Annotated in this window: 112 protein-coding genes and 4 tRNA genes (2 of these 116 only partly in view); 90 read left to right on the plus strand and 26 right to left on the minus strand. The window is 61.7% G+C overall.

Annotation, left to right across the window (positions count from 1 at the left end; genetic code table 11):
- The 3 genes from QZ648_RS04195 to QZ648_RS04200 form a co-directional block, all read right to left on the minus strand.
- Positions 1–80, minus strand: partial view of a hypothetical protein gene (locus QZ648_RS04195; protein WP_291996196.1) — the 5' portion only. Its footprint begins 55 nt before the window's first position; the window shows 80 of its 135 coding nt (coding positions 1–80); its start codon is at positions 78–80; the stop codon falls past the left edge of the window.
- Positions 81–185: 105 nt separating this feature from the next.
- The gene (locus QZ648_RS24805; protein WP_366144052.1) at positions 186–668 is read right to left on the minus strand and encodes an HNH endonuclease; all 483 of its coding nucleotides are present in this window, start codon (positions 666–668) and stop codon (positions 186–188) included.
- A gap of 219 nt (positions 669–887) precedes the next feature.
- A complete protein-coding gene (locus tag QZ648_RS04200; RefSeq protein WP_291996197.1) occupies positions 888–1,064 on the minus strand; it encodes a hypothetical protein in 177 nt (58 codons plus the stop codon).
- Between the two features lie 400 nt (positions 1,065–1,464).
- Here QZ648_RS04200 and QZ648_RS04205 point away from each other — a divergent pair, with 400 nt between their 5' ends.
- The 3 genes from QZ648_RS04205 to QZ648_RS04215 all read left to right on the plus strand — a co-directional run bounded on the left by QZ648_RS04205 (position 1,465) and on the right by QZ648_RS04215 (position 4,061).
- Positions 1,465–2,349 carry a formate dehydrogenase accessory sulfurtransferase FdhD gene (locus QZ648_RS04205; protein ID WP_291996198.1) on the plus strand — a complete coding sequence of 295 codons (885 nt, stop codon included), beginning with the start codon at positions 1,465–1,467 and terminating at the stop codon, positions 2,347–2,349.
- On the plus strand, positions 2,346–2,963 hold the full coding sequence (mobA, locus tag QZ648_RS04210) for a molybdenum cofactor guanylyltransferase MobA (RefSeq protein WP_291996199.1): 618 nt from the start codon (positions 2,346–2,348) through the stop codon (positions 2,961–2,963). Before QZ648_RS04205 ends, mobA begins: the two co-directional genes overlap by 4 nt.
- A gap of 378 nt (positions 2,964–3,341) precedes the next feature.
- On the plus strand, positions 3,342–4,061 hold the full coding sequence (locus QZ648_RS04215) for a DUF1043 family protein (RefSeq protein ID WP_291996200.1): 720 nt from the start codon (positions 3,342–3,344) through the stop codon (positions 4,059–4,061).
- Between the two features lie 210 nt (positions 4,062–4,271).
- On the opposite strand, the gene QZ648_RS04220 is transcribed toward QZ648_RS04215, so the two are convergent.
- The 3 genes from QZ648_RS04220 to QZ648_RS04230 all read right to left on the minus strand — a co-directional run bounded on the left by QZ648_RS04220 (position 4,272) and on the right by QZ648_RS04230 (position 10,600).
- Positions 4,272–5,612 carry a sodium-dependent transporter gene (locus QZ648_RS04220; RefSeq protein WP_291996538.1) on the minus strand — a complete coding sequence of 447 codons (1,341 nt, stop codon included), beginning with the start codon at positions 5,610–5,612 and terminating at the stop codon, positions 4,272–4,274.
- A 218-nt stretch (positions 5,613–5,830) separates the two neighbouring features.
- Positions 5,831–6,886 carry a Glu/Leu/Phe/Val dehydrogenase gene (locus tag QZ648_RS04225; protein ID WP_291996201.1) on the minus strand — a complete coding sequence of 352 codons (1,056 nt, stop codon included), beginning with the start codon at positions 6,884–6,886 and terminating at the stop codon, positions 5,831–5,833.
- A gap of 99 nt (positions 6,887–6,985) precedes the next feature.
- Positions 6,986–10,600 carry an indolepyruvate ferredoxin oxidoreductase family protein gene (locus tag QZ648_RS04230; RefSeq protein WP_291996202.1) on the minus strand — a complete coding sequence of 1,205 codons (3,615 nt, stop codon included), beginning with the start codon at positions 10,598–10,600 and terminating at the stop codon, positions 6,986–6,988.
- Positions 10,601–10,706: 106 nt separating this feature from the next.
- Here QZ648_RS04230 and QZ648_RS04235 point away from each other — a divergent pair, with 106 nt between their 5' ends.
- Complete coding sequence (locus QZ648_RS04235) at positions 10,707–11,612, plus strand: LysR substrate-binding domain-containing protein (protein WP_169066485.1); 906 nt, start codon at positions 10,707–10,709, stop codon at positions 11,610–11,612.
- Positions 11,613–11,943: 331 nt separating this feature from the next.
- Here QZ648_RS04235 and QZ648_RS04240 read toward each other — a convergent pair whose 3' ends face one another.
- The 3 genes from QZ648_RS04240 to QZ648_RS04250 are packed head-to-tail and all read right to left on the minus strand — an operon-like array spanning position 11,944 to position 12,842.
- Positions 11,944–12,369, minus strand: coding sequence for a type II toxin-antitoxin system VapC family toxin (locus tag QZ648_RS04240; RefSeq protein ID WP_169066486.1), 426 nt, complete (start codon positions 12,367–12,369; stop codon positions 11,944–11,946).
- Entirely contained in the window at positions 12,366–12,632 is a 267-nt protein-coding gene (locus QZ648_RS04245; RefSeq protein WP_169066487.1) for a hypothetical protein, read from the minus strand. Before QZ648_RS04245 ends, QZ648_RS04240 begins: the two co-directional genes overlap by 4 nt.
- Before the next feature lie 24 nt (positions 12,633–12,656).
- Positions 12,657–12,842, minus strand: a complete 186-nt coding sequence (locus tag QZ648_RS04250; protein WP_291996203.1) for a hypothetical protein — start codon at positions 12,840–12,842, stop codon at positions 12,657–12,659.
- A gap of 43 nt (positions 12,843–12,885) precedes the next feature.
- On the opposite strand from QZ648_RS04250, the gene QZ648_RS04255 reads away from it, so the two are divergent.
- The 4 genes from QZ648_RS04255 (at position 12,886) to QZ648_RS04270 (ending at position 16,527) form a co-directional block, all read left to right on the plus strand.
- Positions 12,886–14,385 (plus strand): CoA-acylating methylmalonate-semialdehyde dehydrogenase, encoded by a 1,500-nt coding sequence (locus tag QZ648_RS04255; protein WP_169066489.1) that lies wholly within the window; start codon positions 12,886–12,888, stop codon positions 14,383–14,385.
- A gap of 148 nt (positions 14,386–14,533) precedes the next feature.
- On the plus strand, positions 14,534–15,034 hold the full coding sequence (locus QZ648_RS04260) for a DUF3037 domain-containing protein (protein WP_169066490.1): 501 nt from the start codon (positions 14,534–14,536) through the stop codon (positions 15,032–15,034).
- Positions 15,035–15,177: 143 nt separating this feature from the next.
- Positions 15,178–16,002, plus strand: coding sequence for a DUF2092 domain-containing protein (locus tag QZ648_RS04265; RefSeq protein ID WP_291996204.1), 825 nt, complete (start codon positions 15,178–15,180; stop codon positions 16,000–16,002).
- 6 nt (positions 16,003–16,008) lie between these two features.
- Positions 16,009–16,527, plus strand: a complete 519-nt coding sequence (locus QZ648_RS04270; RefSeq protein WP_291996205.1) for a hypothetical protein — start codon at positions 16,009–16,011, stop codon at positions 16,525–16,527.
- A gap of 237 nt (positions 16,528–16,764) precedes the next feature.
- Here the strand turns inward: QZ648_RS04270 and QZ648_RS04275 are convergent, their stop codons facing one another.
- Both QZ648_RS04275 and cls read right to left on the minus strand, forming a co-directional pair.
- Complete coding sequence (locus QZ648_RS04275; protein WP_291996206.1) at positions 16,765–19,365, minus strand: hypothetical protein; 2,601 nt, start codon at positions 19,363–19,365, stop codon at positions 16,765–16,767.
- A 160-nt stretch (positions 19,366–19,525) separates the two neighbouring features.
- Complete coding sequence (gene cls, locus QZ648_RS04280) at positions 19,526–20,863, minus strand: cardiolipin synthase (RefSeq protein WP_291996539.1); 1,338 nt, start codon at positions 20,861–20,863, stop codon at positions 19,526–19,528.
- Between the two features lie 325 nt (positions 20,864–21,188).
- On the opposite strand from cls, the gene QZ648_RS04285 reads away from it, so the two are divergent.
- The 5 genes from QZ648_RS04285 to QZ648_RS04305 all read left to right on the plus strand — a co-directional run bounded on the left by QZ648_RS04285 (position 21,189) and on the right by QZ648_RS04305 (position 26,602).
- Positions 21,189–21,515, plus strand: a complete 327-nt coding sequence (locus QZ648_RS04285; protein WP_169066496.1) for a hypothetical protein — start codon at positions 21,189–21,191, stop codon at positions 21,513–21,515.
- A gap of 74 nt (positions 21,516–21,589) precedes the next feature.
- Positions 21,590–22,033 carry a glycine zipper 2TM domain-containing protein gene (locus QZ648_RS04290; RefSeq protein WP_291996207.1) on the plus strand — a complete coding sequence of 148 codons (444 nt, stop codon included), beginning with the start codon at positions 21,590–21,592 and terminating at the stop codon, positions 22,031–22,033.
- A gap of 73 nt (positions 22,034–22,106) precedes the next feature.
- Positions 22,107–22,547 carry a hypothetical protein gene (locus QZ648_RS04295; RefSeq protein WP_291996208.1) on the plus strand — a complete coding sequence of 147 codons (441 nt, stop codon included), beginning with the start codon at positions 22,107–22,109 and terminating at the stop codon, positions 22,545–22,547.
- Positions 22,548–22,804: 257 nt separating this feature from the next.
- Complete coding sequence (locus QZ648_RS04300; RefSeq protein WP_291996540.1) at positions 22,805–25,159, plus strand: tetratricopeptide repeat protein; 2,355 nt, start codon at positions 22,805–22,807, stop codon at positions 25,157–25,159.
- 663 nt (positions 25,160–25,822) lie between these two features.
- Entirely contained in the window at positions 25,823–26,602 is a 780-nt protein-coding gene (locus QZ648_RS04305; protein ID WP_291996209.1) for an EF-hand domain-containing protein, read from the plus strand.
- Positions 26,603–26,656: 54 nt separating this feature from the next.
- On the opposite strand, the gene QZ648_RS04310 is transcribed toward QZ648_RS04305, so the two are convergent.
- The 8 genes from QZ648_RS04310 to QZ648_RS04345 form a co-directional block, all read right to left on the minus strand.
- Positions 26,657–27,481, minus strand: a complete 825-nt coding sequence (locus QZ648_RS04310) for a transporter (RefSeq protein WP_291996210.1) — start codon at positions 27,479–27,481, stop codon at positions 26,657–26,659.
- 17 nt (positions 27,482–27,498) lie between these two features.
- Entirely contained in the window at positions 27,499–29,739 is a 2,241-nt protein-coding gene (locus QZ648_RS04315; RefSeq protein ID WP_291996211.1) for a patatin-like phospholipase family protein, read from the minus strand.
- Positions 29,740–29,898: 159 nt separating this feature from the next.
- A complete protein-coding gene (locus QZ648_RS04320) occupies positions 29,899–30,153 on the minus strand; it encodes a TIGR02647 family protein (RefSeq protein ID WP_169066500.1) in 255 nt (84 codons plus the stop codon).
- Positions 30,154–30,427: 274 nt separating this feature from the next.
- Positions 30,428–32,020 (minus strand): protein adenylyltransferase SelO, encoded by a 1,593-nt coding sequence (locus QZ648_RS04325; RefSeq protein WP_291996212.1) that lies wholly within the window; start codon positions 32,018–32,020, stop codon positions 30,428–30,430.
- Between the two features lie 70 nt (positions 32,021–32,090).
- Entirely contained in the window at positions 32,091–33,083 is a 993-nt protein-coding gene (locus QZ648_RS04330) for a DUF533 domain-containing protein (protein ID WP_291996213.1), read from the minus strand.
- A 128-nt stretch (positions 33,084–33,211) separates the two neighbouring features.
- Complete coding sequence (locus QZ648_RS04335) at positions 33,212–34,624, minus strand: surface-adhesin E family protein (RefSeq protein ID WP_291996214.1); 1,413 nt, start codon at positions 34,622–34,624, stop codon at positions 33,212–33,214.
- Between the two features lie 154 nt (positions 34,625–34,778).
- Positions 34,779–36,443, minus strand: coding sequence for a cation acetate symporter (locus QZ648_RS04340; protein ID WP_169066502.1), 1,665 nt, complete (start codon positions 36,441–36,443; stop codon positions 34,779–34,781).
- Positions 36,440–36,760: a DUF485 domain-containing protein gene (locus QZ648_RS04345; protein ID WP_169066503.1), complete on the minus strand. Its 321-nt coding sequence runs from the start codon at positions 36,758–36,760 to the stop codon at positions 36,440–36,442. Before QZ648_RS04345 ends, QZ648_RS04340 begins: the two co-directional genes overlap by 4 nt.
- Positions 36,761–37,209: 449 nt before the next feature.
- On the opposite strand from QZ648_RS04345, the gene QZ648_RS04350 reads away from it, so the two are divergent.
- From QZ648_RS04350 to QZ648_RS04390, 9 genes are all read left to right on the plus strand, one after another.
- Entirely contained in the window at positions 37,210–39,171 is a 1,962-nt protein-coding gene (locus QZ648_RS04350) for an AMP-binding protein (RefSeq protein WP_291996215.1), read from the plus strand.
- Positions 39,168–39,950 (plus strand): ABC transporter ATP-binding protein, encoded by a 783-nt coding sequence (locus tag QZ648_RS04355; RefSeq protein WP_291996216.1) that lies wholly within the window; start codon positions 39,168–39,170, stop codon positions 39,948–39,950. The genes QZ648_RS04350 and QZ648_RS04355 overlap by 4 nt, the downstream gene beginning before the upstream one ends.
- A 136-nt stretch (positions 39,951–40,086) precedes the next feature.
- Positions 40,087–41,016, plus strand: a complete 930-nt coding sequence (locus QZ648_RS04360) for a branched-chain amino acid ABC transporter permease (RefSeq protein WP_169066506.1) — start codon at positions 40,087–40,089, stop codon at positions 41,014–41,016.
- A gap of 15 nt (positions 41,017–41,031) precedes the next feature.
- On the plus strand, positions 41,032–42,108 hold the full coding sequence (locus QZ648_RS04365) for a branched-chain amino acid ABC transporter permease (protein WP_291996217.1): 1,077 nt from the start codon (positions 41,032–41,034) through the stop codon (positions 42,106–42,108).
- 97 nt (positions 42,109–42,205) lie between these two features.
- Positions 42,206–43,546, plus strand: coding sequence for an ABC transporter substrate-binding protein (locus QZ648_RS04370; RefSeq protein WP_291996218.1), 1,341 nt, complete (start codon positions 42,206–42,208; stop codon positions 43,544–43,546).
- A gap of 81 nt (positions 43,547–43,627) precedes the next feature.
- On the plus strand, positions 43,628–44,440 hold the full coding sequence (locus QZ648_RS04375; protein ID WP_291996219.1) for an ABC transporter ATP-binding protein: 813 nt from the start codon (positions 43,628–43,630) through the stop codon (positions 44,438–44,440).
- A 102-nt stretch (positions 44,441–44,542) separates the two neighbouring features.
- Entirely contained in the window at positions 44,543–45,775 is a 1,233-nt protein-coding gene (locus QZ648_RS04380) for an AMP-binding protein (RefSeq protein ID WP_291996220.1), read from the plus strand.
- Complete coding sequence (locus QZ648_RS04385; RefSeq protein WP_291996221.1) at positions 45,772–46,293, plus strand: hypothetical protein; 522 nt, start codon at positions 45,772–45,774, stop codon at positions 46,291–46,293. The genes QZ648_RS04380 and QZ648_RS04385 overlap by 4 nt, the downstream gene beginning before the upstream one ends.
- Complete coding sequence (locus QZ648_RS04390; RefSeq protein ID WP_169066512.1) at positions 46,290–47,456, plus strand: CaiB/BaiF CoA-transferase family protein; 1,167 nt, start codon at positions 46,290–46,292, stop codon at positions 47,454–47,456. The genes QZ648_RS04385 and QZ648_RS04390 overlap by 4 nt, the downstream gene beginning before the upstream one ends.
- A gap of 42 nt (positions 47,457–47,498) precedes the next feature.
- On the opposite strand, the gene QZ648_RS04395 is transcribed toward QZ648_RS04390, so the two are convergent.
- The 3 genes from QZ648_RS04395 to QZ648_RS04405 form a co-directional block, all read right to left on the minus strand.
- Complete coding sequence (locus QZ648_RS04395) at positions 47,499–47,948, minus strand: PhaM family polyhydroxyalkanoate granule multifunctional regulatory protein (RefSeq protein ID WP_291996222.1); 450 nt, start codon at positions 47,946–47,948, stop codon at positions 47,499–47,501.
- Positions 47,949–48,095: 147 nt separating this feature from the next.
- Positions 48,096–48,887, minus strand: coding sequence for a class I SAM-dependent methyltransferase (locus QZ648_RS04400; protein ID WP_291996223.1), 792 nt, complete (start codon positions 48,885–48,887; stop codon positions 48,096–48,098).
- An 84-nt stretch (positions 48,888–48,971) separates the two neighbouring features.
- On the minus strand, positions 48,972–50,396 hold the full coding sequence (locus tag QZ648_RS04405) for an FAD-linked oxidase C-terminal domain-containing protein (protein WP_291996224.1): 1,425 nt from the start codon (positions 50,394–50,396) through the stop codon (positions 48,972–48,974).
- Positions 50,397–50,578: 182 nt separating this feature from the next.
- Here QZ648_RS04405 and QZ648_RS04410 point away from each other — a divergent pair.
- The 46 genes from QZ648_RS04410 to rplQ all read left to right on the plus strand — a co-directional run bounded on the left by QZ648_RS04410 (position 50,579) and on the right by rplQ (position 83,107).
- Positions 50,579–50,663 (plus strand) — tRNA-Tyr (locus QZ648_RS04410).
- A gap of 50 nt (positions 50,664–50,713) precedes the next feature.
- A tRNA-Gly gene (locus QZ648_RS04415) sits at positions 50,714–50,787 on the plus strand.
- A gap of 45 nt (positions 50,788–50,832) precedes the next feature.
- Positions 50,833–50,907 (plus strand) — tRNA-Thr (locus QZ648_RS04420).
- Positions 50,908–50,956: 49 nt separating this feature from the next.
- On the plus strand, positions 50,957–52,147 hold the full coding sequence (gene tuf / locus QZ648_RS04425) for an elongation factor Tu (protein WP_169066514.1): 1,191 nt from the start codon (positions 50,957–50,959) through the stop codon (positions 52,145–52,147).
- Between the two features lie 52 nt (positions 52,148–52,199).
- Positions 52,200–52,275: transfer RNA gene (locus QZ648_RS04430), tRNA-Trp, on the plus strand.
- 34 nt (positions 52,276–52,309) lie between these two features.
- A complete protein-coding gene (secE, locus tag QZ648_RS04435) occupies positions 52,310–52,663 on the plus strand; it encodes a preprotein translocase subunit SecE (protein WP_169067181.1) in 354 nt (117 codons plus the stop codon).
- Positions 52,660–53,193 carry a transcription termination/antitermination protein NusG gene (gene nusG / locus QZ648_RS04440; RefSeq protein ID WP_291996225.1) on the plus strand — a complete coding sequence of 178 codons (534 nt, stop codon included), beginning with the start codon at positions 52,660–52,662 and terminating at the stop codon, positions 53,191–53,193. Before secE ends, nusG begins: the two co-directional genes overlap by 4 nt.
- 127 nt (positions 53,194–53,320) lie before the next feature.
- Positions 53,321–53,752: a 50S ribosomal protein L11 gene (rplK, locus tag QZ648_RS04445; RefSeq protein WP_046531769.1), complete on the plus strand. Its 432-nt coding sequence runs from the start codon at positions 53,321–53,323 to the stop codon at positions 53,750–53,752.
- 1 nt (position 53,753) lies between these two features.
- Complete coding sequence (gene rplA, locus QZ648_RS04450; RefSeq protein ID WP_169067182.1) at positions 53,754–54,443, plus strand: 50S ribosomal protein L1; 690 nt, start codon at positions 53,754–53,756, stop codon at positions 54,441–54,443.
- A gap of 314 nt (positions 54,444–54,757) precedes the next feature.
- Entirely contained in the window at positions 54,758–55,267 is a 510-nt protein-coding gene (gene rplJ / locus QZ648_RS04455) for a 50S ribosomal protein L10 (protein ID WP_291996226.1), read from the plus strand.
- A 62-nt stretch (positions 55,268–55,329) separates the two neighbouring features.
- Positions 55,330–55,698, plus strand: coding sequence for a 50S ribosomal protein L7/L12 (gene rplL / locus QZ648_RS04460; protein WP_169067184.1), 369 nt, complete (start codon positions 55,330–55,332; stop codon positions 55,696–55,698).
- A 249-nt stretch (positions 55,699–55,947) separates the two neighbouring features.
- Positions 55,948–60,228 (plus strand): DNA-directed RNA polymerase subunit beta, encoded by a 4,281-nt coding sequence (gene rpoB, locus QZ648_RS04465; RefSeq protein WP_291996227.1) that lies wholly within the window; start codon positions 55,948–55,950, stop codon positions 60,226–60,228.
- 87 nt (positions 60,229–60,315) lie between these two features.
- Positions 60,316–64,527, plus strand: a complete 4,212-nt coding sequence (gene rpoC, locus QZ648_RS04470; RefSeq protein ID WP_291996228.1) for a DNA-directed RNA polymerase subunit beta' — start codon at positions 60,316–60,318, stop codon at positions 64,525–64,527.
- 167 nt (positions 64,528–64,694) lie between these two features.
- Positions 64,695–65,072 (plus strand): 30S ribosomal protein S12, encoded by a 378-nt coding sequence (gene rpsL, locus QZ648_RS04475; RefSeq protein ID WP_169067186.1) that lies wholly within the window; start codon positions 64,695–64,697, stop codon positions 65,070–65,072.
- Positions 65,073–65,167: 95 nt separating this feature from the next.
- The gene (gene rpsG / locus QZ648_RS04480; RefSeq protein WP_169067187.1) at positions 65,168–65,638 is read left to right on the plus strand and encodes a 30S ribosomal protein S7; all 471 of its coding nucleotides are present in this window, start codon (positions 65,168–65,170) and stop codon (positions 65,636–65,638) included.
- Between the two features lie 64 nt (positions 65,639–65,702).
- Positions 65,703–67,796, plus strand: a complete 2,094-nt coding sequence (gene fusA, locus QZ648_RS04485; RefSeq protein ID WP_169067188.1) for an elongation factor G — start codon at positions 65,703–65,705, stop codon at positions 67,794–67,796.
- 22 nt (positions 67,797–67,818) lie between these two features.
- A complete protein-coding gene (gene tuf / locus QZ648_RS04490) occupies positions 67,819–69,009 on the plus strand; it encodes an elongation factor Tu (RefSeq protein ID WP_291996229.1) in 1,191 nt (396 codons plus the stop codon).
- Positions 69,010–69,068: 59 nt separating this feature from the next.
- Positions 69,069–69,380, plus strand: a complete 312-nt coding sequence (rpsJ, locus tag QZ648_RS04495; protein WP_169066515.1) for a 30S ribosomal protein S10 — start codon at positions 69,069–69,071, stop codon at positions 69,378–69,380.
- A 113-nt stretch (positions 69,381–69,493) separates the two neighbouring features.
- Entirely contained in the window at positions 69,494–70,138 is a 645-nt protein-coding gene (gene rplC, locus QZ648_RS04500; protein WP_169066516.1) for a 50S ribosomal protein L3, read from the plus strand.
- On the plus strand, positions 70,139–70,759 hold the full coding sequence (gene rplD / locus QZ648_RS04505) for a 50S ribosomal protein L4 (RefSeq protein WP_169066517.1): 621 nt from the start codon (positions 70,139–70,141) through the stop codon (positions 70,757–70,759).
- Positions 70,756–71,058, plus strand: coding sequence for a 50S ribosomal protein L23 (rplW, locus tag QZ648_RS04510; RefSeq protein WP_291996230.1), 303 nt, complete (start codon positions 70,756–70,758; stop codon positions 71,056–71,058). The genes rplD and rplW overlap by 4 nt, the downstream gene beginning before the upstream one ends.
- Positions 71,058–71,888, plus strand: coding sequence for a 50S ribosomal protein L2 (gene rplB / locus QZ648_RS04515; protein WP_169066518.1), 831 nt, complete (start codon positions 71,058–71,060; stop codon positions 71,886–71,888). Before rplW ends, rplB begins: the two co-directional genes overlap by 1 nt.
- Before the next feature lie 13 nt (positions 71,889–71,901).
- Positions 71,902–72,177 carry a 30S ribosomal protein S19 gene (gene rpsS / locus QZ648_RS04520; RefSeq protein WP_042333105.1) on the plus strand — a complete coding sequence of 92 codons (276 nt, stop codon included), beginning with the start codon at positions 71,902–71,904 and terminating at the stop codon, positions 72,175–72,177.
- A gap of 10 nt (positions 72,178–72,187) precedes the next feature.
- Positions 72,188–72,517 carry a 50S ribosomal protein L22 gene (gene rplV / locus QZ648_RS04525; protein WP_291996541.1) on the plus strand — a complete coding sequence of 110 codons (330 nt, stop codon included), beginning with the start codon at positions 72,188–72,190 and terminating at the stop codon, positions 72,515–72,517.
- A gap of 9 nt (positions 72,518–72,526) precedes the next feature.
- The gene (gene rpsC / locus QZ648_RS04530) at positions 72,527–73,378 is read left to right on the plus strand and encodes a 30S ribosomal protein S3 (RefSeq protein WP_291996231.1); all 852 of its coding nucleotides are present in this window, start codon (positions 72,527–72,529) and stop codon (positions 73,376–73,378) included.
- Entirely contained in the window at positions 73,362–73,775 is a 414-nt protein-coding gene (rplP, locus tag QZ648_RS04535; RefSeq protein ID WP_169066520.1) for a 50S ribosomal protein L16, read from the plus strand. The genes rpsC and rplP overlap by 17 nt, the downstream gene beginning before the upstream one ends.
- A gap of 2 nt (positions 73,776–73,777) precedes the next feature.
- Positions 73,778–73,972, plus strand: coding sequence for a 50S ribosomal protein L29 (gene rpmC, locus QZ648_RS04540; RefSeq protein ID WP_034923805.1), 195 nt, complete (start codon positions 73,778–73,780; stop codon positions 73,970–73,972).
- The gene (gene rpsQ, locus QZ648_RS04545; RefSeq protein ID WP_169066521.1) at positions 73,969–74,235 is read left to right on the plus strand and encodes a 30S ribosomal protein S17; all 267 of its coding nucleotides are present in this window, start codon (positions 73,969–73,971) and stop codon (positions 74,233–74,235) included. Before rpmC ends, rpsQ begins: the two co-directional genes overlap by 4 nt.
- 129 nt (positions 74,236–74,364) lie before the next feature.
- Positions 74,365–74,733, plus strand: coding sequence for a 50S ribosomal protein L14 (gene rplN, locus QZ648_RS04550; RefSeq protein WP_169066522.1), 369 nt, complete (start codon positions 74,365–74,367; stop codon positions 74,731–74,733).
- Positions 74,734–74,741: 8 nt separating this feature from the next.
- Positions 74,742–75,059 (plus strand): 50S ribosomal protein L24, encoded by a 318-nt coding sequence (gene rplX / locus QZ648_RS04555; protein ID WP_169066523.1) that lies wholly within the window; start codon positions 74,742–74,744, stop codon positions 75,057–75,059.
- A 9-nt stretch (positions 75,060–75,068) separates the two neighbouring features.
- On the plus strand, positions 75,069–75,608 hold the full coding sequence (rplE, locus tag QZ648_RS04560; RefSeq protein ID WP_169066524.1) for a 50S ribosomal protein L5: 540 nt from the start codon (positions 75,069–75,071) through the stop codon (positions 75,606–75,608).
- A gap of 6 nt (positions 75,609–75,614) precedes the next feature.
- Positions 75,615–75,920 (plus strand): 30S ribosomal protein S14, encoded by a 306-nt coding sequence (gene rpsN / locus QZ648_RS04565; RefSeq protein ID WP_169066525.1) that lies wholly within the window; start codon positions 75,615–75,617, stop codon positions 75,918–75,920.
- A gap of 15 nt (positions 75,921–75,935) precedes the next feature.
- Entirely contained in the window at positions 75,936–76,331 is a 396-nt protein-coding gene (gene rpsH / locus QZ648_RS04570; RefSeq protein ID WP_169066526.1) for a 30S ribosomal protein S8, read from the plus strand.
- A 9-nt stretch (positions 76,332–76,340) separates the two neighbouring features.
- Positions 76,341–76,877, plus strand: a complete 537-nt coding sequence (rplF, locus tag QZ648_RS04575; protein WP_291996232.1) for a 50S ribosomal protein L6 — start codon at positions 76,341–76,343, stop codon at positions 76,875–76,877.
- 13 nt (positions 76,878–76,890) lie between these two features.
- Positions 76,891–77,244 carry a 50S ribosomal protein L18 gene (gene rplR, locus QZ648_RS04580; RefSeq protein ID WP_291996542.1) on the plus strand — a complete coding sequence of 118 codons (354 nt, stop codon included), beginning with the start codon at positions 76,891–76,893 and terminating at the stop codon, positions 77,242–77,244.
- A 32-nt stretch (positions 77,245–77,276) separates the two neighbouring features.
- On the plus strand, positions 77,277–77,801 hold the full coding sequence (gene rpsE, locus QZ648_RS04585) for a 30S ribosomal protein S5 (RefSeq protein WP_291996233.1): 525 nt from the start codon (positions 77,277–77,279) through the stop codon (positions 77,799–77,801).
- Between the two features lie 3 nt (positions 77,802–77,804).
- Positions 77,805–77,987, plus strand: coding sequence for a 50S ribosomal protein L30 (gene rpmD, locus QZ648_RS04590; RefSeq protein ID WP_291996234.1), 183 nt, complete (start codon positions 77,805–77,807; stop codon positions 77,985–77,987).
- A 1-nt stretch (position 77,988) separates the two neighbouring features.
- Positions 77,989–78,423 carry a 50S ribosomal protein L15 gene (gene rplO, locus QZ648_RS04595; protein ID WP_291996235.1) on the plus strand — a complete coding sequence of 145 codons (435 nt, stop codon included), beginning with the start codon at positions 77,989–77,991 and terminating at the stop codon, positions 78,421–78,423.
- 23 nt (positions 78,424–78,446) lie between these two features.
- Positions 78,447–79,772 (plus strand): preprotein translocase subunit SecY, encoded by a 1,326-nt coding sequence (gene secY, locus QZ648_RS04600; RefSeq protein ID WP_291996236.1) that lies wholly within the window; start codon positions 78,447–78,449, stop codon positions 79,770–79,772.
- A 1-nt stretch (position 79,773) separates the two neighbouring features.
- The gene (gene infA / locus QZ648_RS04605; protein ID WP_015767904.1) at positions 79,774–79,992 is read left to right on the plus strand and encodes a translation initiation factor IF-1; all 219 of its coding nucleotides are present in this window, start codon (positions 79,774–79,776) and stop codon (positions 79,990–79,992) included.
- Positions 79,993–80,059: 67 nt separating this feature from the next.
- Positions 80,060–80,173: a 50S ribosomal protein L36 gene (rpmJ, locus tag QZ648_RS04610; protein WP_169066530.1), complete on the plus strand. Its 114-nt coding sequence runs from the start codon at positions 80,060–80,062 to the stop codon at positions 80,171–80,173.
- A 75-nt stretch (positions 80,174–80,248) separates the two neighbouring features.
- A complete protein-coding gene (gene rpsM, locus QZ648_RS04615) occupies positions 80,249–80,611 on the plus strand; it encodes a 30S ribosomal protein S13 (RefSeq protein ID WP_169066531.1) in 363 nt (120 codons plus the stop codon).
- A gap of 20 nt (positions 80,612–80,631) precedes the next feature.
- Positions 80,632–81,027, plus strand: coding sequence for a 30S ribosomal protein S11 (rpsK, locus tag QZ648_RS04620; protein WP_043563774.1), 396 nt, complete (start codon positions 80,632–80,634; stop codon positions 81,025–81,027).
- Between the two features lie 12 nt (positions 81,028–81,039).
- Complete coding sequence (rpsD, locus tag QZ648_RS04625; protein WP_169066532.1) at positions 81,040–81,669, plus strand: 30S ribosomal protein S4; 630 nt, start codon at positions 81,040–81,042, stop codon at positions 81,667–81,669.
- Positions 81,670–81,712: 43 nt separating this feature from the next.
- Positions 81,713–82,687 (plus strand): DNA-directed RNA polymerase subunit alpha, encoded by a 975-nt coding sequence (rpoA, locus tag QZ648_RS04630; protein WP_169066533.1) that lies wholly within the window; start codon positions 81,713–81,715, stop codon positions 82,685–82,687.
- Positions 82,688–82,717: 30 nt separating this feature from the next.
- On the plus strand, positions 82,718–83,107 hold the full coding sequence (gene rplQ, locus QZ648_RS04635; protein WP_291996237.1) for a 50S ribosomal protein L17: 390 nt from the start codon (positions 82,718–82,720) through the stop codon (positions 83,105–83,107).
- 91 nt (positions 83,108–83,198) lie between these two features.
- Here rplQ and QZ648_RS04640 read toward each other — a convergent pair whose 3' ends face one another.
- On the minus strand, positions 83,199–85,049 hold the full coding sequence (locus tag QZ648_RS04640) for an ABC transporter ATP-binding protein/permease (RefSeq protein ID WP_291996238.1): 1,851 nt from the start codon (positions 85,047–85,049) through the stop codon (positions 83,199–83,201).
- Between the two features lie 222 nt (positions 85,050–85,271).
- Here QZ648_RS04640 and QZ648_RS04645 point away from each other — a divergent pair, with 222 nt between their 5' ends.
- The 9 genes from QZ648_RS04645 (at position 85,272) to QZ648_RS04685 (ending at position 98,994) form a co-directional block, all read left to right on the plus strand.
- Entirely contained in the window at positions 85,272–86,069 is a 798-nt protein-coding gene (locus QZ648_RS04645) for a TetR/AcrR family transcriptional regulator (RefSeq protein ID WP_291996239.1), read from the plus strand.
- Positions 86,066–88,417, plus strand: a complete 2,352-nt coding sequence (locus QZ648_RS04650) for an acyl-CoA dehydrogenase (RefSeq protein ID WP_211203708.1) — start codon at positions 86,066–86,068, stop codon at positions 88,415–88,417. The genes QZ648_RS04645 and QZ648_RS04650 overlap by 4 nt, the downstream gene beginning before the upstream one ends.
- An 86-nt stretch (positions 88,418–88,503) precedes the next feature.
- Entirely contained in the window at positions 88,504–89,793 is a 1,290-nt protein-coding gene (locus QZ648_RS04655; RefSeq protein WP_291996240.1) for an acetyl-CoA C-acetyltransferase, read from the plus strand.
- A gap of 31 nt (positions 89,794–89,824) precedes the next feature.
- Positions 89,825–91,753 (plus strand): 3-hydroxyacyl-CoA dehydrogenase NAD-binding domain-containing protein, encoded by a 1,929-nt coding sequence (locus QZ648_RS04660; protein WP_291996241.1) that lies wholly within the window; start codon positions 89,825–89,827, stop codon positions 91,751–91,753.
- Between the two features lie 239 nt (positions 91,754–91,992).
- Positions 91,993–93,297, plus strand: coding sequence for an outer membrane protein transport protein (locus QZ648_RS04665; RefSeq protein ID WP_291996242.1), 1,305 nt, complete (start codon positions 91,993–91,995; stop codon positions 93,295–93,297).
- Between the two features lie 338 nt (positions 93,298–93,635).
- Positions 93,636–96,023: a 3-hydroxyacyl-CoA dehydrogenase/enoyl-CoA hydratase family protein gene (locus QZ648_RS04670; protein ID WP_291996243.1), complete on the plus strand. Its 2,388-nt coding sequence runs from the start codon at positions 93,636–93,638 to the stop codon at positions 96,021–96,023.
- Between the two features lie 32 nt (positions 96,024–96,055).
- On the plus strand, positions 96,056–97,258 hold the full coding sequence (locus QZ648_RS04675) for an acetyl-CoA C-acyltransferase (protein ID WP_291996244.1): 1,203 nt from the start codon (positions 96,056–96,058) through the stop codon (positions 97,256–97,258).
- Positions 97,259–97,465: 207 nt separating this feature from the next.
- The gene (locus QZ648_RS04680; RefSeq protein ID WP_291996245.1) at positions 97,466–98,146 is read left to right on the plus strand and encodes a DUF2802 domain-containing protein; all 681 of its coding nucleotides are present in this window, start codon (positions 97,466–97,468) and stop codon (positions 98,144–98,146) included.
- Between the two features lie 20 nt (positions 98,147–98,166).
- A complete protein-coding gene (locus QZ648_RS04685) occupies positions 98,167–98,994 on the plus strand; it encodes an SPOR domain-containing protein (protein ID WP_291996246.1) in 828 nt (275 codons plus the stop codon).
- A 6-nt stretch (positions 98,995–99,000) separates the two neighbouring features.
- On the opposite strand, the gene QZ648_RS04690 is transcribed toward QZ648_RS04685, so the two are convergent.
- Positions 99,001–99,339, minus strand: coding sequence for a hypothetical protein (locus QZ648_RS04690; protein ID WP_291996247.1), 339 nt, complete (start codon positions 99,337–99,339; stop codon positions 99,001–99,003).
- A 210-nt stretch (positions 99,340–99,549) separates the two neighbouring features.
- On the opposite strand from QZ648_RS04690, the gene QZ648_RS04695 reads away from it, so the two are divergent.
- Positions 99,550–99,933 carry a RidA family protein gene (locus QZ648_RS04695; RefSeq protein WP_291996248.1) on the plus strand — a complete coding sequence of 128 codons (384 nt, stop codon included), beginning with the start codon at positions 99,550–99,552 and terminating at the stop codon, positions 99,931–99,933.
- Entirely contained in the window at positions 99,933–102,029 is a 2,097-nt protein-coding gene (gene recG / locus QZ648_RS04700; RefSeq protein WP_291996249.1) for an ATP-dependent DNA helicase RecG, read from the plus strand. The genes QZ648_RS04695 and recG overlap by 1 nt, the downstream gene beginning before the upstream one ends.
- Positions 102,030–102,152: 123 nt before the next feature.
- On the opposite strand, the gene QZ648_RS04705 is transcribed toward recG, so the two are convergent.
- Both QZ648_RS04705 and QZ648_RS04710 read right to left on the minus strand, forming a co-directional pair.
- Positions 102,153–103,793, minus strand: a complete 1,641-nt coding sequence (locus tag QZ648_RS04705) for a methyl-accepting chemotaxis protein (RefSeq protein WP_291996250.1) — start codon at positions 103,791–103,793, stop codon at positions 102,153–102,155.
- A gap of 232 nt (positions 103,794–104,025) precedes the next feature.
- Positions 104,026–104,643 (minus strand): GNAT family N-acetyltransferase, encoded by a 618-nt coding sequence (locus QZ648_RS04710; protein ID WP_291996251.1) that lies wholly within the window; start codon positions 104,641–104,643, stop codon positions 104,026–104,028.
- A 162-nt stretch (positions 104,644–104,805) separates the two neighbouring features.
- On the opposite strand from QZ648_RS04710, the gene pstS reads away from it, so the two are divergent.
- The 11 genes from pstS to QZ648_RS04765 all read left to right on the plus strand — a co-directional run.
- Positions 104,806–105,834 carry a phosphate ABC transporter substrate-binding protein PstS gene (pstS, locus tag QZ648_RS04715; protein ID WP_291996252.1) on the plus strand — a complete coding sequence of 343 codons (1,029 nt, stop codon included), beginning with the start codon at positions 104,806–104,808 and terminating at the stop codon, positions 105,832–105,834.
- 146 nt (positions 105,835–105,980) lie between these two features.
- Complete coding sequence (pstC, locus tag QZ648_RS04720) at positions 105,981–106,958, plus strand: phosphate ABC transporter permease subunit PstC (protein ID WP_291996253.1); 978 nt, start codon at positions 105,981–105,983, stop codon at positions 106,956–106,958.
- A gap of 17 nt (positions 106,959–106,975) precedes the next feature.
- A complete protein-coding gene (gene pstA / locus QZ648_RS04725; RefSeq protein ID WP_291996254.1) occupies positions 106,976–107,812 on the plus strand; it encodes a phosphate ABC transporter permease PstA in 837 nt (278 codons plus the stop codon).
- 15 nt (positions 107,813–107,827) lie between these two features.
- Positions 107,828–108,619 carry a phosphate ABC transporter ATP-binding protein PstB gene (gene pstB, locus QZ648_RS04730; protein WP_291996255.1) on the plus strand — a complete coding sequence of 264 codons (792 nt, stop codon included), beginning with the start codon at positions 107,828–107,830 and terminating at the stop codon, positions 108,617–108,619.
- Positions 108,620–108,793: 174 nt separating this feature from the next.
- Positions 108,794–108,937 carry a hypothetical protein gene (locus tag QZ648_RS04735; protein WP_291996256.1) on the plus strand — a complete coding sequence of 48 codons (144 nt, stop codon included), beginning with the start codon at positions 108,794–108,796 and terminating at the stop codon, positions 108,935–108,937.
- 14 nt (positions 108,938–108,951) lie between these two features.
- Positions 108,952–109,740, plus strand: a complete 789-nt coding sequence (locus QZ648_RS04740) for an ABC transporter ATP-binding protein (RefSeq protein WP_291996257.1) — start codon at positions 108,952–108,954, stop codon at positions 109,738–109,740.
- Entirely contained in the window at positions 109,737–110,618 is an 882-nt protein-coding gene (locus tag QZ648_RS04745; protein ID WP_291996258.1) for a metal ABC transporter permease, read from the plus strand. Before QZ648_RS04740 ends, QZ648_RS04745 begins: the two co-directional genes overlap by 4 nt.
- A gap of 45 nt (positions 110,619–110,663) precedes the next feature.
- Complete coding sequence (locus QZ648_RS04750) at positions 110,664–111,635, plus strand: zinc ABC transporter substrate-binding protein (protein WP_291996259.1); 972 nt, start codon at positions 110,664–110,666, stop codon at positions 111,633–111,635.
- A 173-nt stretch (positions 111,636–111,808) separates the two neighbouring features.
- Positions 111,809–112,153, plus strand: a complete 345-nt coding sequence (locus tag QZ648_RS04755; protein WP_291996260.1) for a hypothetical protein — start codon at positions 111,809–111,811, stop codon at positions 112,151–112,153.
- 83 nt (positions 112,154–112,236) lie between these two features.
- A complete protein-coding gene (locus tag QZ648_RS04760; RefSeq protein ID WP_291996261.1) occupies positions 112,237–112,581 on the plus strand; it encodes a BrnA antitoxin family protein in 345 nt (114 codons plus the stop codon).
- Between the two features lie 120 nt (positions 112,582–112,701).
- Positions 112,702–113,097: the beginning of a PhoX family phosphatase gene (locus QZ648_RS04765; RefSeq protein WP_291996262.1), read on the plus strand. Its footprint extends 1,524 nt past the window's final position; the window shows 396 of its 1,920 coding nt (coding positions 1–396); it begins with the start codon at positions 112,702–112,704; its stop codon lies off the right edge, out of view.

Below are 113,097 nucleotides of genomic sequence, written 5' to 3' on the forward strand. Positions count from 1 at the left end.
TATTGACTTGCATTTAATTCGACCCTGGCCGCTTTCTTGCCTTTCTTGCTCTTTCTTGTTCCTTTGAGATTGGCTTCCACTCTTTAGCCCCCTCCAACGTAGAAGTACCGGCGCTGCGCGGCTTTATCGCGCAGCGTCCGGTGGACTGCCGTGCCGGGTTAGCCGTCATCCATTAGCCGCTTTAATTAGTCGACGCTGTACGGCGGGTCTCTCCGATGAAGCATTGCATGGCAATTTGGACAAACTGGAACGAGGTCGTTAACCGGATTCACGTTGTAGACCTTCGCAATCGTAGCGATACGCACCCTGTGATGCACATGGATAAAGCCACTACCAACTTCACCGTATGTCACCCCGAAATCGATGCCGCATACCCGGCAAAGTGGCTTGTAGTGCTCTATGCAAGCGGCACGAGCTTCAGCGTTGCGCTCGTATGCGCTCACAACGGAACTGTGCGCTAGACCTTCCGGATAGCTGATTCCAACTGGTAGTTCATCAGAAAAGATTAGGACCGGGCCGCCAAAATTGTCAACACGTTTCGTGGCGCGTGCGCGCAGCGGCCACCGGGCCCGCTGATAATGCGCACAGCTTGATCCGTGCCGGCAATCTCGCCTGCCGAATCGGCCACTGCATGACCAGGGAGGCGGCCGCAGGCATCCGGGAGGCATCCCGACGCATCAGGGAAGCATCGTGACACCTCGTGGAAGTATCCCGACGCATTAGGGAAGCATCGTGACGCCTCGTGGAAGCATCCCGACGCATCAGGGAAGCATCGTGACGCCTCGTGGAAGCATCCCGACGCATCAGGGAAGCATCGTGACGCCTCATGGAAGCATCCCGACGCATCATGGAAGCATCCCGACACCTCGTGGAAGCATCGTGACTCGTCAGGGAAGCTCCGATCCTTGCATCGACGCGGCCGGCATGGGTTTGCTGGTGGGCGGCCCCGCGGACGACGAGCCCTTGTCTCCCCGGATGTAGAAGATCAGCGTGTTGTCGAGCTTGCCCTGGCGCTCGATTTCGGCGATCACCTTGCCCGCCTTGTCGTCGGCGTGCTCGGGCAAGATTCGGGGACGGGGCAGATTCGGGGCAGGCCACGGTTTCGAAGTGAGTTGGGGACGTCGTGAATGCGATCCTGGCTCCGGAAAACCGTGAACAGTGAAGTCGTCGGCCAGTGACAGGGTGGCCGGCTCCGGCAGGGGAATTTCTTCAACCGCTACCGGCGCCCGAGCCGCCACCGGCCCCACCAGCTCCTCGCGCTGCGTGATCCAGCGCTTGCCCGCGAGCGTCTGGCGGGCGAAGCACAGCGCCAGCCGCGGCCTCGGCGTCCGGCAAGATCTCCTGTTTCATTGCCTCGTCCATTTCACTCTCCGCCGGCTGTGCGCGGCGATCCGGGTAAGATACCGCTTCTCTCTAAAGGCGCCCACCAATGCGGCGGCTACGCCGTGTCGACAATAGTCCGCCATGCGTGCTGAAAGCGATGCTGTTTTCGAAATCCCGCTGAGCGATGCGCCGGACGCAGCGCGGCTGTCGCTCACCCGTGCGCAACGCCCGGCCACGGCCAGCGCCATGGTCATCGATCACCAGGGCCAGTCGCGCGTGGTCGAGGTGCCTGGCGAAAACGCCCTGACGGTGTACCTCGACAAGCAGGAAATCGTCACCCTGATGACTCTCGGTCAGGCGCCGGAGGCCTTGATCATGGGCTATCTGCGCAACCAGCGACTGGTCGAATCGCTCGCCGATCTGCTTAGCGTACACGTCGATTGGGAAGTTGGCGCCTGCGCGGTGCACACGCGCCAGGGCCGGGGCAGCGAACTGGCTGCACGCACGGCCACGCGCATGGCCAAACGCACGGTCACCACCGGCTGCGGGCAGGGAACGATGTTCGGCGACTGGCTCGACGAGCTGCAGCCGCTGCACAGCGAGGCGACGCTGGCGGTGAGCACGCTTGATGCCGCACTGGCGCGGGTCCTGGCGCTGGACACCGTCTACAAGCGCGCCGGTTCGGTGCACGCCTGCGCGCTGCTGCGCAACACGCCCGCGGTGCCGCTGGTCTATCACGTCGAGGACGTCGGGCGGCACAACGCGGTCGATGCCATCAGCGGCCTGATGTGGCTGGACGAAGAAGGCGGGGCCGACAAGATTTTCTACACCACTGGCCGGCTGACTTCGGAGATGGTCATGAAAACGGTGCAAATGGGCGTGCCCTTCCTGGTCTCGCGCTCCGGTCTGACGCAGATGGGCTTGTCGATGGCGCAGGAAATGGGCATCACCCTGGTCTGCCGCGCGCGCGTCGGTCGCCATCTCGTCTACTCGCATGGCGAACGCATTAGGCGAGGCGGCGCATGAACCTTGCCCCGATCCCCATCCCGACGATCCCGATCATCGGCCTGATTCTCGCCGGCGGACAAGGCCGGCGCATGGGCGGCGTCGACAAGGGCCTGGTCGAACTCGACGGCCGGCCGATGATCGCGCAGGTCATCGCCCGCCTGCGCCCACAGGTCGATGTGCTGCTGATCAACGCCAACCGCAACGCCGACACCTACGCGGTGCTCGGCGCGCCGGTCGTCGCCGACCGCCACGCCGGCTTCGTCGGCCCGCTGGCCGGGCTCGATGCGGGCCTGCACCACGCTGGCGAAGATGATCGCGAGGCCTGGGTGCTCACCTGCCCCTGCGATTCGCCGGCCCTTCCGCTCGATCTGGTGGCCCGTCTGCACCGTGCCGTCCTGGCCGCCGGGGCCGATGTGGCCATGGCCCGTGCCGACGGGCAGTTGCAGCCGGTCTTCCTGCTGGCGCACACGCGCAGCGCCGCAGCGCTGGCCGCGTACCTGGCCGGCGGCGAGCGCAAGATCGACCGCTGGGTGCTGGCCCAGAAACACGTGCTGGTGGACTTCGACGGCTGCCCAGAGGCCTTCGCCAACATCAACACCGCCAGCGAACTCGCGCAACAGCAGAAAAAGTGAGGCCGCCGGGCCGGGATAGCAGACTTTGATCAACGCCAACTCGCGCCAGGCAAGGCTGCAGAGGACCGTCGAAAAGACCTTGTGGCCAGTGATGCGGGCGGAATTGCACGCCGCCGGAAAGCCGGAAAAGGCACGCAGGGAACTCGCGAAATAGCGGCTGGCGTGGAATGTTGGCGGGCAAAAAACGCTAGTTTTGACTTCCCGCGCGGTGCGTCTTGCCAAAGGCCGATATACTTCGCCTTGGCGGTGTGCTCTTTTTGAGCACTGAAAACATATCCAGCAAGGCAGCCGTGCCCGCGGCGCAGACGGTCAGCGCATCGACTGAGTTTGCACGCTGGCGCGTCGCCATTCACAGAGGGAGGTCTTGGCATGACGGGCATGACGGAACAGACAATGTGGCTGATCGGTGGGGCGGCAGTGTTTGTCGCGGCCTTAATCGGGTTTTTCGTGGGCCGCAGCCCGCTCGGTGGAAAAACCAAACAAGTTGCGCTTCTGGAGGCGGAAGTGTCGCGCCAGCAGGAAGAAATCGCCGGTTACAAGCGTGATGTCGAGTCGCACTTCGACAAGACCGCAACTCTCGTCGCTTCGATGGCCGGCTCTTACAAGGACTTGTTCGAGCACCTGTCTTCAGGTTACGAACAGCTTTCGAGTGGTTCCGCGCGCCAACTTTTCCGCGACCGGGTGGTGGGTCTGCTGGTGGGCAATGCGGGCGCTACGGCGGCCACGGATGTGACTCCTTCGGACAGGGTATCCGCTGCGCTTATCGCCGCTGGCGCGCAACCGCTTGAACGCGCCTCGATGGGGCAGGCTGAGGGTGCAGCAGCCGAATCCGAGCTGGAAAAGGCCATCGCAGCAGCCACTACTGAGGGTGCTCCGGCGCAGGCCGCGGAGAAGAGCAGTAGCGCAGGCTCGGCAACGCCAGCGGCCAATGCGAGCAAGCCCGATGGCGAAGAGAAGGCAGCAGCGGAAGAGCCGGCCGAGTCTGCGGAGAAGGCGGCTGGAGCTGCCGCTGAAGGTGGCCAGAAGGGCGCCGGGAAGGATGCCGGGAAGGATGCCGGGAAGGATGCCGGCAAGGGTGACAGCTCCGCCAGGTCGTGAGTTTATTGCGATCCCGCTCCTGATCCCCGGGACAGGAAGCGCAGCCGCCCTGGAATCGCCATGCGGGTGAGTGAGTGAGTGAGTGAGTGAATGCGTGAATGCGTGAATGCGAGGAGCGCACAAGCCAGCCGCTCAATGACCACGCCCGGCACAGGCCGGGCGCGTTCGTCACCTGCATGAGGTCGAAGATGCGCTCGCTGCGCCTGCCGCTCAGAGGCTGGAGATGAAAACCACCAGCACGCCGATCGGGGCCACGAAGCGGGTGATCAGATTCCACAGCACGAAGCCGCCGCTGCTCAGGCCGAGTTCTTCGCGCACGCTCTCGGCTTTGAGGCACCAGCCGACGAAGACGATGGCGCCGAGGGCGGTCAGTGGCAGCAGGAACTTGCTGGTCATCTTGTCGAGCAGGTCGAAGATGTTGTTGCCAAAGATCAGCACATCGCCCCACAGGTTGAACGACAACAGCGCGGCGATGCCCAGCGCCCAGGTGGCGACACCGGCCACCAGCGTCGCGCCGATACGGCTCAGGGGGGTGCGTTCTTCAAGCAGCTCGACCGAGGGTTCGAGTAGCGAGATGGCCGAGGTCAGCGCGGCGAAAGTGAGCAGTGCGAAGAACATCACGCCGAGAAGCAGCCCGCCAGTGACCTTGCCGAAGACCAGCGGCAGGGTGACGAAGACCAGGCCCGGTCCGGCTGCCGGGTCGAGTCCGTTGGCAAAGACGATCGGGAAAATCGCCAGCCCGGCAGCCAGGGCAATCACCGTGTCCATGATCGCCACCGTGCGTGCGGCGCGCAGCAGGTCCACCTGCTGCCCGAGGTAGGAACCGTAGGCAATCATGATGCCCATGCCCAGTGACAGCGTGAAGAAGGCGTGGCCCAGCGCAGCGAGGAGGACCGCGCCGGTGAGTTTGGCGAAGTCGGGCGCGAACAGATAGGCGAGTGCCTGCGCAAAGCCGTCGGAGGCTGCGCCGTAACCGACCATCAGCGCCAGCAGGATGCCCAGAGTCGGCATCAGGATGCGCGACGCGCGTTCGAGGCCGCCGGCAACTCCCATCGCCACCACCCCGACGGTCAGTCCCATGAATACCGTGTGCCAGGTCAGCAAAGTGCCGGGATCGGCCAGCAGGTTCGAGAAGGCGGCGTCCGCCGTCTCCTTGCCCATGCCGTTGAAGCTACCGCTGCCGGCATCGATCAGGTAGGACAGTGCCCAGCCGCCGATGACGCTGTAGAAGGAGAGGATCAGGAAGCCGGCCAGGGTACCGCTGACGCCGACCATCACCCAGGCCTTGCTGCGGCCGTTGCTGCGTGCCAGGTCGGCCATGGCGTTGATCGGGTTCTCCTGCGCGCGCCGGCCGATCAACCACTCGGCGACGATGATCGGCAGGCCGATCAGCGCAATGCAGACCAGATAGACGGCAACGAAGGCCGCGCCACCACTCTGCCCGACCATGTACGGGAATTTCCAGATATTGCCCAGGCCAACCGCTGAACCCACTGCGGCGAGCACGAAGCCCATGCGCGACGACCACTGTCCGTGGTGTCCTTTCTTCATCACTGACAGGTCTCTCCTTCAATGTGAAAGTCGCGTAAGCGACTCGCGAACCTCCCTTCTCCCCCTGCGGGAGAAGGGCCGGGGGTGGGGCGGGGAATTCAGGGAGCATGCTCGCTGCCCGGCGAACGATTCCGGCGTGCAAGCAGGAATGCGCAGTGCAAGTGAGAGAGGGACGGTCATGACTTTCATCATCCCGGCTATCTCGACTGTCATGACCGTTAGCGCTTGAAGCGCTCTTCGGCAAGCGCGTCAGCCACTTCGCCGGTAGGCCGTGCTTCCTTGTCGGCACGTTCGAAAATCTCCAGCAGCGTGGCGTGGATACCTTCCAAATGACGCAGCAGGGCAGGGCGGTCGAAACCGATCCTTTCGTGATAAATGTCGATGATCCCGCCGGCATTGATCACGTAGTCCGGCGCGTAGAGGATGCCGCGGCGCATCAGCTCGCTGCCGTGGCGCACTTCGGCCAGTTGATTGTTGGCGGCGCCGGCGACGATGCTGGCGCGCAGCTGCGGGATCGTCTCGTCGTTGAGAATGGCGCCCATGGCGCAGGGGGCGAAGACGTCCACGTCGGCGGCGTAGATGGCTTCCGGGGCCAGCGCGCGGGCGCCCAGCTCCTCGCGCGCACGCACCAGGTTCTCTTCATGGATGTCGGCGACCCACAGTTGCGCGCCGGCGTCCGTGAGCTGGCGGGCGAGGTCGAAACCGACGTTGCCGACTCCCTGGATGGCGACCCGCAGGCCGTCGAGTGAATCACGGCCGAGCTTGCGCTTGACCGCTGCCCTGATGCCGAAAAAAGTGCCGTAGGCGGTGGCCGGCGAGGGGTCGCCGCTGCGCATGCCTTCGGCCTCGTGCGACGGCTTGTCGATGATGCCGGCGACGTGCGGCGTGCGTTCGGCGAGATATTTCATGTCGGCGACGTTGGTGCCCGAGTCCTCGGCGGCGACGTAGCGGCCGTTGAGCTGGTTGAGCGAGCGTGCAAAGGCGTCGAGCAGGGCCGGCGTCTTGTCGGTGCGCGGATTGCCGATGATCACCGACTTGCCGCCGCCGAGCTGGAGGCCGGCCAGGGCCGATTTGTAGGTCATGCCGCGCGACAGGCGCAGGACGTCGCGGACGGCATCGTCTTCGCTGGCGTAGTGCCACATGCGGCAGCCGCCGAGCGCCGGGCCGAGATTGGAGTTGTGCACCGCGATGATGGCTTTCAGGCCGCTGGCGTCGTCGCTGCAGAAAACCACTTGTTCGTGATCGGCAAAATCACGCAGGGAAAAAACGGACATGGCAAATTCCTTCGTTGTTGGTGAGGGATGGCGCAATCCCACCGCGGTCGCTCGTGGCGACGCGGGCGGTGGGGGGCCAGCTGCTGAAACGACTGTCGATCAGGCCGAGACTTTGCTCGCCGGGAAGTGCGGCATGCGCTGCACGCCCGGCAAGCTCTCGCCATTGAAGCGTGCGAGCAAACTCTTCTGCTGCGCACGGGCGTGCTCGATATAGCGTTCGCGGATGTGGCCGAAGCCACGCACCTGCTCGGGCAGGCTGGCCAGTTCGACGGCCAGTTCGTGCTTGCTGGTCGTCAGTCCGGCGAGCAGGGTTTCGATCAGTGCCTCGTAGTCGGCGATCAACTGACGATCGAGCTTGCGCTCGGCGCTGCGCGCAAAAATGTCGAAGCGGCCGCCGCGCAGGTGCTTGTAGCCGGCCAGGATACGCATCGCCTTGAGCATCCACGGGCCGTAAGTGCGCTTCCTGAGCTGCCCGGTGGCCGGGTCCTTGCTGGCCAGCAGCGGCGGTGCGAGGTGGAAAACCAGCTTGTAGTCGCCTTCGAACTGCGCCTCGACGCTCTTGAGGAAGGCGCTGTTGGTATATAGCCGCGCCACTTCGTACTCGTCCTTGTAGGCGAGCAGCTTGTAGTAGCCGCGGGCGACGGCTTCGCGGAGCAGCGAGATTCCCGGCGTCAGCGCTTCTTCGGCGGCGCGTACGCGCTTGAGCAGCGCCAGGTAACGCTCGGCGTAGGCGGCGTCCTGATATTCGGTGAGCTGCTCCTGGCGGCGGGCAATCAACTCGTCGACGCTGGTCGACAGGCGGTGGTGGTCGGGTATATATGCGGGTTGCGCGGCCTTGACCACCGCCGCCCTATCGACTGCCGCGACGCGGCCCCACTGGAAGGCCGTGCTGTTGGAAGCGACCGCCGCGGCGTTGATCTCGATGGCGCGCAGGATGGCCGCGCGTGACAAGGGCACCAGGCCTTTCTGCCAGGCGAAACCGAGCATGAACAGGTTGGTGGCGATGGCGTCGCCCATGATTGCCGTCGCCAGTTGCGAAGCTTCGAGAAAATCGGCGCTCTCGCTGCCGACGGCGTCGGCAATGCGCGCCTCCATGCCGTCCTGCGGGAACTGCGGGTCCGGGTGGGCGACGACGTCACCGCTGCGCGCCTGTGCCGCAAAGCCGCGCACGAAGTCGCTGGTCGTGCTCTGGTCACGGTTGATGACCACGCGGGTGTGGCCGGCGCGCATCTTGGCGATCGACTCGTCGCTGGCGGCAACGACCAGGTCGCAGGCGATGACCGCGTTGGCTTCGCCAGCGGCGACCCGCGCCGCGTAGAGTTGCTCCTGGCGGTCGGCGATGCGCACATGCGACCATACTGCGCCGCCTTTCTGCGCCAGTCCGGCCATGTCGAGGACCAGCACGCCCTTGCTTTCGAGGTGCGCGGCCATGCCCAGCAGGGCGCCGATGGTCACCACGCCGGTGCCGCCGACGCCGGTGATGAGCATGCTCCACGGCTTCGCCGTGGCGGGCAATGCCGGCTCGGGCAGTTGCGCGAAGAGGGCTTCGCTCGGCGTCGCTGCCTGGCCTTTTTTCAGTGCGCCGCCTTCGACGGTCACGAAACTCGGGCAAAAGCCCTTGATGCAGGAGAAATCCTTGTTGCAGGCCGATTGATCGATGGCTCGCTTGCGGCCGAACTCGGTTTCGACGGCGACCACCGACATGCAGTTGGATTTTTCGGAGCAGTCGCCGCAGCCTTCGCAGACCAGATCGTTGATCAGCACCCGCTTCGCCGGATCGGGAAACTTGCCGCGCTTGCGACGGCGGCGCTTCTCGGCGGCACAGGTCTGGTCGTAGATGATTGCCATCGTGCCCGGCACGCTGCGCAGTTCGCGCTGCACCGTGTCCAGCTCGTCGCGATGGCGAACCGGCGTACCCGACGGCAGCGCCAAGGCACCGCTGTACTTCTGCGGCTCGTCGGTAACCACGACGATGCTCCTGATGCCCTCGGCAGCGATCTGGCGGGCGATGATCGGCACGCTCAGCGGGCCGTCGTGCGGCTGCCCGCCGGTCATGGCGACGGCGTCGTTATAGAGAATCTTGTAGGTGATGTTCACCCCGGCGGCGATTGACTGGCGGATGGCGAGCAGGCCGGAGTGGAAATAGGTGCCGTCGCCGAGGTTGGCAAAGACGTGCTGCGTGCTGGTGAACGGTGACTGACCGACCCAGGCGACGCCTTCACCGCCCATCTGGCAGAAGGTCTGCGTCGATTCCGGCGACAGCCAGGTGGCCATGTAGTGGCAACCGATGCCGGCCAGCGCGCGCGAGCCTTGCGGAACTTTGGTCGAGGTGTTGTGCGGACAGCCCGAGCAGTAGTGCGGAATGCGGGAAATGGCGCGGTTCGGCTTGGCCAGCGCGGCTTCTTTTTCTTCCAGGAAGGCCAGGCGCGCGGCGACGCGCTCGGAGGTGTAGTAGATGGCGATGCGCGCGGCGATGACGCGGGCGATCATCGCCGGCGTCAGCTCGCCGGCCGCGGGGAGCAGCCATTCCGAGTGCGGTAGCGACCATTCCCCTTTCTCGTCGAACTTGCCGATGACACGTGGTCGCGCGGATTCGCTCCAGTTGTAGAGTTCTTCCTTGATCTGGTATTCGAGGAACTGGCGCTTCTCCTCGATGACCAGGATCTCTTCCAGCCCTTCGGCGAAGTGGCGAATCCCTTCGGCCTCCAGCGGCCAGACCATGCTCACCTTGTACAGGCGCAGGCCGATTTTTGCCGCTACGGCGTCGTCGATGCCGAGGTCTTCGAGGGCCTGGCGCACATCGAGATAGCTCTTGCCGCTGGTGACGATGCCCAGGCGCGCGTTCGGGCTGTCGATGATCACCTTGTTCAGCTGGTTGGCACGGCAATAGGCCAGCGCGGCGTAGAGCTTGTGGTGCAGCAGGCGCTTTTCCTGTACCAGCGGCGGATCGGGCCAGCGCAGGTTGAGTCCGCCGGCGGGCAGCTTGAAGTCGGCGGGAATGACGGTTTCGACGGCGAAGGGGTCGACATTCACCGCGGCCGAGGTCTCGACGGTGTCGGCGAGCGCCTTGAAGGCTACCCAGCAGCCCGAGTAGCGAGACAGCGCGAATCCGTGGATGCCCAGGTCCAGGTATTCCTGGATGTCGGCGGGTGCCAGCACCGGCATCATCAGCGCCTTGAAGACGTGCTCGGTCTGGTGCGGCAGCGTCGAGGACTTGGCCGCGTGGTCGTCGCCGGCAATCGCCAGCACGCCGCCGTATCTCGAGCTGCCCGCGGCGTTGGCGTGACGAAAGACGTCGCCGCTGCGATCGACGCCCGGCCCCTTGCCATACCACATGGCGAAAACGCCGTCGCAAGTCGCGTTCTGGTCCAGCGTGACCTGCTGCGTGCCCCACACCGCGGTCGCTGCCAGGTCTTCGTTGAGCCCGGCCTGGAAGTGGATATGCAGGGGTTCGAGAAATTTCTTCGCGCGCCAGAACTCGTGGTCGACGTTGCCCAGCGGCGAGCCGCGGTAGCCACTGACAAAGCCGGCGGTGTTCAGCCCGGCGCGTTCGTCGCGCGCACGTTGCAGCATCGGCAGACGCACCAGCGCTTGTGTTCCGTTGAGGTAGACGCGGCCGCTGGCCAACTGATACTTGTCATCAAGTGCGACGCTGCGCAGTGCGCTGTGTTCGCTGTGTTCGCTATCGTCAGCGTTCTTCGGCGATGCATCCATGTGGCTGTCTCCTCGATGGACGGGTCATTCTGATTTTGAGAGATGATAGGAAATCGTTGTGCTATTGTAAAATCACAAAAACGCACGCGAGATATCAGAAAATCAGATGACAAGCGACGTCACCCTGCGCCAGTTACGCTATTTCGCGGCCGCTGCCGAGAGCGGTCAGTTCTCGATGGCGGCCGCGAGCCTGTTCGTTTCGCAGTCGGCGATCACCAACGCCGTCCTCCTCCTTGAAGACCGGCTGGGGGTCAGATTGTTCGATCGCAAGCCGCACGGCGTCGCGCTCACTGCCGAGGGGCACAGCTTCTATCAGCACGCGCGGCACATTCTCGACTCGCTGCAGGACGCTCTGCGCGAACCGCGCTTTCGCATCAACGATCTGCACGGCGCGATCCGCATCGCCGCCACCTATTCCGTACTCGGCTATTTCCTGCCGCCGCTGTTCGCCCGTTTTCGCGCCAACTACCCGGACATCGATTTCGACCTGCACGACATCGGCCGGCGCAAGGTCGAAGCGGCGGTGCTCTCCGGCGACCTGGAACTGGGAGTGGTGATCCTCTCCAACGTCGAGGATCGTGAGCGTTTCGGCCACCACGTCCTGATGCGTTCACGACGTCAGCTGTGGGCCGCCGCCGGTCACCCGGTGCTGGAAGAGCCTTATCCCGCGCTGGCCGACGTCGCCCGCCAGCCCTACATCCTGCTCACCGTCGACGAGGGCGAGGAATCGAATCGCCGCTACTGGACCGACAACGGCCTCAGCCCGAACATCGCTTTCCGCACCAACGGCATGGAGGCCCTGCGCGGCCTGGTGGCGCACGGTTTCGGGGTGACCATCCTCAGCGACATGGTCTATCGCCCGTGGTCGCTAGAAGGCAAGAAAATCGAAGCGCGCCCGATTCTCGATGCCATCCCGCATCTGGAGGTCGGCTTGATCTGGGCGAAAGATGCGGCGCTCGCCGAGCCGGCCGAAGCACTGCGGCAGTTTCTGATCCAGGCCTGCGGAAACTGATTCGAACGGCTCACCGACCGTCAGCCGGCTCGCAGGGCTGATTCGATCAGGGTACTGGCCAGCCGCAACTCTGTCGGGCGCGAAATTCGATGAGATTGGCTTGGAGGCGGTCGCAGAGAGCCATCAGTTCGTCGACTTTGGCGACGATGCGATGCTGTTCGGCGACGAGAGGGAGTCCGAAGCGGAACGCGAACAGCTTGTCGGATTGAAGCTTGCATGTTCCGTGCGTGGCGCGTTGTACCAGAGCAAGAATGCAAGAATGCAAGAATGCGCGTCTGGACGCCATTCGGTGCCCCGGCGATGAGGCCGAGGTGCTCGAGCAGCTGGGCGCTCATGTGGAAGCGTCTTCCAGCAGCGCGATCTGGCCGAAATGCGCCGCCTTGTCGTAGTAGCGCCGGTCGGCGGTAACGAAGGTGGCGTCCGTCTCCAGGGCAGTGGCGTGGTAAAGGGTGTCGAACAGGTGGTGGTTGAGAGTCTGCGCAAGGTCGATGGCGCGGCGGTATACGGTAGTGGTGTCGATGAATTCGATGCCTTCGAGGAGGCTGAGGTCGTCGAGGCTGTCGGCAGCGAGTGTCGGCGCGCGGCGGACCATTACGCCGGCAATCTCGGCTTTCCAGTGCGCGGGCTGCGCAAACGACACGTCTCCCGCTTTCAGCTGGAGGAGGAAATCAAGCGCTTCGAGCGTGTCGGTTTCGTCGCCGGCGTCGGGCAGAAACCACTTGACCGCGACGCTGGCGTCGATGACCAGACGCTTCATCGCCGCGGAATTCCGTGTGTGGCGTCGGGTTCGCCGCGATTTTCATCACGCAACTGGAGAATTTCCGCTGTCGAGGTCGGCACGGCCGTCAGCCTGCGCAGCAGGATGCGCTTGATCGCTTGATCGCTCTGCTGCTTGCGTTCTTCCCTGGCGATGGCTTCATCGAGCAGTTGGGCGACGATGGAGCTCTTGTTCCTGTCGGCGAACATCCGGTTGAAGCGCTCCTTGATGTCGTCGGGGATGCTGAAGTTCATGGTGGCCATGACGCCCTCCGGTTGTTGATATCTTCAACAATCAGGGTAGCGCTTGCCGAAGCGGACGGCAAGCGGGGCGCGCATTTTAGTCACCACGCGCGCGGCTTTGATCACCAGTAGAGCTACGGTCTTGGGCAAGTCCTGATTCATCGTTTGCACTTTCCAGTCGAGCTCGCCGTTGTGTTCATGAATCCGATTGACACGACGATTGGCGCGCACCTAGGATGGACCAAATTCACGATCAGGCGCGGTATCCTCAGCTATGACAAATCCTGGACAACTGCAGCACTTCATCAATGGTCATCGGGTCCCTGGCGGTGATTCGCGCTGGGGCGAGATCTTCAATCCGGCCAGCGGACAAGTCACGGCGCGGGTGCCGCTGGCCAGCGCAGAGATCACCGGCAAAGGAGTCGCTGCGGCCGCCGCCGCCCTCGCTGAGTGGTCGGATACACCGCCGCTGCGGCGTGCGCGCGTGCTCTTCAAGTTTCGTCAGCTGCTCGAGCAGCACCTCGACGAGCTGGCGGCGATCGTCACTGGCGAGCACGGCAAGGTGCTCGACGATGCCCGGGGCGAGATTATTCGCGGCATGGAGGTCGTCGAGTTTGCCTGCGGCATCCCGCAGCTGTTGAAGGGTGAATACTCCGACCAGATCGGGAGCGGTGTCGACAGCTGGTCGCTACGCCAGCCGGTCGGTGTCTGCGCCGGCATCACGCCCTTCAACTTTCCGGTGATGGTGCCGATGTGGATGTTTCCTGTGGCGCTGGCCTGTGGCAATACCTTCATTCTCAAGCCTTCCGAACGTGATCCGTCGGCCAGCCTGTTCATTGCCGATCTGTTGGCGCAGGCCGGGCTGCCACAGGGCGTGTTCAACGTCGTGCATGGCGACAAGGAGGCGGTCGATGCCCTGCTCACCGATGCACGTGTTGCGGCGGTCAGTTTTGTCGGCTCGACACCGATTGCCGAGTACATCTATGCGACGGGAACGGCCAACGGCAAGCGGGTACAGGCGCTCGGCGGCGCCAAGAACCATATGGTGGTGATGCCCGACGCTGATCTCGAGCAGGCGGTCGATGCGCTGATCGGCGCCGCCTATGGTTCGGCTGGCGAGCGCTGCATGGCGATCTCGGTGCTGGTAGCGGTCGGCGCGGTCGGCGAGCAGCTGGTGCCGGCGCTGGCCAGGCGCGTGCATGCGTTGAAGGTCGGTCCGGGCACCGATCCGGGCGTGGAAATGGGGCCTCTGGTGACCCGGCAGCATCTCGACAAGGTGCGTGCCTACGTCGATCTGGGAGTTGCCGAGGGGGCAGTGCTGCTGGTTGATGGGCGCGACCTGCGGCTTGCCGCTCACGACGAGGGATTCTTTTTGGGCGGCTGCCTGTTCGACCGCGTCTCCCCCACCATGCGCATCTATCGCGAGGAGATCTTCGGGCCGGTGCTGTGCGTCGTGCATGTCGCCGATTTCGAGGCCGCCGTCGCGCTCATCAATGCCCACGAATATGGCAACGGCGTGGCGGTGTTCACGCGTAGCGGCAATGTCGCCCGCGAGTTCGTGCGTCGCATCGAGGTCGGCATGGTCGGTGTCAATGTGCCGATTCCGGTACCGATGGCTTTCCATAGTTTCGGCGGCTGGAAGCGTTCCCTGTTCGGCGACCATGCGCTCCATGGCCCGGACGGGGTACATTTCTATACCCGCCTGAAGACGGCGACTGGTCGCTGGCCGCAGGACATGGCGAGTGGCGCCAGTTTTGTGATGCCGACGCATTGACTGCTGCCGCCGCTCGGTCGCACAGACCGGCCGGGAAGGCCGCGATGCTGCTGCGCAGTTGCCGCAAGAAACGACCGGGGAGATGCGTGAATCTCGAACGCGACTTGCCAGCGATTGACCAGGGCGCCACTTTCGGCAAACCCGCCGGGTGTGGACTCTGCGGGCGCCGTCGCTGGCGGTGGTCCGCATCGGCAACGCCGCTGGGCGGGCCACCATGAAAGAGTTCGCCTGCCAATACGCCTTTCTGCGCTTTCGTCCCTTTTCTGAAACGGGCGAATTTGCCAACGTGGGCGTCGTTCTGATGGCCGCCGAGGCCGGCTTTTTCGACTTTCGCCTGCTCAAACGTTACGGTCGAATCACACAGTTTTTCTATCCCTTCGACCGCGAGGTGTACCTCAACGGGCGCGAGTTGTTCAAGGAGGAACTGCAGCGTTTTGCCGGCCAACTGCGCTCTGACGCGCTCGATGGCGGCAGGCGAGCGCCGAATCTGCTTTTGGCGAGCAAGCGCTTCGCCGAACTGGTCCGCCCGCGCGACGCCATGTTCCACTTCGACCAGCAGCGGCTCATTCTCGCCGCTGACCCTGAGGCCAAGCTCGACGCTCTCTACGACCACTACTGCGAGCGCAATTTCATGAGCAGGGAGTTTTGACCCCTGTCGGTAGTGACCGGTTTTCGTTCGAGCGGCCGCAGCGCATGCGGTACTCGGCTGGTTCTGGCGGTGGCAGCGTCGGCGTTTCTCTGCTAACGTAAGCAGCTTGTGTATTTCCATGCCGATTGAGGAGAGATGTGCTGATGAGACCGAAGCGTTTTCGGATAGTAGTGATCGCTGCTGCGCTCCTGCTGCTTCCTTTTTACAGTGGCGCGCAGCAGGTCAGCCCTGCTGAGGGCCAGGCCAGCGCGACTGCTGCCACTTCCGTAAGCCCTGCCGCTCCCGCAGCGCAGGCGGTTATTGAACCCGAAGCCATTGCTGCGCTCAAGCGCAGCAGCGAATTCCTGCATACACTGAAGTCATTCAACATTCGGGTCGATGCCAGCACCGACGAGGTCCTCGATAGCGGCCAGAAAGTGCAGTTCGGCACGTTCGCCAATATCTCGGTGGTCAGGCCCAACCGCTTGCGGGCGGACGTGATCGACGATGAGAAGCAGCGCCAGTTCTACTACGATGGCAACACGCTGACGGTGTACGGCAAGCTGGTGAACTACTACGCCTCGGTGAGCGCGCCCAAGACCATCAAGGAGATGTTGTCCTTCGCGGAAACCAAGTATGGGCTGGAGTGGCCGTTGGCCGACGTGCTGGCACCGGAGTCCCTGGCGGAAAATGTCAAAGCGGCCTTCTTTGTGGGCCAGGGCCGCGTTGGGGGTGTCCTCTGCGACCATTATGCTTTCCGTCAGGACGAGGTCGACTGGCAGATCTGGATACAGGAAGGCAGCAAGCCCTTGCCGAGAAAGATCGTCATTACGAGCAAGAATGAGGAAGGGGCGCCGCAGTACGAGGCGGTGTTGAGCTGGAAACTGTCACCCAGGCTGGGCGATCGCGTGTTCCGTTTCGTTCCGCCCAAGGGCGCCAGCAAGATCGTCTTTCGCGAGCTGGAAGTCCAGCCGGGCAACGAGAAGTGAGGTGAGATGATGAGCCAAGTCCAATCGAAAAAACGCTTTTCCGGTCGCTTTTCGCGTGCCGTATTGATGTCGCTGCTGGCTGTGGGCGCGCATGATTTCTTTGCTGCTTCGGAGGCCTTTGCGCGCGGGGGCACACACACCAGCGTCAACCGCAGTGCCAATGTGAACCGCAATGCGAACGTCAATCACAACACCAATGTGAACCGCAATGCGAACGTCAATCACAACACCAATGTGAACCGCAATACGAACGTCAATCGCAACACCAACGTGAATGTCAACCGTAACGTGGACGTCGATGTGAATCACCGCGGTGGCTACCACCCGGTAGGGACGGCAGTGGCGGTTGGGGCTGCCGTAGCAGTGACCGCCGTGGTCGTCGGCTCGATAGTTAACACCCTGCCGCCGAGTTGCGTACCCTACGTCTATGCCGGCATGACTTACCAGCAATGCGGCGGGACCTATTACCAGCCGCAGTATGCAGGCAGTTCGGTGACCTACGTGGTGGTTAACCCGCCCTACTAAGGACGCCTCACAGCTGCCGGGCGAAACTGTTCTGGCGAAGTGCGCGGGAGAAAGCTCGGGAGGAAAGAAGCTACTCTCTACTCTCCGTGCGGAACCTACCAGGCTGCCCCCTGCCGATGCAGGGCTGCAGCCTGGTGCGCTTTCTGGCCCCTCTGCTCGGCCTGGGAAGTCCATAGCCGGGATTCGGGAGGCAGCGCGTCCGTCAGTTCATGTTTGTCAGGATTGCCAGGCCTCGCCTTAACGCCGCCCACCAAAACGGCCGCCGAAGCCGCCGCCAAAACGGCCACCGAAGCCACCGCCGCCAAAGCGGTCGCCGCCGCCCCAGCCACCGCCGCCAAAGCGATCGCCGTCAGCGAAGCCGCCAGCGCTATAGTGACTTTCAGCGTTGCTGCGCGCCTGCTGGTTAGTATCGGCCCAGGAGGTGTCGCCGCCTGCCGATTGCCAGCCGCCGGAAGCGTGTTGTTGCCAGCCGCTGTTGCGGTAGGCGCTGCCATCTGCGCCCGCGTAATGGTTGCCCATCAGGCCGTTCGAGGTGTAGCTCTTGGTCTGTCCGGTCTGGGCATCGTAGGCCGTAGTCGTGTGCTGCGCGCCAACGCCCTCAGGGCCCGCCGTGGCGGCGGCGGTTTTCGAGATCGAGCTGCCGCCCGGGCCGCTGGCCGAGGCGCTGGAGGCGTACGAGCGCTGCCCGGTTTCGGTGTTGTAGGTGCCGCCGCGTGCGACATTGCCGCTCGTGCCGCCGGCGGTGTTGACGGTTCGGTCGTAAGCGCGCTGTGCCTGGCCGGTGTTGGGGTTGTAACTGCGACCGGCGGCGTAGGCGCCGCTGCTTCCGGTGCGCGTGTTGTTGTAAGTGCCGCGGGCGGAGCTGCCGACCTTTCCATCATCATTGGCGTACCAGTTTCGCGACCCCGAATAGACGGTGTTTCCCCAATGACCATAGACGTCGGCGCTGGTCGAGCCACAGCAGGGATAGCCCCAGTAGCCGGGGTGGTACCAGGCGCCGCCCCAGTAGGGTGCCGCCCAGGCGGCAGTTGCCAGACCGAGGCCGTAGCCATAGGCAAAGCCCACATAGGGGTTGTAGATGGGGGCCGCGGCGAGGCCCCAGGTGTAGGGCGCCGCATACCAGACGGAGCCGATCCAGGGCGTGTAGTAGTAGCCGGTGCCATAGACGACAACGCCGTCGGAGCTGACCACGTTGCCCAGGTAGCCGGGCGTATAGCCGACGTAGACGACCTCCTTGCTGGCACCATAGACGTGCACGTAGGTCACGTAGTGCAGCGGCGAGTTGGTCGGAATGTCATAGATCACCGGTGGAACGCTGCTGGCGACGAACCACGGGCCGGTGAGGCTGCTGGCCGTAAACCAGACGCCTGCCTGGACAGCGAAATAGCTGCTTGGCGTCACCTGGATGATCGGTACTTCGGCGTTGCTGACGTAGCGCAAGGGCGTGGCGTCGATGGCCTGGAACTGCGGTGCGCCATCAAACACCGGCGTGAATTTTGGCCCATTGCTCAGCGGCACGTTGGCGGTGTGCGGAATCGAGTTGGCAATCAGAGTTTCCTGCGCCTGTGGTGTGCCGGCCACCGAGGCGAGAACGACGCCAGCCGGTGCGCTCCCGGGGATGCGGCTGAAGTCGGCGGGCAAGGCATTCGCGGCCGTGTAGGTCCACGGGCCGGACAAGGCCGAGGCGCGGTACCAGCGTCCTGAGAGGAGAGTGTAGTAATCGTTGTTGGCGGTATTCACCAGCACGTCGGCAGTCGTGTTTTCTGCCCACAGCAAGCCGGTGCCGGTGATCGGCACGAAGTTGGGCGGCCCCTTGAAGACGATCAACTCAGCGGGTACCTGTCTGACGTAGAGCGTTGGTACGCCGTTCTGCAGTGTTGGTTTCGGCTCGGCTTGCGGCCCCCCGTCAAGCAGATCGACGTGGCCTTCCTTGGCCAGTTTCTGCGCCAGTTCGTTGAGTTCGTTGAGTTCCTTGACTCCGGGTGGTTCGCCACTGGCCAGGGTCCACGGGCCTTCGAGCGCGTCTGCCGACAGCCAGCCGTCGAAGACATGCAGGTACCAGCGGCTCGCGCCGCGGCTGCGAACGATCAGCGCCTGGGTGTTGATCACGCGCTCGAAGTGCGTATCGGCAAGGGGCCGTATCGCCGGCGAGCCATCGATCGGCACCAGGATGGCCGGCGAATTGCTGACGATGACCTGTGGTGGTTGATTGTTGACCTGCGCCGGCCGCGCTTTCACGGTGCCGGAGGCCGCCAGTTCGCCGGCGAGCAGTGGCAGCGACATGCTGGCCATGACCGTCGGCAGTTGCGTACGCAACTGGCGCAGGACATCGAGTCCGTGATCTGGGAGCGTCGGAAAGCTGGCCCGGCTCAGGCTGAGGTCTTCCAGTGCGACACTTTGTGTGAGGCGATCGACGCCAGTGCGTGCGCTGCCCCAGATCACCCCGAAAGCTGGTTCGCTGGCCGCTGTTTTCTTCACCGCGACGGCGGCACGGAAGTTGAGCGTGTTGCCTTGCCAGCTGTCGACCTGCGGCAGGTAGACCAGCGCCGTGGCTCCGGCAATTTCGGCCTGGCGTGGCCAGCCATCGCTGCCTGTTGGCGGCGCCGCTGGCGGCTGCGCGGCAGCACCCGGAACTGGCGGAACGGGCAAATTGCCCCACGAATCGGCGCTTCTTAGCGCACCGTCGAAGGCGGACTCCGGGTTCAGGGGAAGCGCATTACTCATCCCGGGGTCATCCGGAAAAGGCATCGACTGCTGGTTGGCACAGCCGATCGGGCCGGCCATGATAACGCCGATCAGGCACGCGAGATGACGGGGTTTCGGTAGTTTGATGGTCATGGCGTTCCTCTGCGGGGGCCGTAGATCAGGAGTTGGAATTGTGGCGGCGTAGTATGGATTGGCATGCTGGCGGGGTCAATTCGGGGTTCGCGTGCGCAGGGTTTGCGGAGCGCCTCGCGAAGGCGTGGCGTGCGTCGGCTCGGTGCTCGGGAATCCAGGCTCAGAGCAGTGGGCTGAGTACCTGCACTGCATTTTCCAGGCGGCGGCGCCAGTCTGGCCGGCCGCGCCAGCGCGCCAGCTGCAGTGCTTGCGATTTGCTCTCGTACTGGCTTTGCATGGCGCGTGCCGTGGCCGCGAATGCAGGGTCGTAGGTGAGCATCGAGACTTCGAAGTTCAACTCGAAGCTGCGCAGGTCGAGGTTGACCGTTCCGAAGATGGTGATCTCTTCATCGACGACCATGCTCTTGGTGTGCAGCAGGCCGGCACGGAAACGGAGAATGGTGATGCCTACTTCCAGCAGGTCCTCGACGTAGGCGTTGCTGGCGTAGCGGACCAGCGTCGAGTCGATTTTTTCGGGCACGATGAGGATCACCCGTACGCCGCGTATGGCGGCCGAGCGCAGCGCCGTGAGCAGCGTTTCGCTGGGAATGAAATAGGGCGTCGTCAGGACGATTTCGCGCCTGGCGGCATAGAGTGCGGCGACCAGCAGTTGCTCAATGTGCTGCGTGGACGACTGTGGTCCGGAGGGGAATATCTGCACGTGGCTGTCACCGGCAGGGGCCAGTTCAGGGGGGGGCGGCGGCGCGAAGGGGGTTCCGGTCTGCAGGGCGGTGAGCGAGAGTGAAACCGATTCCAGTATCCACGCCGCCGGTCCTTCTATGCGCACCATCGCGTCAACCCACTCGCCGACGCCGGCGTCCTGTTTGAAGAAGCGGGGGTCGGCGATGTTCATGCTGCCGGTGTAGGCGATGCGGCGGTCGATGACCGCGATTTTGCGGTGGTCGCGGAGGTCGAAGCGGACAAACAAGGCGCGTAGCGGATTGACCGGCAGGATTTCAACGATGTTCACGCCCGCGTCACGGAGTCGGCCAAGTGCTTCACTCTTGAAAAAAGAGCGGCTGCCGAGTGAGTCCATCAGCGTCGAGCAGGGGACGCCGCGTTGCGCCGCGCGGACCAGCGCGGCGACCAGATCGTCCACAAAGCCGCCCGAGCTCCAGATATAGAACTCCAGATGGACCGAGCCGCGGGCAGCATCAATGTCGGCGATCAGCGCGCGCATGATTGAGCTGCTGTCGGTCAGCAGTTGCAGGCGATGGCCTCCCATCAGAGGCAGTCCGGCCGAGCCGGTGGCAAGCCTGCTGACGCTCTCCGCACCGGTACTCAGCACGCCGGGGTCGACCAGGGTCGACGCCGGGATGTCCTGCGCCCAGAGCAGCAACTGCGGTTGCATGGCGATCGCCCGATCCATCCAGGTCTTGCCGAGACGGCGTTCGCCGATCAGGAGATACATCAGGACGCCGACAGCGGGAAGCGTAATCACCAGCAGCAGCCATGCCAGTGCCGTCCCATGCGCAGGTCCGCCGGGAAAAGATGCGCAGTGAAACCGCTATCACGGCGATCAAGTGCAGGACAGTGAGAAGATCGAAGACCATGCGGCGGAGTATGAGACGCTCGCCCCTGTGCGGTCAACAAGCCGTCTCCGCGCGACGCCCGATACGGCGCTGCGTCCCTGCTGCCGCCAGAAGGTGATCGATCATCTGTGCTAATCTGCCGGCGTTTGTCGGGTCGTGCTGTGCAGTTCCTGTCGTCAGCCAAGTCGAGGCAGGAGTTGCACAAGATCCGCCAGGCCGTGAGTTGGGCCATCAACAAAGGAGAGAGGCACCATGAGAACTGCTGATCGCTATCGATTGTGCGTGGCGCCGGCTGTCCTGCTCGCCTGCCTGCTGGCGGCTGCCAGTGCGGTCGCGCAGGGCAACGCTGTCGTTCCGGATCCGGTCTTGTCGCCGGGCGCCATCGCGCCCGACCCGGCACTCTCTCCGGAACAGATGAACCCGCCACCGGTGCCGTCGGTCGACGCGGTCCGACCAGACGCGGCACTGTCGCCGGAGCAGGATCAGGGCGGGACGGTGCTTTCTCCGGATGCGGTCGCTCCCGACGCCGCACTGTCGCCGGAAGAGACCACGGAGGAACCCGCCCTGTCACCCGACTGACAGCAAATAACAGCAAGGACCTGACGTACAATACCGCCTGCCATGCAGGTCAATAACCCCAAGGAGGTGTCTAGATGTTCCAGAAAGTTTCGTCCTACGTTTCGACCCTGGTGCTGGTTCTGGCACTCGCCGCTTGCGCCACACCCGGAGCACAGCCGGGTCAAATGGAAATACGCGCGGGCGTCGTCGAACAGATCATTAATACCGAGTTGTCCAGCGATCACCATTCGGGTATTGGTGCTGTCGTCGGTGGCCTTGCCGGTATCGGCGTCGGCAGTCTGATTGGTGCCGGCACCGGTCGCGACGTGGCGATGGTCCTGGGTGCCGTGGGTGGTGCCGTCGCCGGTCACGAGATCCAGAAGAAGTACGACAAGCCGATTCCGGGACAGCAGGTGATCGTTCGCGTTGGCAGTGGTGTACTGGTGTCGGTGACGCAGCCCGTCAACCCCGCCATCGCCAAGGGGCAGCGCGTCTTCATCGAAGGCAGCGGCGAGGACGCACGCGTCGTTCCGCGTTGAGCGTGAATTGACCGTCGGGTGTCGGCCTGGCACGCCGGTCGACACCCCTGATTCAGATCCCGGATAAATGACCATGCTCTTTCCTGTCGCGAAACCTGACGCGTCTCGTTACCAACGAAGCTCGGGGGCCTTCCTTTTGCCTGCCAGGGCGATTGCCGGTGCTGTGCTGAGTGCGCTGCTCATTGGCGGATGCGCGCCCGATGCTTTTCTGCCCGACGCCCCGTATGAAGACTTTCTCAATCGGGTTCAGAGCAAATGCCTGTATCAGAGGATCGGCAACGTCGAAATCACTTCCGACTTCCTGCAGACGCCATATTTCCTGGACCTGACGTCGCGCTTCTACAACGGCGAGATCCCCCAGGCAGCCTTCGTCGAGAACCTCCAGGGAGCTTATTCTGCAGAGCCCGGTTCGCCGGGCGTGAACTGCCTGCTTGCCCAGATGCCGTCGCAGGGCGGGCCCGTGCCACCGGCGATGGGTGGTCCGCTACCGCCGGCGATGAGCGGTACGCGCTAGTCCGAGCAGTGCATTGGCGGCACTAGCTGCCGCCCCCTTGACGATCCGCATCGGCCGATTCCGCCGATGCGTTGGCGAAGCGGCACTCGAGCACGACAGCCTCTGACGAATTTTCCGGCTGACAGAGCACGCACAGAACAATGAGCAAACGATCCAGAACGAATCCCGGCGCGCCCGGCGCACCTGCCACGCCTCCCGCCGCCTTACCTGCAGCCCCAGTCGTCAAGCCGGCAAGACCGAAAACATTCTTGCTGGTCGTGGGTCTGGCGCTGCTGCTGGTCATTGCCGCAAGTTTCTTCATCGCCATGCGTCAGGATGCGGCGCCGCCGACGTCGCAGGCGCCTGTCGCGCCGCTTGCCGCCGCGGAGCAGCCGCCACCCTTGCTATCACCTGCTGCAGCGCCCGTTGCTGCCAGCTACGTCGGTGCAAGCCGCTGCCAGAGCTGCCACGAGAGCGAATTCAGGGCCTGGAACGGTTCGCACCATCAACTCGCCATGCAGGACGCCACGGCAGCCACCGTGCTCGGTGACTTTGCCGATGCCAGCTTCAACTACCAGGGTGTCGCGTCGACCTTCTTCAAGAGCGCCGATGGCCAGTTCATGGTGCGTACCGATGGCCCCGACGGCAAGCTCAGCGACTACCCGATCAGCTACACCTTCGGCGTCTATCCACTGCAACAGTATCTGATCGCTTTCCCCGGCGGGCGCTATCAGACGCTGCCGATTGCCTGGGACGCGCGGCCGAAAAGTGAAGGCGGGCAGCGCTGGTTCCACCTCTATCCCGAGCAGAAGATTGACCACACCGATCCGCTGCACTGGACCGGCATCTATCAGAACTGGGCGCTGCAGTGTGCCGAGTGCCACTCGACCAATTTGCGCAAAGGCTACGATGCCGCCAGCAACACTTACCACACCACTTACAGCGAAATCAACGTCGCCTGCGAGTCCTGCCACGGCCCCGCTTCGGCGCATGTCGATTGGGCCAGCAAGGCCAAGCCCCCTTACGCCGCGCAGGACGACAAGGGTTTGCCATCGCTGAAGAGCCGCTGGAACGAGGCCTGGAAATTCCCCGCCGAGGGCGCAAAATTCGCCGTGCGTGCGCAGCCGGCCGACCCCGCGGGCATGAACAGCTGCGGCGCTTGCCATTCGCGTCGCTCGACCCTCAGCGAAGGCGGCAAGGCCGGCGCGGTGCTCGAAGATAGTCACCGCCTGGCGATGCTCACCGCGCCCAACTACCACCCCGACGGGCAGCAGCGTGAAGAAGTCTATGTCTGGGGCTCTTTCCTGCAGAGCAAGATGCACCAGAATGGCGTGACTTGCATGGACTGCCACGAACCGCATTCGCAGAAACTGCGCGCCGAAGGCAATGCACTGTGCACGCGTTGCCATCTGGCCAGCGAGTTCGACGTGGCCAAGCACCATCAGCACCAGGCCGGCGGCAAAGGTGCGCAGTGCGTTAGCTGTCACATGCCGAGCCAGAACTACATGGTCGTCCACGCCCGGCCCGATCACAGCCTGCGCATACCGCGCCCAGACCTCTCTATCTCGCTGGGCAGCCCAAATGCCTGTACTCAGTGCCACACCGACAAGCAGCCCGACTGGGCAGCCACCAGCATGGACAAATGGTACGGCAAGGCCTGGCGTGAGCGCCCGCATTACGGCAGCACCCTGCACGCTGGCGAGACGCAAGGTGTGCGCGCCCTGCCAAGGCTGCTGGAACTGGCCAGCAGCCCGGCAGCGCCGGCCATCGTCAGGGCCACCGCGGCGACCCTGGCACAGCCCTACGTCAATCCCGGCACGCTGCCGGCTACGCGTGCGCTGCTCCAGGATGCTGATCCCTCAGTGCGCATCGCCGCTCTCGGCATGCTGGCGCCGGTCGACCCGCTGAATCGCGTGCTTGGCGCTTCCGCCTTGCTTTCCGACCCGGTCCTCGGCGTGCGCATCGAGGCCGCAAGTCTCCTCGCCGACGTGCCCGATAGCCAGATCCCCTCGGCTCGGCGCGCAGCACGCGAAGCCGCCTTGCAGGAATACGAGGCGGCGCTGAAGCTGGAGGCCGACTGGCCATCGGGTAATGTCAATCTCGGCAACCTGCGCTTGCGCCAGGGACGTGTCGACGCGGCTGTCGCTGCCTTCCAGAGGGCGATCATGCTCGATCCGCAGGCGGTCGGCGCCTATGTCAATCTGGCCGATACCTGGCGCCAGCAGGGGCGCGAGTCGGAGGCCGAAAAGATCTTGCGCGATGGTCTCGTGGTGCTGCCACGCAACGCCGACTTGCACCACGCCCTGGGCCTGCTGCTGACCCGCAAGGGGGAGAGCGCCGCGGCGCTGCAGGAATTCGGCGAAGCCGCCCGGCTGGCGCCGGACAACGCGCGCTACGCCTATGTGCAAGCCATTGCCCTGCACTCCGCCGGCAAGCGCGCCGAAGCCCTGGCGCTGCTGCGCGCCGCCAATAAACGTCACCCGAGTGATCTCGAGATCCTCAGTGCGCTGATCTCGATGAATCGTGAGGCGGGCGACCGGCGGGCGGCACTAAGCTACGCCAGGACAGCCGCCGAGCTTCTGCCCGACGACCAGAGCGTGAAGCAACTGCTGAGCGAGTTGGAAGGCCGTTAAGGCGATTGCCGGAAACGAACGTACCAGATTGCGCCGGATTTTTGGTCGGCTTCAAGGCGCGACAACAGGCGCATAGTCGAACTATGTAACTGTTGTCGTAACACAGAAGACGGGCGAAAAGACAAGCAAGATGGTATGTTCTTTGACAGAAATCGCCGAAGACCATTCGATCAATTTCTTCAGCCCTTAGCCGACTTCCCATCGCCTGGCCCAAGACCGCTTTTATGTGCGCCATTAGGCATTGTGGAGAGGCACTCATTTTTCCTCCACATTTGCTGCTCAGAATGTCTCCATTGGCCGGCCGATGGATGTCTGCCAAAGCACAGGAGCGATCTGATGATAAATGTAAGACAAATTTTGGCGCGCACAAGCTTGATGGCTGCTCTCGCGTGCTTTTCCGGCCTGCTTTTAGCGCAAGCGCCTGAGGGTCAAGGGGGGCCGCGCAAACCGCCGCAGGAAGCACTTGATGCCTGCAAGTCATTGAGCGCTGGCCACGAGTGCGGTTTTACCTCCCCGCAGGGAAGCGTCAAAGGTTCCTGCTGGGCTCCCGAAGACAAACCGCTGGCGTGCAAGCCGAAGGATGAGCCGAGCCGCGGATCCCAAGCAAAAAAGCAATAAACAGCCTGATACGGGTCGTCGTACAGGATTGAAAAGGAGTTCATCATGAGCAGCATCGGCAGTGTTGGCAGCAGTAACAACAGTTTCATGATGCAGAGCACGAGGCAGCGCCCGGATACGAAGAGCATGGCCGGGGAGTTGTTCGCGCAGTTGGACACATCCGGGCAGGGTTACCTCCAGAAGTCAGATCTTCAGGCAGCCTTCGACAAGATTTCTTCCACCTCCAGTTCCTCGTCAAGTGCGACCGGCACTTCATCGACGGTTGATGAACTCTTTTCAACGCTTGACACGAACAGTAACGGAAAAGTCTCCAAGGAAGAATTCACCGATACTCTGACAAAACTTCAAAACGACCTGGAGCAGCAATACCAGGACGGTCGTATGCAGAAGGCGATGCAGGCGGGTGGGACAGCGGGGATGGAGGGGATGGGCGGCAGGCCGCCACCGCCGCCGCCACCCGGCGACGGACCGAGCATGAGCAAGGACGAACTGAGCAGCACCCTCAATGAAATCGACACGTCCGACAGCCGAAGCACTCTGCTGTCCGCTATTCTCCAGAGCTTTGATCAGGCGGACAGCGACGGCGATGGCGAAGTCAGCTTCCAGGAAGCGATGGCCTTCCAGCAGTCGAGCGGCGGCGCCAGCGGCTCGGCTGCGACGGCGTCCATCGATGCCAGCCTTGGCGCTGCCTCGTCAGCAGCGGCGAGCGGCAATTCCGAGGCCAAGGTCATGATGCAGATCATGAAGTTGATGCAGGCCTACAACATTGGCAATGAGCAGAGTCAAGACGGCAGTCTGCTGGCTTCGCTGTCGGTTTCGGCGTAGCCCGTGCGAAAGTCGCGCCAGGTCATGACCGTTGATACGGCAATTTCTGTGGGACTACTTCGGAAACATCAACTGCACCTGGAAGCGCAGTTGCCAGTTGGCGGCATTGTCGGGATGGGCGACATTGTAGTAGGCACTGAGCTGGGTGTTTACAGGTAGTTTGCCGAAGTGGAAAATTTTGCCGACGCCGCCGCCCAGCGGCACCGTCCAGCGCTGGCTGTTGTCGGCCTTCCAGTCGGCGGTGACGATAGGCGCCGACGTGAGATAGAAGCCGCCTTCGAAGTTGTAGTTCAGGAAAGGCTGGAGCAGGAAGTTGTTGTAGCTGGCGTCACTTCCCGAGCCGACCGACCAGACGTTGTTCGCCAGGAAGCCGTACACCCAGGGGTCGCCTTTCTCGAGATGGAGTAACACGAACGACGGGCCAAGTCCCCAGTGGTCGTTGCCGAGCGAGTCGTTGCTGTTGGTTGGCATCTGCACGATCGCGCCGGCGCCCCAGATGGCGCTTTTGGGCACGGCAGGCGACAGGAAGGCCGTCAACTGGATGTCGCCGATGCCGTTGGTCCGATCGCCGCCGGGCACGAAAGCGGGCTGCGAAATCACCGGCATGATCGTGCGCGTGATGACGTTCCATTCGCTGTTGACCTCGATCGGAATCACCGGCTGGACGTTGAGAATGTTTTGAGTGCCGTCGCGCGGTCCGACGTTGAAGTTGGTGTTGTTCTGGAAGGGTACGCTGATCAGGTTGCCGACCGGGTTCTGCGCCAGTTTGGCGAGTTCCTCGGCGCTCATTTCGGCGCGCGCCGGCGTGGTGAGTGCCGTCGCCAGGGCGAGGGGGCCGAGAACGCGTCGCGCCGCGCTCGGAATCATCTTGGATTGCATTGTTGCGCTCCTAGCAGTCAGGGTGTCCCGAGGAACAGGTAGAAATTGGAATAGCCGCCGATCGAGCCGGCATTCGAGTAGCCGTAACCCAGGTAGACCGGACCAAAAGGTGTTTCGCCGCCAAGATAAACGGCTGCGCCGGGAATCCAGCCTTTCAGCTCGGTTTCGGTGAACGGCCTGCCGACCTTGGCGGTTTCCAGGGCGGCTCCCAGGCGCAGGTCACCGCGCAGGCCAAGCGGCAGGCGGCCGATGATGCGCTCGGCGCGGATGCTGCCGTAGCTCATATCGTCGCCCTTCAGCTGCCCGACGGCAAAGGCCGTCATGTTGAGCATGCCGCCGAGTTGTCCGAGATCGTAGGCCGGGAGCTCTCCGACCGGCGAGCCCTGATACGACAGGCGGCTGGCCAGCACCCAGTCGCCGACGCTCAGGTAGCCGCTGGCACCGGCGTCGAGCCTGCTGAAGCCGCTGGCTGGTGAGTCGAAGTATTTGACGCTGCTGGACCAGCCATTGGTTGGAAAGTAGATGCGGTCGGTCTGGTCGAAATCGAGTCCGGCAAACCAGCCGCCAAAGGTCTTCGACTCCGCCGGCAGGAATGGTGCGCCTGTCTGGATCGTGGCTTTTCGCCAGTTCTCCTGCCAGCCGAGGCGCGCCTGGCCGAGCAGCCCGAGGTTCATGCCCGCCCCCACCTGGACGGCGCTTTGGCTGAGGGCGTATTCGGCGAGTTGCTCGTTATTCTCGTAAATGCCGGTCGATGTGCTCCGATAGTTGACGTTGGCCTCGACGAAGTAGCGCTGGCGTGCGTCAATGGGTTGGTAAAAGTCGGCGCCAATCCCGGTTGTTGACCCGATCTGCACATAACCGAGGAATTCGCCGCCCAGGCTATTGAGCCAGGTTTTCTGATAGGCAGCGCGAATGGCGTAGGTGGAGTCGGTCTGGAAGTTGCTTTCGAGGTTGATGCCAAAGCGCAGGTAATCAGGGCCCCAGCTTTTCTCCATCGGCGTCACACGCAGGATTTCGCGGTTACGCAGGGTGTCGTCCAGCGCATAATCGACCTGCTGGTAGTAGCCGTCGCCATAGGCGCGCATCAGATCGGCATCGAGTTTCACCGGGTCGACGGTGTCGCCCGGCTTGATCTGCAGGTAGCGCTCGACGACTGCCGGGTTGACCAGCTTGAGTCCGGCGATCTGCACCTCGTTAATGCGCGGTGCGGCGCGCATCGGCGGCTGGACCTGGGCGACCCAGGCGGCGTAAGCGGTTTCACTGACCGCCAGTGCGCGCAGGCGATCGGCGACCGCCTCGGTGGCCTTGACGCCGCGATCCGCGGTTTCCGAACTGCGCTTGAAGTCGCCCGCCGTGATCCCCTCGAGATCGGGCTTGATGTAGATGTCGGTCGGCTTGAGCGTCGCCAGCGAACGGGTGACATTCTGTTCGGTGAGGATGTTGACCATTTGTGCCGAAACGCTCAGCAGGCCGCTAATATCTTCGGCCTTGAGCAGTGGTGAGCCGACGTTGACGGCGATGATGATGTCGGCCTGGCAGCGGGCACGCGCTTCGTCGATCGGCACGTTGTCGACCAGGCCGCCGTCGACCAGTTTCTTGCCATCGGCCTCGACCGGCGCCATCAGGCCGGGAACCGACATGCTGGCGCGCATCGCTTGCGACAGGCTGCCCCGACGGAAGACCACTTTCTCACCCCCGACGATATCGGTGGCAATGATTGACAGTGGTAGCGGCAGGGTCTCGATTTCACGTTCGCCAAGATAGTCGCGAACCAGGGTATTGAAAAACAGCTTGATCTTCTGACCCATGACGATGCCGGGTTGCCCGTTCACGCCTTGCGGACCGACACCCGTTTCCGAACCCGGCAGGAAGCGCTTGTCGTACACTTTTTTTCGGAAGTTCTGCTGGTCCAGTGGTGGATCGTCGCGGAACAGGTCATCCCAGTCGGCTTCAGCCAGCTTGCTGCGCATGGTTGCCGGACTCAGGCCGCTGGCGTAGACGCCTGCGACCAGGGCTCCCATGCTGGTGCCGGCGACACAGTCGACCGGCACGCGCAGTTTTTCAAGGACTTCGAGGACGCCGATATGCGCCGCGCCGCGCGCACCGCCACCGCCGAGGACCAGGCCAACGCGCGGCCTGGCCAGTTCGCTGGCGGCCGTTTGCGCGGCAACACCGCCGGCAAAAAGAAGGATTCCGGCGGCGAAGGCCATGCGTCCCAGCCTGACTGCCACGGTCGATTCGAACACGCTTGTACTCACTCCCAACTCCTTGTTTTGATACCCGGTCGACCAAACGCTTGCCGCGAGTCGAAGGCTGCGCGTGCCCCCGTCGCCACGCGGTTGACGCGGCATTTACTGTTTCAGCGCCTCGACGCGAAGGTGGCCGACACCGCCCCGGGTGGCGTGACGGCCAGGAAATTACTGCAGAGCGGTCATCGGCAGCGAGTCGAGAATGGTCAACGCGGCGTGCGCATTTTCGGCTGCATCGCGGCCCAGGCTGGTGAGATAACCGCCATCGACCTGCGTCAGCAGGCCTTTGGCGTGTAGCCGCTCGGCGGCAGCGATGACTTCGGGTGCTGCGGCCTTGTGGATTTTCAGGCCTTGCTGCGGGCTTGCCAGGTCAAAGCGGGCCAGGATGTTCAGTTCATTGACCAGATCGGGCGTGAAGGGCATGGCAAGTCCTCGTTTGGTTACGGCGCGGTTGCGCTTGGGGGCTACATTCTAACGGTCATAGCATGTCGCGACACCATTGACAATCGAAGTCGTGACCGTTTCCCTCGCTGGCGGCGTGCATTCCGGCTTGCACGCCGGAATTGTTCGACCGGCAGGGAGCATACTCCCTGAATTCCCCGTCTCACTCCCCTGGCCCTTCTCCCGCGAGTGGAGAAGGGAGGTTCGTGAGTCGCGGGCGCGACTTCCAGGGAAAGGCGACCTGGACGCCTCACTCTCAGGAACTGCATGAGAGCGTCGAGCAGCCGGCTTTATGGCGTGCCCAGTCGGGGCGTCGGGCGCTGAAAGCTGCGCGTCCCGGCTGCTCGTCGAAAGGGTGGCGCAGGACTTCGAGCAGTTCATGGATCCTCTGCGTGTCTCCCTGTTCGGCGCGCTCGATGGCCTGTTGCGCCAGGTAATTGCGCAGTACGAAGCGTGGGTTGGCCTGATTCATGGTGGCCATGCGGCGCTCTGCCGGCTGCCCGTCGTGGCGCAGGCGAGCGCTATAGCGCAGCAGCCAGCGCGCCAGGTCGGGTGCAAATTGCTGGCGGAGATCGTCACGGTAGAAAGCTTCACGCAAGGCTTCGGGGTCCGCTTGGCCGATGTCGAGCTGCGCCAGCTGGCGGAAGAACCCGGTCATGTCGATCTCGGCCAGGCGCATCAGTTCGAACAGGTCGGCGAGCAGCTCGCCATCGTCCGGTGTCCAGCTGCGCAATCCCAGCTTGGCGGCAAAAGCCGTACAGAACTCGGCCGAATAGACTTCGTCGTAACGATCGATAGCCGCTGCCAGCTCTGCGACTGGCGCCGATCTTGTCGGCTTCTCTGCCTTCGGCAGCAACGGAAGCAGCGCGTCGGCGAGTCGTTCGAGGTTCCAGCGGGCGATTTCGGGCTGGCGGGCAAAGCAGTAGCGGCGGCTCGAGGCATCGGTGGTGTTTGGCGTCCAGCCGGGGTCGAAGTTGTCGACCCAGCCGTAGGGGCCGTAGTCGATGGTCAGGCCGAGGATGGACATGTTGTCGGTATTCATGACCCCGTGGACAAAGCCGACGCGTAGCCAGTGAGCCATCAGGCGGGCGGTGCGCTCGCAGACTTCGTGGAACCACGCGCCGAGCTTTTGTTCGCGTGTGCCCACCAGCGCGGGGAAGTCGCGGGCAATGGTGAAGTCGACCAGGCGCTGCAGCAGTGCGTGCTCGCCGCGCGCCGCCAGCAGCTCGAAATGCCCGAAGCGAGTAAACGAGGGCGCCACGCGGCAGACGATGGCTCCGGGCTCGGCGATCGGATGGCCATCGTAGAACATGTCGCGGACGACGTTCTCACCGCTGCCAACCAGACTCAGCGCGCGCGTCGTCGGCACGCCGAGGTGATGCATTGCCTCGCTGCACAGGAACTCGCGGATCGACGAGCGCAAGACCGCGCGCCCGTCGGCGCGGCGGGCGTACGGTGTCGGGCCGGCGCCTTTGAGTTGCAGTTCGAAACGCTGCCCGCGCCGATTGACCGTTTCACCGAGCAGGATCGCCCGGCCGTCGCCGAGCTGCCCGGCCCATTGCCCGAACTGATGACCGCCGTAACAGCTTGCATAGCCAAGCATGCCAGGCAGCAAGCGGTTACCGGAAAGGGCGCCGAGCATCGCCGGCGAGGCCATGTCCTGGTCGTCGAGATCAAGGTCGGCGGCCACTTCGCGCGAATGGGCGAGCAGCGTCGGTGCCGCGACCGGTGTCGGGGTGACCGGCGACCAGCAGGCGCCAAAGACTTGCCGCGGCTGGTTGCGCTGTTCGCTATCGCCCGGCAGTTCGCGAACGAAGCGGTTATCGAAGTTCAGCATGAGCGCTGCCATAGGCGCTTGCCAAGCCGGTACGGTGGCGGCGATGGCGCATCCAGAATCGACGCCTCACCTTCGCCCATCATCAGCCCTGGCGAACCAGGTCGACGATCTGGGCGCTGTCCAGCGTGCGTGCGCGGGCCTGCATCTCGGGCAGATAGCGGCTCTGCAGGCCCTTGGCTTCAGCGAGCACGTTGTCGAAGCTTGCGCGCAGCATCTCGCTGGAGAAGCTGCGACCGCCGGCATAGTAGCGTCTGGCGACGTGGCCGAGGGCGTAGGTGCTGGCAAAGCTCATTCCCGAGCTCACCGCCTGCTTGCCCAGGCCGCGCAGGAAGCCACCGCCGACCTTGCCGAGCAGGCCGCCAAGCAGCTTGCGTCCGGCCTGTTCGAGATACTGGGAAGTCAGACCGACGCCGAGGGTGGCGAGGAAGTCCTTGATATGCCCGCGGTCGAGCTCGAAATCGTAGGACTTGCCGATGCGGTACACGAGCTTCATTTGCAGCGGAATGATGGCCATCGTCGACAGCGACTCGGGCAGCAGTTCAAGCGCGCCGTTGAGGATCGAGGCCTTGAGAATGGCCTGGTCCATCTCGGCTTCGCTCATCGTCGAGGCGTAGCCGGCAGCCACTGCCTCAGGTACCACGACGGTCCGGGGCGTGTCCGCGGTCGTCGGCGCTGCGCTGTCGCTGGCTGTCGCCACTGGCACTGCGGCGACGGCTTCCGCCTGCTGGCTGTAGGCACTGGCCTGCTGCTGGTCAAGCGCCAGGGCGCCGCGCAGCTCTTCGAGAAAGGCCTTTTCGGCAGTCGATTGCAGGCCATCGGAGTCGCACACACAGACCGCCATTTCAAAAGCCAGTTGTTGCGTCTCGGGGGTAGTCAGCGCTGCCGCGGCCGATGCTATCGTTACCCGTTTGAGCAGGACATCCTGATAGAGCGCTGCGATATTGATCGATCCCTCGCCGGCCAGGGCGTCGGCGATGCGCTTGATCTCGGCACGTTCGCTTTCGTTCTTGCCGCCGTCGGCAAAAGCGGCCATCAGGCTGAGGGTGAGGATTGCTTGTTGCTGCTGCTCGTTCATGCGCGGTCTCTCTGATCAAGGTGGGAGGTGGGCGGTGGGCACGGCGAGTATCGACAAGTTCCGCGGCACAAGCAAGCGCTGCGCAGCGGTTTTTGGGGGTGGGAGCCGGTAGTCGCCTACGACCGCGATCAGCGCGACTCCTTGATCATTCGCGAATGCTTCGGCTGCACCGGTCGGGCGTTGTAGGGGTAGAGGCGCGAAAAGATCCGCAGTTGCTCGGGGGACAGCTGTTGCGTTTGTTTGAGCACCAGCCAGAGGACATCTTCGCTACAGGGGGGGGTGGTCAGGGACCCCATGTAGGTGTAGTAACTGCGGTCCTCGGGAATCAAGCTGGCGAGATCGATGCCCTGCTCGGGTGGTTGCACGTATTCGTTCTTTTCCAGTGGCAGGTTGTTCCATACACTCTGGATCAGCGGGTTTTCCAGGCCCTGTTCGAGGAGCACGGCGACGACGGCCAGATCGCCGTCCTCCGACTTGTGCACCAGGTGGATGACCATCTCGAAGGATTGACCGTCTACGCGTTCTTCGGACGGTCGGTGAAAATGGAACTGCACCAGATCGTAGGTCTTGCCGAGCAGGCCGATGTGGCTGCCGCCGACATCGACCTGTACCGTGTGGCCGTTGTCGATGACGCGAAATTGCGAGGGACGGTAGGTGAAGCGAATCGGCTCGAGATCGACGCGGAAACCGTCGCGGATATCGATCGGCGACTGCCGCTTGCCGTTGGCGCAGGTGGCGTAATCGGGCCGCAGCTTGCCCCAGTTTTCGGGCCGACCCTCCCCTTCGTAGGACCATGGAATCTGCGCGTGCGCGTAGGCGGCGAGGAGATCCTTGGATTCACCCATGCTGCTGCCTGCTGGCGAGCTGGCTGGGTGCGCGTCGGCGAGGCGTGTAGCAGCGACCTGCCTCGGCGGCCGGCGTGCGGCGGCCGTGGTCGATGCGGTGACTGTGGCGGCTGTGGTGGTGGATTGGCGGGCGGGAGCTCGCGTTTCTTCGGGCTCCGTCTTTTCCGCGGCGCGCGTGTTCAGGTTGGCTCGTTGCACTTCCTGGCGCACCAGGGCCTCGTTGGCCTTGCGTAGTTCGCCGGCGGCCGCGCTGACTTTCTCGGCGGTTTTTCTGGCCGCCTGGAGGGCGTCGTTTCCTGCTTTGGGTCGGCAGACTTCGCGCAGCAGCTTATCGTCGAGCATGCCAGTACGCACGGGCATTTCGACCTGCACCTTGACCTCCTCTGCACGCAGTAGTTCACCTTCGACCTTGAAGTAGCGTCGTTGCAGAGTGCTGTAGCTGCGCGTCGCGCAGTCGTAACGGTTGACGGCTTCGACGATGCGGTAGGACGAAGAGGTTCTCGGATCAACGATAGGCTTGTCGAGGACGATTCGCCCGCGTGCTTCGGTCTTGCCCTGATCGACTTTCTTGATGCTGGCTCGGTCGAGCTCGACGCGCCGGCCCGGTTCGTCGGAAATGAGCTGCCAGCTTGCGGAAGCCGCTACAGGCGCGATGGCCACGAGAGCCATGGCAAGAAGCCTGAGGTCTGAAAGCATGGGGAACTCCCTCAATTCGCGCTATGCATCAATTTGTTCACGGACAGTTTCCATGAAACTTTAGGCGATTTGGCGAGCTGGCAGGCAAAAAAAAACCCTGGCGGGCCGTTTGGCGCCGCCAGGGTTTGCTTGCGTGAGGCTGGTGATCGACTACTTAGTGGCTGGCACCGGAAGCACCAAAGCCGGTCTGGGCACGTACGTACTGGTCTTCGAAAGCGTCACGTTCCTTGGCTGCCCGGGCGCTGCTGTCCGAGACCGAGAAGACGTAGGCCAGGAAGAAGGCGATGGGCATCGCGAACAGCGCCGGCTGCGTGTAGGGGAACAGCGGCGCTGCATTGTGCAGCACGTCGACCCATACCGCTTTCGAGAAGACGACGAAGAGGACCGCGGAAATGACGCCGCCGTAGCCGCCCCACAGTGCGCCGCGAGTGGTCAGCCCCTTCCAGTACATCGAGAGAATCAGGACCGGGAAGTTGGCAGCGGCTGCGACACCGAAAGCCAGACCGACCATGAAGGCGATGTTCTGCTTCTCGAAGGCGATACCGAGGATGATGGCCAGGATGCCGAGGGCGATGGTCGCCATCCGCGAGACCTTGATCTCTTCCTTGTCGGTACATTCGCCTTTACGGATCACGCGCGCGTAGATGTCGTGCGCGATTGCCGAAGCGCCGGCCAGGGCCAGGCCCGAGACCACCGCCAGGATGGTGGCGAAGGCAACCGCCGCCAGGAAACCGAGCAGCATGTTGCCGCCGACGGCATGCGCCAGGTGCATGGCGACCATGTTGCCGCCACCGATCAGCGCGCCCTTGATGTCACCGCCTTCAAAGTACTCGGGGTTCTGACCGACCAGAAGAATGGCAACCAGGCCCATCAGGAAGATGACGTTGAAGAAGAAACCGACGAAGCCGGAAGCGTAGAGCACCGACTTGCGGGCTTCCTTGGCGTTGCCGACGGTGAAGAAGCGCATCAGGATGTGCGGCAGACCAGCGGTACCGAACATCAGGCCAAGACCGAGGGAGAGCGCCGTCACCGGATCCGAGAGCAGGCTACCCGGTGCCATCAACGAGGCACCCTGCTTATGAACCGCCTGCGCTTTTTCGAGCAGGGTGGTCAGCGAAAAGCCGAACTGTGAGAAGCCGAGAATCAGCACCAGCGTACCGCCGAAGAGCAGCAGGCAGGCCTTGATGATCTGCACCCAGGTCGTCGCCACCATACCGCCAACGGTCACATAGACCATCATCAGGATGCCAACGGCGAAGATGGCGTAGTTGTACTCGAGGCCGAAAAGCAGCTTGATCAACTGCCCGGCGCCGACCATCTGGGCAATCAGGTAGAAGATCACCACCACCAGCGACGACAGCGCAGCCATCGTCCGCACGCTCGGGTCGAGACGGTAGGAGGTGATGTCCGAGAAGGTGAAGCGGCCCAGGTTACGCAGTCGTTCAGCCATCAGGAAGAGGATGATCGGCCAGCCGGCAAAGAACGCCATCATGTAGATGTAGGCGTCGTAGCCGCGGCTGAAAGTCATCGCCGTGAGACCGAGCAGGGTCGCCGCCGACATGTAGTCGCCGGCGATTGCCAAGCCGTTCTGGAAGCCGGTAATGCCACCGCCGGCGGTATAGAAGTCAGCGGTGGACTTGGTGCGGCCGGCTGCCCAGTAGGTGATGCCCATGGTCAGGGTCACGAAGATCAGGAACATGATGATCGCGTGCCAGTTGGTGGGCTGCGTCTTGATTTCGCCTTGCAGGGCGGGGCCCGCGGCCACCGCCAGGCCGGCGAAAGCGAGCAGGGCGAGTGCCGTTGTAAATCGCTTGCTCATTTTGTCTCCTTCTGTGCTTCTTTGATGATTTCGGCCGTCAGGTCGTCAAACTCGCCATTGGCGCGGCGGACGTAAAGGAAGGTCAGAAGCCAGAAAAAGACGAACATCACCATTTCGGCCGTATAGCCGATGGCCCACATCGACCCCTCGGCGATCGGTTGCCCGAGCATCTTGGGATTGAAGGCGACCAGCAAGAAGAAGCCGTAGAAAATAACCAGCACGATGGCTGACAAGGTCCAGGCGAAGCTCCCTCGCTTCTGAACCAGCTGGTCGAACTTCGGATTGCGCCGAATTCGATCGTATATAACACTACTCATTTGTACTTATCCTCCTTGTTTGTCTTGCGAAATAATTGTGAAACCAATTTTCCAGATGTTGACAAGACCACTCCCCTCGGGGCGTCGAATACTAACCTAGATCCCTGCGTGGTTCAATCCACTGCTCTCCCGAGTGGTTTTTCCCGCGCAGTGGCTCTGCCGATGAAGGGGGCTGGCGCTGCCTTGCGCCAGACAGCGAAGTTGCAGTGTCCGTCGAGGTCGAGGAGGCGCTGCCGCGGCGTGCTTGGTTCGTGAGCAGCAAAGCTTCGCCGAAGCAGCTGCCATCCGACAGTCCCACGCAGCTGGCGGCCTTGCCGGTACGGCAGTTGCTGATGGTGATACTGCATTGCACAATGACTGGCGAAAAAAAAAGACTAGAATCGTCCAGAACAATATAAGCAAAAGCGTGCCGTCACGATAACGGCCGTGAATGCACCGGAGGAGACAATATGCCGGAAAGTGCGTCGTCGCCAGCGCTGGATACCTTTCCGCGCTTGCTGTTGAAGCATGCCCAAGTGCGCGGCGGCAAGGTGGCCATGCGCGAGAAGGACCTCGGGATTTGGCAGTGCTGGACCTGGCAAAATGTTGCCGACGAGGTGCGCGCCCTGGCCTGCGGCCTTGTCGAAATGGGCTTCAAGCGGGGCGAGAGCGTGGCCATTGTCGGCGACAACCGGCCGCGCATGTACATGATGATGAGCGCCGTACAGTGCCTTGGCGGGGTGCCCTTGCCGCTCTACCAGGACGCCGTGGCCAACGAGATGCTTTTCGTTCTGGTCGACGCGGAAGTCCGCTTCCTGTTCGTCGAAGACCAGGAGCAGGTCGACAAGGTGCTCGAACTGCAGGAGCAGTTGCCACAACTGCGCCACGTCTTCTACGACGATCCGCACGGCATGCGCCACTACACGCAGCCCTTCATCCACGATGTGCGCGAGCTGATGGAGATGGGGCGGATACACAACCGCAACCATCCCGATCTGCTGACCACCGAGGTCGCGGCGGGCAGCGCCGACGACGTCAGCGTCATGTTGTATACCTCGGGGACGACCGGCAAGCCAAAGGGGGTGTGCCTGACGCACCACGCCTTCATCAGCGCTGCCCGCGGTGGCGCCGATTTCGATCATCTGACAGCCGACGAAGACATTCTCTCCTACCTGCCGATGGCCTGGGTGGGCGACCATCTGTTTTCGTTTGCGCAGGCGATGATCACCGGTTTCACCATCAACTGCCCGGAGTCGGCCGAGACGGTGATGAACGATCTTCGCGAAATCGGCCCGACCTACTACTTCGCACCACCGCGCGTTTTCGAGAACCTGCTGACGCAGGTGATGATCCGCATGGAAGACGCCAGCGCCATCAAGCAGAAGATGTTCCACTACTTCATGGCCGTGGCGCGGCGCAGCGGTACCGCGATTCTCGATGGCAAAGCGGTGTCCTTCGCTGATCGCGTGCTTTATGGACTGGGCAACTTCTTTGTTTTCGGGCCGCTGAAGAATGTCCTCGGACTGAGTCGCGTGCGCGTCGCCTATACCGCCGGCGCGGCGATCGGTCCCGACCTCTTCCGTTTCTACCGCTCGATCGGCATCAACCTCAAGCAGCTCTACGGGCAAACCGAAACCTGTGCCTACGTCTGTCTGCAACCCGACGGCGAGATCAAGTTCGACAGCGTTGGCAAGCCGGCACCCGGGGTCGAGGTGAAGATTGCCGACAACGGCGAAATCCTGGTCAAGGGTCCGATGTTGCTCAAGGAGTACTACAAGCGGCCGGACGCGACTGCCGACGCGATCAATGCCGATGGCTATTTCATGACCGGTGACGCCGGCATGTTCGACGACGAGGGGCATCTCAAGATCATCGATCGCGCCAAGGATGTCGGCAAACTGGCCAACGGCGCCATGTTTGCGCCCAACTTCATTGAGAACAAGCTCAAGTTCTTCCCCTTCGTCAAGGAGGCGGTGGTTTTCGGCGATCGCCGCGAGATGGTCTGTGCGTTCATCAACATCGACATCGGCGCGGTTGGTAACTGGGCCGAGCGGCGCGGCATCGCCTATTCGGGCTATACCGATCTGGCCGCCAAGGTGGAGGTCTATGGGCTGATCCAGGAGTCGATCGAACAGGTGAATTCCGAGCTGCTTGGCGAAGGTCCGCTGGCCGATTCGCAGATTCATCGTTTCCTGATCCTGCACAAGGAGCTCGATCCCGATGATGACGAGTTGACGCGCACGCGCAAGGTGCGCCGCGGTTTCGTCGCCGAGAAGTACGGGGTATTGATCGACGCGCTCTACGCTGGCAAGGGCAGCCAGTTCATCGAAACGGCGGTGAAGTTCGAGGACGGGCGGCAAGGCAAGGTTGCCGCCGATTTGGTGATCCGGGATCTGAAAACCTTTGCTATTGCCGGGAGGGCCGCGTCATGAGTCGGCAGATCGGCGAGGTCGTTCTCGACCTGAAACAGGTTTCGCTGTCCTTCGGCGGCGTCAAGGCGCTGACCGACATCTCGTTTGATGTGCGCGAACACGAGATCCGGGCGATCATCGGCCCCAACGGTGCTGGCAAGAGTTCGATGCTCAATGTGATCAACGGCGTCTATCGGCCGCAGGAGGGCGAGATCATCCTGCGCGGTCAGCGGTTCACGAAAATGAACCCCTACAAGGCTGCCCAGGCCGGGATCTCGCGGACTTTCCAGAACATTGCCCTGTTCAAGGGAATGAACGTCATCGACAACCTGATGACCGGCCGCAACCTGAAAATCAGGAGCAACCTGATTCAACAGGCCTTCTGGTGGGGGCCGGCGCGACGCGAGGAGCTCGAGCATCGCGCCAAGGTTGAGGAGGTGATCGACTTTCTCGAAATCCAGCACATTCGCAAGACGCCGGTCGGACGACTGCCTTACGGTTTGCAAAAGCGCGTAGACCTCGGTCGCGCGCTGGCCATGGAGCCGAGCATCCTGCTGCTTGACGAGCCAATGGCCGGTATGAACGTCGAAGAAAAGCAGGACATGTGCCGCTTCATTCTCGACGTCAATGACCAGTTCGGGACGACCATCGTGCTCATCGAGCACGACATGGCGGTGGTGATGGATATCTCCGACCGGGTCGTCGTTCTCGACTACGGCAAGAAGATCGGTGACGGTGATCCGGACGTGGTCCGCAATAATCCGGACGTCATCAGCGCCTATCTCGGCGCCAGCCACTAACGGTCATGACCTGTCGAGAAACCCCAGATGATGAAAGGGATGACCGTCCCCCCTCTTCCCCCAGCCCTTCTGCCACAGGGGCGAGAAGGGAGGTTTGTGAGTCGCCTACGCGACGTCCACGGTAAGGAGTGATGCGATGGGTTTCTTCCTGGAAACATTGATCGGTGGCCTGATGGCCGGCATGCTCTATTCGCTGGTGGCGCTCGGCTTCGTGCTGATTTTCAAGGCATCCGGCGTTTTCAACTTCGCGCAGGGGGCGATGGTCTTGTTTGCCGCTCTGGCCATGGCCCGTTTTGCGGAGTGGATTCCGGGCTGGTTCGGCCTTGAGGGTTCGTACCTGGGAACCGCCGCAGCCTTCGTCGTCGCCGGGGCCTTGATGTTCGTCGTCGCCTGGTTGATCGAACGCCTGGTCTTGCGCCACCTGGTCAATCAGGAGGGCGCGACGCTGCTGATGGCTACGCTGGGCATTGCCTATGTTCTCGAAGGCGTCGGCAGCAGCCTTTTCGGCAGCAGCATCTATACGATCGACGTCGGCATGCCCAAGGATCCGGTGTTTCTCTTCGAAGGGACTTTCGCAGGCGGCCTGCTGATCAACAAGGAGGATTTCATCGCCGCCTCGATCGCCGCCGTCCTGGTCGGCCTGCTAACCCTTTTCTTCCAGAAGACGACCACCGGGAGGGCCCTGCGGGCGGTGGCCGACGACCATCAGGCGGCACAATCGATCGGCATTCCATTGAACCGCATCTGGGTGATCGTCTGGTGCGTCGCCGGTCTGGTTGCCCTGGTCGCCGGTGTGATCTGGGGTTCGAAACTCGGGGTCCAGTTCTCGTTGTCGACGGTGGCCCTGCGGGCGCTGCCGGTGGTCATTCTGGGCGGCCTGACTTCGGTTCCCGGCGCCATCATCGGCGGATTGATCATCGGTGTCGGCGAGAAACTCTCCGAGGTCTACATCGGGCCGATGGTTGGCGGCGGCATCGAGATCTGGTTTGCCTACGTACTGGCTCTGCTCTTTCTGCTGGTCAGGCCGCAAGGCCTGTTCGGTGAAAAGATCATAGACCGCGTCTAATCGGGGAGCAGGCAAGTGCTATATAGAGAAAACGGTCAGTTCAAGACTTCTTACGCCGCCGATCAGCAGATTTTTCCGATCACCCAGGACCGCTGGGCGATCATCGGCATCCTGGTGTTCGCGTTTGTTGCCGTTCCGCTGCTGGTCGATGAGTACATGTTCCGCGCCATCCTCATCCCCTTTGTAATCCTGTCGCTGGCCGCGCTCGGGGTCAATATCCTGGTCGGCTTCTGCGGGCAGATTACGCTCGGTGCCGGCGCCTTCATGGCCGTCGGGGCGTACGCGGCGTACAACTTCCACATTCGTGTCGAAGGCATGCCCTTGCTCATGTCTCTGCTGCTTGGCGGCCTGACTTCCGCCGCCGTGGGCATCGTCTTCGGGATTCCGAGTTTGCGCGTGCGCGGCCTCTATCTGGCGGTTGCCACCCTGGCGGCGCAGTTTTTCACCGACTGGGTTTTTCTGCGCGTTCCCTGGTTTACGGACAATGCCTCATCGGGCTCGGTTTCGGTTTCCAACCTGCAGGTGATGGGCTGGCAGATCAACAACCCGCTCAACAAGTATCTATTTTGCCTGGCGATCCTGACTGTCTTCGCACTGATGGCAAAGAACATGACGCGTAGCGCCATCGGTCGGCAGTGGATGGCGATCCGTGACATGGATGTGGCTGCCGAAGTGATCGGAATTCGGCCGCTGTTTGCCAAGCTCTCGGCATTCGCCGTCAGTTCCTTCTTCGTCGGCACGGCCGGCGCGCTGTGGGGTTTTGTACACCTCGCCTCGTGGGAGCCGGCCGCCTTCTCGGTCGATCGTTCGTTCCAGTTGCTGTTCATGGTCATTATTGGTGGCCTGGGTTCGATCATGGGCAGTTTCTTCGGCGCGGCATTCATCGTCGTTCTTCCGATCGCGCTGAATCAGCTGCTGCCGGCGATCGGGGACCTGGTCGGTGTCGAAATATCGACCGCTGGCATCTCGCACGCCGAGTTGATCATCTTCGGCGGCCTGATCGTCTTCTTCCTGATCAAGGAGCCGCACGGCATAGCGCGCCTGTGGTCGACCGGCAAGGAAAAGCTGCGGCTCTGGCCATTCCCACACTGAGGCGCGGGTAGCGGGCCGCTTCACATTTGTAATGGAGTTTGTCGCAGGCGCAGGTGTTGTTGCAGGGGTATCGCCATTTCAATAAGAGGAGACACGAATGAACTTAAGCAAGCTCGTACTTACTGCTTCGCTGGGGGCCATCGCCCTGTCGTCGCTGGCGACCGCGCCGGCGGTGGCGCAGCAGGCCAAGGAACAGTACTTTCCGGTCCTGGTTTACCGTACCGGCGCCTACGCTCCAAACGGCGCTCCCTGGGCCAACGGTTATGTTGATTACCTGAAGCTGGTCAATGCGCAGGGCGGTATCAACGGCGTCAAGCTCATTTTCGAGGAGTGTGAGACGGGTTACGCCACCGACCGCGGCGTCGAGTGCTACGAGCGCCTGAAAGCCAAGCACGGCGGTGCGACGACCTTCCAGCCCCTGTCGACCGGCGTTACCTTTGCGCTGACCGAAAAGGCACCGAAAGACAAGATCCCGTTGATCACCGCCGGTTACGGCCGTAGCGAATCAACAAACGGCGCGGTCTTTACCTGGAACTTCCCCTTGCTTGGCACCTACTGGGTTGGCGCTGACGTTGCCATCCAGTACATCGCCAAGAAGGAAGGCGGCGTTGACAAGCTGAAAGGCAAGAAAATCGCTCTGGTGTATCACGACAGTCCGTACGGCAAGGAACCGATTCCGGTCCTTGAGGAATTGGGCAAGAAGCATGCTTTCCAGGTGCAACTGCTGCCCGTGGCACACCCCGGCGTCGAGCAGAAAGCAACCTGGCTGCAGATCCGGCAGAGCAAGCCCGACTACGTTCTGCTCTGGGGCTGGGGGGTGATGAATTCGACCGCTCTTCGTGAGGCGCAGGCGACCGGCTATCCGCGCAACAAGATGCTGGGCATCTGGTGGGCGGGTGCCGAACCCGATGTCAAAGACGTTGGTGAAGGGGCTAAAGGCTATAGCGCGCTGACCTTGCAGCATGGCGCCGAGCACAATTCCAAGATCGCCAAGGACGTTCTTGCTGCCTTGCACGCCAAGGGTGAGGGGACCGGACCAAAAGAGGAGGTCGGCGACGTGCTCTATATGCGTGGCCTGATTTCGGCGATGCTCGCTGTCGAAGGGGTTCGCAAGGCGCAGGAGCGCTACGGCAAGGGTAAGGTGATGACTGGCGAGCAGGTGCGTTGGGGTCTCGAGCATCTCGATCTCGACCAGAAAAAGCTCGATGCCATGGGCTTTGCCGGCGTGATGCGTCCGGTGCAGACTTCCTGCCTGGACCATATGGGATCGTCGTGGGTACGCATTCAGACCTGGAACGGCAAAAAGTGGGAGTTCGTTTCCCCAGACTGGTATCAGGCCGACGACAAGACTTTGCGTCCGATGGTCATGCTCGCCTCCGGCAAGTACGCGGAAGAGAAGAACCTGACGCCGCGCACGCCAGAGGAGTGCAACAAGTAATTCCCCGGCGGACTCGTCACCGCGAGTCCTTTGTCAGCCCTTCCGCTTGCGGGAGGGCGGCCCGCTGAGCGAAGAGACGCCATGAGCACTGCCAACATCCTTCTCCGAGTCAATAGTATCGAGGTCATCTACAACCACGTGATCCTGGTTCTCAAGGGCGTTTCCTTCAGCGTTCCCGAAGGCGGCATCGTGGCGCTTCTCGGCGGCAACGGTGCTGGCAAGACGACGACCCTGCGCGCGGTCAGCAATCTGCTGCACGGCGAGCGCGGCGAAGTCACCAAAGGAACGATCGAGTTGCGCGACGAGCGCATCGAGGCGCTGACGCCGGCCGACCTCGTTAAACGCGGTGTCATTCAGGTGATGGAGGGGCGGCACTGCTTTGGCCATCTGAGCATCGAGGAAAACCTGCTCACTGGGGCCTACACGCGCCGTGATGGCAAGGCGGCTATCAACGAGACGCTGGAAAAGGTCTATTCGTATTTTCCCCGCCTGAAGACGCGCCGCAGCAGCCAGGCGGCCTACACCTCGGGTGGCGAACAACAGATGTGCGCCGTCGGCCGGGCGCTGATGGCCAAGCCAAGCATGGTGCTGCTCGACGAGCCATCAATGGGTCTGGCGCCGCAGATCGTCGATGAGGTGTTCGGCATCGTCAAGGATCTCAATCAGAAGGAGGGCGTGACCTTCCTGCTCGCGGAGCAGAACACCAATATGGCGCTGCGCTACGCAGACTTTGGCTACATCCTCGAAAACGGCCGCGTGGTGATGGAGGGTGCAGCCAAGGAGCTCGCTGCCAACGAAGACGTCAAGGAGTTCTACCTCGGGCTGTCGTCGGCCGGGCGCAAGAGCTTCAAAGACGTCAAGCACTATCGTCGTCGCAAGCGCTGGCTTTCCTGAACCGCCCGTGGCCTGCCACGTGGCGCTGTCTGCTTCGGCGGCGGCATGGCGGGCTGTCTTCACTGTTTGCTGCGAATTTTCTTATCGTGTGAGTGACAAGCCATGGATTACTACGATTCTCTCGAAACGCGCTCGCCGGCCGAGCGCGAAGCCTGGCTGATGGGACGCCTGTCGCAGCAGCTTGAGCATGCCCAGAGGAAGTCAGCGTACTGGCGCCAGCTGTTTGCTGGCCTTGCCGCCGACAGCATCGATTCACGCGCCGCACTGGCAACACTGCCGGTGACGCGCAAGAGCGAGCTCGGCGAACTGCAACGCGCGGCACCGCCTTTCGGTGGTCTGCCGGTGACGCCAATGGCCGGCTTGTCACGGGTTTTTGCTTCGCCGGGTCCGATCTATGACCCCGAGGGCCGTGGCCAGGACTGGTGGCGTTTCGCGCGCGTTCTCTTTGCCACCGGGTTCCGGGCCGGCGATCTGGTGCACAACACTTTCTCCTACCATTTCACGCCGGCCGGCTTCATGCTCGAAGGCGCGGCGCAGAAGCTCGGTTGTCCGGTTTTTCCTGCCGGCGTCGGCCAGACCGATATGCAGGTGCAGGCGATTGCCGACCTCAAGCCGGCGGCCTACGTCGGCACGCCTTCGTTTCTGCGCATCATTCTCGACAAAGCCGACGAATTAGGCGCCGATATCAGCTCATTGGGCAAGGCGGTCGTTTCGGGCGAAGCCTTGCCGCCGACGCTGCGCAAGCTGCTCAACGCGCGCGGCATTGTGGTGCGCCAGGCCTATGCGTCTGCCGATCTGGGCCTGATTGCCTATGAGACGCCGAGTGAGGAGGGGCTGGTCGTCGAGGAAGAGGTGCTGCTCGAAATCGTTCGTCCCGGTACCGGCGATCCGGTGGCCGAAGGGGAGGTCGGCGAAGTGGTGGTGACCAGTTTCAATCCGGATTACCCGCTGATTCGCTTTGCTACCGGCGATCTTTCGGCCTTTCTGCCGGGAACCAGCCCCTGCGGCAGGACCAATGTGCGCATCAGGGGCTGGCTGGGGCGCGCGGATCAGACGACCAAGGTCAAGGGGATGTTCGTACACCCTTCGCAGGTCGCGGCGCTTGTCGCGCGACACGGCGAAATTGGTCGCGCCCGGCTGGTGGTCGACAATGCCGGCGGTCAGGATCGAATGACCTTGTACTGCGAGGTCGCGCAGCCCTCGGACGCACTGCAGGCGGCGGTGGTGGCCAGCATTCGTGAGCTCACCAAGCTGCGTGCTGAGGTAGCCTTCCAGGCTGCGGGTGCCTTGGCCAACGACGGCAAGGTGATCGAAGACCTGCGCCGCTACGAATGAGGCGTGTACTGGCCGTCGTTGCCGGTTCATTGCTGGCCGCGGCGCTGCTCGCTGACGACGCTGCGCCGGCGGCAAGCGCTTTCTCTGCTGCGTCCGCCGGGCCGCAGCTTGGTGACTGCGTGATCTTCAGTGAGGGCGGCGCCGGCCGGCTGCTGAAGGCACCGACCTATTGGCTGAAAGGCTCGATCGCCGCGCTTTCCCGCCAGCGGTGGCAGCTTGATCGCTGTCCACACATCGGCAAACCCGCTGCCGCCCATACCGTAGCCGACCACGCGCGCCTGGCAGCCGCGATGCCTTGCGTCGAGCCGGCTTCCGTGAGCGTTGTGGACACGCTGCCCCGGGAGGTCGAGGTGACGCGCGTGCAGGTGCTGGTCGCCGAATGGGAAACGCCGTGGTCGCATCAGCACGGCACGACAGGATGGCTGTTCCGCGGTCAGTTCCTGGAGCAGACCCTGCGGAAGGGGGCGCTGATCGACATGGATGCGGCCTGGCTCGAGGGCTGCGAGGGCGAGCGATGAGTGGCGCACCGCTGCGCGGGGTGCGTGTTCTTGATCTTAGCCGTCTGCTTCCCGGGCCAGTAGCGAGCTTGCATCTGGCCGACCTGGGCGCCGATGTTATCAAGATCGAAGATCACGGGCCTGGCGACTACGCGCGCTTGCTCGGCGAGGGTCCGGCGGGTGTCAGTGCTTTCTATCGCAGCGTCAACCGCAACAAGCGCGGTCTACGCCTCGACCTCAAGCAAGAACAGGGGCAGGCAGTCTTGCTGCGTCTGGCGACTACTGCCGACGTGCTGGTCGAGAGTTTCCGGCCCGGGGTCAGCGACCGGCTCGGCATCGGCTATCCGGCGCTGCGCTCGATCAACCCCAAGCTGGTCTATTGCGCGATCACCGGTTATGGCCAGAGTGGACCGCTGGCGATGGCCGCCGGGCACGATCTCAACTACATTGGCCTGGCCGGTGTCCTCGATCAGATTGGTGTCGATGGGGGGCCGCCAGCGATCCCCAATCTGCAGATGGGCGACTTGTTGGGCGGCGCGATGAGCGCCGTTATGGGTATTCTCGCGGCCTTGTTCGATGCTCAGCGCAGTGGCCAGGGTCGCCTGGTCGACGTGGCGATGAGCGACGCGGTTCTGGCACACAACCTTTTTCCGCTGTTCGCGATGCAGAGTGCTGGCGGCCTGCCCGAGCGCGGGCGCGATCTGCTTACCGGAGCTGACCCTGGCTATGGGGTGTACGCCACAGCGGATAGTCGCTACATGGCTGTCGCGCCGCTCGAGAAGAAGTTCTGGGACGTCTTCTGTGCGGCACTGGAACGTCCTGACTGGAAGCCCCTGCACGCTGTGCGCGGCGCGACCGCGCTTGCCTTGCGCGCGGAAATAGAGACCCTCTTTGCGAGTCGCACACAGGCCGACTGGAGCAACTTCTTTGCCGACATCGATTGCTGCGTGACGCCGGTACTCGCGGTGGCGGAGGCTCTCGAGCATGCGCAGTTTGTTGCGCGTCAGATGGTGGTGCACGCTGACGGGGTTGTCCAGTACGCGCCGCCGGTAAAGCTCTCGGGCTGGGTTTTTGCGGTCGAGCGCGCCGCGCCCGCTGCCGGCGAGCACGGCGAGGAGATCCTGCGCGAGGCGGGGTTTGCGGAGAGTGAGATCACCGCGATGCGCGCGGCGTCGATCATCTGACGCCGCGGCCCGGCCGGCACGTGCTGCCCGGCTTTTTTCCGCTTAGGGTTTCTTCGCCTCGTCGTCGCTTTGCCCAGCCTGTTGCGCGGCGGCCGCAGCCTGCTTCATCTGTTCCTGCATCTGCTGCATCATGGTCCAGGGCCACATCGCCGCTTGCTTGAGGGCGTCAGCGCCGCCTGCCGCACCGAGCAGTCCCGGCTGCGCGTCATCGCTTCCGCCAGCGGCACCAGGCGTGAAATTGGCTCCCATCTGGCCCATTGCGCGCACAGCGTTGAGCGTCACACATTGCATTTCGAGGCCCTGGATTGTCATTTGCAGCATCGACAAATTCATTTTCAGCCAGCTCTCGACCGCTTTAAGATCCCTGACCTTTTTCTCGATTTCCTCAACGTCCAGCGTCGGGGTGATCATGCCCGGCAAGGAAAAGCCCATATTGCCAAACATTTTTTTTGCGAAGCTCATCGGATCGCTTAGAGAATCGTTACTGGACATTTTTTTCGGCTCCGGTGGTGATGGAATCGGTCATGTTAGCAAAGTTTCACCGTCTCTGGGGTGGGGTGCCGATTGTTGCGAATCGCTGCTTGCTGGCAACCGTAGCGGCCGAGCTCGGTGTGCGCATGAAGCGTCGCCCCGGCGCGCTCACAGGCGGTAGCAGAAAAGTTGCGTATGGCACGCGTCGTCGACTTCGATGACCTGCTCGGCGGCGACATCGGGCACCGCGAAGCTGTTACTGATGAACAGCGTTCCGGGGCGCATTTCCCGCTGCGCCTTCTCCCAGAGGGCGGCCATCGGAACCGGCGAGAGGAAGGCATAGACGACGTCGTAGGCGCTCAGTTCGGTGCGCCAGAGGTCACCCCAACGCCAGTCGCAGTTGGCTAGCCCGGCCATGCGCAGGCGTCCGCAGGCCCAGGCCGCTGGGGCATTCTCGACGCCGGTGAAGTGCGCATCGGGCCGCTGCCGGGCGAGCGGACCGAGTACGCTGCCGACGCCGGCGCCAAGGTCGAGAAAGCGCATCTCGGGGAGCTCGCGGGTCAACGTGGCGAGGGCTGCCGCGGTGGTGGCGTTGGACAGGAAGAGCGGTATCTGGCCACCTAATGCGCCGCGATAGACGAGTAGCAGCACGAAGAACAGCAGTAGGTACCAGCCCGGGTCAATGCCGATCATCGAAGCCGACCACGCCAGCGGTACGAAGAGCGTGTGGATTAGCCGCCACCACCAGGCCTGACGCGTGAGAGTGGCGAAAAGCAGTGCGGTGGCGCCTATGGCCAGAGCGGTTTGTGGCCACGGCAGCGGCTCGTTGCGCAGTCCGTAGTATGGCCAGGCCAGTGACAGCACGGCGAGCGTCGCGGCGAGTTGCAGGGCCAGTTGACGAAGTTGCGAGCCAAAGACGGGCGGCACGGCGTCAGTGGATTCGGGTGCGGGTGAAGACAAGCTCTTGCTCCGGAGGATTGGGCGCTGCGGTGGAATGTCGGCAGGGCTGCATGAGCGCATGGCCCGCGCTGCCGGCCTGCTGGCTCAGCTGGCCGTGCCGGGTGGCAGAACCTTGCCTGGGTTGAGCAGATTCGTCGGGTCCAGGGCTGTCTTGATGGCGCGCATTACGGCGATCGCCTCTGCGCCGTGTTCGCGCACCATGAATCGGGTCTTGCCGATGCCGATGCCGTGCTCGCCGGTGCAGGTTCCCGACATCGCCAGCGCCCGCTCGACGAGGCGTTCGTTGATCCATTCGGCGGCGTGCATGTCGGCCGCGCTGGTAGGGTCCACCAGCACCACCAGGTGAAAGTTGCCGTCGCCAACATGGCCAAAAAGGGCGATCGGGATCGACACCAGGGAGATGTCTTCGTTGGTCGCCTGGATGCACTCGGCGAGCCGGGAAATCGGCACGCAGACGTCGGTCGGCAAGGCGCGGCAACCTGGTTTGAGCTGCAGGCACGCGAAATAGGCGTCGTGGCGGGCCTGCCACAGGCGCGAACGGTCCTCGTTGTGCGTCGCCCAGGCGAACTCCTGGCCGCCGAAACCGCCGGCAATCCCCTGCACGATCTGCGCTTGTTCGCTGACCGCCGCCGGGCTGCCATGGAATTCGAAGAACAGTGTCGGTAGCTCGCGCAGCGTGGTATGGCTGTGGCGGTTGACTGCCGAAATGGTCAGCGCATCGAGCAGTTCGATGCGCGCCATGGGCACGCCCAACTGGATGGTCTCGATCACCGTGTCTACCGCTGCCTCGACATCAGGAAAGGCGCAGACTGCCGCCGACATGGCCTCGGGGATCGGATGCAGCTTGACGGTCAGCTCGGTGATGATGCCCAGAGTCCCCTCGGAACCGATCAGTAGGCGCGTCAGGTCGTAACCGGCCGACGACTTTCGCGCCCGGCCGCCGGTCTTGATGATTTTCCCGTCGGCCAGGACCACCGTCATGCCCAGGACATTGTCGCGCATGGTGCCGTAGCGCACGGCGTTGGTTCCCGAGGCGCGTGTTGCGGCCATGCCGCCGAGCGAGGCATCTGCACCTGGGTCAATGGGAAAGAATAGCCCGCTGCCCTTCAGGGATGCGTTCAGCTGCAGGCGCGTGACGCCGGCTTCGACCGTGGCGTCGAGATCTTCGTTATGCGTGGCCAGGATGCGGTTCATCCCGGCAAGATCGATGGTGATGCCGCCGTGAATCGCCAGGACATGTCCTTCGACCGAACTACCAACGCCATAGGGGATGATGGGCACCTGCTGCCGATGGCATAGCCTGACCACGTCCGCAACTTCTTGCGTGCTGCGGGCAAAGAAAACAGCATCGGGCGGAGCCGCTTCGTGTACCGACTCATCCCGTCCGTGCTGCATGCGAATCGACTCGCCCTGCGAGAAACGCGAGCCGAAGTGGTCTTTCAGGGTCGCCACGAGATCCTCAGCGAGAGGCGGGTGCTTGGGTAAAGGACTGTTCAGTGAGGGGCTCATCGCGCCAGGAGGATCCTTTTTTTCGTGCTACGGAAAGGGACGCAAGCGATTTTACGCCCTTGAGTACGCGAAAGTGTCAAAAGAGCTGTACGCGGCCTTTGCTTCTCGTCTATAATCTTGCGCTGCTCGAAAAACAATTTGACAGTTATTTTCCCAGGTGCCAGAATCCTGGGTTCTGAGCTGGAGGGATACCCAAGTGGCCAACGGGATCAGACTGTAAATCTGACGGCTCTGCCTTCGAAGGTTCGAATCCTTCTCCCTCCACCAAAATGCCGCTGTTGGCGGTCTTGTTTTAGCGTGCTTCGGGTAATGGTTTTGCGGGTGTAGCTCAATGGTAGAGCTGAAGCCTTCCAAGCTTATGACGAGGGTTCGATTCCCTTCACCCGCTCCACGTTGGCGTTGTGACCGCAGAACAGCTTCAGGCATCGCGCACACCGCCCATGTAGCTCAGCGGTAGAGCACTCCCTTGGTAAGGGAGAGGTCGACAGTTCAATTCTGTCCATGGGCACCACTGTTTGGTGCCGTAGATTCACTAATTTTAACGTCTTGAGGTACCGGTAATGGCCAAGGGAAAATTTGAACGTACGAAGCCGCACGTCAACGTTGGCACGATTGGGCACGTTGACCACGGCAAGACAACGCTGACGGCGGCGATCACGACCATTCTGTCGAAGAAGTATGGCGGTACCGCCAAAGCCTACGACCAGATCGATGCGGCGCCGGAAGAGAAGGCGCGCGGGATCACGATCAATACCGCGCACGTCGAGTACGAGACGGCAAAGCGCCACTACGCGCACGTCGATTGCCCGGGTCACGCTGACTACGTGAAGAACATGATCACCGGTGCCGCGCAGATGGACGGCGCGATTCTGGTGTGCTCGGCCGCTGACGGTCCGATGCCGCAGACGCGTGAGCACATTCTGTTGGCCCGCCAGGTGGGCGTACCGTACATCATTGTCTATCTGAACAAGTGCGACATGGTTGATGATGCCGAGCTGCTCGAGCTGGTGGATATGGAAGTGCGCGAGCTGCTTTCCAAGTACGATTTCCCGGGCGACGACGTGCCGATCATCCAGGGTTCTGCCCTAAAGGCCCTTGAGGGTGACCTCGGCGAGCTGGGTGAGCTGTCGGTGCTGGCGCTGGCGGATGCGCTGGATAGCTACATTCCGACCCCCGAGCGCGCGATCGACAAGCCGTTCCTGCTGCCGATCGAAGACGTTTTCTCGATCTCCGGTCGCGGTACGGTAGTTACCGGTCGTGTCGAGCGCGGCATCGTCAAGGTGGGTGAAGAAGTCGAGATTGTTGGTATCCGGCCGACGGTGAAGACCATCTGCACCGGCGTCGAGATGTTCCGCAAGCTGCTCGACGAAGGTCGGGCGGGCGACAACGTTGGTGTTCTGCTGCGCGGCGTCAAGCGTGAAGACGTCGAGCGCGGTCAGGTGCTGGCCAAGCCCGGTTCGATCAAGCCGCACACCCACTTCTCGGGTGAGGTGTATGTCTTGTCGAAAGAAGAGGGTGGTCGTCACACGCCGTTCTTCAATAACTATCGCCCGCAGTTCTACTTCCGCACGACGGATGTGACCGGTGCCATCTCGATGCCTGAAGGTGTTGAAATGGTGATGCCTGGTGACAACATCCAGATGACGGTCAAGCTGATTGCGCCGATCGCCATGGAAGAAGGCCTGCGCTTCGCTATTCGCGAAGGTGGCCGTACCGTCGGTGCCGGCGTGGTTGCAAAAATCATCGAGTAGGTTCAAGAAAGACGGGGGTCGCTGCATTGTGGGCGCCCCTAGTCTCTGCCGCAGGGGCATAGCTCAACTGGCAGAGCGTCGGTCTCCAAAACCGAAGGTTGGGGGTTCGATTCCCTCTGCCCCTGCCAATAAGTAATCAAAGAAGTAAGCAAAGCGGACCACATGGCCGATAAGTTAAAGTTTGCGTTGGCGGTATTGCTGCTCGTCGCCGGTATCGCTGGCTTCTACCTGCTCGCCGAGCAGGCGATGATCCTGCGTGTTCTTGCTGTCTTGGGCGGAGCGGCGCTGGCCGTCGCCGTCGCCTGGCAGACCGAGCCGGGGCGTCAGTTTTTCGGCTTTGCCAAGGATGCGACCACCGAAGCGAAAAAGGTAGTCTGGCCGTCGCGCAAGGAAACCGTCCAGACCACCGGTCTGGTGTTCGCGTTTGTAGTGGTGATGGCGGTCTTTCTCTGGTTGACCGACAAGGGTCTGGAGTGGGTTCTCTACGATCTGGTTCTTGGCTGGAGACAATCATGAGTATGCGTTGGTACGTCGTGCACGCCTATTCAGGCTTCGAGAAGAGTGTGCAGCGCGCGCTGCTCGAGCGCATTCAGCGGCAGGAGATGGAGTATGCCTTCGGCCAGATTCTGGTGCCGGTCGAGGAGGTTGTCGAGCTCAAGATGGGTCAGAAGAGCATTTCCGAGCGAAAATTTTTCCCCGGCTATGTGCTGGTCGAAATGGAAATGAATGACGACTCCTGGCACCTCGTCAAGAGTACGCCAAAGGTCACCGGTTTTGTCGGAGGCACGGCCAACAAGCCGACGCCGATCTCCCAGAAGGAGGTCGACAAGATCATGCAGCAGATCCAGGAGGGCGTTGAGAAGCCGCGTCCGAAAGTCCTTTTCGAACCGGGCGAGATTGTCCGCGTCAAGGACGGTCCTTTTACCGATTTTCATGGTGCGGTCGAGCAGGTGAACTACGAGAAAAATCGTCTGCGTGTGTCGGTGACCATCTTCGGTCGCCCGACGCCGGTCGAGTTGGAGTTCGCTCAAGTCGAGAAAGCCTGATCCAGAAAGTGGGTTGCGGTGCGTGGCAGTCGTGGCGCACCGCAGTAGTGCGGCTCCCGGGCCGCGTTTGTCGTTTGGGGAGCGCCGTCACGAGCGCGTTTGAACCCGTCTATAGGAGATTCCTAGCGTGGCAAAAAAAATCACAGGTTACATCAAATTGCAGGTACCTGCGGGCAAGGCGAATCCGTCGCCCCCGATCGGTCCGGCGCTCGGCCAGCGTGGCCTGAATATCATGGAGTTCTGCAAGGCATTTAATGCCCAGACGCAGGGCATGGAGCCGGGTCTGCCGATTCCGGTGGTGATCACCGCCTTCGCCGACAAGAGCTTCACCTTCATCATGAAGACGCCGCCGGCGACCGTTTTGATCAAGAAGGCCATTGGCCTCCAGAAGGGTAGCCCGAAGCCGCTGACGAACAAGGTCGGCACGCTGACCCGTGCGCAGTGCGAAGCTATTGCGACACAGAAAATGCCCGACCTGACGGCGGCTGACATGGATGCAGCAGTTCGTACGATCGCCGGCAGTGCCCGCGCGATGGGCGTTACCGTGGAGGGGTTTTGAGATGGCGAAGCTAAGCAAGCGTCAAAAAGTTTTTACGGGCAAGGTCGATCGCACAAACAGCCTGGCAGTCGGTGAGGCGCTGAAACTGGCCAAGGAATTTGCTACAGCCAAGTTCGACGAGTCGATTGATGTCGCCGTCTGTCTGGGCGTCGATCCTCGCAAGTCGGATCAGATCGTTCGCGGTTCGGTCGTTTTGCCGGCCGGTACGGGTAAGACGATCCGCGTTGCCGTGTTCGCCCAGGGTGAGAAGGCTGCGGCGGCTCTCGAGGCGGGCGCAGACATCGTCGGTTTCGAAGATTTGGCCGCCGAGATCAAGGCCGGGGTGATGAACTTTGATCGCGTGATTGCCACGCCGGATGCGATGCGCGTCGTTGGTCAGCTGGGTCAGATTCTCGGGCCGCGCGGGCTGATGCCAAACCCGAAAGTCGGGACGGTGACCATGGATGTGGCGACCGCGGTCAGGAATGCCAAGGCCGGGCAGGTACAGTATCGCACCGACAAGTCCGGGATCATCCACAGCACCATCGGGCGTGCATCGTTTGACGTTGACCGCTTGTTGGTCAACCTGAAGGCGCTGATCGATGCGCTGATCAAGGCCAAGCCGGCAAGCTCCAGGGGGCAGTATCTGCTGCGCATTGCCGTCTCCAGCACCATGGGGCCCGGGGTTCGCGTCGATGCGTCCACCCTGTAGGTAGAGAATACGGGATAGCAATAATCGTAGTGCCGCAGTAGGCCACGTCGTGACCTGCTGCGGCCAGAAACTTTGTTGGGCCGTTTGCGGTGCCTGCCTTGCTGGTGCCGTTGATGGATCGTCAAAGACCGCAGGTGCCGAAGGTTTTTGCCAGAGGTTTAAGTGTGCAAGCAGCCTGCAGAGATGGTGTGCCCAGAAAAGGATTTCGCAGCGAACGGCTCTGGCCGTCGCTGCAAGCCCTGATCCAAGGTCGCCGTGGGTGCGGCGCATCCTGATGGATGTGCCGTCTGTTGACTTGATAGGAGGAAGGGCCTGTGGGTCTTAATCTTGATGAAAAGAAAGCTGTCGTGGCCGAAGTTTCGGCCAAGGTGGCTGGCGCACAGACGATAGTCGTGGCCGAGTACACCGGCTTGCAGGTGGCTCATCTGACGCGTTTGCGTGCACAGGCACGTGCTGCCGGTGTTTATCTGCGCGTACTGAAAAACACTCTGGTGCGTCGGGCAGTGCAGGGTAGCCCATTCGCCGAGTTGTCCGGGCAGCTGACGGGGCCGCTGATTTACAGCGTCTCGGAGGATCCGGTCGCCGCGGCCAAAGTGCTGTACGACTTCGCAAAGACCAATGACAAGCTGGTCGTGAAAGCTGGCAGCTACGCTGGCGAGCTTCTCGACGTCGCTGGGGTGCAAAGACTCGCTGCAATTCCGAGTCGCGAGGAATTGCTCGCCCAGTTGCTGGGCATGATGCAGGCGCCCGTGACTGGCTTTGCCTGCGCACTCGCCGCCTTGGCCAAACAACGTGAAGAGCCGGAGGCGGAGGCGGTCGCCTGACCGCAGACCGCAGACCGCACTGTCAGCTTTTACAAATATTCAGATTTTGGAGTTTATTGATTATGGCGATTAGCAAAGAAGACATCCTGGAAGCCGTTGGTGCAATGACGGTAATGGACCTGAACGACCTGGTGAAGGCGTTTGAAGAGAAGTTTGGCGTCTCGGCCGCCTCCATGGCCGTCGCTGCACCTGGCGCAGCTGCGGCGGTGGTTGAGGAGCAGACCGAGTTTACGGTCATGCTCATGGCTAGCGGCGAGAAGAAGGTAGAGACCATCAAGGTCGTCCGTGCGGCAACCGGTCTCGGCCTCAAGGAGGCCAAGGACCTCGTTGATGGCGCACCGAAGGCGGTCAAGGAAGGCATCTCCAAAGCCGACGCCGCCGCTCTTGTCAAGCTTCTTGAGGATGCGGGAGCGAAGGTCGAGGTCAAGTAATTCCGACCGAGCGCTTGGGCTGGCAGCCTTTCGGCTGTCAGCCCTTTTGTGCTTTTCCGGAAACGGCTTTGCGTCGTGGACGCACTGCTGTGCAGCGTGCAAACGCAATAATGAGTAGTGCAAACCGGTCGACTACGCAAGTAATCGTCGCTGTGCTAATCATATTGCTTTTGTCCGTTGCGGACTGGCGGGTCTTGCGACTTTCGCCGGTGCGCACTAGAGGTTTTGCCGTCTGAGTTCGGAGCGACCATGAACTACTCCTACACCGAGAAAAAGCGTATCCGCAAGAGCTTCGCCAAGCGCGCCAGCGTGCTTGAAGTGCCGTACTTGCTGGCTACCCAGTTGGAGTCTTTTTCTGCTTTCCTGCAGAAGACGACACCCGTAGCACAACGCAAGAACCAGGGTTTGCAGGCTGCGTTTTCCTCTATTTTCCCGATTGTCAGCCATAGCGGGAATGCGCGTCTGGAGTTCGTCAGCTTTGCGCTTTCGGAGCCGGCGTTCGACGTCAAGGAGTGCCACCAGCGTGGCCTGACTTTCGCCTCGGCCCTGCGCGCTAAGGTTCGCCTGGTCATTCTCGACCGCGAGACTCCCGACACGATCAAGGAAGTCAAGGAGCAGGAAGTCTACATGGGTGAAATTCCCTTGATGACCTCCACGGGCTCCTTCGTCATCAACGGCACCGAGCGCGTGATCGTCTCGCAGCTGCACCGTTCGCCGGGGGTCTTCTTCGAGCACGACCGGGGCAAGACACACAGTTCGGGGAAGCTGCTCTTTTCGGCGCGGGTCATTCCTTATCGCGGCTCATGGCTCGATTTCGAGTTCGACCCCAAGGACCTCCTCTTCTTCCGCGTCGACCGGCGGCGCAAGATGCCGGTTACCACCTTGCTGAAGGCCATCGGACTGTCGCCGCAGATGATTCTGCGCGAGTTCTTCGACTTCGACACTTTCATTCTCGGCAAGAGCGTCATCGAATTCGCGCTGGTTCCCGAGCGCTTGCGCGGTGAGGTCGCACGCTTCGACTTCAACGATCCCTCAGGGACGCTGATTATCGCCAAAGACAAGCGCATTACTGCCAAGCACATCCGCGAACTCGATGCTGCCGGAATCAAGCAGGTTGCCGTTCCGGATGACTTCCTGATCGGACGCGTCGTCGCCGAGGATGTCATCGACCAGAGTAGCGGCGAGATTCTGGCGACTGCCAACGACGAGATCACCGAGTCCCTGCTGGCGAAACTCGTCGAGTCCGGTGTCGAGTCGCTGCATACCCTGTATATCAACGACCTCGATCGCGGCGGTTTCATTTCGCAGACCCTGCGCGTTGACGATACGCAATCCAGGCAGGCCGCTCGTGTGGCCATCTACCGCATGATGCGTCCCGGCGAACCGCCAACGGAAGAAGCGGTTGAAATCCTTTTCAACGGCTTGTTCTACTCGGACGACCGTTACGACCTGTCAGCCGTCGGACGCATGAAGTTCAACCGCCGAGTGGCCCGCAAAGATGTCGTCGAATACAAGATCATGCTCAAGCATGTACCTTCCAAGCGCGAGGGCCTGGTCACTCTGCTCAAGGAGGCGATCGGTGAAACGGCACCAGGCATCGCGCTTCTTGGTGAGTTGAACCACGGGCCGCGAGCGGTCGCCGAAAACATGACCGAAGCCGATGCGCGGGCATTGTTCGAGCAGCTGAAAGCCGAGGGTGCCAGTGGCGAAGCACGCGAGCAGTTGACTCTGTCGCCACGGGACATCGTTGAGGTCATCAAGCTGCTGGTCGAGTTGCGCAATGGTCGCGGCGAAGTGGATGACATCGACCATCTCGGCAATCGCCGTGTTCGCTCGGTCGGTGAGTTGGCCGAGAATCAATTCCGGGCTGGCCTGGTCCGTGTCGAGCGCGCGGTCAAGGAACGTTTGTCGCAGGCTGAGTCGGACAATCTGATGCCGCACGATCTGATCAACGCCAAACCGATCAGTGCTGCAGTGCGGGAGTTTTTCGGTTCCAGCCAGCTTTCGCAATTCATGGATCAGACCAATCCGCTGTCCGAGATTACCCATAAGCGCCGTGTTTCGGCCCTGGGCCCGGGCGGCCTGACACGCGAGCGTGCGGGCTTCGAAGTGCGCGACGTGCATCCCACGCATTACGGCCGCGTCTGTCCGATCGAAACGCCGGAAGGTCCGAACATCGGCCTGATCAATTCGCTGGCGCTGTATGCGCGGACCAACGAGTACGGCTTTCTCGAAACACCCTACCGCACAGTGGTCAACGGCCGGGTGACCGATCAGATCGAGTACCTCTCGGCGATCGAAGAAGGTGCGTATGTCATCGCTCAGGCCAACTCCGAGCTTGGTGAGGCAGGCGTGCTCAGCGACGATCTGGTCACCTGTCGCGAGAAAGGTGAAACGATTCTTGCCGAACCGGCGCGTGTGCAGTACATGGACGTTGCGCCAAGCCAGATCGTTTCGGTCGCCGCTTCGCTGATTCCCTTCCTCGAGCACGACGACGCCAACCGCGCCTTGATGGGCGCCAACATGCAGCGCCAGGCGGTGCCTTGTCTGCGTCCGGAAAAGCCGTTGGTCGGTACCGGCATCGAGCGCACGGTCGCTGTGGACTCGGGTACTGCCGTGCAGGCGCTGCGCGGCGGGGTGGTCGATTATGTCGATGCCTCGCGGGTTGTGGTGCGCGTCAACGACAACGAGACCGGGCCGGGCGAAGTGGGTGTCGATATCTACAACCTGGTGAAATATATCCGTTCCAACCAGAACACAAACATTAACCAACGGCCGCTGGTGCGCGTCGGTGACGTGATCGCCAGGGGCGACGTGGTCGCCGATGGGGCGTCGACCGACAAGGGTGAGCTGGCGCTCGGTCAGAATATGCTGGTCGCCTTTATGCCGTGGAACGGCTACAACTTCGAGGACTCCATCCTGATCTCGGAGCGGGTCGTTGCCGAGGATCGTTTTACTTCGATCCACATCGAGGAACTGACGGTCGTGGCGCGGGACACCAAGTTGGGGCCCGAGGAAATTACCCGCGACATCGCGTCGCTCGGCGAGTCGCAACTGGCGCGCCTCGACGAATCGGGGATCGTCTATATCGGCGCCGAGGTCGAGGCCGGCGACGTGCTGGTCGGTAAAGTGACGCCGAAAGGCGAGACGCAGCTGACCCCCGAAGAGAAGTTGTTGCGGGCGATTTTTGGTGAAAAAGCGTCCGACGTCAAAGACACTTCGCTGCGTGTTCAGTCGGGAATCGCCGGCACGGTAATCGATGTGCAGGTGTTTACTCGCGAGGGTATCGAGCGCGACAAGCGTGCGCAGTCGATCATCGACGATCATCTGCGCAGCTACAAGCTGGACCTCGCCGATCAGCTGCGCATCGTTGAGCGCGACGCCTTCGCCCGCGTCGCACGGATGATCATTGGCAAACCGGCCAATGGTGGGCCGAAGCGCTTGGCCAAAGGGGCGGCGGTCACCCAGGAGTACCTCGACGGGATCGAGCCGCATCACTGGTTCGACATCCGCATGGCCGACGAAGAAATCGCGCATCAGCTGGAATCCCTCCGCGATGGCCTTGAGCAGACGCGCAAAGGTTTCGACGTCGCTTTCGAAGAGAAGCGCAAGAAGCTCACCCAGGGCGACGAGCTGCCGCCCGGCGTGCAGAAAATGGTCAAGGTCTACGTCGCCGTCAAGCGGCGCCTGCAGGCGGGCGACAAGATGGCCGGCCGGCACGGCAACAAGGGCGTTGTTTCACGCATCGTTCCGGTCGAAGACATGCCGTATATGGCCGATGGCCACCCGGTCGATATCGTGCTCAACCCGCTCGGCGTCCCATCGCGGATGAACGTTGGACAGATTCTCGAGGTCCACCTGGGGCTGGCTGCCAAAGGCCTGGGTTTCAGAATTGGCGAAATGCTTCGCCGCCAGGCGACGGCAACCGAGGTTCGCGGCTTCCTCGATCAGATCTACAACAGTACGGGCAAGTCCGAGGATCTCGATCAACTGAGCGACGGTGAGATTGTCGAAATGGCCGGCAACCTGGAAAAGGGCGTGCCTTTCGCGACGCCGGTTTTCGATGGCGCCAAGGAATCCGAGATCAAGGGCATGCTGGCGCTCGCCGGAATGCCCGAATCAGGGCAGATGACCTTGTATGACGGCCGCACGGGTGAGCGTTTCGAGCGCCAGGTGACGGTTGGCTACATGCACGTCTTGAAGCTCCACCACCTGGTCGACGACAAGATGCACGCGCGTTCGACCGGCCCGTACTCGCTGGTCACCCAGCAGCCGTTGGGGGGTAAAGCCCAGTTTGGTGGCCAGCGTTTCGGCGAGATGGAAGTCTGGGCGCTCGAAGCCTATGGTGCTTCGTACGTGCTGCAGGAAATGCTGACCGTCAAGTCTGACGATGTGAATGGCAGGACCAAGGTGTACGAGAACATCGTCAAGGGTGATCACAAGATCGAGGCCGGTATGCCCGAATCTTTCAACGTACTGGTCAAGGAAATCCGTTCGCTGGCGATTGACATCGATCTCGAACGTTTCTGATTGTTTGCCGAGGGGTGAGCGTTGCGGTCGGTCTACCGGTCGACCGCGCGCCGCCCCTGACACCCCCACTCCTAACTGGAGCAAAAGATGAAAGCACTGCTTGATTTGTTTAGGCAGGTGACGCAGGAAGAGCAGTTCGACGCGATCACCATTGGTCTCGCTTCGCCGGACAAGATTCGCTCCTGGTCCTATGGTGAAGTGAAGAAACCCGAGACGATCAACTATCGTACCTTCAAGCCGGAACGCGATGGTCTGTTCTGCGCCAAGATCTTTGGCCCGATCAAGGACTACGAGTGCCTTTGCGGCAAGTACAAGCGGCTCAAGCATCGTGGCGTGATCTGCGAGAAATGCGGCGTCGAAGTGACGCTGGCCAAGGTTCGCCGTGAGCGTATGGCGCACATCGATCTGGCCAGCCCGGTGGCCCATATCTGGTTCCTGAAGAGCCTGCCAAGCCGTCTTGGCATGGTGCTCGACATGACCTTGCGTGACATCGAACGGGTGCTCTACTTCGAAGCCTTCGTGGTCTACGATCCGGGCATGACGCCGCTGGCACGTGCGCAGCTGTTGACCGAGGACGACTATCTGGCCAAAGTCGAAGAGTACGGCGACGACTTCGACGCGGCGATGGGTGCCGAAGGCATCCGCGAACTGCTGCGTTCGATCGATCTGGCCCGTGAAGTCGAAACCCTGCGCTCCGAACTCGAGACGACGACCTCCGAAACCAAGAGCAAGAAGTTCTCCAAGCGCCTGAAAATTCTTGAGGGCTTCCAGAAATCGGGGATCAAGCCCGAGTGGATGGTGCTCGAAGTGTTGCCGGTCCTGCCACCCGATCTGCGTCCGCTGGTGCCGCTGGACGGCGGCCGCTTTGCGACCTCCGACCTCAATGATCTCTATCGCCGCGTCATCAACCGCAACAATCGTCTGAAGCGCCTGCTCGAACTCAAGGCTCCGGAAATCATCGTTCGCAATGAAAAGCGGATGCTCCAGGAGGCTGTCGACTCGCTGCTCGACAACGGTCGCCGCGGCAAGGCGATGACCGGTGCCAACAAGCGTCCGCTGAAGTCGCTGGCCGACATGATCAAGGGTAAGGGCGGTCGTTTCCGCCAGAACCTGCTTGGCAAGCGCGTCGACTACTCGGGTCGTTCGGTCATCGTCGTCGGTCCGCAACTCAAGCTGCACCAGTGCGGGCTGCCGAAACTCATGGCCCTGGAGCTGTTCAAGCCGTTCATTTTCAACCGTCTGGAAGGCATGGGTCTGGCGACCACCATCAAGCAGGCGAAGAAGATGGTCGAGACGCAGGAATCGGTCGTCTGGGACATCCTGGAAGAAGTCATCCGCGAACATCCGATCATGCTCAACCGGGCGCCGACGCTGCACCGTCTGGGCATTCAGGCTTTTGAGCCGACGCTGATCGAGGGCAAGGCGATCCAGCTGCATCCTCTGGTTTGTGCGGCCTTCAACGCCGACTTCGACGGTGACCAGATGGCCGTGCATGTGCCGCTGTCCCTCGAGGCGCAGATGGAAGCGCGGACCCTGATGCTGGCCTCGAACAATGTCCTGTCGCCAGCCAACGGCGAGCCGATCATTGTTCCTTCGCAGGATATCGTTCTCGGTCTCTACTACGCCACTCGCGAGTGCGTCAATGCCAAGGGCGAGGGGATGATTTTCCCTGATCTCGCCGAAGTGACGCGCGCCATGCAGGCCGGCCAACTCGACCTGCACGCGCGTGTCTCGGTGCGCATTTCCGAGTACGAGAGTGACGGCGAGAATGGCTGGCAGGAGAAGGTCACGCGCTACAAGACGACCGCCGGGCGTGCCCTGCTTTCCGAGATCCTGCCGAAAGGGCTGCCCTTCAGCCTGATCGACAAGCCGCTCAAGAAGAAGGAAATCTCGAAGCTGATCAACGCCGCGTTCCGCCGCTGCGGTCTCAAGGAAACCGTCGTCTTTGCCGACAAGTTGATGCAGAACGGCTATCGCCTGGCGACCCGGGCGGGTATTTCGATTTGCTCGGACGACATGCTGGTGCCAGCGCAAAAGCGCGAAATCATTGCCGCGGCCGACGACGAGGTCAAGGAAATCGAGAACCAGTACACCAACGGTCTGGTCACCAACGGCGAGCGCTACAACAAGGTCGTCGATATCTGGGGGCGTACCGGTGATCAGGTGGCCAAGGTGATGATGGATCAACTCGGTCACGAGGAAGTCGTTAATCGCCACGGTGTGAAGGAAAGGCAGGAGTCGTTCAACTCCATCTTCATGATGGCCGATTCGGGGGCGCGTGGTTCTGCCGCGCAGATTCGCCAGCTGGCCGGCATGCGCGGGCTGATGGCAAAACCGGACGGCTCGATCATAGAAACGCCGATTACCACGAATTTCCGCGAAGGTCTGAACGTCCTCCAGTACTTCATCTCGACGCACGGCGCTCGCAAGGGTCTTGCCGATACGGCCTTGAAGACCGCCAACTCGGGCTACTTGACGCGTCGGCTGGTCGACGTGACGCAGGACCTGGTGGTCATCGAGGATGATTGCGGAACGAGCAACGGCGTTACTCGGAAAGCACTGATCGAAGGCGGTGAGGTCATCGAGGCCATCCGCGAGCGCATTCTTGGCCGCGTTACGGCGGCCGACGTGATTGACCCCGATTCACAAGAGACCCTCATCGAGCAGGGAACGCTGATCTCCGAGGATCACTGCGATCTGATCGACCGCTTGGGAATCGACGAAGTCAAGGTACGTACGCCGTTGACCTGTGATACCCGCTATGGTCTGTGCGCCATGTGTTATGGGCGTGACCTCGGCCGCGGTTCGCCGGTCAACGTTGGCGAGGCGGTCGGAGTCATGGCCGCGCAATCGATTGGCGAGCCGGGAACGCAGCTCACCATGCGCACTTTTCACGTTGGTGGCGCAGCATCGCGCGCTGCGGTGGCGAGTCACGTCGAGACGCACAGCGCCGGTGTGGTGCGTTTTACCTCGACCATGCGCTATGTCACCAGCGCCAAGGGCGAGAAGATCGTCATCACCCGTTCCGGCGAGGTTTTGATTACCGACGATAGTGGTCGCGAACGTGAAAAGCATAAAGTTCCTTACGGGGCGACCTTGCGCGTCGTCGACGGTGAGGCGGTCAAGGCAGGTATTCGCCTGGCAACCTGGGATCCGCACACGCGGCCGATCATCGCCGAATACTCGGGTCTGGTGAAGTTCGAGAACGTCGACGAAGGCGTCACCGTCGCCAAGCAGATTGACGAGGTGACCGGTCTGTCTACCCTGGTGGTCATCGATCCCAAGCGCGGTGGAAAGGTGCCCAGCAAAGGGCTGCGCCCGCAGGTCAGGTTGTTCGAACCGGGCGGGGAAGAGGTCAAGATGCACGGCAGCGATCAAGCGGTGACCATCACTTTCCAGGTTGGCGCAATCATCAATGTCGCCGACGGACAGACCATTTCGGTGGGCGACGTGCTGGCGCGACTTCCCCAGGAATCGGCAAAGACCCGGGACATTACCGGTGGCTTGCCGCGCGTGGCGGAATTGTTCGAAGCGCGGACGCCGAAGGATGCCGGTATGCTGGCCGAGTTCACCGGCACCATGTCCTTCGGCAAGGACACCAAGGGCAAGCAGCGCCTGGTGATTACCGATCTTGACGGCGAAACTCACGAGTACCTGATCCTGAAGGACAAGCATGTCCTAGTTCATGATGGGCAGGTGGTGAACAAGGGCGAGTCGATTGTCGATGGTGCGCCAGACCCCCACGACATTCTTCGTTTGCTGGGCGTCGAGGCATTGGCGGTCTACATCACTGACGAGGTTCAGGACGTGTACCGCCTGCAAGGTGTCAAGATCAACGACAAGCACATCGAAGTGATCGTTCGCCAGATGCTGCGCCGGGTGAATGTGGTGGATGCCGGTGACAGCAAGTTTATCAAGGGCGAGCAGGTCGAGCGCGCACATCTCCTCGATGAGAACGACTTGATTGTCGCCGAAGGCAAGCTGCCGGCGATCTACGAACACGTGTTGCTGGGGATTACCAAAGCCTCGCTGTCCACTGATTCCTTCATTTCGGCAGCGTCGTTCCAGGAAACGACGCGTGTCTTGACCGAGGCGGCGATCATGGGCAAGCGTGACGAGCTGCGCGGCCTGAAGGAGAACGTCATCGTCGGTCGCCTGATCCCCGCGGGCACCGGTCTTGCCTATCACAACACGCGCAAGAAGAATCTCGCCGGCGAAGATGTGGCTGCCGGAGTCGGTTTGCTCGACGCCGAGCCTGCAGCCACTGAGGAGAGTGCCGAGGACGAACCGATTGCTTGACTTGGCGCGTGATAGACCATAGAATCGCCGGTCTTTGTCGCCGACCATGTCTAGTGTGTCGGCTGGTCACTGAAATCGCCAAGGCGGCCTTCCCGGTCCGCCTTGGTTTTTTGCAGACGTCATGTGGTCTTCATGAGCGTCTCTGCACTGAATAGAAGGGTAGAAACATGCCAACCATTAACCAGTTGGTGCGCAAGCCTCGCGAGGCCGTCCGTACCAAGAGCAAAGTCCCCGCGCTGGAGAATTGCCCGCAAAAACGGGGAGTATGCACGCGTGTGTACACCACCACGCCGAAGAAGCCGAACTCTGCCTTGCGCAAAGTCTGCAAGGTGCGCTTGACGAATGGCTTCGAGGTTATTTCGTACATCGGTGGCGAGGGGCACAACCTGCAGGAGCACTCGGTGGTGCTGATCCGCGGTGGTCGTGTGAAAGACCTTCCGGGTGTACGTTATCACACCGTTCGTGGCTCGCTGGACACCCAGGGTGTCAAGAAGCGTAAGCAGGGTCGTTCCAAGTACGGGACCAAGCGCCAAAAAGCGGCTTGATTTTCGTCCGAGTAAGGGTCGTTCCCCATGGGCGGCCGGGAGGGCTGGGCGCGTTGCCCGGTTCTTCAACTGAATTGTGACTATGAGAGGTTGTTATGCCCCGTCGTCGTGAAGTACCGAAGCGCGATATTCTGCCGGACCCGAAGTTCGGCAACGTTGATGTGTCGAAGTTTGTCAATACGATCATGATGAGCGGCAAGAAGTCTGTCGCCGAGCGCATTGTCTATGGTGCCTTCGAGCAGATTGTGACCAAGACCGGCAAGGATCCCTTGGAGACCTTTGCCATGGCGCTCGGTAACATCAGGCCGCTGGTCGAAGTCAAGAGTCGCCGTGTCGGCGGCGCCAACTACCAGGTTCCGGTTGAGGTTCGTCCGAGTCGTCGCATGGCGCTGGCTATGCGCTGGTTGCGTGAGTCGGCCCGCAAGCGTTCGGAGAAGTCGATGGGTCAGCGCCTGGCAGCCGAAATCCTGGAGGCCTCCGAGAGTCGCGGCGGCGCTGTCAAGAAGCGTGACGAAATCCACCGCATGGCAGAAGCCAACAAGGCGTTTGCGCACTTCCGCTTCTAGGTCATACCCAAAGCGTTGCCGCCTTGCGGCGACGATCGCTCTTTATTCGTGAAGGTCTATTACTGTGGCACGTAAAACCCCCATCGAGCGCTACCGAAATATCGGCATCAGCGCTCACATTGACGCCGGCAAGACGACGGTGACCGAGCGTATCCTGTTCTATACGGGTATCAACCACAAGATTGGTGAAGTCCATGACGGTGCTGCGACCATGGACTGGATGGCGCAGGAGCAGGAGCGCGGTATCACGATTACTTCGGCTGCAACCACCTGTTTCTGGAAGGGTATGCAGCTTGACCGCCCCGAGCACCGAGTCAACATCATCGATACCCCGGGTCACGTCGACTTCACCATTGAAGTCGAGCGCTCAATGCGGGTTCTCGATGGCGCGTGCATGATTTATTGCGCGGTCGGGGGTGTGCAGCCGCAATCCGAGACCGTCTGGCGTCAGGCGACCAAGTACAAGGTGCCGCGCCTGGCTTTCATAAACAAGATGGATCGGCAAGGTGCGGACTTCTTCAAAGTCCTGGCGCAGATGAAAACCCGCTTGACCGCCAATCCGGTGGCAATCGTGATTCCGATTGGTAAGGAAGACTACTTCGAGGGTGTTGTCGACCTGATCAAGATGAAGGCCGTCATCTGGGATGAGGCCTCGCTGGGCATGAAGTTCGACTATCGCGAGATTCCGGCTGAGTTGCAGGCGGAAGCTAACGAGTGGCGCGGCAAGATGGTCGAGGCGGCGGCTGAGTCCTCGGAGCAGTTGATGGACCGCTATCTTGAAAATGGTGACCTCGACGAGGCTGATGTCATCAAGGGTCTGCGCGCGCGTACCCTGGCTTGCGAGATCCAGCCGGCCCTGTGCGGAACCGCTTTCAAGAACAAGGGCGTGCAGCGCATGCTCGATGCGGTGATCGATTTGCTGCCGTCGCCGATCGACATTCCGCCGGTAACCGGCGAGCTGGAGAATGGCGAGCAGGGTAGTCGCGAGGCGTCCGATTCCGCCAAGTTCTCCGCGCTGGCCTTCAAGCTGATGACCGACCCCTATGTCGGGCAGTTGACCTTTATTCGCGTCTACTCCGGGGTGCTCAAGTCGGGCGACTTCATCTACAACCCGACCAAGGGGCGTCGCGAGCGGATCGGGCGCGTGCTGCAGATGCACGCCAACAACCGCGAGGAGTTGAAAGAGGTGCTCGCCGGCGACATCGCGGCCTGTGTCGGCCTTAAGGATGTGACCACCGGTGAGACGCTGTGCGATCCGACCGCAGTGATCACTCTTGAGCGGATGATTTTCCCGGAGCCGGTGATACACGTCGCAGTCGAGCCGAAAACCAAGCCCGACCAGGAAAAGATGGGTATCGCACTTGGCCGCCTGGCGCAGGAGGATCCGTCTTTCCGCGTGCGTACGGATGAGGAGTCCGGGCAAACCATTATCTCTGGTATGGGCGAGTTGCACCTGGAGATCATTGTCGACCGCCTGCGTCGCGAGTTCGGGGTCGATGCCAATGTCGGTGCGCCACAAGTGGCTTACCGTGAATGCATCAAGAAGTCGGTTGAACAGGAAGGCAAGTTCGTCAAGCAGTCCGGAGGGCGTGGTCAGTACGGCCACGTGTGGCTGAAGATTGAACCGAACGAGACCGGTAAAGGCTACGAATTCGTCGACGCCATCAAGGGCGGTACGGTGCCGCGGGAGTACATTCCGGCGGTCGACAAGGGCTTGCAGGATGCGATTACCAGCGGTGTGCTGGCTGGCTTCCCGGTCGTCGATATCAAGTTCACCCTCTTCGAGGGCTCTTACCACGACGTCGACTCCAACGAGAACGCTTTTCGTATGGCGGCATCGTTTGCCTTCAAGGAAGGGATGCGTCGCGCCCAGCCAACCCTGCTCGAGCCGATGATGGCTGTGGAAGTCGAGACGCCGGAAGACTATATGGGAAATGTCATGGGCGACCTGTCGAGTCGTCGCGGCATGGTTCAGGGAATGGAAGATGCTCCGGGGAACATCAAGCTGATTCGCGCCGAAGTGCCGCTGGCGGAGATGTTCGGTTATTCGACCACCCTGCGCTCGCTGTCACAGGGTCGTGCGACCTACTCCATGGAATTCAAGCACTACGCCGAAGCGCCGAAGAACGTCGCAGAGGCCATCATCAACAAGAAATGACGTTGTTTTTGAGGATAAGGTAATGGCAAAGGGAAAATTCGAGCGCAACAAACCGCACGTCAACGTTGGCACGATTGGGCACGTTGACCACGGCAAGACAACGCTGACGGCGGCGATCACGACCATTCTGTCGAAGAAGTATGGCGGTACCGCCAAAGCCTACGACCAGATCGATGCGGCGCCGGAAGAGAAGGCGCGCGGGATCACGATCAATACCGCGCACGTCGAGTACGAGACGGCAAAGCGCCACTACGCGCACGTCGATTGCCCGGGTCACGCTGACTACGTGAAGAACATGATCACCGGTGCCGCGCAGATGGACGGCGCGATTCTGGTGTGCTCGGCCGCTGACGGTCCGATGCCGCAGACGCGTGAGCACATTCTGTTGGCCCGCCAGGTGGGCGTACCGTACATCATTGTCTATCTGAACAAGTGCGACATGGTTGATGATGCCGAGCTGCTCGAGCTGGTGGATATGGAAGTGCGCGAGCTGCTTTCCAAGTACGATTTCCCGGGCGACGACGTGCCGATCATCCAGGGTTCTGCCCTAAAGGCCCTTGAGGGTGACCTCGGCGAGCTGGGTGAGCTGTCGGTGCTGGCGCTGGCGGATGCGCTGGATAGCTACATTCCGACCCCCGAGCGCGCGATCGACAAGCCGTTCCTGCTGCCGATCGAAGACGTTTTCTCGATCTCCGGTCGCGGTACGGTAGTTACCGGTCGTGTCGAGCGCGGCATCGTCAAGGTGGGTGAAGAAGTCGAGATTGTTGGTATCCGGCCGACGGTGAAGACCATCTGCACCGGCGTCGAGATGTTCCGCAAGCTGCTCGACGAAGGTCGGGCGGGCGACAACGTTGGTGTTCTGCTGCGCGGCGTCAAGCGTGAAGACGTCGAGCGCGGTCAGGTGCTGGCCAAGCCCGGTTCGATCAAGCCGCACACCCACTTCTCGGGTGAGGTGTATGTCTTGTCGAAAGAAGAGGGTGGTCGTCACACGCCGTTCTTCAATAACTATCGCCCGCAGTTCTACTTCCGCACGACGGATGTGACCGGTGCCATCTCGATGCCTGAAGGTGTTGAAATGGTGATGCCTGGTGACAACATCCAGATGACGGTCAAGCTGATTGCGCCGATCGCCATGGAAGAAGGCCTGCGCTTCGCTATTCGCGAAGGTGGCCGTACCGTCGGTGCCGGCGTGGTTGCAAAAATCATCGAGTAGTTTGAAAAAATACTTCGGGCGGCGCCAGTTGGGCCGCCCATCGCTCTTTGGAATATGACATGCAAAGCCAAAAAATACGGATTCGTCTGAAAGCCTTCGACTATCGCTTGATCGATCAGTCTGCCCAGGAGATCGTCGAAACCGCCAAGCGTACCGGCGCTGTTGTTCGTGGTCCGGTGCCGCTGCCAACGCGCATCCAGCGTTTTGACCTTCTTCGCTCGCCGCACGTCGACAAGACTTCGCGTGATCAGTTCGAGATGCGTACCCATCTTCGCTTGATGGACATCATCGATCCAACCGACAAGACCGTCGATGCGCTGATGAAGCTTGACCTGCCGGCGGGTGTCGACGTCGAAATTAAGTTGCAGTAGCGACTGCCTTACGGCTATAATTGCCGGCTTTGGTCGGGCAGCTGCGTTCTCACGCTGCCCGTTTTGTTTGAAGCGCTCGCCGGCCAATCGTAGCCGGTCAGAGGAGAATAAACATGAGTCTAGGCCTTGTTGGACGCAAGGTCGGCATGACGCGCATTTTTACCGAGGCTGGCGCAAGCATCCCGGTAACCGTGCTCGATGTGTCGAACAATCGCGTCGCTCAGATCAAGACGCAGCAAAACGACGGCTATTCCGTCGTGCAGTTGGCTTTTGGCAAGCGGCGTCCGTCGCGTGTAAGCAAGCCGCTGGCCGGGCACCTGGCCAAGGCTGGCGTCGAAGCCGGTCACGTATTGAAAGAATTTCCTGTTTCTGCCGAGGAGCTCGCTGAGCTGAAGGCTGGCGACCAGGTAAGTATCACCATCTTTGCGGTCGGCCAGAAGGTTGATGTCACCGGCCAGACGATCGGCAAGGGTTTCTCCGGTGCGATCAAACGGCATCACTTTTCGTCTCAGAACGCAACGCACGGCAACTCCGTGTCGCACAAGGCGCTGGGCTCGACGGGTATGGCGCAGGATCCGGGGCGTGTTTTTCCGGGCAAGAAGATGGCTGGTCATCTGGGTGCTGCCAAGCGCACCCAGCAAAATCTCGAAGTCATCCGCGTCGACGTCGAACGACAGTTGCTGCTGCTCAAGGGTGCGGTTCCCGGCTCCAAGGGGTCGGACGTGATCGTGCGTCCTGCAGTCAAGGCGGGGGCATAAATGGAACTCAAGCTTATTAATGAGCAGGGCCAGGAGGCGAGTCTCCTGCAGGCTTCTGATGTTCTCTTCGGTCGCGAATATAGCGAAGCTCTGGTGCACCAGGTGTTGGTTGCTTATCAGGCCAACGCTCGTAGTGGCAATCGCGCTCAGAAAGACCGTGCTGACGTTCGTCACTCGACGAAAAAGCCTTGGCGGCAGAAAGGCACGGGTCGGGCTCGTGCGGGCATGTCGTCGTCGCCAATCTGGCGTGGTGGTGGTCGGGTCTTTCCAAGTACGCCGGACGAAAACTTCAGCCACAAGCTGAACCGCAAGATGTACCGCGCCGGTATGGCGGCCATTCTTTCCCAGTTGGTCCGTGAAGATCGTCTGGCAGTGGTCGATGAGTTTTCGATCGAGGCGCCGAAGACAAAATTATTTGCGGCGAAGATCAAGAGTTTGGGCTATGAGTCCGTACTGGTGATCACTGAGGAGCTTGGTGAGAACGTGTTTCTCGCTTCGCGCAACCTTCCCAATGTGTTGGTTGTGGAAGTTCAGCAGGCCGATCCCGTGTCGCTGGTCCGTTTCCCGAAGGTGTTGATCACCAGGGGTGCGCTGGCCAAGTTTGAGGAGATCCTGGGATGAATCCAGAACGCCTGATGCAAGTACTGCTCGCCCCACAGATCTCCGAGAAGGCGACCTTTATCGCCGACAAGCACGAGCAGGTGATTTTTCGCGTGGTGCCGGATGCGACCAAGCCTGAAGTCAAGGGCGCTGTCGAGTTGCTGTTCAAGGTTTCGGTGAAATCGGTTCAGATGGCCATCGTCAAGGGCAAGCAAAAGAAGTTTGGTCGCGCGATGGGTCGGCGAAAAAGTTGGAAGAAAGCCTACGTGTGCCTGCAAGCGGGGCAGGAGATTAACTTCGTCGATGGAGGGGGCTTCTGATGGCACTCGTCAAAGTCAAGCCGACTTCGCCAGGCCGGCGTGCGGTTGTCAAGGTCGTTAATCCGAAGCTGCACAAGGGCGCGCCGCTGGCGGCCCTGGTCGAGTCACAGTCGCAGCACGCTGGGCGCAACAATAATGGTCATGTCACCAACCGCCACCGTGGCGGCGGTCACAAGCAGCACTATCGCCTGGTTGACTTCAAGCGTACCAAGGACGGCATTCCGGCCAAGGTCGAGCGCCTTGAGTATGATCCAAACCGAACGGCGAGCATTGCTCTCCTCTGTTATGCGGATGGTGAGCGGCGCTACATCATCTCGCCGCGCGGTCTGGTCGTTGGTCAGCAGGTGATCAGTGGCTCGGAAGCGCCGATCAAGGTGGGTAATACGCTGCCGATTCGCAATATTCCGGTGGGTACGACGATCCATTGTGTCGAGATGATTCCCGGCAAGGGTGCGCAGCTGGCGCGCTCTGCGGGTACCTCGGTGCAGTTGCTTGCCCGCGAAGGTGTGCATGCTCAGCTGCGCTTGCGTTCTGGCGAGATCCGCCGGGTGCATGTCGACTGCCGCGCGACGATTGGGGAAGTGGGTAACGAAGAGCATAGCTTGCGCTCGATCGGCAAGGCTGGCGCGAACCGCTGGCGCGGCATCCGTCCGACTGTTCGTGGTGTGGCGATGAACCCGGTCGATCACCCGCATGGCGGTGGTGAAGGCAAGACGGCGGCGGGTATGCACCCGGTCAGCCCCTGGGGTACCAAGACCAAAGGTTATCGTACTCGTCGCAACAAGCGCACGACCTCGATGATCGTGCAGCGCCGTAGTAACAAACGCTAAGGGATAGAGAACCATGGGACGTTCCGTTAAAAAGGGCCCGTTTGCCGATGCCCATCTGATCAAAAAGGTGGACGCCGTGCGCGCGACGGGCGACAAGCGCCCGATCAAGACCTGGTCGCGCCGTTCGACCGTATTGCCGGATTTTGTTGGCCTGACGATTGCTGTGCATAACGGCAAGCAGCACGTACCGGTGTATGTCACAGAGAATATGGTCGGGCATAAGCTCGGCGAGTTTTCGCTGACACGCACTTTCAAAGGTCATACGGCCGGCAAAAAGGCAAAGAGGTAGAACAATGAATATGGAAACTCGTGCTGTTTTGCGCGGCGTTCGCCTGTCGAGCCAGAAGGGTCGACTGGTTGCCGATCAGATCCGCGGCCTGTCGGTGGATAAGGCCCTCAACATCCTGACCTTCAGCCCGAAAAAAGGTGCGGCGATCATCAAGAAAGTGCTTGAGTCGGCGATCGCCAACGCCGAGCACAATGATGGGGCTGATATTGATGAGCTGAAAGTCACAACCATCTGCGTCGAGAAGGGCATGGTGCTCAAGCGCTTTACGGCACGGGCGAAAGGGCGCGGCAACCGGATCGTCAAGCCGACCTGTCACGTTTTTCTGACCGTCGGCAACTGAGGAATAAGTATGGGACAAAAGATTCATCCTACTGGGTTTCGGCTGGCTGTTACTCGTGATTGGTCGTCGCGCTGGTATGCGAACAAGAAAGACTTCGCTGGAATGCTCAACGAAGATGTGCAAGTCCGCGAGTTCCTGAAAAAGAAACTCAAGCACGCTTCCGTCGGCCGCGTTCTCATTGAGCGCCCTGCCAAGAATGCGCGCGTGACTATTTTCTCGGCGCGCCCTGGCGTGGTTATCGGCAAAAAGGGCGAAGAGATCGATAATCTGCGCGGCGCGTTGCAGAAGATCATGGGTGTGCCAGTGCATGTCAGCATCGAAGAGATTCGCAAGCCGGAAATCGATGCGCAGCTGATCGCGGATTCGATTACCCAGCAACTCGAGAAGCGCATCATGTTTCGCCGCGCGATGAAGCGGGCGATGCAGAACGCCATGCGGCTCGGTGCGCAAGGGATCAAGATCATGAGCTCGGGTCGCTTGAACGGTGCCGAGATTGCTCGTCGTGAGTGGTATCGCGAGGGGCGTGTGCCGCTGCACACGCTGCGTGCCGATATTGACTATGCCACCTCGAAAGCGCTGACCACCTATGGACTGATTGGTGTCAAGGTCTGGGTCTACAAGGGTGAAACAATTAGTCGCCACGATCAGACGCTAGCGGCTCCGGAAGGGGCGGCCGACGAGCAGGCGCGCAAACCGCGTCGTGCTACCCGTCCCGGGGATGCCGAGCGACCGCGCGTCGCGGTGAGGGTAAAGCCAGAGGGCCAGGAAGACGCAGCAGGCGTCGAGGGAGCCGCTCCGGACGCGAAGGCGCCGGTGAAACGTGTAAGAAAGGCAGGAACCACAGATGCTTCAGCCAGCTAGAAGAAAGTACCGCAAAGAGCAGAAAGGCCGTAATACCGGCCTGGCGACGCGCGGAGCCAAGGTGAGTTTCGGCGAGTACGGGCTCAAGGCAATTGGTCGCGGTCGTTTGACGGCTCGGCAGATCGAAGCCGCCAGGCGGGCCATGACGCGCCATATTAAGCGCGGTGGCCGGATATGGATCCGGATTTTCCCGGACAAGCCGATTTCGAAGAAGCCTGCGGAAGTGCGCATGGGAAGCGGTAAAGGAAACCCGGAATACTGGGTTGCCGAGATCAAGCCCGGCAAGGTTCTGTACGAGATGGATGGCGTAAACGAAACCCTGGCGCGTGAAGCGTTTTCGCTGGCTGCTGCGAAGCTGCCCATTCCGACGGTTTTCGTAACGCGTATGGTAGGTTGATCATGAAAGTCAGTGAACTCAGAGCAAAAACGGTCGACGAACTGAACAAGGAGTTGCTGGACTTGCTGAAGGCCCAGTTTGGTCTGCGGATGCAGCTGGCAACGCAGCAGTTGTCCAACAATAGTCAGATCGGTAAAGTGCGTCGGCAGATTGCGCGCGTACGCACTCTTCTTCGTGAAAAGGCAGTTCAACAATGAGCGAGACCACCAGCAGCAAGCGCACCTTGGTCGGGCGCGTCGTCAGCGACCGCATGGACAAGACGGTGACGGTCGTCGTCGAGCGCCGTGTCAAGCACGCGATTTACGACAAAATCATGATGCGCTCAAGCAAGTACCACGCGCATGATGACGGCAATGAAGCCAAGGCAGGTGACCTGGTCGAAATCCAGGAGTGTCGCCCGCTATCAAAAAGCAAGTCGTGGGTTGTCACCAAGCTTCTAGAACGCGCGGTTGCGATTTAAAGCTTGCTTTGTTCTCAAGAGCGGCTATAATGCCGCCTTCCTCGCGCTCGGCTGACTCTCGCCTCTGAGCGTTTCTACCCCTACGGGTTCCAAGACTGACCGCTGCTGCGGGACAAGTTGGAGTGACAGATGATTCAAGTACAGACAGTTCTCGACGTCGCCGATAACACCGGTGCGCGCTCGGTGATGTGCATTAAAGTGCTGGGCGGCTCCAAGCGCCGCTACGCGAGTGTTGGCGACATTATCAAGGTCACCGTCAAGGATTCGGCGCCGCGTGGGCGTGTCAAGAAGGGCGACGTATACAGCGCGGTGGTTGTGCGCACGGCCAAGGGTGTGCGCCGCACGGATGGCTCCCTGGTCAAGTTCGACCATAACGCAGCTGTCCTCCTGAATAACAAGATGGAGCCGATTGGTACGCGTATTTTCGGACCGGTTACGCGCGAGCTGCGCGGCGATCGGTTCATGAAGATCGTCTCCCTGGCGCCGGAAGTGCTGTAAGGAAGGTCATGGAAAAGATTCGTAAAGGCGATGACGTCGTCGTCATTGCCGGAAAAGACAAGGGAAAGCGCGGTTCCGTGCTGCAGCGTACTGATTCCGAGCATGTGCTGGTCTCCGGGGTTAATCGCGTCAAGAAGCATGTCAAGCCAAATCCCGTAAAAGGTATCGTCAGCGGCATCATCGAAAAAGAGATGCCGCTGCACGTATCAAATGTATCGCTCTACAATCCGGCGACCAAAAAAGCGGATCGTGTTGGCTTCAAGTTGCTTGAAGACGGTACGAAAGTGCGCTTTTTCAAATCGAACGGCGAAGTGTTGGGGGCCTAAGGAGTAGTCATGGCACGTTTACTGGATTACTACAAGACCACGGTGGTGGCGCAGCTTACCGAAAAGTTCGGCTACAAGTCGGCTATGGAAGTGCCGCGTATCACCAAGGTGACGCTCAACATGGGTGTGGGTGAGGCGATCGCTGACAAGAAGGTGCTTGAGCACGCGATTGGCGACTTGACCAAGATCGCCGGACAGAAACCGGTGACCACCAAGGCACGCAAATCAATTGCTGGCTTCAAGATTCGCACCGGCTATCCGATTGGCTGCATGGTCACTCTGCGTGGGCCGCGCATGTTCGAATTCATTGATCGTCTGGTGACCGTGGCGCTGCCGCGGGTGCGTGACTTTCGCGGTATATCGGGCAAGGGTTTTGATGGCCGTGGCAATTACAACATGGGCCTCAAAGAACAGATCATCTTCCCGGAAATCGAGTACGACAAGATCGACGCGCTGCGCGGCATGAACGTCAGCGTCACGACGACTGCGAAGACCGATGACGAAGCGCGTGCCTTGCTTGGCGCGTTTAAATTTCCCTTCAGGAACTGAGACGAAATGGCAAAACTCTCTGTGATCAACCGCGGTGAGAAGCGGCGCAAGACAGTCGAAAAGTATGCCAAGAAGCGTGCCGAACTGATGGCGGTCATGAACGACCAGAGTCTGTCGGTTGAGGATCGCTTCGAGGCCCGGCTGAAAGTGCAGGCGCTGCCGCGCAACGCGAGCCCGGTTCGGCTGCGTAACAGGTGTGCGTTGACCGGTCGTCCGCGTGGCGTCTTTCGCAAGTTCGGTCTGGGTCGTGGCAAGCTTCGCGACTTCGTCATGCAAGGTGAGGTCCCCGGAATGATCAAGGCTAGCTGGTAGGCAGGAGAGAACGATATGAGTATGAGCGATCCGATCAGCGATATGCTGACACGCATCCGGAATGCCCAGATGGCAAACAAGGCCTCCGTCGCCATGCCGTCTTCCAAAGTAAAGATTGCCATCGCCCAGGTATTGAAGGACGAGGGCTATGTCGAAAATTTCGGCGTCAGTCCCAACGATGGCAAGCCGATTCTGGAGATTGGCTTGAAGTACTACGCCGGTCGTCCGGTGATCGAGCGAATCGATCGCGTTTCCCGGCCAGGCCTGCGGATCTATCGAGGTGCCGACAACATTCCTCCGGTCATGAACGGTCTTGGTGTGGCCATCGTGTCCACGCCCAAGGGTGTCATGACTGACCGCAAGGCACGCGCCAGCCATATTGGCGGCGAAGTGCTCTGCGTCGTCGCGTAAGGGGTAACTATGTCCCGCGTTGCAAAAAAACCAATTGTTCTGCCGCAGGGTGTCGCGGTAGATCTGTCGTCCGATCGAATTTCCGTGAAGGGCCCTCTGGGCTCTCTCGAGTTTGCGTCGCATCCGGCGGTCACTGTCACGCTCGAAGACGGAAGCCTGTCGTGCAAGGCGGTGGTCGGAGTGGCCGAGTCAGTCGCCATGTCGGGCACGATGCGCGCTGTCGTCGCCAATATGGTGACCGGGGTGAGTGCCGGGTTCGAGCGCAAGTTGAATCTCGTTGGCGTCGGCTATCGTGCCCAGGTGCAGGGTGACACGCTAAATCTGACGCTTGGATTTTCGCACCCGGTTGCCTACAAGCTGCCAGGGGGTGTCACTGCGACGACTCCGACGCAGACCGAAATCGTCATCAAGGGTGTCGACCGGCAACTCGTTGGCCAAGTGGCCGCCGAGGTTCGTGCCTACCGTCCGCCGGAGCCTTACAAAGGCAAGGGCGTTCGCTATGTCGACGAAGTGGTCGTGATCAAAGAAACGAAGAAGAAGAAGTAAGGGTGCTGAGATGATTGACAAGAAACAGGCGCGTTTGCGCAGGGCTCGCAAAACCCGGGCCAAAATTGCCGAACTGAAGTCGGTACGTCTGTCGGTTCACCGCAGCAACTGCCACATCTATGCGCAGGTGATTTCAGCCTGTGGCACCAAGGTCCTGGCTGCCGCCTCGTCGCTGGAGCCAGAAGTGCGCAAGAGTTTGCCCAACGGAGGTGATGTCGGTGCCGCCAAGGCAATTGGGCAACTGGTTGCCGAGCGTGCCAGGAAGGCCGGGATCGAGCAGGTCTCCTTTGACCGTTCCGGGTTTCAATATCACGGACGGGTCAAGGCGCTTGCCGAGGCGGCGCGTGAAGCCGGCCTTAAGTTCTGACCGCCGCACCCTGCAAAGAATTGGAGTAATCAATGGCTAGACCACAAGGCAGAAAACCGCAGCAGTCTGACAAACCCGATGACGGCATGCGCGAGAAAATGATTTCGATCAACCGCGTAACGAAGGTGGTCAAGGGCGGTCGGATTCTCGGTTTCGCGGCGCTTACCGTCGTTGGTGATGGTGACGGACGCGTGGGTATGGGCAAGGGCAAGTCGCGCGAAGTGCCGGTGGCTGTTCAAAAAGCCATGGAAGAGGCGCGGCGCAACCTAATCAAGGTAAGCCTCAAGAACGGTACTCTGCAACATACCGTTTTTGGCCGGCACGGTGCATCGACGGTGATGATGCAACCTGCGCCGGAGGGTACGGGTGTGATCGCCGGTGGTGCGATGAGAGCAGTGTTCGACGTGATCGGAATGACTAACGTGGTCGCCAAGGCACACGGGTCGACCAATCCCTATAATGTTGTCCGCGCGACGATCAACGGCCTCCGCTCGATGACCACGCCTGCCGAAGTTGCGGCCAAGCGAGGCAAGACCGTCGCCGAGATCCAGGGGTAAGAGATGCTTGAGAAAAAAGTAAAAGTGACGCTTGTCAGGAGCCTGATCGGGACCAGAGAATCGCATCGTGCGACAGTGCGCGGCCTGGGTCTGCGGCGGATGCATAGTAGCGCGATACTTGAAGATACTCCGGCGGTTCGCGGGATGATCAACAAGGTCAGCTATCTCTTGAAATGTGAGGGCTGAGATGGACCTGAATACTGTTCAAGCTGGCGAGGGTGCCCGCACAAACAAAAAGCGCGTTGGTCGTGGCGTTGGTTCCGGTTGGGGCAAGACTTGTGGGCGTGGTCACAAAGGCCAGAAATCGCGTGCCGGTGGCTTTCACAAAGTGGGTTTTGAGGGCGGTCAGATGCCTTTGCAGCGCCGTCTTCCCAAGCGTGGCTTCAAGTCGCTGACCGGCGCCCGTAATGTAGAAGTACGGCTGTCTGACATTGCGCGCTTGCCAGTTGATGAGATCGATTTGGCGACCTTGCGTCAGGCGAACCTGGTGCCTCAGCAAGTGCTGGCGGCAAAGGTTGTTCTGTCGGGCGGGATCACGCGGAAAGTGTCGCTCAAGGGTGTTGGCGCAACTGCCGGCGCTCGAGCCGCGATCGAAGCCGCGGGCGGCAGCGTCTCCGAATAACGAGTTGGCAGGGGTGAAATTCTTTGGCAACTAGTCCTAGCACAGTCAGCAAAGGCGGGAAATTCGGCGACCTGAAACGTCGGCTTTGGTTCCTGCTCGGCGCTCTGGTTGTGTACCGGATCGGTGCGCATATCCCCGTTCCGGGAATCGATTCGCAAGTTCTCGCCGAACTCTTCGGTAGGCAGCAGGGCGGCATTCTGGGCATGTTCAACATGTTCTCCGGCGGTGCATTGTCGCGGTTCACAATTTTTGCGCTGGGGATCATGCCGTATATTTCGGCGTCGATCATCATGCAGTTGATGACCCATGCCAGTCCGCAGCTGGAGGCGCTGAAGAAAGAGGGCGAAGCCGGAAGGCGCAAGATCACGCAGTACACGCGCTACGGTACGGTCGCTCTGGCTCTGTTTCAGGGGATGGGCATAGCCGTGGCGGTAGAGTCGCAGCCGGGCCTGGTGCTTGACCCGGGAATGATGTTTCGCTTCGTCACCGTTACCACGCTAGTCACCGGAACGATGTTCCTGATGTGGCTGGGCGAGCAGATCACCGAACGGGGACTGGGCAATGGAATCTCGCTGATTATTTTCGCAGGTATCGCAGCGGGCTTGCCAAGTGCCATCGGGGGTCTGCTGGAGCTGGTCCGAACTGGCGCGATGCATCCGCTTACGGCGCTGGTGATCTGTGTTCTCGTGGTCTTGGTCACCGCTTTTGTGGTTTTCGTCGAGCGCGGTCAGCGCAAGATTCTGGTGAACTACGCGAAGCGTCAGGTGGGCAACAAGGTTTACGGCGGGCAAAGCTCGCATCTGCCGCTGAAGCTGAACATGGCGGGTGTGATCCCGCCGATCTTTGCCTCGTCGATCATTCTCTTTCCAGCAACGATCGCCGGCTGGTTTGGTAGCGGTGAGTCGGGGCGTTGGCTGAAGGATATCGCTGGTGCGCTGTCGCCAGGACAGCCGATCTATGTGATGCTTTATGCTGCAGCGATTATTTTCTTTTGCTTTTTCTATACGGCTCTGGTTTTCAACTCCAGGGAAACGGCAGACAATCTGAAGAGAAGTGGGGCCTTCGTTCCGGGGATCCGACCGGGGGATCAGACGGCCCGCTACATTGACAGGATACTGATGCGTTTGACACTTGTCGGCGCTCTCTACATTACCATCGTGTGCTTGCTACCAGAGTTCATGATCCTGAAGTGGAATGTCCCCTTCTACTTTGGCGGCACTTCGCTATTAATCATCGTCGTTGTGACGATGGATTTTATGACCCAGGTGCAGGCCTACACGATGTCGCACCAGTACGAGAGCCTGCTGAAGAAGGCTAACTTCAAAGGCTCCGGGTTACCGGCGAAATAGGATGGCAAAGGAAGATTTAATTGAAATGCAGGGCGAGGTTATCGAAAACCTCCCCAACGCAACATTTCGGGTGAAACTGGAGAACGGTCACGTAGTTCTTGGTTTTATCTCTGGCAAGATGCGCATGCACTACATTCGCATTCTGCCAGGTGACAAGGTGACGGTTCAGCTGACACCCTATGACTTGAGCAGAGCGCGAATAGTCTTCCGCGCCAAGTGAAGAATCTCTACGCAACAATTCGGTTTCAGGCTGGCTGCGCCTGCTGCCGAAGAATCAGGAGTTAACAATGAAAGTGCTGGCCTCTGTGAAGCGCATCTGCCGGAAATGCAAGATCGTTCGGCGTCACGGCATTGTGCGCGTGATCTGTACGGATCCACGTCACAAACAGCGTCAAGGTTGATCGCTGCGACCCGGATGCAAGGGTCGTCAGTCGGTTGAAGTATAACTGTAAGTTTGGATTAGTTGGGGTGAATCAATGGCCCGCATCGCAGGCGTAAACCTACCGAACCACCAGCACGCCGAGATTGCGCTCACCGCGATCTACGGTATCGGCCGTCCGCGCGCACAGAAGATTTGTGATGCTGCTGGGGTTTTACGTTCCACCAAGATGAAGGATATGACGGAAGCCGAGTTGGAGCGTTTACGCGACCAGATTGGCAGATTTGCCGTCGAGGGCGATTTGCGCCGCGAAGTCACGATGAGCATCAAGCGCTTGATGGACCTCGGGTGCTACCGTGGCCTTCGTCATCGCAAGGGCCTGCCGTCTCGCGGTCAGCGTACGAAGACCAACGCCCGCACCCGGAAAGGTCCGCGCAAGCCGATCGCCGGCAAGAAGTGATTAGCAAATAGGATCTGACCATGGCCAAGACCGCTGGAAAAGTTCGCAAAAAAGTCAAGGTAAAGAAGAACGTAGCTGAGGGCGTCGCCCATATTCACGCATCGTTCAACAATACCATTATTACCATCACCGATCGTCAGGGTAACGCCCTGTCGTGGGCTACCTCGGGCGGCGCCGGTTTCAAGGGCTCACGTAAGAGCACTCCGTTTGCTGCGCAGGTGGCTGCTGAAGCGGCCGGCAAAGTGGCTGTCGAGTGTGGCGTCAAAAACCTCGAAGTGCGCATCAAGGGCCCTGGCCCGGGACGCGAGTCTTCGGTGCGTGCACTCAACGCGCTTGGCATGAAGATTACGGCGATTACCGATGTGACGCCGATCCCGCACAACGGCTGCCGTCCGCCGAAGAAGCGTCGGATTTAAGGAGAAGATAGAGTGGCTCGCAACCTAGATCCGAAGTGCCGTCAGTGCCGCCGCGAAGGCGAGAAGCTGTTCCTGAAGGGCGAAAAGTGTTTTACCGACAAATGCGCCATCGAGCGTCGCTCGTATGCACCGGGACAACACGGCCAGAAGTCGGGGCAGCGTCTGTCCGACTACGGTGTACACCTGCGCGAAAAGCAGAAGATCCGGCGTATCTACGGTGTCCTAGAGGGACAGTTCCGTAAGGTCTACAAAGAAGCGGACCGTCGCAAAGGGGTGACCGGCGAGGTGCTGCTGCAGTTGCTGGAAGCTCGCCTTGACAACGTCGTCCATCGCATGGGCTTCGCGGCATCGCGCTCGGAGTCCCGCCAGCTGGTCAGGCACAACGGCATGCTGGTGAACGGCCGTCGGGTCAACATTCCTTCTTACCAGGTGCGTCCAGGCGATGTCATCGAGGTTTGCGAGAAGGCCAAGGCGCAGCTTCGTGTCAAGGCTTCAGCTGCCGCTGCCGAATCGCGGGGTTTTCCGGCGTGGGTAGAAGTGGACGCAAAGACGCTGAAAGGCACCTATAAGGCGCATCCGGAACGGAGTGAACTGCCGCCGACGATCAACGAGAGTCTGGTCATCGAGCTCTACTCGAAGTAGTAGTGGCTAGGCAGGCTTGACGGTATCAGGCAAAGGACAGTACATGCAAAGCAGTGGACTATTTAAACCGCGCATTATCGATGTGCAGAGCTTGTCGCCGGTTCATGCTCGGGTGGTCATGGAGCCGTTTGAACGCGGTTACGGGCATACTTTGGGCAATGCCCTGCGGCGGATTCTGCTCTCTTCCATGCCCGGCTACGCGCTGACCGAGGTAAGCATAGACGGAGTCCTCCACGAGTACTCGTCAATTGACGGCGTTCAGGAGGATGTCGTCGATATTTTGCTCAACCTCAAGGGCGTGGTCTTCAAGTTGCACAATCGCGAGGAGGTGGTTGTTCGTCTCGCCAAGGAAGGCAAGGGTGTCGTTCGTGCGGCGGATATCGAGGTTTCTCACGATGTCGAGATAATCAACCCGGAACACGTGATTGCCCACCTTTCAGCCGGTGGCAAGCTGGCCATGGAAATGAAGGTTGAAAAGTCGCTCGGTTATGTGGCGGGCAATGTTCGCGACCTGGGCGACGGCGGGAAGAGCATCGGCAAACTGGTTCTCGACGCGTCATTCAGCCCGGTTCGTCGGGTCAGCTATAACGTTGAGAGCGCTCGCGTCGAGCAACGCACCGACCTTGACAAGCTGATCATGGAAATCGAGACCAACGGAGCGATTGAACCGGAAGAGGCGATTCGCACCGCGGCTCGTATTCTGATGGAACAACTTTCGGTGTTTGCCGATCTTGCTGGAACGGCGTTGCCCGTCGAATATCAGAAGACGGTGCAGGTGGATCCGCTACTGTTGCGCCCGGTGGACGATCTTGAGCTGACCGTGCGGTCGGCGAATTGTCTGAAAGCGGAAAACATCTACTACATTGGTGATCTGATTCAGCGGACCGAGAACGAACTGCTGAAGACGCCTAATCTCGGGCGTAAGTCGCTTAACGAAATCAAGGAAGTGTTGGCCGCGCGCGGCCTGACGCTTGGCATGAAGCTTGAGAACTGGCCGCCGGCCGGGCTCGACAAATAAGTCGCCGGACAAGAACAGGAAGGAATTGATATGCGTCACCGTTTGGGTCTTCGCAAACTGAATCGTACCAGCGCCCATCGGCTGGCGATGTTGCGCAATATGACTGTATCTCTGCTGCGTGAAGAGGTCATCAAGACGACTTTGCCCAAGGCAAAGGAACTTCGCCGGGTTGTCGAGCCGATCATCACGCTTGGCAAGAAGCCGAGCCTTGCCAATCGGCGCCTGGCGTTTGACCGCCTACGCGACCGTGACATGGTCGTCAAAGTGTTTGATGAGCTTGGACCGCGTTTCGCGACGCGTAGTGGCGGCTATCTGCGGATTCTCAAGTGTGGTTTCCGTGTCGGTGATAACGCCCCGATGGCTCTGGTCGAATTGCTGGACCGGCCCGAAGGCGAGGCTGCTACGGGCGCTGCCGAGTAAAAGCTGGGGCTCAAAAGCTGGCGTAAGCCTCCGCGGATAAAAAAACCAGGCCAGGCCTGGTTTTTTTGTGTGTGATGTTAGCGGCTTTTGGTTAGCGGATGGCGCTGCGCCCGACCGGGACGACGGTCGCCGACGCCGCCTTTGGCGCCGTCTCCTCCTGCTGCTGCAGCTCCCACATCTGCGCGTAGAGGCCTCTGGCCTGCAACAGCTGCGGGTGCGAACCGCGCTCGACGATGCGTCCAGCGTCCATGACCAGGATCTGGTCCGCATTCATGATCGTCGATAGGCGGTGGGCGATGACCAGCGTGGTCCGCCCGCGGGCCGCGTTGTCAAGGCTGGCCTGGATCGCTTTTTCGGTTTTTGAGTCCAGGGCCGAGGTGGCTTCATCGAAGATCAGTACCGGCGGGTTCTTGAGCAGCGCGCGAGCGATCGCCACGCGCTGCTTTTCACCCCCGGAGAGTTTCAGGCCGCGCTCGCCGACGCGCGTTTCGTAGCCATCAGGGAGCTGCTCGATGAAACGCGCTAGCTGAGCCGCTGCCGCAGCAGCCAAGACTTCGTCGTGGCTGGCGTCCGGGCGACCGTACTGAATGTTGTAGTAGATGCTGTTGTTGAAGAGCACGGTATCCTGCGGAACGATGCCGATCGCGGCGCGCAGACTGGCTTGGGTCAGCTGTCGTAAATCGCTCCCGTTGGCGCGGATCTGGCCGCCGCTGACATCGTAGAAGCGATACAGAAGGCGCGCCAGGGTTGATTTGCCGGAGCCCGACTCGCCGACCACGGCGACCGTGTGGCCGGCAGGGATAGTGAAGTCGACGCTGTGCAGAATCTGGCGGTTCGCTTCGTAGAAGAAGTCGACTGCGCAGAAACGGACCTGCACGGGGCCGGGCGGCAGTACGGTGGCGGAGGTTGCGTCGGCGATTTCGCGGTTGACCGCGAGCAGACCGAACATGCGCTCGATGTCGGTCAGCGACTGTCGAATTTCCCGGTAGACGACGCCGAGGAAGTTGAGTGGCATGTAGAGCTGAATCAGGAAGGCATTGACCAGTACCAGGTCACCAATGGTCATCGTGCCATCAACGACGCCAGCGGCAGCTCGCCACATCATTGCCGTCACCCCCAAAGCGATACTGACCTGCTGACCAAGGTTCAGCCAGGACAGCGAGATTCGGCTTCTCGTCGCGGCGTCTTCCCAGTCGCCCAGTTGTTGGTCGTAGCGTTGCGCTTCATATTCCTCGTTGTTGAAATATTTGACTGTCTCGTAGTTGATCAGGCTATCGATGGCGCGCGTATTGGCGGCCGAGTCGGTCTCGTTGACTTTCCGTCTGATGGCGATTCGCCAGTTGCTCACCTTGACCGTGAACACCACGTAGGCGCCCAGCGAAGCCAGGGTGATGAGGACGAAGACGCTGTCGTAGCGGGCAAAGAGGATGGCCAGGACGAGGCCGATTTCGACCAGGGTGGGGAGGATCGAATAGAGCGCATAGCTGATCAGATTGGAAATCGAGCGGCTGCCGCGCTCGATATCGCGTGACACCCCACCGGTTTCGCGATGCAGGTGAAAGCGAAGTGACAGTTCGTGCAGGTGGCGAAAGACTTCCACCGCGATGCGCCGCACGGCGCGTTGTGTGACGCGCGCAAAGAGGATTTCGCGCAACTCCGTAAACAGGGTGCTCGAAAAACGTAGCGCGCCGTACAAGGCGAGCAGCAGGGCTGGCAGAACCAGCACCTGCTGCTCGCTGCTCAGGGCGTCGATCATGTCCTTGAAAACCAGGGGCACGGCAACGTTGGCCAGCTTGGCAGTGAACAGGCAGGACAGCGCCAACAGGACCCGCCACTTGTACTGCCACAGATACGGAACGAGCTTTTTCAGCGTTAGCCAGAGGTGGGCGTCGGCGGCTGCTGGGCGATCGAGAGCGGCGGTGGACGTGGTAGAGCGGCGCATGTGAGTGATGAGGTGGTGGTGGACCAGCGCTGCAGTATGCCTGTTGTGACGGCGCAGGGCGGCGAGGCCGGTACAGAAAGATGCAAAAAAGCCTTGCATTTGCCAGCAGCCGACCCTAGTATTCAAACGAACGTTTGAACGAAGCTTGGGCGCGCTCTTCAGCTTCGCTGCTAGCGGTTCATCGAACTACTCCAGCCTGAACATTTTTGGACCATCGATCTCATGGCCGATCAAAAGACCAATCACGATACTCGCGAACGCATCCTGGATGTCGCCGAGCTGCTGTTCATGACGAACGGTTATGAAGGGACGTCAATGCGCGTGATCACCAGCGGTGCTGAGGTCAATCTGGCGGCTGTGAATTACCATTTCGGTTCCAAGGAGGCGCTGCTGCGCGAGGTTTTCCGGCGCCGGCTCAGCTGGCTGAATCGCGAGCGACTGCACGCGCTCGACTTACTCGAAGCGGAGGCGGCTGGCGCGCCGCTGAAGCCTTCGCAGATCCTCGAAGCCTTTTTTGGCACGCTCTTGCGCATCGGTGAGGACTCCTCTCTTGGCGGCATGACTTTCCTGCGCCTGCTCGGTCGCACCTTGACCCAACCGGCGGAGTTCATCCGGACTTTTTTTGCCAGCGAGTATGCGGAAGTAATCGAACGCTACAAGCAGGCCCTGTTCAGCGCCTTGCCCGACGTTCCGCAAGCCGAACTCGTCTGGCGCCTGCATTTCATGCTTGGTGCCATGTCCTACGCGATTGCCGGCACGGACGTTCTGCGAGTGCTTACCGGCTGTGAGTTGGGCGATTGGGCCGGTGAGGGCGCTGCTGACAGTGTCGACGATAGCGCTCTCGCCAAGCGGCTTGCGCAGCGCTTGATGCCGTTTCTGCTCGGTGGCCTGCGCGCCCCGCTGCCGTCAGGTCTGCAGTCACTGACCGCTTCGCCCGCTTCGCCCGCTTCGCCCGCTTCGCCCAGCGCGGGCGACACGGAGCCGCAAACCTCGAATCACTTACTGGAGAAACAGCCATGATCACGACGATCATCTTGGTGCTCATCGGCATCACTCTGCTGAGCATTGCCATACTGATCAGCGTTCGCCCCTGGCGGCAGTCGCTGATAAGCCGTCGTGTTTTCGCGACCTACAAACGCATTCTGCCGCAGATGTCGGACACCGAGCGCGAAGCGCTCGAAGCCGGGACGGTCTGGTGGGACGGCGAACTGTTCCGCGGCAATCCCGACTGGAACCAGCTGCTCGCCTATCCGGTACCAAAACTCAGCGCTGAAGAGCAGTCCTTCATGGACCATGAAGTCGAAGAAGCCTGCGCGCTGGTCGATGACTGGAAGGTCACCAGCGAAGACTTCGACATGACGCCGGAAGCGTGGCAATACATCAAGAGCAAGGGCTTTCTCGGGATGATCATTCCGAAGAAATACGGTGGCCTGGAGTTCTCGGCGTTCGCACATTCACAGATTGTCACCAAATTGTCGACGCGTAGCTCGTCCTTGTCGGTGTCGGTGATGGTGCCGAACTCGCTTGGCCCCGCCGAACTCCTTCTGCACTACGGTACTGACACGCAGAAGAATCACTACCTGCCACGCCTGGCCAAGGGCCTCGAAGTGCCGGCTTTCGCCCTCACCAGTCCGTGGGCGGGTTCCGACGCCGGCTCGATTCCCGACGTCGGCATCGTCTGCAAGGGGCTCTGGAAAGGCCAGGAAGTGGTCGGCATGCGGGTGACCTGGGACAAGCGTTACATCACGCTGGGTCCGGTATGCACCCTCCTCGGCCTGGCGTTTCACCTCTATGACCCCGCTGGGCTGCTTGGTGACAAGAAGCATATCGGTATTACCTGCGCGCTGGTGCCGCGCGACACGCCGGGTGCCGATATCGGTCGCCGCCACGTGCCGCTGAATGCGATGTTCATGAACGGTCCGACGCGTGGCAAGGACGTGTTCATGCCTTTGGACTACGTAATCGGCGGTCCGGGCATGGTCGGGCAGGGCTGGCGGATGCTGATGGAGTGTCTGGCCGCAGGTCGCTCGATCTCGCTGCCTTCGTCGAATGCCGGTATGGCCCAGCTTACGGCCCGCACGGTCGGCGGCTACGCCCGCGTTCGCAGCCAGTTCAAGATGGCTATCGGGCGCTTCGAGGGCGTCGAAGAGCCGCTCACCCGCATTGGTGCGTACACCTACATGATGGACGCCGTCCGCAAGATGACTGCCGGCGCCATCGATCTCGGTGAGAGGCCATCGGTGGTTTCGGCGATCGCCAAATATCATGTCACCGAGCGTGCTCGCCAGGTGGTCAATGACGGCATGGACATTGTCGGCGGCAAGGGGATCTGCCTGGGCCCGTCAAACTTCATCGGTCGCGCCTATCAGCAGTTGCCGATCGGTATCACCGTCGAAGGCGCGAACATCCTGACGCGCAGCATGATCCTCTTTGGCCAGGGCGCTATCCGCTGCCATCCCTACGTGCTCAAGGAAATGAAGGCGGCCTACAACCCGGATGCCAAGCAGGGCTTGCTTGACTTCGACGAAGCCTTCTTTGGTCATGCTGCCTATACCGTCAAGCACGCCTTCGGGGCGCTCGGGAAGGGCCTGACTGGCTCCCATTTTGTTTCGGTGCCGGCCAATGTGGCGCCGGAGACCAGGCGCTACTACCAGCAACTGACACGCTTCTCTTCGGCTTTCGCTTTCCTCGCCGACATCTCGATGCTGGTCCTTGGTGGCGAACTGAAGCGGCGCGAAAAGCTCTCTGCGCGTCTGGGCGACATTTTGTCGATGCTCTATCTGTGCTCGGCGACGCTCAAGCGTTACGAGTCGGAAGGCCGTCAGCAGGCCGATGCACCGCTGATGCACTGGGCTATGTGGGACACCATGTACAAGGCGCAGATGGCTTTTGACGGCGTGATTGCCAACTTCCCCGTGCGCTGGATCGGGCGCATGCTGTATCGCATCGTTTTCCCGCTCGGTCATCCTTACGATGTGCCGTCGGACAGGATCGGGCACCAGGTGGCCAAGCTGATGATCGAGCCGTCTGCTTCGCGCGATCGACTGACGGCGGAAACCTATTTGCCGAAAGTGGCTAGCGAACCGGTCGGTGCGGTCGAACTGGCCCTGCTGGCGACGATCGAGGCGGAGCCGATCGAGGCCAGGATTCGGGCGGCGGAAAAGGCCGGCGCGCTGGCCGACAACCCGGACGCCAACGTTCGCGATCTGGTGCATGCAGCTTTCGCCGCCGGCATCGTTACCACCGCCGAGTACGCAGTACTCAAGCGGCGCAACGAGCTGCGCGACATCGTCATCCATGTCGACGATTTTCCATACGATCTGGGCCGTTCGCGCGCACAAGCCCTGCTTCACAAGGCGGCAGCGTAGAGGTGATCGAGGCGGTATGCGGAGGTACGGCGCTTGCGCCATGCCTCTGTCCTTGATTTGCGGCGAGAATTAACTCAGGAGACAGAATGGGATTCCAGCCAGTGTATGTGGTGGACGGTGCGAGAACGCCGTTCCTCAAGGGGCGCAACGCGCCCGGGCCATTTTCGGCGAGCGATCTGGCGGTACAGGCCGGCCGCGCGCTGCTGATTCGCCAGTCCTTCGCGGCCAGCGATTTCGACGAGGTGATTCTCGGTTGCGCCAGTCCTTCGCCGGATGAAGTGAACATCGGCCGTGTTGTCGCCCTGCGCCTGGGTTGCGGTCACAAGGTGCCGGCGTGGACGGTGATGCGTAACTGCGCCAGCGGCATGCAGGCGCTCGATTCGGCAATCGCCAATATCCAGAACGGACGCTCGCAACTGGTCCTGGCCGGTGGTGTCGATGCCCTGTCGCACGCAGCGCTGCTTTACTCGGAAGCGATGGTGCGCTGGTTCGCGCAGATGATGCAGGCGAGGACGCTCAGCGAGAAGGCCGCTGTGTTCGCCAAGCTGCGTCCGGCACAACTGCTGTCGCCGGTGATCGCTCTGCTGAAAGGTTTGACCGACCCGAACATTGGTCTGCTGATGGGGCAGACGGCGGAAAATCTTGCCTGGCGCTTCGGGATTTCGCGTCACGACATGGATCAATTCAGCGTTGGTAGCCACCAGCGAGCCGTTGCCGCCCGTGCCGCCGGACACCTTGGCGAGATCGTTCCGCTGCTTGACTCTCAAGGCACGGTCTATGGCGAAGACGATGGTGTGCGTGCCGATTCGAACCTCGCTGCTCTGAGCAAGCTGAAGCCGTTTTTCGATCGTCGTTACGGCCGCGTCACGCCGGGCAACAGCTCGCAAATCAGCGACGGTGCCGCCTGGCTGATCCTCGCCTCCCAGGCCGCCATCGACAAGTGGGGGCTCGAGCCGCTCGGCAGAATCACGGATAGCCAATGGGCTGCTCTCGACCCGGCGCAGATGGGCCTTGGTCCGGTACACGCGGCGACGCCGATCCTGCAGCGCAACGGACTGGCGCTCGATGACGTCGATCTCTGGGAAATCAACGAAGCCTTCGCCGCGCAGGTGCTTGGCTGCCTGGCTGCCTGGGAATCGGACGAGTACTGCCGTGAGCAGCTGGACTTGCCGGCGGCCTTTGGCTCGCTGCCGCGGGCGCGTCTCAATGTCGATGGCGGTGCGGTCGCCGTCGGTCATCCGGTCGGCGCGTCGGGTGCGCGTATCGTTCTGCACCTGCTGCATGCCTTGCGCGCAGCCAAGGCCAGGCGCGGCGTCGCAGCGATCTGCATCGGCGGTGGCCAGGGCGGTGCGATGCTCGTTGAGAGCATCGGCTGATGGCAGTCACTGGCAAACATGAGGACAAGGCATGAATATCGAAAGCAATGCTTACCGCAACTGGCAGCTCGAGGTGGATGGTGCAGGGCTGGCCTGGGCGACATTGGACAGAGTCGGCGAGACGACGAATTCACTGTCCAGCGAGGTGATGGACGAACTGGCATCGATTCTCGCTCGCTTCGACAGCGAGCCACCGAAAGGGCTGATTTTCCGTTCCGGAAAGTCGGCAGGCTTTATCGCCGGTGCGGACATTCAGGAGTTCACCCAGCTCGACACGCCCGCAAAAGGCATCGCGCTGGTTGAGCGCGGCTGGCAGCTCTTCAATCGCCTGGCAGCAGTCAGCTATCCGACGCTGGCGCTGGTGCGCGGCCATTGCCTGGGTGGCGGTCTCGAACTGGCGTTGGCGTGCCGCTATCTGCTGGTCGTCGACGAGCCAGCGACGCGGCTGGGCCTGCCCGAGGTGATGCTGGGCATCGTTCCTGGCTGGGGAGGCATGTTGCGTCTGCCCGAGCGGATTGGCCCGCAGGCGGCGCTGGATATGATGCTCACCGGCAAAGCCCTCGATGCCAAGCGCGCCAAGCGCCTCGGTCTGGCAGACGACTGCGTGCCGGCCCGGGTGATGGACAACGCTGCTGCCCTGCTGATAGTCGCCGATCAGCCGCGTCGGCGTCCGCCCGTGCTGCAGCGGCTGCTCAATGGTCCGCTCAAGCCTCTGGTTGCGCGCGCCGCGAGAAAGCAGGTCGCCAGGCGCGCGCGCGTCGAGCACTATCCGGCGCCTTACGCCATCATCGATATCTGGGAGAAATACCGGGGCAATGCGCTGGCCGCCCCCGGGTTGATCGACAGCATCGTTCGTTCGCCGACGGCTCGCAATCTGGTGCGCGTGTTTTTCATGCAGGAGCGACTCAAGGGTTTCGGAAAAGCGAGTACCTACCAGGCCAAACGGGTGCACGTCGTCGGAGCCGGCGTGATGGGCGGCGATATCGCCGCCTGGTGCGCCTTGCGCGGGCTGACGGTTACCCTGCAGGATCAGGGAATGGAACGAATCGCCCCGGCCTTGCAACGCGCTTACGCGGCGTACCGCAAGCGCATCAAGGATCCGCGCGAGTTGCGCGACGTCATGGACCGGCTGATTCCCGACCCCGACGGACACGGCGCGAAGATCGCCGACGTGGTCATCGAAGCGATTTTCGAGAACGTCGACGCCAAGCGCGCCTTGCTCGAGCAACTCGACGCGGTGATCAAGCCGGACGCGGTGCTGGCGACCAATACTTCCAGCCTCAGGATAGAGGAGTTGAACAGTGGCTTGAGCCGGCCGGGACGCCTGGTCGGGCTTCACTTCTTCAATCCGGTTGCCACCATGCCGCTGGTCGAAGTCGTGGCCGGCGAAGGCGCCGACACGGAAATGCTGGCGCGTGGCACAGCCTTCGTCAAACAAATCGATCGCTTGCCGCTGCCGGTCAAGAGCGCGCCCGGATTCCTGGTCAACGCGGTTCTCGGGCCCTACATGCTCGCAGCGATGCGTGCTGTCGACGAGGGGCTCGCACTGGAAACCGTCGACGAAGCGATGCTCGCCTTCGGCATGCCGATGGGGCCGATCGAGCTGGTCGATATGGTCGGTCTCGACGTCGCCATGGCCGTTGGAAAGAGCCTCGCTGGCGCTGATGCCGAGCCGCCGCGCTGTCTGTTCGAGCGCTTCAACGCCGGCCACCTCGGCAAGAAATCGGGGCGGGGGTTCTACGAATATCGGCAAGGAAAGGCGGCCAAGGGCGTGCCAGGAAGCGTGCCGGCCGGTCTTGCCGAGCGCCTCGTTGCGCCCTTGCTCGAACGCACACAGCAGCTGGTCAACGATGGCGTCGTCGCCGACGCCGATCTGGCTGATGCTGGAGTCATTTTTGGTACCGGCTTCGCGCCGTTTACCGGTGGGCCGCTCAATTATTTGAGGAGCCGCAACGCCTGACAGCATCGGCAACGGCCGGACGAAGCTCTGGAGAAATCACTTAAGCCATCTTCAGCCGTGTTGCAATTAACCAACACGGCGAGAAGGAAGCGCTGCCAAACATTCTGTAACTAGAGATCTTTCCGGTAGTTGGTCTTAGCATGTGCCCGCAAGGAGCAATTTGTGCGTGGCGAAAAGGCCACGCCAGATCACATTCAAGGGGGAACAAGAAAATGGCACAGCGGATTTCGATGAGAGTGATGCCGGCACTGCTTCTGGTGGCGTTTTCGGGTGCGGCGAGCGCCTCGGGTTTTCAATTGCTGGAGGCGGGCAGCGGTCTCGGCAATGCCTACGCCGGCTCGGCGGCCAAGGCCAACGACGCCAGCACGATTTTCTGGAATCCGGCCGGGATGACGCAACTGCAGGCGCGTGAAGTCTCCGGCGGTTTGACGGCAGTGCGGCCGAGCTTCAAATTCAATAACAAGGGATCCGCTGTCGGCGTCTTCAGTAGTCCCGTCGTTGGCGACGGTGACGATGCCGGTAGCTGGGCGTTTATCCCGAACGGATATATCTCGTGGGCGTTGAACAAGGATCTCTATATCGGTCTTGGTATCGGCGCGCCGTTCGGCAATGCCACCAAGTACGATAAGCCGTGGAAGGGCAGTGCGCAGTCGAACGAGTTCGATATCAAAACGATCAACATCAACCCGTCGATCGCCTATCGGGTCAACGAAAAAGTATCGCTGGGTGCCGGTTTCAGCTGGCAGAAGATCGAGGCCGATTACTATCGGCAGGTGGCCATACTTCCTGCCCAGGGCTTTGGGGCGCTGCCGCAGGTAGAATCGCACATGAGCATCGAGGACGATGCCTGGGGCTGGAACATTGGTGCCTTTTTTACGCTTTCGCCGTCGACCAAGGTCGGCCTGTCGTACCGCTCGACCGTCCAGTTCAATACCGACGGCAAGGTCAAACTGAGTGGCGATGGTACGGCAGCTGGCAATGCCACTGCCGCGGGCTTGGCCGTCAGGGGCGGGGCCAGCGATGTCAAGGCGGACCTCGAAGTGCCGGATACCTTCATTCTCAGCGTTACGCAGCAACTGAGCGACCGCTGGGAGATGTTGGGTGATGTGTCCTGGACGGGATGGAGTTCGATTCAGGACGTCGACATTATCCGCACCTCGGGGCTGCAAGCCGGCACTCCTGCGCAGATCCTGCGTGCGAATTTCGACGATACCTGGCGGGTTGCCATGGGCGCCAACTACAAGTATACGGACGCGATCAAGTTCATGTTCGGTCTGGCCTACGACCAGACTCCGGTCAAGAGTTCGAGCACTCGTCTGACCTCTCTGCCCGACAACGATCGCACCTGGTTTACCGCCGGGCTGCAGTGGAAGCCGGCCAAGGAACAGACGCTTGAACTCGGTGCGGCTTACATTTACATCCCAAATACGAAGATCAACCAGAACGAGACCACGATCAATCCCTTGACCAATCGCGGTACGGTCACCGGCGACTATGACTCCAGCGTCTGGCTTTTCGGAGCGCAATACTCGATGGCCTTCTGAGCAAGCGGCAGGCCTTAGAAAAACCCCGGTTTCCGGGGTTTTTTTTTGACCGTCTCCGGGTGAGCGTTGCGCAGCAGCCCATTTGCCGTTGCCCTTAATGTGAAAGTCGCGTATGCGACTCACGAACCTCCCTTCTCCCCTTGCGGGAGAAGGGGCAGGGGAAGAGGGGGGACGGTCATGACTTTCATCATCCGGGGTATCTCGACTGTCATGACCGTTCACTTGACGACGAAAGCTGGAAAGGTATAATTCAAACGTTCGTTTTAGTGCTTTTTTGGAGATGTGCGGCGGGATTTTCCCGGTGCGCGCGGATAAACAGACAGGAACAGGAGGACAGCTTGAGCAACTTCATCGTACGTAAGGCCGCGGTACTCGGGGCGGGGGTGATGGGGGCGCAGATTGCCGCGCATCTCGCCAATGCTGAAGTGCCAGTTCTGCTTTTCGACCTGCCCGCCCAGGAGGGTGACGCCAACGGAATCGTCAACCGCGCCACCGACGCACTCCGCAAGCTTGAACCGTCGCCGCTGGCCAGCAAGGATCGCGTCGCCTACATCGACCCCGCCAACTACTCGCAGCACCTTGAACAATTACGCGATTGCGATCTGATCATTGAAGCGATTGCCGAAAAGACCGAGTGGAAAGACGATCTCTATCGCCAGATCGCGCCATTCATCGCGCCGAATGCGATCATGGCTTCAAACACTTCGGGCCTATCGATCAACCGCCTCTCCGAAGCCTTGCCCGAGGCTTTGCGTTCGCGTTTCTGCGGCATTCATTTCTTCAATCCGCCGCGTTACATGCATCTGGTCGAACTGATCGCGACGCAAACTACCGACCCGGAGCTGCTCGACAATCTCGAATCATGGCTGGTCTCGCGTCTCGGCAAGGGCATCGTGCGTGCGCGCGATACGCCCAACTTCGTCGCCAATCGCGTTGGCGTCTTCTCGATCCTGGCGGTGATGCACCACACCGAACGCCTGGGGCTTGGTTTCGACGTCGTCGATGCGCTCACCGGTCCGCTCATCGGGCGTCCGAAGAGTGCCACCTACCGCACCGCCGACGTCGTCGGCCTGGACACCCTGGCGCACGTTATCAAGACCATGCAGGACACCTTGCCCGACGATCCCTGGCACGGCTATTACGTCGTTCCCGCTTGGCTGGCGGCGCTGATCGGCAAGGGCGCACTCGGTCAGAAGACGCGCTGCGGCATTTTCCGGAAGGACGGACGGGCGATCAAGGTGCTCGACCTGGCGGCTCAGGATTATCGCGAAACGGCCGCCGAGATCGATCCGGAAGTACTGGCGATCCTCAAGAACCGCGATCCGGCCGAGAAGTTTGCGCAGTTGCGCGCCAGTGCGCATCCACAGGCGCAGTTCCTGTGGGCGATTTTCCGCGATATCTTCCACTACGCCGCTTTCCACCTTGCTGAAATTGCCGATAACGCCCGCGATCTTGATTTCGCGATGCGTTGGGGCTTTGGCTGGGCGCAGGGGCCGTTCGAAAGCTGGCAGGCGGCAGGCTGGCAGGCGATCGCCGCAGCCGTCAAGGCTGACGTCGACGCCGGCCAGGCGATGAGTCCGGTAGCGCTGCCGGGGTGGGTCTTTGGCCAGGTCGCCGAAAAGGGCGTGCACACGCCTCAAGGCTCCTACTCGGCGAGCGCCGACGCCTATCAAGCGCGTTCGGCGCTGCCCGTCTATCAGCGGCAGATATTCCCCGAGCGGGTATTGAGTGAAGCCGCGCTCAGCGGTGCGACGGTCTGGGAGAACGACGGTGTTCGCTTGTGGACGCTGCCGCAGATCGACGACGGTATTGCCATCGTCAGCGTCAAGACCAGGAACCATACCCTCGGACGTGAGGTGATCGTCGGCTTGCAGGAAGCCGTGGCTCGTGCGGAAGCCGGCTACCGTGCCCTGGTGCTCTGGCACGAGGCGCCATTCGCCTTTGGTGCCAACCTCAAGGAAGTCAGCGAAGCCATCGCCGCGGGTCAGTTCGAGCTGCTCGAAAGGTACGTCGCCGAGTTCCAGAACACGTCGATGGCGCTGAAGTACGCCAGGGTACCGGTAGTCGCCGCGGTCCAGGGCATGGCTCTGGGGGGCGGCTGTGAGTTCCTGATGCACGCTGCCAAGCGGGTGATCGCACTGGAGAGCTACATCGGCCTGGTCGAAGCCGGTGTCGGCCTGATTCCGGCTGGCGGGGGCTGCAAGGAGTTTGCCATCCGTGCCGCGGAGCATGCGGCGAAGACCGCCGGAAACGACCCTTTCGAGTTCATCCAGCCGGTGTTCATGACCGTCGCCATGGCGACGGTATCGAAGAGTGGCGCGCAGGCCAGGGAACTTGGCTTCGCCGTCGACTCGGACAAGATTGTCTTCAACGCCAAGGAGCTGCTTTATGTCGCGCTGCGCGAGGCGCGCGGACTTGCCGAGGCGGGCTATTACCCGCGCCTGTCGCCGCGTCAGATCAAGGTCGCCGGTCGCACCGGTATCGCCAACTGCGAAATGATGCTGCTCAACATGAAGGAAGGCGGCATGATTTCGGCACACGACTACACGGTCGCCAAGGCAGCAGCCACGGCGCTGTGCGGTGGCGATGTCGAGACCGGATCGCAGGTCGACGAGCAGTGGTTGTTGAGTGTCGAGCGCCAGCTCTTCGTCGAACTGCTGAAGAACGAGAAAACGCAGCAGCGCATCCAGCACATGCTGACCACCGGCAAGCCGCTACGCAACTAACTCGGCAACTGCGCGAGCAAGGAGAACAGATCATGAGTAAACAGATTCAGGACGCTTACATTGTCGCTGCGACGCGGCTGCCCGTGGGCCGGCGCAAGGGCATGCTCGGGCACGTTCGCCCCGACGACATGCTGGCCCACGCCATCACTTCGGTGCTGGCACAGGTGCCGGCGATTGACCCGGCGTTGGTCGAGGACGTGATCGTCGGTTGCGCCATGCCCGAAGCCGAGCAGGGAATGAACGTCGCGCGTATCGGCCTGCTCCTGGCCGGTATGCCGAATACCGTCCCGGGGGTGACCGTGAACCGCTTCTGCGCGTCCGGCGTACAGGCGGTGGCCATGGCGGCAGATCGCATTCGTCTCGGCGAAGCCGAGGTGATGATCGCTGCCGGCACCGAAACGATGTCGCTGATGAACCAGATCATGGGCAACAAGATCGCCCTCAACCCGGCGATCTTCGCGAAGGACGAGAACTACGCGATTGCTTTCGGGATGGGCCTCACCGCTGAAAAAGTCGCCGCACAGTGGAAGATTTCGCGCGACGATCAGGATGCCTTTGCAGTCGCCTCGCACCAGAAAGCCTGCGCGGCGATTGCCGCCGGCCATTTCAGGGCCGAGATTTCGCCGTACGTGGTGTCTACACGGCAGCCGAATCTGCAGAGCGGCGAAGTGCAGGTCAAGGAGTTTCTGGCTGAGAACGACGAAGGCCCACGTTCCGACAGCAGCGTCGAGCGGCTCGCTCGCTTGCGGCCGGCGTTCGCCGCGCGCGGCTCGGTTACCGCCGGTAACAGTTCGCAAATGTCCGACGGCGCAGCGGCTGTGCTGGTGGTATCGGAAAAAATCCTCAAGCAGTTCAATCTGCAGCCGCTGGCGCGCTTTGCGGGCTTTGCGGTGGCTGGCGTGGCGCCCGAGATCATGGGCGTTGGCCCGGTCGAGGCGATCCCGCGGGTGCTCAAGCAAGCCGGAGTCCATCAGGGCGATGTGGACTGGTTCGAGCTCAACGAGGCTTTTGCCGCGCAGGCGCTGGCGGTGATGCGTACGCTCGAACTCGATCCGGCGAAAGTCAATCCGCTCGGCGGGGCGATTGCCCTGGGCCACCCGCTGGGGGCAACCGGTACCGTTCGAACGGCGACGCTGGTGCATGGACTGCAGCGCACCAGGCAGCGTTACGGCATGGTGACCATGTGTATTGGCACTGGCATGGGCGCTGCCGGGCTGTTCGAGTCCATGCCGTAGATTTCCGGCAATCGCCTGCGAAGGCCCTCTTTAGACTCCAGGTGTATGGCATAATCGCGGCAGGGCGGTTGGCTGGAAAAGTCGCCCGAACGCTGAGCACCATGCATGCCGGAAGGACAGGAAGGCGAAGGCCTCGGTGCGGCTAGTTGAGCGGTCAACGGCGGTTTCCGGGATAATGTCTGGCAAACACAGTCACTAGGGCGCGCCATGGATTTCGAGCTACTGGGCAATGTGGGCTGGCGCGAAGGCTTGATTCTGGTCATCGTGCTACTGCTGGCCTACATCGTCGTCCTTTTTTTGCGCATGCGTCGCTTGCAGAACGAACGCGGCGTCTCTGCCCTACCACCGCTGCTTGCGCAGTCAGCGCTGGCGGCTTATACCGGCATCCAGGAAGCGGACGCCGCAGTGCCTGCGACGCCAGCGCCTGCCGCAGCAGAGATCAAGGAGGCCAGCGATTCGGGCGTGGCCGCGGAGCCGGCCAGTGCAGCAGCGGCAGCGGCAGCGGCAGCGGTCCCGCCAGTGGCCGCCGAGGAACTTGACTTTGCCTGGAACGAGGCACCCCCGGAAATTCCCGGGCAGGCGCTGATCGAAGCGCTGCAGGAAGACGTCTATCACTTGCGCTGCGCAGTTGACGAACTGCGCGACGAACTGCACAACGACTTGCGCGAGGGCTTGTTGGCAGCCCGCGAAGACTTCCGGCACCAGTTGCTAGAGATCTCGCAGATTGCCGAGTCGTCGGCGCAGGCCGCTTCGCCGCTGTACAACGATGCCATGCAGATGGCCGCCCAGGGGCAGGACGCGGCGACGATCGCCCAGCACTGTGGCATTGCTCGCGCCGAAGCGGATCTGGTGGTGGCTCTGGTGCGCAATCGTAATGACGGCAGTTAACCGAGGAGCAGGGGTGGCAGATGGTGGCTCGACAGGGGACTAAGGCCAAGGCCGGAAGCGCTGAAGTTGCGCCGGCCACGGGTCACGCTCAGCCAGCGGTCGAGGCGAGCTCCGATCTCAAACGTCCACTGCTTTGGCGGATGGGGCTTGCCGGTCTGATGGTTCTGGCACTGCTTGGCGTGCTGGCGCTGTTCGACCACGCCAACGCGCCGGATGATTCGCTGACCGGACAGCAGTTCACCGAAGCGGTACCGGTCAGGAAAAAAGAGCCCGTGCAGCCGCTCACGGCGGCTGAAACGCCGCTTGCAGTGCCCGTTGACGAGCCCGCCGTAAGCGCCGTAAGCAGCGAGCTGGCCGCTCCTGAAGCTGCCAGAGAAGTTGCGAGCGCCCCCGCCACTGAAAGCCCGGCCAAGAAAAAATATGCCGGCGGCACGCACACGCGGCCGCTGTCGAAAGCCAGTGACGGCGATGAGCCAGGCGCACGTCCCGCAACGCCTGCGCCTCCACCGCCGCAGGTGGCCGCCACACCGGCTTTGCCGCCTCCGGCCAGAAGGGCCTCGGAGAACTCTGCCAGCATGGCTACGCCGCCGCCGGTGGTCGAAACGCCTCCCGCCGTTGCGGTACGGCTGGCTTCCGGCTACATCGTGCAGTCGGGGCTGTTCTCTGATTTGGCCCTGGCCGAGGAATGGCAGGCACGACTGGCGCAGGAAGGAATTCCCTCGATGGTCGAGGCGCGCTTGCAGATCGGCCCTTTCAAGAATCGCAGCGAGGCCGAGTCTGCTCGCCGGCAACTCAAGAAGCTGGGCATCGATGCGCCGAGTACGGTACGCAGGGTCGGCACGCCCTAGACGGCTTCAGCCGCCTGTCGCGCGCAGTTGTTGCTGCAGGCGGCGGGCGAAAACGCGCATCTCCCTGGCCGCCTGAACGTCGCCTTTTCCTTCGGCGACGACGATGCCCTGTTCATAGGCAGCCAGGGCTTCCTGCGGGTGAGCGTCTTCGCTCAGCGCTTTGCCGAGCAACTTCCAGGCGGCGGAGTAGGTCGCGTCACGTTCGACCGCTTCCCGCAAGCGCCCGGCCGCTTTTTGGAAGTCGCCGGCCTTCAGGTGCTCGTTGCCCAGCGAATAGCGGAGCAGGGCGCCGTCGCGCGGACCGCCGAGCAGTTTTTCGAGATTGGTGATGATCGCAGTGCTCATTTACACTCTCCCATTTAACGGTTATGACCGTCCCTTCCACTTGCAGTGCGCATTCCGGCTTGCACGCCGGAATCGTTCGCCGGGCAGGGAGCGTGCTCCCTGAATTCCCCGTCTCACCCCCAACCCTTCTCCCGCGGGGGGAGAAGGGAGCTTCGTGAGTCCCTTGCGCGACTTGCACATTTAACCCGAACCATTTTAGAGGACACCACCATGGCAAGAAAAATCATCTCGACTGCCGCTGCGCCGGCGGCCATCGGCACCTACTCGCAAGCGGTAAGAGTTGGCGATACGGTCTATCTCTCCGGTCAGATCGGCCTCGACCCGGTGAGTATGGACCTTGTCGAAGGAATCGATGCGCAGATCGTGCGCGTCTTCGACAACCTCAAGGCCGTCGCCGAAGCGTCCGGTGGTTCGCTGGCCGATGTCGTCAAACTGAACGTTTATCTCACCGATCTGGCGCACTTCGCGAAGGTCAATGAGGCGATGAAAAGCTATTTCGCCGAGCCTTTTCCGGCGCGCGCTGCGGTGGGCGTCGCGGCTCTGCCGCGCAACGGCCTGGTCGAGGCCGATGCGGTCCTGGTCCTCGGCGGCTGATGCCGCCTGCGGACGAGATCGACGCGCCGCCAGCGATCAGGAGCCGGCTGCACAAGCTGGGTCTCGAGCGGCGTGAAGACCTCGTCCTGCACCTGCCCCTGCGCTACGAGGACGAAACGCGCGTCACGGCCGTCGCCGAAGCGCCGCTGGGCGTAGCGCTGCAGGTCGAGGTGCTGGTCGTCGCTAGCGTGGTCAGCATGGCGCCGCGCCGCCAGTTGCTGGTCACCGTCAGCGATGCCAGTGATCTCGGTGCTGTCAGCGCGGGTGGTGGCCAACAGAGCCTTCTTAGCCTGCGCTTTCTGAGCTTCTACGGCAGCCAGCAGCGGGCTTTCGAGAACGCGTGCCGGAATCGACTGCGGCTGCGCGTCTTTGGCGAGATCCGTGACGGTTTCCTCGGGCGCGAGATGGTACATCCACGCTACCGCATCCTGAATGCTCAGGATTCGCCGAGTGCCGATGACGTACTACCGCAGTCACTGACCCCCGTTTATCCGACCACCGCCGGGCTAACGCAGGGGGTGTTGCGCAAGCTCGTCGCACGCGCCCTGCGCGTTGTCGATCTCAGCGAGTTGCTCGACGCTGACTGGTGCGCGAGGCATCGCCTGCCTGCCCTGGCGGCCGCGGTGGGCCTGTTGCATTCGCCGCCGCCCGCGCTTGCCGCAGCCACGCTGCAGAGTCGCAGCCATCCGGCTTGGCGGCGGATCAAGTTCGACGAGCTGCTGGCGCAGCAGCTGTCGCTGCGCCGTGCCTATCTGGCACGCCGGCGCAAGGGAGCGCCGCTGCTGCGCGCAGCCGGCCGGCTGGCAGAGAGTCTGCTGTCGGTACTGCCTTTTCCGCTGACCGGTGCGCAGCAGCGCGTTGCTGCCGAAATTGCCGCCGACCTTGGGCAGCCCTTCCCGATGCAGCGCTTGCTGCAGGGCGATGTCGGCTGTGGCAAGACGATCGTCGCCGCACTGGCCATTTGCCAGACCATCGAGGCCGGCTATCAGGCGGCCTTCATGGCCCCGACCGAAATTCTCGCCGAGCAGCACTTCCTCAAACTGAGCGCCTGGCTGGAGCCGCTGGGTGTCGAAGTGCTGTGCCTGTCGGGTCGTCTCGGGGCGCAGACGCGGCGGACGCTGCGGCAGCAGGCGGCGACGACAGCGCAACTGCTTGTCGGGACGCATGCCCTGATCCAGGAAGGCCTGGATTTTGCCCGCCTCGGCCTGGCGATCATCGACGAACAGCATCGCTTCGGCGTCGTGCAGCGACTCGACCTGCGGCGCAAAGGGGGCAATCCGCACCAGTTGATGATGTCGGCGACACCGATTCCGCGCACCCTGGCGATGAGCTATTACGCCGATCTCGATGTCTCGCTGATCGACGAAATGCCGGCTGGTCGCTCGCCGGTGCGCACCCGGCTGTTCTCGGCTGCGCGCCGTGAGGAAGTGACGGCCGCCGTGCGTGGCGTGGTTGCCGCAGGACGACAGGCTTACTGGGTCTGCCCCTTGATCGAGGAATCGACAAAGCTGCAACTGCAGGCGGCCCTCGACACGTACACGGCTTTGCTCGGCGAGCTGGCCGGCCTGCGTATTGGCCTGGTGCACGGCCGCCTGGGCGGTGCCGAGAAAGTGGCGGTGATGGCCGCCTTTGTCGCTGGCGAGATCGACGTGCTGGTAGCGACGACGGTCATCGAAGTGGGTGTCGACGTGGCCAACGCCAGCTTGATGGTCATCGAACACGCCGAGCGCTTCGGGCTCGCGCAGCTGCATCAGTTGCGTGGACGCGTCGGGCGTGGCGCGCATGACTCGGTTTGCGTCCTGCTTTATCAGCAGCCATTGTCGGCAAGCGCGCGGGCGCGTTTGAAGATCATTTTCGAGCACAGCGACGGTTTCGAGATTGCGCGCCAGGATCTTCGTCTGCGTGGTCCCGGGGAGTTCATCGGCAGCCGCCAGTCGGGCGTGCCACTGCTACGCTACGCCGACCTCGAAGTCGATGCCGACCTTGTCGAGCTGGCGCAAGAGATGGCGACGCAACTGCTGCGTGACGATCCCCAGCGTGCCGCGCGCCATCTCCGGCGCTGGCTGGGAAATCGCGAAGAGTTGCTGAAAGCTTGACGCCAGCCTGCCGCTCGAGCGGTAGGTCAAGAGGGCGGCCAGCGCTGATGGTGGCGGTCGCGGCCGCGCTTGCCAGTCGCGCAGTAATCCTCTTGTTCTCGCGGCCCGCGCCGAGGGCCGCTGTCAGAGCACACGAAAATAGGCGACCGTTTCGCGCAATCTGTTGGCCAGGCCGTTGAGTGCGCTTGCCGATTCGGCGTTGCTGTGCATCGTGGCGTTGGTTTCCTCGGTCATCGATGCGATGTTCTGCACGTGCCCGGCGATGTCGTTGGCCACTGTTGCCTGTTCGCGAGTGGCGGTCGCCACTTGCTGTACGCGTTCGCTCGATTGCTGCGCCTGCTGGTGAATCGATTCGAGCATGGCACTCGCCTCGTGCGCTTTGGTGAGGCTGCGGCTCACCTGCGGAGCAGCCTCACCCATGGCGCCGACCGCCAATTCGGTATCGGCCTGCACGCTGACCACCATGGTGCTGATTTCATTGGTGGCCTTGCTGGTTCGTTCGGCGAGCTTGCGGACCTCGTCGGCGACCACCGCGAAGCCGCGGCCCTGCTCGCCGGCGCGGGCGGCTTCGATGGCCGCGTTGAGCGCCAGCAGGTTGGTCTGCTCGGCGATCTCCCTGATCACCTGGGCAATGCCGCCAATATCCCGTGAGCGCGTCGCCAGTTGCCGGATCTGCTCGGACGAGCGGGCGACGATTGCAGCGACTTTTTCGATTTCGGCAGCAGAGCTGTTGACCAGCGTGCGTCCCTGTTCGGCGCAATTGGCGGCGGCTTGTGAACTCTCGCCGGTTGCCTGAGCATTCTGCGCGACTTCGTTGATGCTCACCGTCAATTCTTCGATCGAGGCCGCGGTCGCCGACGTCGAGTTGGCTTGCGCCTCGGCCGCGTGGCGCGTTTCGTCGGTGGCGACAGAAATCTCGCTGGCGCTGTTGGCCAGGGCGCTGGATAGCTGGCCGATTTCGGCGATGATGCCGCGCAGGCGGCTCTGCATCTGCGCGATGGAATGCATCAGGCTGCCACCGAGCAGTTTTTCGGCGGGCATTTCCTGGCTCAGGTCGCCGCCGGCGATGCGCAGCGCGATCGCCGATGCCGCGGCCGGTTCGCCGCCCAGCTGGCGCAGCACGCTGCGCCCAATCCACAGCGAGACCCCGGCCAGAACGGCAACGACCAGGGTGATGATGAGCAGGGCGTTGATTGCTTCGCGGCGAAATGCCTGGTCCACGTCATCGAGATAGATACCGGTGCCGATTACCCAGCCCCAGGGTTTGAAATGCGCGGAATAGCTCAGTTTGGGAATTGCTTTGTCGCTACCGGGCTTGGCGAAGGAATAGTCGACGATGCCGCCTTGCTCCCTGCTCAGCGCCACGGATACGAGCTCCTGGATGAACAGCTTGCCACTCGGGTCGCGCAAGTCGGCGCCGCTCGTGCCCTCCAGCGCCGCTTTCGCTGCGTGCATCACGAAGTTGTGCTGGGTGTCGAGGACGAAGAAATACTCACCGTTCTCGTAGCGCATCTGGCGCAAGGTTTCGAGTGCCTGTTTCTTTGCCTGGTCTTCGCTCAGTGCGCCGCTCTTGGCCAGATCGTGAAAGCGGACGACGACGCCGTTGGCAACCTCGACCAGCGCGTGGATCTTGTCCTGGCGATCGTCGAGCATGTTGCGGCGCAGTTCAGCGAGCGAGTACAGGCCGAGCGCGGCGAGGCCGAGCACGGCCACGGCCAATACGACGACAAAGCGCGTCTTGATACTGCAGTCACCGATCATCATTGCCATTCTCCCGGGGTAGTTGCCGTCAACGCGGCTTGTATGGTGGATCTTCGCCATGAGCTGATCGGCTGTTGCAGCCATTTTCGACCCCTCGCGCTGGGCGGCACCCTTGTCGTTCGATGTCACTCGCTGCGCAAAGTCGCAGGCGGTATGCTGAGGCTTGAACAGATATGCCTGCAGCAGCAATAGATTACATAACTACCTTACGCTAACGGCCAGTGGGCAACAAACTTTAGCGCAGTCGCTTCCGCCCGTACGGCGCTGCCAGGCCCGGGGAGCGCCTATCGTCGCCAGAGTTTTCGAGTAACACCTTCCAGGGCCGCGACGCGCGATCGGAAAGCTCGCGAACGACCTCCAGAACGTGGTCGCCCTGGTCGCTTTCCAGGACCGTGAAACGCTGCGCCCGTGCCAGACCGAGCATCGGCCGGTTGTCCGCCAGCACGTGCCCGTGCATGCGCCGCAAACCGCGCCTTGCCGCTTCGCGAATCAACGCCTTGAGTATCCGGCGGCCGATGCACTGACCTTGCCAGGGGTCGCCGATGAGCAGCGAAAAAGTGCAATCCGGACGCTCACTCTCGTGAACGAAACGGCCACCGGCAATCGGGATTTCAGCTCCCTCCTCGTGGCGCAAGACGACCAGGAGGTATTCCCGGGCGGGATCAATGTCGATCAGTCGGTGTACCGCGTCGTCCGAGAACTCGGCGATCGCGGCGAAGAAGCGGCGACGCCGGGCATCGGCCGACAACTTGTTCAGCGACGCCTTGACCTGCGGCGCATCGCTTGGCGGCATTTGGCGCATTTCGAGCCGCGTGCCGTCGCGTGACTGCCAGCTTTCGATAATTTCGTTCACAGCGACGCCGCTCTCGGGGGGCGGAGAGCGGGAAACATGGCCGGCAGTATGCATGCAATTTGCGGGCGCCGTCGAGTAGCCGAGTCATGGTGCTGAAACATTCGCTCCGTAAGATCAATCCCGTTGCTGCTGAAGCACGATTCCTTACTCAATGGAGAAATCATGATTGTTTCAAAACGCATTTTCCTGAAGATTTCCGGCGTCGCCGCGGCCATGGCCATGGGCTTCGGGTCGATCGCCGCGCAAGCCGCCGACCTTACCGGCGCCGGGGCGACGTTCCCCTACGCGGTGTATACCAAGTGGGCCGAAGCCTACCAGGCTGCCACTGGCAAGTCGGTCAATTACCAGGGTATTGGTTCTTCCGGTGGTATCAAGCAGATCAAGGCCAGGACCGTTGATTTCGGCGGCACCGACGCGCCCTTGAGCGCAGCCGATCTGGACGCTGCCGGCCTGGTGCAGTTCCCTTCCGTCATCGGCGCGGTGACCATCGTGGTCAATCTGCCCGGCGTCAAATCCGGTCAACTCAAGCTCGACGGGCAGACTGCTGCCAACATCTTTCGCGGTGCCATCAAGAAGTGGAACGATCCGGCCATCGCCAGCATGAACCCCGACCTAAAGCTGCCGGCGACGGCGATTACCATTGTCCATCGCTCGGACGGATCGGGCACCACGGACGTGATGACCAGGTACCTGGCCAAGCAGTCGGCCGACTTCGTGCGCGACGTCGGTGTCGGCAAGACCGTCAACTGGCCGGCCAACGGGATCGGTGGCAAGGGTAACCCGGGCGTCGCCGCCAACGTCCAGAAAATTGCCGGCACCATCGGCTACGTCGACTACGCAGACGCGAAGAAGAACGGTTTGGCCTTCGCCACGCTGAAGAACAAGGCCGGCAAGTTCGTGTTGCCTAGCGGTGATGCCTTCGAGGCCGCCGCCGCCGGCGCCGATTTCAAGGTCAAGGGAATGGCGCCGGACATGCTCGACCAGACGGCCAAAGAGGCCTGGCCGATCGTCAGCGCAACCTACATCCTGGCCTACGAAAAGGGTGACGACGCTGCCAAGCAGCAGGGCGTTGTGGACTTCTTCAGTTGGGCGCTCAACAAGGGCGGGACGCTGGCTGGCGAGCTGGACTTCGTCGCGCTGCCGGCCAGCGTGGTGGGCACCATCGAAGCCGAGATGAAGCGCATCAAGTAGTTTAATGGTTCGTCACGCAACTGCAGCGGGCTTCCCCGACGTCGCCTCGCCGGCGTCGGGGCGTCCGCGCAAAGCGTGTGACCGCGACGGAAGTCGATAGTGGAAGGGCGGGTATGGAAGAAAGCATAGCGTGGAAAACAGTGAGTATGAATGATTCAGCACCGCACACGCAGGTGGATGTGCACGCTGCCCAGGTCCGGATCTTCAAACGCCAGGATTCGGTCTTCCACAAGCTGACGTTCCTGTTCGCCTTCCTGGTGCTGGCGGCCATGGCGGGGATACTGATCTCGCTGGCCATCGAGGCGGCGCCGGCGTTCAGCGCCTTCGGGCCGGCCTTTCTCTGGAGCGACGCATGGAGCGTTCCGGACGACAAGTTCGGTGCCCTGATCTCGATCTACGGCACGCTCAGCACATCGTTCATCGCGCTGCTGATCGGCGTGCCGGTGAGCTTCGGCATCGCGCTGTTTCTGACCGAGAGCTGCCCGGCCTGGCTGCGTCGGCCGCTGGGGACGGCTATCGAATTGCTCGCCGGCGTTCCTTCGATCATTTACGGCATCTGGGGCTTGTTCGTTTTCGCACCCTTGTTCGCCAAGTACGTCCAGCCCTCGGTGCAGTCAGTCTTCGGCGGTTTGCCGGTAATCGGCGGCTGGTTCGCCGGCCCGCCGCTGGGGATCGGCATACTGTCGGCAGGCATCGTGCTAGCGCTGATGGTGATTCCGTTCATTGCCTCGGTGATGCGCGATGTCTTCGACACCGTGCCGGCGGTGCTCAAGGAGTCTGCCTACGGCCTCGGCTGCACGACCTGGGAGGTGGTCTGGAACATCGTCCTGCCCTATACACGGGTCGGCGTCATCGGCGGCATCATGCTCGGCCTGGGACGCGCCCTGGGCGAGACGATGGCTGTCACCTTCGTCATCGGCAACGCCAATCGCATCGCCGGCAGCTTCTTTGCGCCGGGCAACTCGATTGCTTCGGTGCTGGCCAACGAGTTCGGCGAGGCGGATCCGGGGCTGCATACCTCATCGCTGTTCGCGCTCGGCCTGGTGCTGTTCGTCATCACCTGCGTCGTGCTCGGGCTGTCGCGCTGGCTAATCTATCGCGCCAACGCCAAGCAGGGCGCCTAGGGCGCGGAGGAACTTCAATGGAACATTATCGTCGTCGCATCCTGACCAACCGTATCGGTATCGGTCTTTCAATGATCGCCATGGCCTTCGGTCTGGCGGCGCTGATGTGGATACTGTGGACCCTGTTTTCGAAAGGCTTCGCCGCGCTGAGCTGGGATTTCTTCACCCAGGACACGCCGGCCCCGGGCAGCGAAGGGGGTGGCTTGCGCAATGCAATCATCGGCAGCGCCATGATCGTCGGCTTCACGACGCTGGTGTCCACCCCGATCGGTATCCTTGCCGGCATCTATCTGGCCGAGTACGGCGACACCTCGAAGTTCGCGGCGACGACCCGCTTCGTGACCGACATCATGCTATCCGCACCGTCGATCGTTGTGGGTCTCTTCGTTTACGCGCTGATGGTCGCGACCCTGGGTGGCTTTTCCGGCTGGGCCGGCTCGGTCGCGCTGTCCTTGATCGCCATTCCCGTCGTCGTGCGCACCACCGAGAACATGCTGAGACTGGTGCCGTCCAGTTTGCGTGAAGCCGCTTTCGCGATCGGTGCCCCGCGCTGGCAGGTGTCACTGAAAGTGAGCCTGCGCTCGGTCAAGGCCGGCGTCGTGACTGGTGTCCTGCTAGCCATTGCGCGGGTCACCGGCGAGACCGCGCCACTGCTCTTTACGGCGCTCAACAACCAGTTCTTCAGCACCGACATGTCGCAGCCGATGGCTAATCTGCCGGTGGTCATTTTCCAGTTTGCCATGAGTCCCTACGACAACTGGATTGAACTGGCCTGGGGCGGCGCCTTGCTGATTGCCTTGCTGGTGTTGGCGATCAATATCGGTGCGCGTGTCCTCTTTCGTCACAAGACCTGAACTGCGGAGCCTAGAATGTCCGAAATGTGCGACCACATGGTCCAAATCAGCGAACAAGCCACCCTGCAGGTGCGCGAACTGGATTTCTACTACGGCGACTTCAAGGGCCTCAACGCGGTCAGTCTTGACGTCGCTCGCAACCGGGTGACAGCCTTCATTGGTCCGTCCGGTTGTGGGAAGTCCACGCTCTTGCGCACGTTCAACCGCATGTACGATCTCTATCCGGGTCAGCGTGCAGAAGGGCAGATCGTCTTCAACGGCAAGAACCTGCTCGACAAGAAGCAGGACGTGAACCTGGTGCGGGCGAAGATCGGCATGGTTTTTCAGAAGCCCACCCCGTTTCCGATGACCATCTATGAAAACATCGCTTTCGGTGTTCGCCTTTACGAGAACTTCAGCAAGAGCGAACTTGATGAGCGTGTGGAGTGGGCGCTCAAGAAGGCTGCCCTGTGGGATGAAGTCAAGGACAAGTTGCAGCAGAGCGGCCTGTCGCTTTCCGGCGGCCAGCAGCAGCGCCTGTGCATCGCCCGGGCGGTGGCGGTGAAGCCCCAGATCGTGCTCCTCGACGAACCGACCTCGGCGCTCGATCCGCTGTCCACGGCCAAGGTGGAGGAACTGATCAATGAACTCAAGAGCGAGTACACCATCGCCATCGTCACCCACAACATGCAACAGGCGGGCCGGATTTCCGACTACACGGCCTTCATGTACCTCGGCGAGCTTGTCGAGTTCGGCCGCACCGAAGAGTTGTTCGTGAAACCGAAGGTCAAGCACACCGAGGATTACATCACCGGTCGCTTCGGTTGAGCCGGAAAATCGTCGCAGGCTCGTCCGGGGTGCCGACGGCGTGTTGACCGGCGCGAGCAGTCGAGCGGTGGCTGGGCTTGCTAAGGCGGTTGCGTTTGGCTGGCGAACGAGGCAAGATTCGCCCTCCGCGGGAGCTCACAGTCCGCTCCCAAAAAGCCTCAGCTCGCATCGCACATGTCTCGTTCGGCAAGCCCTCGCGCATCGGCAAGCGCCAAAGTCCGCAATCCGGTGCTCTGCGCCAGCGCTCTGGCGCGCCTGCTGGGGGCATTCTGCGCGCTGCTGCTGCTGTGGACGATGGTGTTCTGGGCGCTGCACTGAACGCCGCGCCAGCGATGCCCGAGAACACGGCAAACAGCGCAGGGAAAGTCCAGCCGATCCTGCGCTTCGCCAATCTGACTCTGGGCTACGATCGTCATCCGGCGGTTCACCACCTGCAGGGGGAGATTGCCGCCGGTAGTCTGCTGGCCATCGTCGGTCCCAACGGCGCCGGCAAATCGACGCTGCTCAAAGGCATCACCGGCGAACTGCGACCGCTGCAAGGCCGCATCGAGTTGCTTGGCGTGCAGCGCCAGAAAATCGCTTACCTGACCCAGCTGACGACGCTCGACAGCAGCTTTCCGATGGTCGTTCACGACTTCGTGGCCATGGGGCTGTGGCGCGAGATCGGTGCCTTTGGCGGCCTCGACCGCGCCCGGCGCGTACGCATTGCCGCGGCCATCGACCTGGTCGGCATGAACGGCCTCGAGAATCGTCCGATCGGCGCGCTCTCCGGCGGTCAGTTGCAGCGCGCGCACTTCGCTCGCGTCCTGCTCCAGGATGCACCGCTGGTCCTCCTCGACGAGCCCTATGGCGCCATCGATGCGGCCAGCGTTCGTGACCTGGCGGCGCTGGTGCGACACTGGCATGGCGAAGGGCGGACGGTGATCTCCGTCCTTCACGACCTCGAGCATGTCCGTCAGGAGTACCCGGAAACGCTGCTTCTGGCACGCGAGATCGTCGCTCGCGGCGACACCGCGACGGTGCTCAGCGAGGCCAATCTGTTGCGCGCCCGGCGGCTTGCCGAAGGCCGCAGTGACGACGCACACGCGCCCATCTGTCACGCCGACCAGGACGCCGGATGAACGACACGCTGGCCAGCATTCCCTTGCTCTCGCCGTTCATCGAGTTTTCCTTCATGCGTCGGGCCTTGGCCGGGTGTCTGGCGCTGTCGCTCGGCGCGACGCCGGTCGGCGTTTTCCTGATGCTGCGTCGGATGAGTCTGGCCGGCGATGCCATGTCGCACGCCATCCTGCCGGGAGCCGCGATCGGTTACCTGATTGCCGGTCTGTCGCTGCCGGCGATGACCATCGGTGGCCTGGTCGCCGGCCTGGCGGTGGCCGTGCTTTCCGGCGGTGTGGCACGCAACTCGGTGATCAAGGAAGACACCAGTCTGGCGACTTTTTACCTGATCTCGCTTTCCGCCGGCGTGCTGATCATCTCGCTACGCGGCAGCAGCGTCGACCTGCTGCACGTCCTTTTCGGCAGCGTGCTGGCGCTTGACGACGCCGCCCTGCTACTGCTCGCAGGCTTTGCCTCGCTGTCAGTTCTGGCGCTCGCACTCGGTCTGCGCCTGTTCGTCCTCGAAGGCTGCGATCCGGCTTTCCTGGCGCGTATCAGCCGCCTCGGACCCGTCGCCCACTATGGCTTCATGGTGCTGCTGGTGCTCAATCTGGTCGCCGGCTTTCACGCTCTGGGAACCTTGATGGCCGTCGGGATCATGATTTTACCGGCGGCTGCGGCGCGCCTGTGGGTGGGCAACGTCGGACCGCTGCTGCTGATCGCCGTGGGCGTCGCGCAGCTCGGATCCGTCATCGGCCTGCTGCTCTCGTATCATGCAGACCTGCCGGCCGGTCCGGCGATCGTGCTGACCCTGGGCGGCCTCTATCTGCTCTCGCTGCTTGTCGCTCCGCTCGGACCCCTGGCCAGCCGTTGGCGGTCAGGTTGGCACTTCGAACGCTGACGCGAACGCCGAGTCAAGCACTCAAGCACTCAATCGGGGAAGAGCATGAGAGAAACCTTATGCAACGCACTCCAGCGCTGGCTGGCAATGGCTTTTCTGCCGCCGGCTGTGCTGCGGACCGCGGCTCTGGTGATCCTCCTGGGCGCTCAGCCTGGCGCGGCAACGGCGGTCGAGTTGCTGCCGGTGGTGGCCAGTTTCAGCATTCTCGGCGACCTCACGCAACGCGTCGGCGGCGAGCACGTGCAGGTGTATACCCTGGTCGGCCCGCTGGCGGACGCACACGTGTACCAGCCGACGCCGGCCGACGTGAAAATGCTTGCGCGCGCGCGGCTGGTGGTCGTCAATGGCCTAGGCTTCGAAGGCTGGATCGATCGCCTGATGCAGTCGTCCGGCTATCGTGGGCCGATTGTGGTGGCCAGCAAGGGCGTCAAGCTTCTTGACAAGGAACCGGGGCCTGGTGGCCAGCATCGCGGGCATGATCACGCGGCCGATGTCGACCCGCACGCCTGGCAGGATCTGGCGCAGGCGCGCCACTACGTTGACAACATCGCCGCTGCCCTGGCGCTGCTTGACCCGGCGAACCTGGCCGCTTATCAGGCCAACGCCGCCGCTTTGAAGCAGCAGATGCTCACGCTTGACGGCGAGATTCGTGCCAGCCTGAGCAGGCTTCCCGCCAAACGCCGCGTCGTCGTCAGCTCACACGACGCTTTTGGCTACTTTGCCCGTGCCTATGGTATTCGCTTCCTTGCGCCTGTCGGCGTCAGCACTGATGCGCAGCCTTCAGCCGCGGCCGTTGCTGCGATCATCCGGCAAATTCGCCAAGAGAAGATCCCGGCAATGTTCATCGAGACCGTCAGCGATCCGCGCTTGCTCGAACGTATTAGCGCGGAGTCCGGGGCGCGAATCGGCGGCATCCTGTACTCCGATTCGCTGTCCACCGCTGGGACAGCCGCCGCGAGCTATATCGGCATGATGCGCGAGAACGCGAAAACGCTCGCCGCGGCGCTGGCCGACTGACGAGCGTTGCGGGTTGCCGGCTGAACGCGGCGCACCGTCATCAATCTGTCACATAAGCAGAGCATCCTCTCCCGGTTGTTACAAACTGTCGCAGCCGGCCGGCCGCAGCGCAATGCGCGATCAAGTGCGTGATTCTCCGGCGACTGCCCCGCAATTTGCCAGGGAGAATCTCGATGTCGTCAGCAGCCCCTCTTTCCAGCGCCGCAGCGATTCTCGCTGCAGCCAAGGAACTCAAACTCCGAAGACTCGCCGCGATGCCGCCGCCGGAACCCATTGGCAAGGTGAAAAAGACGCGCAAGCCCACCCATGGCGTGCGTTGTCGCTTGCGAATTCCGCACAGCGAATACCGGGAACTCGTCAAGCTCAAGAAGCGCCTGGCCAAGCGCGGGCTTCCCAGCAAAAAGGGGCAACTCGTTCGCGCCGGTCTGCTGCTGCTCGGCCATGTCGACCTGATCGACCTCAAAGTCGCGATTCGTAACGTAATCGCGCCGGAGCCCTTACTCTACAAAGTCAAATAGGCCGCGGTGCAGTTGCTCTCTTGTCAAGGGCTGAGCGCACGGCTCATGCCCCTCGAATTTATTGTGCTTAGGGTGAAAAAAAAATGAAAATGGAAGCTGTGGCAACGTCTTCGACGTTCGGCAAGGAACGCAAACGCGTGGCGCGGGTGGCCAAAGCGGTGCGCGCGAAGGATGCTGAAAACGTCCGCGATGCCAATCAACCCGTAGAAATGGCGCCAGGTGTCTCCAGCAAGGCGAAAGTTCGCCAACCCGGCCGGCGCGGCCCGCAGAAACTGCCGACCAAGGTGGCGGTGACCGTACGCTATAGCCCGGAGGTCCTCGATTATTTCAAGGCCAGCGGCGATGGTTGGCAGACGCGCATGAACGACGTCTTGCGGCGCCATGTTGAAGAGCAGGTACAGCAGCACCAGCAACATCGCGCTGCGTAGTCGGCCGCCAGCGAAGAGCTTGTGCGCCTATCCGGGAGGCTCGTCTTTCGTCAGGGATGACGGCTTTGTGGCGCACTGCGCGATAATTGTCTTTCCGTCAAATCCGGACCGAGACAAGCAATGGACAAGGACCTGATCAGTAACGACGGCGCGAACCTGGACTTCGCGCAGCTTCTCGCGGCGCTTGCGGCCACCGCCACTACCCGCCGGCGCTTGCTGCAGGCCGGCCTGGGTAGTGCCGCACTGTCTTTCTTCGGCCTGCCGGCAATGGCCGCGCCGACGGGCCGGCCGGGTATTGGTTTTACGGCGATCAGTATTTCGAGCGACGATATCGTGCGCGTTCCCGATGGCTACTCCGTGCAGTTGCTCTACGCCTGGGGTGACCCGATCTCGGACGGACCGGCGTTCCGCGCCGATGCGGGAAATAGCGCCAGCGAGCAGGCCGAGCAGGCCGGTATGCATCATGACGGCATGCACTTCTTTCCCTGGGTAGAGGACGGCAAGCCATCGTCGACG

Source organism: Candidatus Accumulibacter sp. ACC012, from assembly GCF_907163155.1.
Classification (GTDB): domain Bacteria; phylum Pseudomonadota; class Gammaproteobacteria; order Burkholderiales; family Rhodocyclaceae; genus Accumulibacter; species Accumulibacter delftensis.

Excerpts from the sequence above, each read along its gene's own strand:
- QZ648_RS24805 (WP_366144052.1), bottom strand. The coding sequence starts at position 668 with ATGCCTCCCGGATGCCTGCGGCCGCCTCCCTGGTCATGCAGTGGCCGA.
- QZ648_RS04205 (WP_291996198.1), top strand. The coding sequence starts at position 1,465 with ATGCGTGCTGAAAGCGATGCTGTTTTCGAAATCCCGCTGAGCGATGCG.
- mobA (WP_291996199.1), top strand. The coding sequence starts at position 2,346 with ATGAACCTTGCCCCGATCCCCATCCCGACGATCCCGATCATCGGCCTG.
- QZ648_RS04215 (WP_291996200.1), top strand. The coding sequence starts at position 3,342 with ATGACGGAACAGACAATGTGGCTGATCGGTGGGGCGGCAGTGTTTGTC.
- QZ648_RS04220 (WP_291996538.1), bottom strand. The coding sequence starts at position 5,612 with ATGAAGAAAGGACACCACGGACAGTGGTCGTCGCGCATGGGCTTCGTG.
- QZ648_RS04225 (WP_291996201.1), bottom strand. The coding sequence starts at position 6,886 with ATGTCCGTTTTTTCCCTGCGTGATTTTGCCGATCACGAACAAGTGGTT.
- QZ648_RS04230 (WP_291996202.1), bottom strand. The coding sequence starts at position 10,600 with ATGGATGCATCGCCGAAGAACGCTGACGATAGCGAACACAGCGAACAC.
- QZ648_RS04235 (WP_169066485.1), top strand. The coding sequence starts at position 10,707 with ATGACAAGCGACGTCACCCTGCGCCAGTTACGCTATTTCGCGGCCGCT.
- QZ648_RS04240 (WP_169066486.1), bottom strand. The coding sequence starts at position 12,369 with ATGAAGCGTCTGGTCATCGACGCCAGCGTCGCGGTCAAGTGGTTTCTG.
- QZ648_RS04245 (WP_169066487.1), bottom strand. The coding sequence starts at position 12,632 with ATGGCCACCATGAACTTCAGCATCCCCGACGACATCAAGGAGCGCTTC.
- QZ648_RS04255 (WP_169066489.1), top strand. The coding sequence starts at position 12,886 with ATGACAAATCCTGGACAACTGCAGCACTTCATCAATGGTCATCGGGTC.
- QZ648_RS04265 (WP_291996204.1), top strand. The coding sequence starts at position 15,178 with ATGAGACCGAAGCGTTTTCGGATAGTAGTGATCGCTGCTGCGCTCCTG.
- QZ648_RS04270 (WP_291996205.1), top strand. The coding sequence starts at position 16,009 with ATGATGAGCCAAGTCCAATCGAAAAAACGCTTTTCCGGTCGCTTTTCG.
- QZ648_RS04275 (WP_291996206.1), bottom strand. The coding sequence starts at position 19,365 with ATGACCATCAAACTACCGAAACCCCGTCATCTCGCGTGCCTGATCGGC.
- QZ648_RS04285 (WP_169066496.1), top strand. The coding sequence starts at position 21,189 with ATGAGAACTGCTGATCGCTATCGATTGTGCGTGGCGCCGGCTGTCCTG.
- QZ648_RS04290 (WP_291996207.1), top strand. The coding sequence starts at position 21,590 with ATGTTCCAGAAAGTTTCGTCCTACGTTTCGACCCTGGTGCTGGTTCTG.
- QZ648_RS04295 (WP_291996208.1), top strand. The coding sequence starts at position 22,107 with ATGCTCTTTCCTGTCGCGAAACCTGACGCGTCTCGTTACCAACGAAGC.
- QZ648_RS04305 (WP_291996209.1), top strand. The coding sequence starts at position 25,823 with ATGAGCAGCATCGGCAGTGTTGGCAGCAGTAACAACAGTTTCATGATG.
- QZ648_RS04310 (WP_291996210.1), bottom strand. The coding sequence starts at position 27,481 with ATGCAATCCAAGATGATTCCGAGCGCGGCGCGACGCGTTCTCGGCCCC.
- QZ648_RS04320 (WP_169066500.1), bottom strand. The coding sequence starts at position 30,153 with ATGCCCTTCACGCCCGATCTGGTCAATGAACTGAACATCCTGGCCCGC.
- QZ648_RS04325 (WP_291996212.1), bottom strand. The coding sequence starts at position 32,020 with ATGGCAGCGCTCATGCTGAACTTCGATAACCGCTTCGTTCGCGAACTG.
- QZ648_RS04330 (WP_291996213.1), bottom strand. The coding sequence starts at position 33,083 with ATGAACGAGCAGCAGCAACAAGCAATCCTCACCCTCAGCCTGATGGCC.
- QZ648_RS04335 (WP_291996214.1), bottom strand. The coding sequence starts at position 34,624 with ATGCTTTCAGACCTCAGGCTTCTTGCCATGGCTCTCGTGGCCATCGCG.
- QZ648_RS04340 (WP_169066502.1), bottom strand. The coding sequence starts at position 36,443 with ATGAGCAAGCGATTTACAACGGCACTCGCCCTGCTCGCTTTCGCCGGC.
- QZ648_RS04345 (WP_169066503.1), bottom strand. The coding sequence starts at position 36,760 with ATGAGTAGTGTTATATACGATCGAATTCGGCGCAATCCGAAGTTCGAC.
- QZ648_RS04350 (WP_291996215.1), top strand. The coding sequence starts at position 37,210 with ATGCCGGAAAGTGCGTCGTCGCCAGCGCTGGATACCTTTCCGCGCTTG.
- QZ648_RS04355 (WP_291996216.1), top strand. The coding sequence starts at position 39,168 with ATGAGTCGGCAGATCGGCGAGGTCGTTCTCGACCTGAAACAGGTTTCG.
- QZ648_RS04360 (WP_169066506.1), top strand. The coding sequence starts at position 40,087 with ATGGGTTTCTTCCTGGAAACATTGATCGGTGGCCTGATGGCCGGCATG.
- QZ648_RS04370 (WP_291996218.1), top strand. The coding sequence starts at position 42,206 with ATGAACTTAAGCAAGCTCGTACTTACTGCTTCGCTGGGGGCCATCGCC.
- QZ648_RS04375 (WP_291996219.1), top strand. The coding sequence starts at position 43,628 with ATGAGCACTGCCAACATCCTTCTCCGAGTCAATAGTATCGAGGTCATC.
- QZ648_RS04380 (WP_291996220.1), top strand. The coding sequence starts at position 44,543 with ATGGATTACTACGATTCTCTCGAAACGCGCTCGCCGGCCGAGCGCGAA.
- QZ648_RS04385 (WP_291996221.1), top strand. The coding sequence starts at position 45,772 with ATGAGGCGTGTACTGGCCGTCGTTGCCGGTTCATTGCTGGCCGCGGCG.
- QZ648_RS04390 (WP_169066512.1), top strand. The coding sequence starts at position 46,290 with ATGAGTGGCGCACCGCTGCGCGGGGTGCGTGTTCTTGATCTTAGCCGT.
- QZ648_RS04395 (WP_291996222.1), bottom strand. The coding sequence starts at position 47,948 with ATGTCCAGTAACGATTCTCTAAGCGATCCGATGAGCTTCGCAAAAAAA.
- QZ648_RS04405 (WP_291996224.1), bottom strand. The coding sequence starts at position 50,396 with ATGAGCCCCTCACTGAACAGTCCTTTACCCAAGCACCCGCCTCTCGCT.
- tuf (WP_169066514.1), top strand. The coding sequence starts at position 50,957 with ATGGCCAAGGGAAAATTTGAACGTACGAAGCCGCACGTCAACGTTGGC.
- secE (WP_169067181.1), top strand. The coding sequence starts at position 52,310 with ATGGCCGATAAGTTAAAGTTTGCGTTGGCGGTATTGCTGCTCGTCGCC.
- nusG (WP_291996225.1), top strand. The coding sequence starts at position 52,660 with ATGAGTATGCGTTGGTACGTCGTGCACGCCTATTCAGGCTTCGAGAAG.
- rplA (WP_169067182.1), top strand. The coding sequence starts at position 53,754 with ATGGCGAAGCTAAGCAAGCGTCAAAAAGTTTTTACGGGCAAGGTCGAT.
- rplL (WP_169067184.1), top strand. The coding sequence starts at position 55,330 with ATGGCGATTAGCAAAGAAGACATCCTGGAAGCCGTTGGTGCAATGACG.
- rpoB (WP_291996227.1), top strand. The coding sequence starts at position 55,948 with ATGAACTACTCCTACACCGAGAAAAAGCGTATCCGCAAGAGCTTCGCC.
- rpoC (WP_291996228.1), top strand. The coding sequence starts at position 60,316 with ATGAAAGCACTGCTTGATTTGTTTAGGCAGGTGACGCAGGAAGAGCAG.
- rpsL (WP_169067186.1), top strand. The coding sequence starts at position 64,695 with ATGCCAACCATTAACCAGTTGGTGCGCAAGCCTCGCGAGGCCGTCCGT.
- rpsG (WP_169067187.1), top strand. The coding sequence starts at position 65,168 with ATGCCCCGTCGTCGTGAAGTACCGAAGCGCGATATTCTGCCGGACCCG.
- tuf (WP_291996229.1), top strand. The coding sequence starts at position 67,819 with ATGGCAAAGGGAAAATTCGAGCGCAACAAACCGCACGTCAACGTTGGC.
- rpsJ (WP_169066515.1), top strand. The coding sequence starts at position 69,069 with ATGCAAAGCCAAAAAATACGGATTCGTCTGAAAGCCTTCGACTATCGC.
- rplC (WP_169066516.1), top strand. The coding sequence starts at position 69,494 with ATGAGTCTAGGCCTTGTTGGACGCAAGGTCGGCATGACGCGCATTTTT.
- rplD (WP_169066517.1), top strand. The coding sequence starts at position 70,139 with ATGGAACTCAAGCTTATTAATGAGCAGGGCCAGGAGGCGAGTCTCCTG.
- rplW (WP_291996230.1), top strand. The coding sequence starts at position 70,756 with ATGAATCCAGAACGCCTGATGCAAGTACTGCTCGCCCCACAGATCTCC.
- rplB (WP_169066518.1), top strand. The coding sequence starts at position 71,058 with ATGGCACTCGTCAAAGTCAAGCCGACTTCGCCAGGCCGGCGTGCGGTT.
- rpsS (WP_042333105.1), top strand. The coding sequence starts at position 71,902 with ATGGGACGTTCCGTTAAAAAGGGCCCGTTTGCCGATGCCCATCTGATC.
- rplV (WP_291996541.1), top strand. The coding sequence starts at position 72,188 with ATGGAAACTCGTGCTGTTTTGCGCGGCGTTCGCCTGTCGAGCCAGAAG.
- rpsC (WP_291996231.1), top strand. The coding sequence starts at position 72,527 with ATGGGACAAAAGATTCATCCTACTGGGTTTCGGCTGGCTGTTACTCGT.
- rplP (WP_169066520.1), top strand. The coding sequence starts at position 73,362 with ATGCTTCAGCCAGCTAGAAGAAAGTACCGCAAAGAGCAGAAAGGCCGT.
- rpmC (WP_034923805.1), top strand. The coding sequence starts at position 73,778 with ATGAAAGTCAGTGAACTCAGAGCAAAAACGGTCGACGAACTGAACAAG.
- rpsQ (WP_169066521.1), top strand. The coding sequence starts at position 73,969 with ATGAGCGAGACCACCAGCAGCAAGCGCACCTTGGTCGGGCGCGTCGTC.
- rplN (WP_169066522.1), top strand. The coding sequence starts at position 74,365 with ATGATTCAAGTACAGACAGTTCTCGACGTCGCCGATAACACCGGTGCG.
- rplX (WP_169066523.1), top strand. The coding sequence starts at position 74,742 with ATGGAAAAGATTCGTAAAGGCGATGACGTCGTCGTCATTGCCGGAAAA.
- rplE (WP_169066524.1), top strand. The coding sequence starts at position 75,069 with ATGGCACGTTTACTGGATTACTACAAGACCACGGTGGTGGCGCAGCTT.
- rpsN (WP_169066525.1), top strand. The coding sequence starts at position 75,615 with ATGGCAAAACTCTCTGTGATCAACCGCGGTGAGAAGCGGCGCAAGACA.
- rpsH (WP_169066526.1), top strand. The coding sequence starts at position 75,936 with ATGAGTATGAGCGATCCGATCAGCGATATGCTGACACGCATCCGGAAT.
- rplF (WP_291996232.1), top strand. The coding sequence starts at position 76,341 with ATGTCCCGCGTTGCAAAAAAACCAATTGTTCTGCCGCAGGGTGTCGCG.
- rpsE (WP_291996233.1), top strand. The coding sequence starts at position 77,277 with ATGGCTAGACCACAAGGCAGAAAACCGCAGCAGTCTGACAAACCCGAT.
- rpmD (WP_291996234.1), top strand. The coding sequence starts at position 77,805 with ATGCTTGAGAAAAAAGTAAAAGTGACGCTTGTCAGGAGCCTGATCGGG.
- rplO (WP_291996235.1), top strand. The coding sequence starts at position 77,989 with ATGGACCTGAATACTGTTCAAGCTGGCGAGGGTGCCCGCACAAACAAA.
- infA (WP_015767904.1), top strand. The coding sequence starts at position 79,774 with ATGGCAAAGGAAGATTTAATTGAAATGCAGGGCGAGGTTATCGAAAAC.
- rpmJ (WP_169066530.1), top strand. The coding sequence starts at position 80,060 with ATGAAAGTGCTGGCCTCTGTGAAGCGCATCTGCCGGAAATGCAAGATC.
- rpsM (WP_169066531.1), top strand. The coding sequence starts at position 80,249 with ATGGCCCGCATCGCAGGCGTAAACCTACCGAACCACCAGCACGCCGAG.
- rpsK (WP_043563774.1), top strand. The coding sequence starts at position 80,632 with ATGGCCAAGACCGCTGGAAAAGTTCGCAAAAAAGTCAAGGTAAAGAAG.
- rpoA (WP_169066533.1), top strand. The coding sequence starts at position 81,713 with ATGCAAAGCAGTGGACTATTTAAACCGCGCATTATCGATGTGCAGAGC.
- rplQ (WP_291996237.1), top strand. The coding sequence starts at position 82,718 with ATGCGTCACCGTTTGGGTCTTCGCAAACTGAATCGTACCAGCGCCCAT.
- QZ648_RS04640 (WP_291996238.1), bottom strand. The coding sequence starts at position 85,049 with ATGCGCCGCTCTACCACGTCCACCGCCGCTCTCGATCGCCCAGCAGCC.
- QZ648_RS04645 (WP_291996239.1), top strand. The coding sequence starts at position 85,272 with ATGGCCGATCAAAAGACCAATCACGATACTCGCGAACGCATCCTGGAT.
- QZ648_RS04650 (WP_211203708.1), top strand. The coding sequence starts at position 86,066 with ATGATCACGACGATCATCTTGGTGCTCATCGGCATCACTCTGCTGAGC.
- QZ648_RS04655 (WP_291996240.1), top strand. The coding sequence starts at position 88,504 with ATGGGATTCCAGCCAGTGTATGTGGTGGACGGTGCGAGAACGCCGTTC.
- QZ648_RS04660 (WP_291996241.1), top strand. The coding sequence starts at position 89,825 with ATGAATATCGAAAGCAATGCTTACCGCAACTGGCAGCTCGAGGTGGAT.
- QZ648_RS04665 (WP_291996242.1), top strand. The coding sequence starts at position 91,993 with ATGCCGGCACTGCTTCTGGTGGCGTTTTCGGGTGCGGCGAGCGCCTCG.
- QZ648_RS04675 (WP_291996244.1), top strand. The coding sequence starts at position 96,056 with ATGAGTAAACAGATTCAGGACGCTTACATTGTCGCTGCGACGCGGCTG.
- QZ648_RS04680 (WP_291996245.1), top strand. The coding sequence starts at position 97,466 with ATGGATTTCGAGCTACTGGGCAATGTGGGCTGGCGCGAAGGCTTGATT.
- QZ648_RS04685 (WP_291996246.1), top strand. The coding sequence starts at position 98,167 with ATGGTGGCTCGACAGGGGACTAAGGCCAAGGCCGGAAGCGCTGAAGTT.
- QZ648_RS04690 (WP_291996247.1), bottom strand. The coding sequence starts at position 99,339 with ATGAGCACTGCGATCATCACCAATCTCGAAAAACTGCTCGGCGGTCCG.
- QZ648_RS04695 (WP_291996248.1), top strand. The coding sequence starts at position 99,550 with ATGGCAAGAAAAATCATCTCGACTGCCGCTGCGCCGGCGGCCATCGGC.
- recG (WP_291996249.1), top strand. The coding sequence starts at position 99,933 with ATGCCGCCTGCGGACGAGATCGACGCGCCGCCAGCGATCAGGAGCCGG.
- QZ648_RS04705 (WP_291996250.1), bottom strand. The coding sequence starts at position 103,793 with ATGATGATCGGTGACTGCAGTATCAAGACGCGCTTTGTCGTCGTATTG.
- pstS (WP_291996252.1), top strand. The coding sequence starts at position 104,806 with ATGATTGTTTCAAAACGCATTTTCCTGAAGATTTCCGGCGTCGCCGCG.
- pstC (WP_291996253.1), top strand. The coding sequence starts at position 105,981 with ATGAATGATTCAGCACCGCACACGCAGGTGGATGTGCACGCTGCCCAG.
- pstA (WP_291996254.1), top strand. The coding sequence starts at position 106,976 with ATGGAACATTATCGTCGTCGCATCCTGACCAACCGTATCGGTATCGGT.
- pstB (WP_291996255.1), top strand. The coding sequence starts at position 107,828 with ATGTCCGAAATGTGCGACCACATGGTCCAAATCAGCGAACAAGCCACC.
- QZ648_RS04735 (WP_291996256.1), top strand. The coding sequence starts at position 108,794 with ATGTCTCGTTCGGCAAGCCCTCGCGCATCGGCAAGCGCCAAAGTCCGC.
- QZ648_RS04740 (WP_291996257.1), top strand. The coding sequence starts at position 108,952 with ATGCCCGAGAACACGGCAAACAGCGCAGGGAAAGTCCAGCCGATCCTG.
- QZ648_RS04745 (WP_291996258.1), top strand. The coding sequence starts at position 109,737 with ATGAACGACACGCTGGCCAGCATTCCCTTGCTCTCGCCGTTCATCGAG.
- QZ648_RS04750 (WP_291996259.1), top strand. The coding sequence starts at position 110,664 with ATGAGAGAAACCTTATGCAACGCACTCCAGCGCTGGCTGGCAATGGCT.
- QZ648_RS04755 (WP_291996260.1), top strand. The coding sequence starts at position 111,809 with ATGTCGTCAGCAGCCCCTCTTTCCAGCGCCGCAGCGATTCTCGCTGCA.
- QZ648_RS04760 (WP_291996261.1), top strand. The coding sequence starts at position 112,237 with ATGAAAATGGAAGCTGTGGCAACGTCTTCGACGTTCGGCAAGGAACGC.